This is a genomic window from Mycoplasma zalophidermidis (assembly GCF_024742155.1).
Classification (GTDB): domain Bacteria; phylum Bacillota_I; class Bacilli_A; order Mycoplasmatales; family Metamycoplasmataceae; genus Mycoplasmopsis; species Mycoplasmopsis zalophidermidis.
The window spans coordinates 1-115,343 of the sequence record NZ_JANSFS010000002.1; the positions used below are offsets into that span (position 1 = coordinate 1).

The window sequence follows — 115,343 nt, forward strand, 5'->3', positions numbered from 1 at the left end:
TAAATTTTTCTGTCTTACCAATAAGTTGTTTTAATCCACCTTTACCAAGCACAATAGCTTCGACAATTAAACCTTTATCTAAACTATTATTATCGTGAGGTGCAAAAAGTGTTTTAGTGTTAAATGGCAGCTTAGTTAATTTATAATATTCTCTATCTTTTTCATCATTGTAATATATATCAAAATTATTTAAAGCTTCATTTTTTAACTGACTTTTACTATCAAAGAGACCAAAATCAAACCAAACCAGTTGTTTTTTTTCGTCCCTGTTTCTGGATCTATACTCGGATCATATTTAGGGTTTTTAATGCTATTTCCCTTATCATCTCTTAATAAATTTCCCTCACTATCTTTTATAAATTCCTCTATTAATTCTTTTTGTTGTGGATTATTTTCAGGTTCTCAGGCATATCACTTAAAATCAACTTGTGCTAATTTTGAATCTATAAATAATACTTTTGTATAATGCATTTCTAAATCAGCATCTAAATTACCTGGACGAGAATATTTATAAATATCAATTTTATACTCATTTTTTAGATGTGAATTTTCTTGTTTTTTTGTGTATCATCATTTACGATAACACCATAATCAAACACTCTTTCATCATCACCAGTATTACTCCGATTATCTTGTAAAAATTCTTCAAATGTTCTATCTAATACTTCTATTCTTTTACCATTAATTTTTAAAACTTCATTCTCACTTAACGTCGTATTAAATATTACTTTTAAAGGTGTATGAGCTTTCCATCTACCAGCTCAATATTTCTTTTCTCTCTGTTTAACGCCTATACTCTTAGTATCTTTTGGATCTCTAATTAAAACATCATCAACTAAACGAGTTGTTTTTGCATCAAAATCTACTCACTTACCTAATTCTATTTTTAATCTTTCAAAAATTTTTGTTTTTTTAGAAAAACGAAAAGTTGGGAACAACATTTTTGTGGTAAAATATGTTTAGTTTTCGGGGGAGTTGTTCCCTACTTTTCATTTTCTAATTTTTTTTAAAATCAAAAAAGCTGCAAGTAGGTTGCAGCTTTTTACACACTAATTTTTTACGCATTCTTGATTGTTTATCTTTGGCATTAGAAATTGTTGACTTCAAAGAACAAAAAATGAGCTAGTTTTATGATTAAATTCCCAGATTTTGTCACTTCTTTTCTCCTTTTCTAGATTTTTTCTTAGCTATTTCATCGTATCTTTTCTATTTCAATTAGTCCATTTCTATCAAAAATATCTCAATCTAATTCTGGGCTTTTCTTAGTCTTCCCGAACCGACCTTTCTTTCCATACTTTTTTAGTTAATAATTTTCTTTCAGTCCTAAATTATAATGTTAAATTATTTTTCCGCATTCTTCATACATGTTTTTTTCTCTAAACTAACTTTGTTTTTAGAGAAATGTATAAAAATGCTTTATAGCTCTGACTTTACGTATTTTTTTGTATACCTCAAATATAAATCTAACTCTTCTAATTTTAAATGTCTTGTCATATTTCAATAATCCTTTCTTAGTTTTTGTTTTTAGATTGTTATTTTGGCGGGGATATCCTCACCAAAAATGGTTGTGCACAAAAAATTAACACCTTGCAATGTTAATTTTTACTGTTCACTTTTACTTTTCGGTTTTTATTTTGAAATTTTAAATGTTTATTCAGTTTGGTAGTTCATTGAATTCATTAGATTCATACAAATCAGGATATAAATAACACAATAAACGCATTCTTTCATAAAAAGAACCTGGGTTTTGAGTTGTTTTACCATCTCCTAAAAATGCCCCTGCTTGAGTATCAATAACCATAGCACCGCCATATGTTTGTGATGTTTCTGTGTATAATGAAGTTGCATTACCCTCTGAATCAAATATCATTGTTCCAGATGATCCACCATTTAAATCAAACAATCTCGTATCAATTCTTAAAGAAGGCAATGAGGTTGAAACGCCACCATAACCAAGTCTTCCGATTGGTTTGTTTAGATTACCAATAAGATATTCTCTATATCTCTTCCCACTGTTTGTGTCGCCGCTAGCGTTTTGGGCTTCAACAGGGAAAGAAGCTATAGTTCAACCTAAATTAGTAAACTCAGAAAGATGTAAATTATGGATACTTGGTTTTAATGTTTTAATATTTTTGATAGACATAAAGAAATCATAAACACGCTTTATGCTTTTTTCCTTATCATTTGCTGGCTGGTTAATTGGTTTGTTTTTATAAAAAATGATTCCATTTTTTTCCTCAAAAACATTAAAAATGTCTTTAAAATCCGCAATACCCACAACCATATCTGCTCTAGAAAGTGAATTGGATGTATGTTCGGAATATGTTTCTCACTTGTCATCAGTATTAATGTCACCATAATTGTTTTTGAAATCAATTGCGGAATTAGGAAATACATTATCATTATCGAATGAGTTAATTAAATCCACTTTCACCCTTACATCATTTCATTCAATCCCTGGATAGAATCTTTCACGTGGGTCGTGTTTATCAATACTTCATCCGCCAACAGGCGATTTTATTGGTTTTGGAGTATCAAAACGAGGATTATCAAATACTTTTGATTTTGGTATAAAACCTAATCTTCCCCAAACGTGCTGGTTGGTCGAAACATAATATCTAAAGTCTGTTGGGTCGTTTGGATTAACCTTACCAATAATTGCTCATGTTCCTTCAGCTGCTTTTTCCTTATCAAAATTAAATGTTCTCTGTCTTGCGTTTATCACGTTTGGTTCCTGATCTTCGCTGTAAAGTCTTATTGAGGAACCATCTAATTTCGTATCTAGATTTACATAATTATCTTTAAAATTTAACTGTTCCAAACCTATGGTCTTTATATTTTTGTTGCCTACTGGCTTATAATCAATTGTTTTATCACTAAATACATCAGAATAGTAAATAAATAGTGATGAATTTCCTAAAAATGCTGAATTATTCAATGAAAGATAGTGATCACCTAATCTTTCAAATATTTTTGTGTCATCGAAAAGAGACTTAATTGTAAAAGTGATTTCGTTTTCATTTTTGAGTTCAGCCTCAAAAATATAACGTGAAGCTATTAGGTTTTTGAGGTCATGTTCTTGTTTTTTTGAATGTCTAACCGCTAAATATTCAAAATTTAGATTGTTTAACTTTTTGTGTTCAACAATTTGTTTGTAAGGAATTGAAATATAAACAAATGATTTTGAAACATTTCTAACAGACCACAAATTAAAGCTGCCAGTAGATGTGTATTGAACAAAAGGCTCCATTTCAACTAAATCAGTTAGTTCTCTTTGTTTAGGGTCAAATTCGAAACCAAGGGTAATTATGGCATCATCTAAATGGTAATTTAGATTTTTAAATGGTAATAGATTTTTTGTAATAGAAGCTTTGGTAAAGTATTTATTAAAATCTCATTTTAAATCATAAATTTGCTCACGGGGAGATATCATGTGAGTTCTAACATTTTTACCGTTTAATACAAGATTTATTTTGTCATTTCTTAATTTATTGCTTATAACAGTATCTGTGTTTGAAATTATTTTAGATTTATATCAATTTTCACGTTCATAGTTTATTTTTGCATAATGGTTTTGAAGAGAATATTGAAAATCTTTTGGTAAATCGTTTTTATCTTTAAGAAGTAATGAGTTTTTTGTTTCACCATCTTTATACCCAAATAGATAATCATCGTTTGCATCTTTATAATCGAATTTATACGAAAATTCTTTATTTTTTAGTTGACTCACAGAATTTTTAAAATTATTAGCAGGTACCACTTCAACTAAAGTTAAATTCTCAACTATACGAACCGAATTAAGGGTATACAATTCATTTTCATAAAATCCATTAAGATTGAATTTACTTCATTTTTTAAATGGAATAATAATTTTTTGCTCTTTCAAAAATAGGTTTCAATACCCATTTATTCGACTGTTTTCAAAATCTTGCTGTTTTCTTTTAAAAACCAATTCAATCGATTTATTGTTGAATCTATCATAATCATATGTGTCAAAATTAAATGCGATAGATCCAAATAGTTTATTATTATCGCTATCTTTATAAAGATTAAACTTAGTTATCTGGTATTCTTTATTAATTTCAGTATATTTTTTAAAAGTGTATTTGCTTTCGAAAGGTAAAGTTATCAATCCTTTATCTAAATTAAATCTGGTTATAACAAATTCTTCAATATTTTTAGGAAGTGAGCTTATATCAATTGATACTTGATTATCATTAGTATTTCCTGAAAATATATTACTATATTTCACAAAAGGATTAGTTGATTTGATTTCGAATTTAACATTTTTATATTTACTTATATCGCCATTAAAATTAATTTTTAAAAAGTTGTTGCTTTTTTCTACAAAATTTATTTCGGGCAACATTTCGGAATCTAATAATTCATTTTGTCCCTCAATGACAATTTTATTTGAAACGCCACCCAAAAACCTTCACTCATTTGGATTAGACCTTTCGCATACCTCTAAACCTAAAATTTCTTTTACATTTGTGACATTAAAATATAAATTTAGAATCTCTTCATACAAACCATCGCGATTTCTTTTTTTATTATCTATTTGCATATCATGGTATTCAAGTTCATTATTTTTGGTTAGCAAAATTATTCTTGCCTTCATAGGTAATTCAAATTGTGGGCTCTTTTGAATTACCTTAACAGCTAATGAGTGATTGTTCCCGTTTGATGGTCATGTTCTTCACTTATTTTCGTTTTTAACTGTAAAGTTGTTAGATTTGTTCCATATCTCTTTTGCTATTAAATATTTATTTTTTGAATCAAAATCAACTTCTTGATCTAGATTATTTACAACTCTTAATAATTTTATTTTATAGTTTGTGTTAACATTCGATAAATTAGCAATTAAAAGATTATTCGTATTTTCAACTCTAGTAAGTTTGATTTTATTCTCTTTACCATTATCACTGTATAAGAGTGATAATGGTTTATTTTTATCTATAGCAAAGTTTGATTTTATTAATACTATCAACTGACCTGAATCATAGCGTGCTTTAAAAAAATTGAATTTTTGATAATCACTATTGTTAAATGTTATATCAGTGGTAAGTTCTTTATTATTTAAAAAAGTCTTATACAAATCAAAAATTGAGTCATTTTCGTCAAATTCATTTTTATCCAAGACGTTAGTTTCACTAACAAAATTTCAGTTAGGTGATATATCATGTATTGGTTTATAATCAAAAGTTAGTTTTGCATTGTCAGTTGGGGAAAGACTATTATTTTGCTTTGGTTTTTGATCAATTTTTTTCTCTTTGATTTGTGTATTTTCAGTATTTATGTCTGATACGGTAACATCTTTTCTTGGTTTTTTATCTTGTGATTTTTCATCATTTAAATTAATATCAGTATTTTCTAAATCACTAATTTTTGAATTATTTTTTTCACACGAAACAACAATTCCCGAAATAAGCGCAGGAAAAGTAGTTATAGCCAAAACGGGTCTTAATAGTTTTTTAATTTTCATTTTATTCCTTTAACTTTAATGATAGAAATTATAACAAGTTTAATGTTAAAACAGACTTATTAAACTGTGTTTAATTTTGAATTTTGAAGATGCTATATTTATCATTAAATTAACGAAATAATTTTAATTTTATAAACTCAATTAAGATTGTAAATATTTATTAAAAAATTCAAACCGAGCTTTCAATATTGCTTGATTTGAATTTTTAAATCACAAACTGAATTTTATTAGAACATGAGTTAGTTCGTGTATTAAACACTTAAAATTATTTTGATTTAACTATTGAACCAAAATTAATTGGATTTAAGTCAGTTATAGGTGCTATAGCAACATTATCAGTTATTTTAAGTTTATATTCGCCAGTTTTTTTGTTTAATTCATAGATGTCTTTGTCATCATATTTTATTTCTCTACCAGCCTGCGCTCAAGAAATACCATCCAAGTTAAACGATGAAGGACTTTCACCTTGTAACTCAATGAATGGATATCCTTTAAATTTTTCAAATTGTGCGATATAAATATAAAACTCTTTATCATTTATCTTTTGGACAAATGGTTTAACAGCAGTTGAATTTAATAAACCATTATTTTCATTATAAAATTTAATTTTTAATAAATTTGTTTTTTCTGGACTTTTGCTGTTTGGATTAATGTCTGTAATTAAACTATTGAATGTTGAATTGGAATCAATAATTTTAGCCTTAAGTGGAAGAGCCCCTCCGAAACGGAATTTTTCAATTTGAGTAATTAATATTTTGTCTGAGTATTTTTTGAAATCAAGTTTACGAGCTATTAGTAACTTGCTTTCAAATTTTTCACCTTCATAAATGAATGAATATTTAGCGAATATTTGATTATTAATTATTTCCTTGTCGATAAACACTAAATCGGTAATGCTATTTTTAGTATTATCGTCCACCACAAAATTTATATTGTCTTTTGAAATTTGATCAATTTTGCTTCATCTATCGACTTTCTTGAAGTCTAATTTGATATCGATTTTGGAATCAAATTTTAAGATTTCACTTTTGATTTCCTCATTTGATTTCTTCATAAATTCAGTGCTGTCTATAGTTTTAGTAACTAAATCAGACTCACCTAAAAGTTGGTTTTTTAATTTAAAACTAACTTTTATTTTATCGTTTGTTTTAGATATATTTTCGTTAGAGATTTGATAATTTTCTTCTAAACCAGTGAATACTATATTATTTTTAATTGAATCAGGATTTTTAGTTGCATTCCAGAAAGTAATATTAGAAGAGTTTTGATATTTTATTTCTATTTTCTTTGCTAAATTATTCAGAAACTCTTTTTCAGGCATAAAGTTAGATTTTTCGATAGAAATAACCATCTTCTTCGATTCTATTAAATCTGTTTTTGATTTAATAGAATATTCAACTTCTATTTTATCGGCCAGTTTTTTGGCAGAATGAAAAATAAATTCAAAACCATTCTTAATATCGGGAACAAAATTCTCGGGTTTTAATAATTCTTGATCATTAATTAAATTGAACACCTTTTTTTCTTGATTGACATAACTAATCTTACGTACAATATTTGAGAAATCCATTTTTTTCTCTGTATCATTACTATCTAAAATTTTAAACTGAGATTTTTCGATACTTTTTACAAATATTTTCGATTTTTTATCGTTAAATTTAAGTTCATATTTAACTTCTATTTTATCGGCCAGTTTTTTGGCAGAATGAAAAATAAATTCAAAACCTTCGACAATGTTATTAATTAAATAATTATTGGAATTAGATATTTCCGCATTAGTTACAGAATCAAAAGTTTTAGTGTTAGAATTCTTGAAAGCAATACTCATATTTGCATTTGCCGCTTCAAAGTTTACTTTTTGTTGCTCTTTATTTTTACAAGAAGCTGATATAGACAAAGGTATAGCGACTGAAGTACCAGCTGTTATAAAATTAATTATTAATTTTCTGTTCATTTTTAGTTTTCCTCTTTAGATAAATATAATTTTATTTACCTGAAAACAATTTTATATAAAAAATCTACCTTATGAAAAAATTATTTTATTCTTAAGGCAGATATAACTAATATGACATTTTTTTATGGAAAAACCAATTTTATTAAAGTTTATTATTGATAATTGAATTAATAGTGTCTTTAACTGGCGATTTAATTAGAAATGTTCCAGCCACGCACGCATCGGCACCCGCTTTGAATGATTGAGGTCCGGTTGAATCATTTATTCCGCCATCCACTTGAATTAAAAATTGATATTGATTTTTTGATCTGATATTTTTTAAAAGAGAGATTTTTTCTAATGCTGTTGGAATAAATTTTTGTCCACCGGCGCCAGGTTCAACCGACATAACTAAAACTAGTGACAGATACGGTAATAATTCCTGTATTTCAGAAACACTGGTGGCCGGTTTAATAGCCAAACCGATACGACATTCGTGATAGTTGTCTTTTAAAAAAGACAATAGTTCATCATTACTAGTCGCCTCATAATGAATAGTCACAATATCAACTACATCCTTAAACTTATCAATATAATCCAATGGATTTTCAACCATTAAATGAGCATCCATAAAATGTTGTGGTGCTATTTTTTTTATTTCAATAATTTCTTCTAATTGTATCGCAGTATTTGGGACAAATTTTCCATCCATTACATCATAATGAATTCATTCAATACCTTCTGAAATCAAAGTTTTAGCCATTTCAATCCTTTGGTCTTTTTGAACATTTAATAATGATGGTGTTACATATTTTTTAATCATTTTTAGCCTCCTTCGCCATTTTTATGTAATTTTTATATCTAAACTGAGGAATGATACCATTTTTAACTTGAATTTTTATATTGCAATATTCTTCAGGCTCGTTAATGTGCAGACATGATTTAAATTTGCACATTTGACCAAATTCCCTAAATTGTTTAAAAGACTGAGCAAGTTGGATTTTTGTTAAATTAATATCAAAACTAGAAAAACCGGGTGTATCAATCAACTGTCCTCCTAGAATGTCAATAATTTGCACAATTCTAGTAGTATGCTTACCCCTATTTGCAAATTTTGATATTTCCTGAGTTTCAAAATTAGTTCCAGCAATTCAATTAATAAATGTTGTTTTTCCAACTCCTGATTGTCCCATTAAAGAGATTACACGACCCTTGAATATTAGCTCTACATTTTTCAATGTTTCACTATTGTTGTAATCTATTTCAAAAATTCTATAACCCATAGTCTGATATTCTTGTTTTCAATCACTAATGGATAAATCAACCTTAGTTACAAAAATTATGGGCTCAATATCATTCGATTCTATGAATGCTAAATATTTATCAACTAAATAAGATTGGAATGTAGGTTCAACAACAGACATAACAACAATTATGGCATCAATATTTGCAACTTTAGGTCTGATAAATGAATTCTTTCGTTTTCGTACGCTGTTTATATAACCGTTGTGTTCAAATTCAACTATATCACCTACAATCGGTTCAATATTTTTATATCTAAAAACACCGGCTGCCGGCAAAAAATGCATATTTCCTTTCTCATCCTTAATATGATATTTACCACCAGTTAAAGAATATATTTTTCCTAACAATGAAACTTCCTCCATTTCTAAACCAAAATAACCAATAATATTATTCCAATAACAACTAATATCGATATAAGTACTATCGATGAAATTAAAAACGTCTTCGAATTAATAAAATCTTGCAATGTTCGTTTAGGCAGAATTTTTTTTACATCAAGTGGTTTTTCATAAAATCTATCTGGATGAATACATGTTTTAAGGTCTTCACGCATACTTCACATACTTGCGTATCTACTATTCGGGTCCTTTGCAGTAGCTTTAATAATAATATTAGCAAGAGACTGTGGAACATCAACAATTTTTGTAATATCCGGTATTTGCGAATGCTTTTGTTTGCGCAATGTTTCACTTGCATCTGCCCCACGAAAAGGATAAAAGCCAGTCAGCATTTCAAAAAGTAAAATCCCTAATGCATAAATATCGGATTGAATCGTTGGTTTGTTATCTGACATACACAACTCTGGAGCCATATAGTATACTGAACCAATAACTTTCGAATCTTGCGTAAATCTTTGACTGTCTTCACCAAGAGCTAAGCCAAAATCAATAATCTTTATATTTCTATCGCGTGTTACCATAACGTTATTGCTTTTAATATCTCTATGAATTATTTTAAAACTATGAATTTCACCTATACCCTCAGCAATTTGCATAGCATAATTCACAGCAGTTTTAGATATTAATTTACCACCTCTAGATATATTGGTTTTTAAACTATCTCCATCTATAAATTCCATAACTAAATACTGCTCAGTGTCACTAACGTATGAATCAATATATTTCGCAATTCTTGATGAATTAATTGATTTATATAGGGCAATTTCTTGTTTGAATCTTCTTGTAGTTGTTTCTATATCCCCATCTTTTTTAATAACAAAATATTTTAGAGCATATACTTCGCCCGGTTTTTCTAGTGATTCGACCTTAAAAACGTTACTAAAACCACCACTACCAATTGCGGCTAAAATTTTATATTTAGTATAAACATGACTATTTTTGCTTGGTGTCATTTTATCTCCATTCCGAATTTTCTGCTATGACAGCGTAAACTGCAGAAGCATTATCTGTTGAACGATTTTCTAATGCAGTCTCTACCAATGATTTAACTGCTTTTAATGAGTCCAATTCAGATTTTAATGTCAACTCAATTGCGGGTTTTTCGATGAAATTATGTACCCCATCACTAGTACATAAAATTCCATAAACACGTTCAATTTCTTGGCTCAAATCAAAAATTTCAATTTTAGTTTTCTTTTGAGGTCCTAATGCCGATGTTAAAGCGGTATTAAATCTGGTCTTTTTAGCTTGTAATTCTGACATGCCTTCTTCTCGAATTAATCGATTATAGAGATTTTGATCAATAGTTATCTGTTTCAAATCGCCTGATTTAGTTAAAACCCATGTTCTAGAATCACCGATATTAAAAATGTATAAAAAATTTAGTTTCGTACTAAAAATTGCGGCTGTTAGCGTAGTCCCCATATCCATCTTAGCTTCATCATTTTCACCTAATTTTTTCATTTCACTTCGGGCCTGTTCAACACAGTCTTTAAATCATTTTGCATATGATGAGATGTCATTTCTTTCCAATGGGATAGATTTTTGAAAATTATCATTGAAAACATTAACAGTGATATTTGAGGCAAACGCTCCCCCAAAATGACCTCCCATACCATCACATAAAATCAGCATACCGCAATCTTTTTTTAGAAAAATACCTGTTTTATCTTGATTTTCAGTTCTAATATTACCTACAACACTCAACTCACCAAAATTATTCATACAACTCTCTCATTAAAAGTTTTTCTATTTCTTCAGCCGCTCTGATTGGATCATCGTTAACAACGTTGTATTTAAAAATATCCTTGTCAGCCAATTCTTCCTGCGCTTTTTTAAGTCTTTTGTTAATATCGGCTTGAGTTTCAGTGTTTCTGCCAATGATTCTGTATTTTAAATCATCAAAAGAAGGCGGTAATATAAATACTGTAATTATGTTATATTTTTCCGTACTTTCTTGATTTTGAAGAATTTGTTTTGCTCCATATGTCTCAATTTCTAGAAAAGGGATTTTATTCTCATTATGTATACGGTCTATTTCACTACACAAAGTACCATAATAGTTATCAAAATGAAAACTATATTCTAATAATTCGTTTTTTTCAATCTTAGATTTAAAATCATCCTTTGAAATAAAAAAATAATGTAAACCGTCAATTTCGCCAACACGAGGACTTCTAGTTGTTGCGGATACAGATAATTTAAGTTTTAACTCCTCTTTAGTAAATAAAATTTGTTCGATTGTACCTTTACCTACTCCACTAGGACCGACAAAGATAATAATAGGTTTCTTTTTAGATTTATCATACATAGTTATAATATTATAGTTAAAATATAAATTAAATGGATAATAAAGATAAAAAATGGTTCAATTTAAAATTGTTTGAGCTTAAAAAGAAGGGACAAAACAATGAAAAAGAGTTTGAAATTTACAAAAATTATAAATACATTTAATTTAGCTTCTATTTCTTCTGTTTTTGTAATTTCTTCATCATGTTCTAATAAAATCAATGATATTTCATCATCGGTGTATAAAAATGAACAGAATTTTAACAGTATTGACGAAAAAAACCAAGTATTACACATAACTAAAAAAGCAGATTTTTTTAATTTTGATTTAAATGACCCGAGCAAAACATACAGCAATATTAATTATTACACTGAAGGTAATGCATCACCCTATATCAAAATAAAAAAATCTCTGCAAGCGTTTAAAAAATACTGGAAAATAGACAAAAACGAAACACCGGGTACAATAAATATCTTAAATAAATATGATGGACCAGACATTACAATCAACGCAGTTAATGATGAAATAATTATAAAAAAATATAGTAAAAATAAACCTCAAGAGGTTGATAATTATGTTGATGTATTTGGTGATCGCATCTTAATTAATAAAAAAGTGTGTGATTTTGGAGTTGATAAGAAAATAAAAACAAGCGAATATGGATTCAAAATACTTGCTTATGAAAATGACATTTTAATACCTTATTACATATTTAATACCTTGTTTTTGTCGCCTAACTATATTAATTTATATTACGATGGAAGGAAATATCAACTTTTCCAAAAAATTGTAAATTTCGATAATAAAGAATTCGTAAATTTTTTTAATTTCGCTTTTCCTGGAATCCCGCCTTTCAAGGGAATTAGAGAAGACTCTTATAATTCGTTAAAATTTCTTATGAACAATTATTACGGCTTAAATAAGTATTATGAATACACATCATGGGATGCAATGCTTGATAAATATAAGGAGGCGATGTTAAATATTAATCCCGATAATTACACAAGGTCATATTTTAATTTCTTCAATAATTTAAATGATTTACATTCTAATATTATTACTCCATCATTATTCAACTATCATATTAAATATCATGAACAAAGCAATAAAAGAAAATTGTATACAAAATTAGATATCGAATTAAAAAATAAACGATCTATGCTCTTAGAGAATAGTACTCAAAACACTAATTTCTTTGGTTATTTGAGAAATAATTTATTTATTTCTTTTGATGAATTTGCTGAAAACATTAATGTAAAAGGACAAAATATTCAATTAAAAAAATTATTTTTATCTTCGATTTTAAACTTAGAAAAGAACAAAGATATCAATAATGTAATTATTGATTTATCAACTAATGGTGGTGGTGACTTATCCATAATGTTGTGAATTGCTAAACTACTATCAAAAGATAAGGAAATATCATTCTATAATTATAATGATTTAAATGAATCTCTAATGAAATCTACAATATCAAATACCAAATTCAATAGTGAATACTTAGGGGAAAACTTTACAAAAGCAAAAAATATACTGAAAAGTAAGCAAATAGTTTTATTAGTAAGCAATAACACATTCAGTGCTGCAAATTTGCTCACTTCAATAGTTAAAGATTTTAATTTAGGTTTAATAATTGGCACAAAAACTGGTGGGGGCATGGCCTCAATTATGCCTACTGTTTTGGCTGATGGGACCTCTGTCGCGATATCTTCAAATAACTTATTTTTGAATAAGAATCGTACTCAAATTGAAGATGGAATCGAACCTGACATCAAATTATCATATGAAGATTTTTATAATTTTAGAAAAATCGAAAAAATAATAAACAACTTTCATAATAACGAAATAATCTAATTTCGTTTTTTGGTATTACATATTTCAAGATAATCTCACTCAAAGACATATAAATTAATAAGTAATAGTATATAATTCTAAGTATAATTTAATATTAAATACAATCCATCAAGGAGGCACTATGCCAAGTTTAATAATCTCAATAATCCTTATTGTTGTTTCAGTAATAGTAATTATTGTGTCTTTAATGATGTCTCCAGACTCAAATGGCTTTTCAGGAGCATTGGTTGGTTCTGGTGACTTGGAACTATTTAAAGCATCAAAAGAAAGGGGCGTGAAGAAATTCATGAAGTGAACTATGTTCACCATGGGTGTTTTAATAATCATACTGGCAGTATGTGTTAAAATCTTCACTAAATAATTTATGATAAATACCGAAAAAATATACGAATATATCAAAAACAATCCAAAAACTTCATTTATTCAAATAGCAAAAGGTTTAAAAATACCTGTTTCAAAAAACAAAGAATTAACAACGACATTACGCAAAATGTCGGATGATTTTTTAATTTCTTTGTTCAGAAATCAAACTTTTATTGCATTAGAAAACATTACTAAAGTTACTGGTAAATTAAAATATGCTTCAGAAGGGAAATTTGCATTCGTTGATGTAGTGAGTGATTTAAATCCTGAAGAATATGAATCATTTTTTGTGCCTTCACAATATTTTAATAAAGCCTTGTCTGGAGACACCGTTATACTAAATGTCTACAAATATTTAGATCATAAAGATGAAAAAACTTTTGGTGTAGTTTCATCAATAGTTGAACGTAATAATGACAAAATTAGTGGTGTATTGGAATTATCTGACGGTCAAATAACTTTTAAACCTCTGAAAAAAGAGTTTAAAAATATTAATTTTATAATTAATGAATTCAAGGTCGATGCGCGACTTGACGATTTAGTCATGGCCAAAATTCATTCATATAAGGACCGCAATATTGAAGTGAATATAGTTGAAAAAGTTTCTAATTTATCTGACCCATTATGCTATGTAAAATCGCTTTTATCTGAGCGTGAATTACCAAAATGTTTTGAAGAAAATGTAATAATTGAATCTAACAATATTCCTGACAGCATAGATGAAAAAGGAATGAAAAAACGTGTAGATTTTAGAAACGAATTAGTAGTAACAATTGATGGTGATTCCACCAAGGATTTTGATGATGCCATTTGTGTTAAGAAAATTGATAATAGATATTATGAATTGCAAGTTCACATTGCTGATGTAAGTTATTATGTAACTGAAAACAGTGAAATTGACAAAGAAGCCTTGAAAAGAGGAACTTCCACTTATCTGGCTAACCAAGTTATTCCTATGCTTCCGGAAAAATTGTCTAATGGAATTTGTTCTTTGAATCCTAACGAAGATAGATTCACAATGAGTATCATCATACAAATTGATAATTATGGACACACTATTTCTTCTAAATTAGTCCCTGGTATCATAAACTCAAAATACAGATTAACTTATAATCGTGTAAATGAATTTATTGATGATAAAAAACGTTTTGATGATAATAATTTAAATAAAATGCTAGGTTTAGCTTATGAATTAACACAAAAAATAAGAAATGTTAAAAATGATGAAGGCTACATAGATTTTGAAATTGAAGAACCCAAAATAATTTTTGATCAGGATAACCACGTTGTTGATGTTGTGGTCGATAAATGTGGAGCAAGCGAGAGAATGATTGAAGACTTTATGGTCAGGGCTAATGAAGAAACTGCAAAAATTCTTGAGGAACATAAAATACCATTACTTTTTCGTGTGCATGAAGCACCTAGTGAAGAGAAAATAAATTACTTCAAACAAGTTATGAACGCTCTGAATATAAAAGTAAAATTAGGTAGCCAAAATATAACTCCTAAATCTTTCCAACAAACAATAGAAAAAATTAAACAACAGAGATTTGATAGTTTTCTACAAATAATGTTTTTAAGAACTATGTCAAAAGCTGTTTATAGTCCCGATAATATAGGGCACTTTGGGTTGGCTTCAAAACATTACTGTCACTTTACAAGTCCAATTCGTAGATATCCTGATTTGATCGTGCATAGAGTGATTCGCGAAATTCTTTTAAATAATGATAGAACTAAAATAGAACACATGAATAAGATTCTAGACCAGATAGCTTTACAGACGAGTGAATCTGAACAGAAAGCAATGCAAATTGAAAGAGATACCAATGATCTTTTATATGCTGAATATTTTAGAAATAAAATAGGTCAAAGCTTCAACTGCCAAATCGTAAGCGTTTTAAAATTTGGTATGTTTGTTGAATTCGAAAACAAAACAAACGCTCTAATTCATATTTCAACTATGACTGATGATGAATACTCAATAAATGATGAGGCAACCGAAATTATTGGTGCTAATTCTAAAAATAGATATCGTTTAGGTGACAAAGTTGCAGTAGTTGTTACTAAAACGGACCCGATAAATGGAAAAATTGACGCTTGTTTAGTCAAAAACTATGGCGATTATTTTAAAAACTTAAAAAATAACATAAATAAACCTAAGAAAAATTTAATTAAAAATGGAAAATAGAAAGCTAGTTAAAAATTCGCTAGGTTTTGATTCAAATTTGTATATTTATCAAGATAAGGATATGTTTAATTACTCTGTAGATACAATACTTTTAGGAAATTTTGTATTTATAAACAAGCGTATCACCAATATGCTTGAAATTGGTACCAATAATGGTGCATTAGCTATTTTTATCAGTGAGCGGCACAAAGATTTGAATATTGATGCAATTGAAATTCAATCAAAAGCAGTTGAGTTAGCCAAAAAAAATGTTGAGCTTAATAATAAATCTAATCAAATTAATGTTATACATGCTGATTTCAATGATTTTTATCAAAATCACACTCGTAATAACCTAACAAAATATCAATCAATAGTAGTTAATCCACCATTTTATCCACCTGAAAATATGAAGGTTAGCAAACACGTTAATGAAGAAACATTAATTGCAACTCACGAAATAAAATTAAATTTAAAACAAATTATTCAAGGGAGTGCAAAAATTGTTGAGCAAAAGGGCTATTTAACTATGGTTATTCCTGTAGAGCGAATTGTTGATTGTTTTCAATACATGCGAGAATTCAAGTTCGAGCCCAAAAGAATACAAATGATAATCCCAAGAGTTAATGATAAACCAAAATTAGTATTAATAGAGGCAAGATATCAAGCGGGTTGGGGCATTCATTTTTTGCCAAATCTTTATCTTCATGATGCTCAAAATAAAATCGATCATGAATATTTACCCGAAATTAAAGAGCTATACAAACCAAAAAAAGTTTAAGGAGAATTATGAATAAGAAAACGTGCTATATTACAACCCCGATTTATTATGTCTCAGGCCCATTACATATCGGACATTTATACTCAACAATAATGGCTCGCACTATTGCAAACTACAAACAAATTATGGGTTACGATGTCAAATTTTTAACAGGTAGTGACGAACATGGACAAAAAATCCAAAACAAAGCCGAAAAATTAAACAAGAACCCCCAACAATTTGTTGACGAATTAGTTTTTACTTATAAAGAAATGTGAGAAAAATGAGATATTCATTTTGATTATTTCTCAAGAACAACAAACACACATCACGAATTAGTTGTAAAGAAAATATTTTCTTGATTTTTAGAAAAAGGATTTATTTATAAAGATAAATACGAAGGTCTATATTCAGTTGAAGATGAAGAATTTTTAACAGAAGCACAAGCACTGGAAATCGAAGGAAAATATTATCACCCAACTTCAAAACATGAGCTTATTCGTATGTCTGAAGAAAGCTACTTTTTTAAAATATCTCAAATGCAACCATGATGAGAGAGTTATGTTCAGGAAAATAAAGACTTTTTAATCCCGAGCAAAACTTACAATGAAATAATGTCAAATTTTGTTAATGAAGGATTAGAAGATTTGTCGGTTACTAGAACCAATGTAAAATGAGCAATACCTATTAATGAGGAACCAAATCATACATTATATGTTTGACTTGATGCTTTATTCAACTATGTTACTGCTTTAAAATTTGATTTAACAAACCCCGGAGAAGATTATCGTAAATACTGAGAAAATGGTAACGAAATTATTCATATTTTAGGTAAAGAAATCTCTAGATTCCACTTCATTTATTGACCTATGTTTTTAAAAGCTATGAATATGAAATTGCCAACCAATATAATGAGTCATGGTTTATTAAGAGACAAAGATGGACGCAAAATGTCTAAATCTCTAGGAAATGCTATCGAACCAGAATATCTTTTGAAAAATTATCACCCAGAAATGGTCAAGTATTACTTTGCTAGTCAAATAATTTTTGGTGAAGACGGAAATTTCAGTGAAGATAAACTTAAGGAAATGGTCAACGCTGACTTAGTGAATAATTTTGGAAATTTAATATCCAGAACACTTAAAATGATCTCAAACTCATTTGAAAATGGCACCGTATATAAAAGTTCAGATAACGAAATCCATTTAAATATTGAGCAATCAATCTTATCGTTTGATACCGAATTTTCAGTACTTATGGATGAATTTAAAATTGATAAAGCATTTAAGAAAATGGTCGAATTAAGTTCAAAATTAAACAAATATATTGATGAAACCACACCATGAAAACTAACAGATAATTTAGAAGAATTAAATTTAATTTTAAATAGATTATTAAATGGTATATACTCAATTAGTTGGGCTTTACAAATTGTTATGCCACGAAAAATTGAGGAAGTTGCAAGCGCATTAAATGTTAATAGATTTAACAAAGACAAATTACATGATTTCAAAAAATTTGATAATATCAAACCTATTGAGAAATTTATGTTCTTTTCAAGATTAAAATAAAATGGAGGAAATATGATTTACATAGTTTCAAAAGAAATAAAAATTAAAAAAGAATCCAAGGATGAATTCAATAAATTTATCAAGGAATGAATATACAAATCTAAACAACAAGAATTGAATTTATCAATAGATGGTTTTTGAGTTGCTGATAAATTCTTGATTTTTGAGCGTTGAAGTTCAGAAGAAAGTTTTTTGAAATTCACTAAATTGCCTGAATATAAAGAATTTTTGACAACAATTGAATCTTTTGGTACAGAACCATTAAAAGTAAAGAAATTCAAGACTATAATTTAACTAAAAATAAAAAAACGTGTATATTCGCTATACACGTTTTTTTTAATTATTGAGTTTAATTATCAATTGATTTTAAATCTTTAATTTTTGCCAATGCATTTACTTTTGAGGCATTTTTTATTTTTTCTTTTTGTTTTTTTCAAACCATTAAAGAAATTGTTGCACTGATAGGGAATAAAAACTGAAATGCACCAATGTTCCAATCATTTGCATAAAATATCCTATGTTTATAATAGATTACTCCTAACGGGATTGCAATTACATGCAGTAACACAGATACAATTAAAAAACACAATATCAGTTTTAAAAATGTATAAGCAAGTTCTTTTTGTGGAGCACCATCATTTTTAGCATTAACTACTGCAACAATAAATAATACTAGTAACAATATTGCTGAAATAATAAATGCAAAAATAGATAGTGTAGTCACTGTTCAAAAGGATATTTTTTTGATTTTCATAAACTTATAAACTTGTTAACTCTTTCTCTTTCTCGGTGGTCATTTTATTAATAATTTCCACTTTTGCATCGACATGTTTTTGGATAACATCTTGATATCTTTTTTGTTCATCTTCACTTAATTCTTCATCAGTTTTAATTGCCTTCATGGCATCTTGACGAGCGTTTCTTACGCCTATTTTTGCTTGTTCAGTATATTTCGCAAGACTTTTAACTAATTCTTTTCTTCTTTCAGAAGTCAAGGCAGGAAATGTTAAACGAACTTGATTACCTTCATCAACTGGCTGTACACCCAAATTAGCTGCTAAAATAGCTTTACAGATATCTTTAACTGATGATATATCAAATGGTTTTACAAGTAATTGAGCGGGTTCTGGTACTGATATGCTGGCTAATTCTTCAAGCGCAGTTAGTGTACCATAGTAGTCAATTTTAACACCCTTAATTAGTTGAGGGTTAGCGCGTCCTGTCGAAATTTTCGATAATTCAAAACCGTAATGATGAATAGCTTTTGTAGCAGTTTCTTCAAAATTCAATAAATATAAATCTAATTCCATTATTTAGTTACCTCCGTTAATTCAATTGTTCCTTCGATTGCTCTTAAAATTGCATCGGCTTCTTGGATATCAAAAACTATTAATCCAATATTATTATCTCTAGCCATTGATGTTGCCGTTAAATCCATAACTTGTAATTTTCTTTCAAGAATTTCATCATATGTTATGACATCAAATTTCTTCGCATTTGGATTATATTTTGGATCTGAATCATAGATGCCTTTAACTCCGTTTTTACCCATAAGTATTACGTCAGCCCCTATTTCAGATGCGCAAAGCGTTGCAGCAGTATCTGTCGTGAAGTAAGGTCTACCTGTTCCACCGGCAAAAATTACTACCTCACCATTTTCTAAATATTTTATAGCTTTTTCATTAATGTAATATTCAGCCACTCTTTGGTCTATATTAAGAGAAGATTGGACTCTAGTTTTTAATCCTATTTCTTCAAAACCACTCTGCAATGCTAAACCGTTCATGATTGTAGCAATCATTCCAATATAGTCAGCTCTATTGCGAGGAATGCCGTTTTTCTCGGCACTAGCACCTCTTCAAAAGTTGCCTCCACCAATTACAACGCTAACTTGAATTCCTTTTTCGACAATTTTTTTCAACTGACGAGCAATGTTTTCAACTAAAGCGTAATCAATTGCTAAACTTTTTGACTTATTTGCTAAACCTTCACCCGAAAGCTTAACGAGTATTCTTTTGTATTTCATAATTAGTATTACTCCCTATTAATTAATTATCAATATTATAAAGTAATTTGTACTTAAACTTAAATCTTACTATAAAATATTGTTGTTTTTTCCAAAATACAGATATTTGAATAGTTTAAGGAAAATAAAAATAGGGATTGTTTCATAAAATGTGTTTTAGCATTTTAAATTAATATGTATATTAATGTATAATTATTTAATAAAGAGGAAAACATGAAAAAAAGCAATATAGAAATGACAGGTGACCATGTAAACCCAGTCATTAAAAATTTGGTTGACCAACTAAAAAAACATGAAAACAAAGTCACAAATCACCCACCAATTGAGACAAGAGAATATAGAGATTATAAAAAAATCATTGAAATAAAAAATTTAACAAAGTCATTCAAAATAAAAGGGGGCAAACTGCTTGCCGTCAATGGCATGAGTTTAAATTTTTACAAAGGTTTAAATACCGCCTTATTAGGATCAAACGGTGCAGGTAAAACCACCACGGTTGAAATGGTGGTTGGAATTTCAAAACCAACATCGGGAGTCATAAATTATCTTTTTGATGGTATAGTTAACAACAAAATGGATGCATCGAAAATAGGTATTCAATTTCAGGATTCGTCATATCCACAAGGTTTAACGGTACTGGATGTTATAAATTCAGTTAATAAAATATATGGTGCAAAAACATCAGGAAGGGAATTACTATATCTGACTAAGGTGTTTGGAGTTGATGAGTTCTTATCAAATAAGGCTGCTTCACTTTCTGGTGGCCAACACCAACGTCTTAATGCCTTGCTGGCAATTATAAATAAACCTGAACTAGTTATTTTGGACGAGTTGAGTACTGGATTGGATTTAAAAATTAAAACTAGATTGATAAATTTCATTAAGGAATATGTGAAGGAAATTAATTCAACATTATTAATTATTTCTCATGATATTAGAGAAATTGAGCAACTAGCAGACAGGATTGTAATAATGAACAAAGGAAAAGTAGTTTACGACCAGACAAAAGAAGAGACTATTCAAATTTATGGGTCTCTCGGTGCTTGTTTAGACGAATTTATTTAGGAGTATCATGAAGATTTGAGCGATAAACAATAAGGAAAAAAATCCTTTTAAAAAATCAATAAACCACAAATCAGATAATACGTTTTGAGGTATCATTCAGATAATTAATAAACACTTCTGAAAAGCCTTTGTTGGTCCTTTTTTTGCTTTTTGTTACCCAATAGTTTTCACAATAATTCTTGGTACTATTTTTAGTTATGAAATAATCATTGCCGCCACTTTTTCAATCGGACCTCTTGCAATCGCTTGTGTTGCGTTGCCAACTGCTTTATTTGAATTTAAAAAGTCAACTTTATTGAAAAGGATTGGAGCAACGAACATAAAACCAATAAACTTTTTATTAGTAATTGCATGTTATTACTTCTTAATAATGATTTTTTCAGGTCTTTGAACAGGGTTAGTCAGCTTAGCATTTTTTGGAAGTCGATATTTTAACGAAGGTAAAGAACTGTATTCTGTAGCCTTAGGAAGCGAAAACATTATTGTTCGTTTGTCCTCAATTAAAGATTTGTTTACAAGAATCCACTGAGGTGGTTATGTATATAGTTTCATAGTTTTAACAATGGTTTCTCTAGCTGTTGGATTATTCTTGGTATCGATTTCTAAATCCATTTTGATGATTCAAGCAATTGGGTCGACCTTATTAATACTGACAATGTTTTTATCTGGACAAGTTCTTCCGCTTGCGCAGATTGCGGGTGTAAAAACCATGTGATACTTATCATATTTAACGCCATTTAAGTCTCCAATAGTTCAAAACACAATGGCATTTCAAGGCGCAGCACATACATCTCAGTTATTTTATGTAAACAATACAAGTCATGCTTTAAACAATAATTTATATTCTTATAGTGAATATGAAACACTATTAAAAAGTATGAGCAATTTTACAAAATCGCTTAGTTATAATATTAATGAGCAAAATCAAGCCATTAACCCAAATCTAACATTGGATAAATTTGTTATTACCATGAATGGATTTGACCAAAATACAGTAACTTCAATCGAGTATGGAAAATATAACATTTTTAATGCTAATGAGGTGTACGGCACAGTAAATGCATTAAACGGGTCATACTCAGCTAACACAACTTTTGAGTCTTTATTGAAATACAGTATTGATAAACAACTAAATATATTATTAGATACAAATTCAACACCAAAACAAATTGAAGAAGCCAAAGGATTTTTAACAATGCTTGTAATGAAAGCTCCCACTTCACAAGCAAACCTTTTGGAAAATCTTAAATGAGTAAATGAAATCAATAATATTGCTCCAGGTTCTAATTTAGCAGAATTATCAACCACATGAGTTAATAATGCTCTTAATAACGAAGTATTAAAACAATACTCAGATAAGTTTGTTCAAATTAGCGGTTCGTACTTAAACGATGATTCAATAATAAGAATTGGAACCAAAACAGAAAACATATTAAACTTTGTTTTACCATATGCTTGGTCAATCGTGTTATTGGCCTCAGCACAGAAATCATTTACATGAAACACAAGATAGGAGAATAATGAAGAAAAACACCCTTTTTGAACGTATAATTCCTGGAATTATCATTGCGGTGGTATTTTTAGGTACATTGATACCTTTATCAATATTCTCTTATGATTACCAAATTTCCAGAATATTATCCTTTGTATTAATTTATGTAATATTTTTAACTTGTAGTTGGGAATACTTTCACGCTCAAAGATTAAAATGATATTGAGCTGTTACATTGTCATTACTTGTTTCAATTGTTGTATTTATTCCAATTAAAGATATAACAATCCCATGAATGACTAATTCAAGAATAGATAATCTTTACCCACCATACCCTGATAAAGTAGTTCAATTAATGTACTATATGAAACTAATTGCTATCGAACCCATAATCGTAATAATGGTTATACTGATCGCTTTAGCATTCATGATTATTGAATTATTCACTCGTAAATTCATCAAACCAATTGACCGTTTCGCGAGATTTATATTCGCATTGGCAACCATTTATATTTTGGCGATATTCACAAAAGTTATGCAAGGTTTTTTGGTGTATGATTGAAAATATTGAGTGGCTATAGGATTGATTTCAGCCGGCTCAGACACATTTGGATTTTTGTTTGGAAAACTCCTAGGCAAAAAATATTTTTCTAAGGCATTTTCTCCAACAATTTCACCAAATAAAACATGAGAAGGTTTTATTGGTTCAGAAGTTTGCGGTGCAATAATTGCAGCTATTTCTGTATTTAGTTTGGACTTATTTGATTCAATATCTATAAAAATTGTCTTTTCTTTAATTGCACCTCTATTTGCAGTTGCCGGTGATTTATATTTTTCTTACATTAAAAGAATCAATGGTATAAAAGATTATTCAAAACTATTACGAGGTCATGGAGGATTATTAGATAGAATAGACAGTATAAGTTTTATAACTATTTTGATGTTTTTATTTATTTTAATAAATCGTTTCACATTAACTGCCTAAACTTTTATGGTTACATTAAAAAATATCAGTGCTGAGCTGATATTTTTTATTATTTTGCTTTATTGTTAGAACCAAATTCGAAAATTTTCTCTTTAGTTACTAACTTCATCGCTTCAATACTGTTAGCTAATAATTTTCTAGGGTCATAATTTTTACCCTCTAAATCTTTGTTAGAAACAATAAAATTTCTTAATGCTTCATGGAAAGCTAATTGCAGTTCAGTATTAACATTTATTTTAGCAATACCCAGTTTTATTGCCCGAGCCACTTGATCTTTTGGAATACCTGAACCACCATGTAAAACTAATCCAATTTTACAAATTGTAGATAAGTTTTCTAAATGGTTAAAATCTAACGATTTTCATGTTGAAGGATATTTACCATGAATATTGCCAACACCCGCTGCCAACATATCGATTCCTAATTGTGTCATTTTTAAAGCTTCCACAGTGTCGGCTAATTCACCAGACCCAATAATGCCGTCTTCTTCTCCGCCAATAGTCCCAACTTCAGATTCAACACTGACATCAAACTCTTTAGCGTATTCTACAACTTGTTTTGTTGATTCGTAATTCGTTTCAAAAGGCATGCTTGAACCATCAAACATGACAGAACTAAATCCGGCATCAATAGCTTTAAAACAGCCTTCTTTCGTCCCGTGGTCCAAATGTAAGACAATAGGTACAGTAATATTAAGGTCTCCTAAAAGACCTTTGACCATATTACAAACTGTTTTATAACCACCCATGTATTTAACAGCACCTTCACTTACACCAATGATTAATGGCGATTTAAATTCTTGTGCTGTTAATAATACAGCCTTTGCTCATTCCAAATTATTAATATTAATGTGCGGTATAGCATACTGGTTTTTGTATGCATCCGCAATCATTTTTTTAGCATTTGCAAATTTCATATTAAACTTCGAAACCAGGTCTAATTGTTCATTGACCTTTTGCATTTCTTAAAAAGTTAGAATCAACTGTTAGAAGGCGGTATAGTTCACCTAATTTGTTGACACGGATTGCGTCATATTCTTTGTCTTTTTCGTCAGCTTCGACTTCTCATTTCTCTTTCAATTCTTTTTCAACTTTATCAAATAAAAAGTTAAACTCGACATATTTACCATCCTTACAATGGTCATATGCAATTTGCGATACAACATCTAGCATTGTTTTCATAAATTCCTCCAATTTATTGTATATAGTTTCATATTATATATGGAAACATTATTTTATTAATTTATATTTCATATTTATGTTTTATATAGTTGTCTTAGTGTTTTATCATAGACCAATATTCACTAGCCCCGTTCTATAAAGAATCGACAACATTACAATAATTACAGTCGAAACAGATAAAAACAAGGTTGCTCAAATAAATTTATTCATTGACTCTATCTAAAATATAAAATTGCAGACTAGCTGCAATTAATTATTATTTAGATCAAGGAATACTGATTAGTCCATAAGCGTGTAAAACCAACACGATAATGCATAAAATCGCGATTACAAACACAACTGATAATAGTCAATATGTAATTTTAGATCATTGAGTTCTTTCAACAAAATGTCTGTATATTGTACGCATTTGAGCAGGTTTAGCTTTAAAACCTCTAATAACACTTGTTACTTCACTAGATTCAGAATCTCCCTCACGTAATAAATAAGTTACTACAACTGAATCATCTGTTCATTTAACTGATGTTGGAACAAATTCGTATTTTGTTTCCGCTTTAACATCATCAAGTGAAACCTCAGATGGTAATTTAGTTTCTTTTTCTTCGATGTAAACTGTTAACTCATTAACTTCTTTATTTAGGTCTACTGTTGGTTTTTGAACCTTAGGTTCGGGTTTTGGTTCAACAACCGGTTCGGGTTTTGGTTCGGGTTTTGGTTCAACTTTTTTAGTTTTAACAGGTGTAACATCAATAAGTTTTTCTCTATTAATGAATTCAATTGCATCTTCATCTTTAACATTTTCTTGAGTTACCCTCTCAATCATAATAGCTGTTTTTTCAGGAGTTGCAGAACCTCTAAATGCACCATCCTTGTGGAATCATACTCTTGAATTTCCTTCCAATGTAAACGCAATTCTGTTGAATTCATTAACCCCTTCTTTAAAGGTCTTGAAGTTTATCAGTTCATCTACTTTTGCTCTTTTTAAATTGAATGAAATATTTCTATTTTCATCGTATTTTTCTGATAGATAAAATCTATTCAATTTTGGTTTTTTTGTTTCTTGTGTTGACATAATATTTCCCTTCATGTTAAATATATATATAAATAATACCAAATATAATAAATTTATTATATATTTATTGATTTTTTTCCGTTTTTAATTGAATTTTTATTGAAATACGCACGTTTTTGCGGGAAATTTGTATTTTCGTTAACCCTCAGTACGAAATATTGATAATTTTACGGTTTCAATTCTGTAACGTGTATTTTAAGAAAATAAATGATTGTTCGGGCCCGAACAATCATTTAATAATAGTTAGTTACTTTATTTAGCGGTATTTGTAAAATCAAAAATACCAGTAATTGTTAAAGCTGCCAAAACAATAGCAACAATTAGCAATATAATTGCAAAACTTAATAAAGTATAAATTCTTTTTTGTCTAGGATCAACAAAAACTAATTCGTGGTCTTTATTTAAAAGATCTTTTTCAATAATATATGTTAATGAATCTTTTACAGGCACGTTAACCTTGTCTAAATCATCTAAAACTAGTTTAAATTCTTCTTTTGATAGACTACCAATAGTTTTTTTGTTTTTAAATATTCAAGTTCTTGCATCTTGATCTTGAGATTGCGCAACTAGTGTTTCGTATAGATCTGATAGCGATTCAAAACTAATACACTCGCCAGTTAAAGCGTTTTCAAGAGTAAAAATTTGAGTATCTTTTGATTTATCCTCATAAACAAAAAATTTCTTTAAATTTACTGAGCTCATATTATTCCTTTCTTTATAGGATGTCTTAATTATAGCACTTAATATTAATTATAATAGATTTATGGTTATCTAAACTTGGTTAAAACTACACGAAAATGTGTATTTTTGTAAATATTAATCTAAAAGTACGGTTTAAAATGAATAATTTCGACATTTTTATCTTTTATTACTTTTTTTTATTTTTTTTATTATAATGTTATTGCAAATGGCGAATGTGGTGAAGTGGTTAACACAGCGGGTTGTGGTCCCGTCATGCGAGGGTTCGAATCCCTTCATTCGCCCCATTTTTTTTATACTTTTTTTTAAAAAATAATAACCAATTCAATTATATAAATATAATTTATGTATGGAATTAATCAATTACGAAGTTAAAAAATCGCGGTTCTATAGCATTTGTATACCGATCAACTCAAAAGACGAAATTAAAAATCATTTAAAAGAGTTAAAGGATGAACATAAAAAATCTACTCATATTTGTTATGGGTATCTTTTTATTGATAATGGGGTTATAAATGCAGGCTTCGATGATGACAGAGAACCAAACGGGACTGCCGGTAGACCCATTCGTGATTTATTGATTAAAACTAAAATGGAAAATCTTGTTATTTTTGTAATTAGATATTTTGGTGGAGTTAAACTTGGTGCCGGAGGTTTGGTTCGTGCATATATTAAAAGTGCTAATCTTGCTCTGCAAAAATATAGAGAAGGTGTTTAATGATTGCAGTCATAGGAAAAATTGGTGTGGGAAAAACTACTTTTCTCAAAAATTTAGATATAGATCAAGAAAGAATTTTCTATTGTGATGAATTTATTGCAAAAAATTACCTAAAAAATGGGATTTTTTACCATGAAATTAAAGAAAAAATAGGTGATTTCTTGCTTGATGAAAAAGGTGTTTCTAAATCAAAAATTCTTTGATGATTAGACCAAGATAAAAGAAATATAGATAAATTGGAAAAAATCATATTTCCAAAAATTTTTGAAGCATTAAAAAATGGGAAATTTCTAATTGTTGAAATACCAGTTCTTGTTAATAAAAATTGTAATTTTTTGACTTTGTTTTCTTTGATTTTATGCTTATCAACAAATGAACAAAAACGTCAAAAAAATTTACAAAAAAGAAATGTGGATAACTTAACTCTAAAACAATTAGATGGAAAAAATAACCCAAAAAAGGCTATAAAATCACTTTTTGGTAAGAAACCAATTGTGGATATCTATATGTGAAACTTCGATTCCACACAACAAAATAAAAAAATTTTTGAAATACTTTCTCTAATAAAATAAAATGTTGTTACCAACCCAAAAATCGGGTTAATTTTTATGAGAGGTGCAACGTGTTAAAAAATATAATTTATCCATATTTTACAGTCGAAAATTCTTCGATAATCGCAGGTGAAGATTTAAAAAACTTGCGTAAATTTTATGCACCTATTTTGGGACCAAATGCGATTCTGTTATATGAATATTTTAGAGATTTAGCTATCAACGAAACTAACGAGGTCGGATTTCACGATTACGATAGCATTACGTATATGTTAAAAATCGATTTAAAAGCTTTAAATGACGCGAGAATAATGCTTGAATCAGTTTCTTTACTTTCCACTTTCATTGATGAATTTAATAGAAAAACTCTTTTTGTAATTGAAAAACCACTTGATAGAAAAGGGTTTAAACTAAACTTAATCTTAGCTAATAAATTATTAAATATTATTGGTAAACAAAACTTCGAACGTTTGATAGGGAAAGATAGAAACCATTATCTATCAAAAGCTAAATATTTGCTTGAAGTTTCCGCTGGTTATCAAGATGTTTTCAATGAAAGTGAAGATTATTCATTAATTAATGATAATTCAATTGATGTTAATACACAAGACTTAGACACAAAAGAAATAAACATAGGTGTACAAGAAAAAATAGATTTAAATACATTTGAATTTCCAAATATTTATGAGGCTATCCTTAAAACTGATTCAAGAGTATTTTTCGGCCAAATTCAAGGTCAAATAGCTACCACTAAGATAATTGATTTAATAAAAGATTCACGTAGTTGTGGTTTTTCAGACCCTTGCATTAATTTAATATTTTTCTACGCGAACGAAGTTAATGGAAAAATTAACTATCAATACGTTAATAAAATAATTAAAGATTTAATTCGTAAAGAAATATTTTCATTCGAGCCTCTAGAAAACTATTTAGATGCATTAATTAAAATGAAAAATAATGTTGTAGTGACTAAGAAGGACTTATATAAAGCTACATATTTAAGTAATGTAACTAAAGAGGAAAATATTATGGATGGAGGATTATAACAATGAATTATTCCATCAATAATAAAGTTTTTATAGAAAATAATGACGAGTATAAAGCTAAAATTCTTAAATCAATCGAAAAATGTGTCAAATTAAAATCAATGTTAGCAGAAAATAAAGTTACATGAGAAGAATTATTTGAATTTTTGCCTGAAATTTTAGCGATAAAAGACTCGATTGAAAATCCTAACTTCACACCATTTATTTATTCATTGAAACGAAATAATAAAGGTATATTAGTCTTTTCAAAACAACCTGCTGATAATGAATTTAGAAAGTTAATTAATATAAATAATAATTTATGATTAACGGATATTTTTCCCGTTAATACAAAATTAACTACTCAAAGAATGATAATAAATTCAAGATCTAAAATTGAATTAGAATTGCGTTGTAACATGATCAAGGAATATTTGTTAAATAAATCAAATATTTCTTTTAAAGGATTTTATGTGCATGGGAAATATAGCACTAGCAAAACACAATTTGCACAAGCGATTGCAACTGAATGAGCTAAATCGGGCATAACTACTGTTTATATGACCACACAGGCATTGTTCAACTATTTAAAATCTAGCTTTGATAATAATAGACATGAAGGTACGGAAATAATCCAAAAATTAAAAGATGTAGATGCTCTTATTATAGACGATTTGGGTGGCGAATCACCGAATGCTTGATTTGTTTTTGAGATATTGAATGACATTATTACACATCGAATCAATTTAAATAAAAATACCAATTTTCTTTCAGCGATGAGTTATGAAAAACTTAATTATTATTACATTAATCATAGATCATTAAAATCAGAAGCTCATAAGGCAAACGCGTTAATTCACAAAATAGAATCAATAACACTGCCATTTGAAATTGATTAATTTAAAATATTATTGAAAAACGTGTAAATAAAAAAAGTGGACTGGCCACTTTTTATTATTTTTTTAGTCGTCTAAGCGTCGGGAATAACAAGACATCCCGAATTGAACTTGTTTCTGTTAGTAACATTACTAATCTATCAATACCAATACCACATCCACCAGTAGGAGGCATACCATATTCTAGGGCATCGATGAAATCTCAGTCAATATCACTTGCTTCATCATTTCCAGCCGCTTTTTCAGCAAGTTGTTTTTTAAATCTATCTAATTGGTCAATAGGATCAGATAATTCAGTGTACATGTTGGCATATTCTTTAGTATTAATAAATAGTTCGGCACGTTCTGTAAATCTAGGGTCCTCACCTTTAGCAGAAAGAGGAGAAACTTCAATTGGGTGTCCATAAACAAATGTTGGTTGTATCAATTCGCACTCAACTAGTTCCTCATACAAAGCATTAATGATGTGACCAACTGTAAAGAATTTTTCTAATTTAACATTAAATTTTTTTGCTGTTAGGACCGCTTCATCAAGAGTAATGTTTCTGAAGTCCTTACCGGTTTTTTCATTAACGGCGTCAACCATATTAATGCGGTTGAACGGTTTTAATAAATCTATTTCAACGCCATTATTAATGTATACATTTTTACCTAATTTTGCACATAATTCTTTAAACAACGCTTCTGTACGATTCATCATTCCCTCAACGTTTGAATAAGCTTCATAAAATTCAATGGTAGTAAACTCGGGGTTATGCGTTGTATCATATCCTTCATTTCTAAAAATACGTCCTAATTCATAAACTCGATCAAAACCACCAATAACAAGTTTTTTCAATGGTATTTCAGTTGCTATTCTCAAAACAAATTCTTGATTTAATGAATTGTGGTGAGTTGTAAATGGTTTTGCCGCAGCTCCTGAAATATAATCATGTAGGAATGGTGTTTCCACGTCTAAATATCCTAAATTATTGAAAAAGTCTTTAATTCATTGAGTAATTTTTATTCTTTTAATGAACTTATCTTTCGAATCATCGTTCATTATTAAATCTACATAACGACGTCTATATCTCTCTTCAGCATCAACTAATCCATGATATTTTTCAGGTAGTGGTTTAAGCGATTTCGACAATAATTCGATATCAGATGCTTTGATGACCACGGCATCTGTGTTAGTTTTCATCACTTCACCTTTAACTCAAATGATATCTCCTAAATCTAGTTTAGAAACTAAATCTGCTAGTTCCACTAATTCTTTCTTATTAAAATAAACTTGAATAGTGTCGTGAAAATCTTTTATTACTAAGAATGGCCCTCTTTTTGTCATTAATCTACCAGCAACAATTTTTTCAACGTGTTTTTCATGCAATTCGTCTTTACTATATTTTTCAAATTCATCCGCAATATCGTCACTATAATTTATTTCACCCAAACCATAGGCTTTTTTGAAAGCGACTACATTATTTTTTTCATATTCAATTAATTTATTACGACGCACCAATTCTTGTTCTGTATATTTTTCCATAATTACTCCTTAAAATCTATGCATAATTTAATATTAATTTTACATTAAAAACTTGATTTTATATTAAGTATTAATAACAGTTCATGGATTTTTATAAAATTTTTATTGTAAAATTTGATTTATATGTATAATAACCTTGATGCGTTCCCAATGTGAACGATTACGAAGTCCATAGGATTCGTTGCTTAAGAGTATATAAACTCCCTTCCAATATAATAATAGAATAAGCCTTATGCGTGATGCTTATTTACTTTACTTATCTTATATGTTAATCTATAAAAATTGGCGTAATGCCATTTTTTATATTAAAATTATCATATGAAATTAAAACCAGGCGAAATTTTAGAAAATGTAAAGGCAATAATGCTTTCTTATGAAGGGATGGGAGTAGTTAAGGTAAATGACTATTCTATATTTGTTGAAAATTTACTAGTTGATGAAACTGCTAACATCATCGTCAAAAAAGCTAACACCAGGTTTGCATTTGCTAAAGTTTTAAAACATATTAATGTTTCACCTAAACGTATTAAACTAGATAACGAAAAATTAATGGAATCAGGTTCAACACCAATCGCAATGCTATCTTATAAGGAACAACTTTTATTTAAAGAAAACTTTGTTAAATATTTATTTGGTAGAAACATCCACTTTGAGAATGTGACAGAAATTTTACCTAATCCAAAGCCATGAGGATACCGAAATAAAATAACAGTGTTTTGCGATGAAATAAATAGCAAAATTGTTATAGGTCTTTTTGAAAAAAACACACATTACATTATTGAACAGACATCATATGACTTGGCTCATCCAAAATTAAACGAGGCAATTCTATGATTGAACAACAACATAAATAATTATTTATCACTTAAGAATTCAACCAATAATATTAACAGTTTTACATTTAGATATTCTGAATCAAGTGATGAAGGTTTAATTATTATCAATGCAAACAAAATGCTCAAAATTGATAATCAGTTATTAACTGATATAACTAATAAATTTAATTGAATAGTAAATATAATTATTAATATTGAAAGCAAAAATAACCATAAATATTTTGCTTTATTCAATAGAAAAACGAGTATTTTGGACAAAATTGATAATCTCTCATTCAACTTGGAATGAAACAGCTTCTTCCAAATTAATTCAGCACAAACAAATAATCTTTATAACCTACTAATAAATAACCTTGGACTAAACAATAATGATATTGTTGTTGATGCTTATTCAGGTGTTGGTACAATAGCTTTAAAAATTGCTTCTTTTGTGAAAACAGTCTACGGATTAGAAATAATTAATGAAGCGGTGATGAATGCACGTGATAATGCTAAACTAAACAACATTAAAAACGCAGTATTTTACTACGGAGATGTTAATAAAACAATTTTTAAAATTAAAAAGAATCCTAATGTTATTATTGTTGACCCTCCTCGTTCAGGCATTAGCACTCAATTTTTAGAAACAATTATAAAAATTAATCCAGAAAAAATAGGATATATATCGTGCAATGTCCATACAATGTGTAGAGATATTGATTATTTACAAAATAATGGTTACAAATTAATTTATCTTAGACCATGTGATATGTTTAGTCAAACTCACCACATTGAATGTGTTGGAGTGCTTATTAGAAAATAAAAATTCAGTTTTCTGAATTTTTATTTTGCATTTATTATGAAATGTTTAAGGGTTTTTGCTAGGCCACCTCTTTTATATGAAAAAGGTGAAACTTGAGATGCAATCTTTTTGAAATCTTTTGTTGCATTTTTCATAGCAATAACATTTTTAAAATATTCGGCTGCTGAGGCGTCATTCATTGTGTCACCAATATGAACACACAAATCAATATCAACACCATATTTTTGTGCAAATAATAATTCAGCCTTACCTTTTGAAGCACCGATGTCTGTGACTTCAATGAATTTGTTGTAATTTCTAGCTTCTACGATATTAAGTTTAGTTTTAAATTTGTTTTGAATATCATTATAAAAATTATTCATATTTTTCTTTTTCGGCGATCAAATAATCAACTTAAATATAGTCATATCAATATTAAATTCGTTAAGTTTGTTAGAAACACCTTTTTTTAATTTTACAATCAACTTAAGTAAATAATTGTTTGTATAAGTTAACTTTCTGAAATTCGAGTTAACAACAACGCTCATGTTATATTTTATTATCAACTTCTTAAGTTCAAAAAGTATCTCTCTATTTATTGATGCTGAAAATATTTCTTCACCGTCGAAAATTACTTTCGCACCATTTCATGCTATAAAATTATCTGTTGAATCAAGCTGTTCTAGTATAGTTATTGTTTTTTTATTTATACCCCTACCTGTAGAAACAACAGTTTTAATGCCTTTCTTTGAAAGTGAATTTATAGTATCAATATTTTCGGTGCTTAATAATTTTCGTTTGTAATCTAAACTTGTACCGTCTAAATCTATAAAAATAAGTTTTGGTTTTTTGTTTAACATATAGAAATTATATATAAACAAGCAGTATTTTTAAGAATTTACATATCTGCTTTTAATGTATAACATTTAGTATAAATTTCATTGCCTGAATATACCTTAAAATTTAATTTTATTAAAGAATCCGTGATTATCTCATAACCAAACTTTGTTCGATCAGGATTAACTTGAATATTACTCATAACATTTTTGAATACAACCGGTATAACCGACAAATCAAATTTTACATTTTCTTTTTCATAACGTATAAATTGGTAAACAACGCTTTTATCTAAATCAGGAAACACTTCTGTTTTATTTAATAATGGCGATTTTGCTTTTTCTTCTGTTACAGAACGACTTTTCTTTGCTGATAAAACAAAAATAGGAGTTATAACACTAACTGCTGCAGCAACACATAAAATAGGAATTCAAATCTTCTTTTTAATCATTTAAGTCCTTGTATTGTTCGAAAATGCTTATATTTATGTCATTTTGTTTTATTATTTCTTCAATGTCTTTGCTGTCAAATTCATATTGAGGTTCTCCTGACAATGTTTTAGAATTTGATATTTTAAGTTTTATCAATCCATCATTCACATCCAATAAGCGATTAACCACTTCCTGTCTTTGGCTAATGTTAACTGTAATTAAATCAGATTTTTTATCTAAACCTCCATTATCAAAAATATATTTGTAAATCGTATTTAACTGTCCTTTGAAATTATATGGGATAAATAACCCTACATCTGAAAACGATTTAGAATCGACGATTAATCCCGATTTATAATCAAAAGTTGTTGGATTGCCAAAAGTGTATTCGGATCTTTGAGTGCCTGTTGAATAAATACTCTCATAAATTTTTGATGAAATTTGTTTTTTTGTAATATGGTTACATATGTCTGAATCTATCTCACTAATTCCATGAGTAGACAAAGATTGATTCATATTCATTATTAATCGATAATCATCAAAATTTTTGAACGTATAACCAGATTTATTTTTTTGTTTTCATCCTGTATTTTCATCGCTTTGAATTTTTTCCTTTGCAAAATTAACTATTCTTTTAATTCCGAAATTAGAAAATTCTAAATCAGTGTGTAAATATTGCGTTTTTGTTCCTAAAATATCTCCATCTAATTCTCCAAAATCAAACTGATATTTTTCTGCAAGGTCGAATCCAGCAAAATTGTTTTTAGCATCCATAAAATATTCAGAGACATTGTTTTTTTGTTTTTTAATATCCCATATTTCTTTTTTGAAACCAGTGTTTTGTACAGTAATTGAATTTAATTCGGAAAATTTTAATCCCAATAAATCTGATGATATTATTACATTACATATTTTTATATTGTCTTTGGGTTTCGCCTTAAACGATGATTTATCATAGTTAAATAGTGAATCTAATTTTTTAGCATCTTCATCTTTTAAATTATAGATTGTCTCTCTAAATGACAATTTTTTATTATCCAACGGCTTATTATTTATAGAGATTAATAAGTTTTTAAAACTGTATTCAAACAAATTAGAATATTTGGAATAATCAGGTGTTGCAAATATGAATGATATATAAAATCTATCATCTTTAAAAAATCTTTTAATTTCAACCCGTCCTCTTATCAACAGAACATTTCCTTTAGCTCTAATAGCTGTTGAATACGAATATAAATTTAAATCATATTTATTTAGTCCTTCTGATTTATCATTACTTGATATTTTTTTACAAATAAAGCGATAAGGATCGATTTTCAACCTATTAATTTGTGCCGGTTGATTTTGAACTGGTATATTATTCGTTAAGGTAAAAATATAAAAACTCCTCTATTGCTTTTCTTCTTTTTTTATAATATGTTGTTCTTGAAAAATGCATATCGTATCATTCCTTATCTTGATTTTTAATAACAAATTCATTTTCAATAATTAATTTGCTGTTTTTGTTTAACATCTCAATAGTTTGATCAAATTTAGAATAATTATTTATTTCCGTATTTTTCACTCGGTTATTTAGTGTCATTTTTAACTGTGCTTTCTTATTAGCTTTATCTAATAATGCTAAAGATTTCACCGCGTTGTAACGTTGCTGATTAGTCAAAAAACTATTAAAATATTGGTTTCTTAAATCTATCATTTTTTTCTCCTTTCATGATTTATTAACCACATTTATTTTCGTTACAAAAAAAACGGAAAAAACTATTAAAATTACTTTAAAAATGTTTAAAAAAAAGCAACAACTGTGCTTTTCGTTTAAAATTCTTTTATTTGTTTTCAAGATAAAGGTCAATTTTTTGGAGTATTTTTTACCTTGGTTATAACAACTATATATGAATCATCTTTTAATTTATTTTTATATTTTTTAACAGTAATATTTTGAGATTCTTCAGGAAAATTAGCCAAAAATTCATCAATTTCACTTTGATAATTTCTTCCTTTTAATAGATATAACAATCCACCAATTTTCAACAAATGATTTGTTAACATATACATATTCTTAATACTTGATACTGCCCTTGCAGTTACTAAATCAAACAAACCAGATAGTGCTTTTGTGTCTTCGCATCTTTTATTTATAATTTCTAGATCGGTAATATCAAGTTTTTCCTTAACATCTTTTAAAAAGTTACAACGACTTTGCATTCCTTCAATAATTGTTAACTTATAATTACAATTTAAAAGTAGATGGGGTAATGAAGGGAAGCCAGCACCTGCACCAATATCAACAATTTTTGCCGAATTATATTGAAATCCGAGTTCTTTGGCTACATCCATTGCCTGAATTGAATCAGCAATACCATTTACCTTGATATCATTAATGGTTTTAAAACCTGTAATATTTTTTGTTTTGTTATATTCAAATATTAATTCTGCGAATTTTTCTAATTTTTCATTCATTATTTTTTAATAACATTAGCAAATTCATCATACAAATCAGATACTGATTTACCAGTTATTGAAGCTTCAATTACACCGGCGATAAATTCGTCTAATGATATAACTTGTAATTTGCTAAATTTTCCTTCTATGTCTGAATTATCAATTGAATCGGTAATAATTACTCTTGATAAATTGGGGTTGTTTTCAAATATTTCAAAACCTTTAGTAAATATACCATGTGTGGCTGCAACAATAATTTTTTTTGCTCCGTGTGCTTTTAAAGTATCTACCGCTTTTAATATAGTGCCACCTGTGTCAATAATATCGTCAATAATAACAACATTCTCACCTTCAACTCCACCAATTAAGCCCATAACTTCAGTTTGATTGGTTCCAGTTCTACGTTTATCAATAATACTAATCTTTACAGTATCTGCTATTAGTTCTGCAAGTTTTCTAGCACGAATTGTTCCACCGTGATCTGGAGAAACAACCGTAAAAGGTTCTTTTAGTTGTTTAACTGCTTTGGCAATTGGATACGCTCCTCTTAAATCATCGATTGGGATATCAAAAAAACCTTGGATAGCAGGGTTGTGTAAATCAACTGCAATGATTTTTGTTGCACCGGCGGTTTGAATTAAATCGGCAACGAGTTTCGCACCTATGGGTTGACGACCGCTGGCTTTACGGTCTTGACGCGCGTAGCCATAATAGCTAAGCGCAATTGTAATTGAGTTGGCACTAGCCCTTTTTAACGAATCTATAAATAAAAGTAAATCCATTAAGTTATCATTAACTGGTCTAGATGTTGATGCTACTACATAGACATCTTTACTACGTACAGTTTCTTCGCTGACTATCATTCTTTCACCATCAGCAAATAATGTTTTTGTTATAGGTGAAACATGCAAACCTAAAATTTTGGCTATTTTTTCAGTCAAAGGGATACAATTTGGCATACCAAATAACATAATATTTTCTTTCTTCATAATACTCCTACCTTGTTACTTATATTATAAAGGTATACTCATTTATATTTGCTTTTTTGTTTTAATTTATTTATTAATGGTCATTTTAGGGATTTTTTTACCAATAATTAGTTAGTTATAAAGGTTTTAAATTGTAGAGCATATATTTTTAAGCAACATAAATAATTTTTATTTTTTAAAAAACATATCAGTTTTAAAACGTGTATTTTGGTCAAAAATTATTTAATTTATTGAATGCGATTATAAAATATATTGAGTTAGTCATTAAGCAAAAATTGTAAGAAAATCTAAACTAATATAAAAAAATAAAAAAATTATATTTATCAAAATTTTTATATTATAATAGTAATGCTAATTTTAGCAAATATATGGAGAGGTAGCGAAGCGGCCAAACGCGGGTGGCTGTAACCCACTTCCTAACGGTTCGGGGGTTCGAATCCCTCCCTCTCCACCATTTTGCCCCATAGCCAAGCGGTAAGGCATCGGTTTTTGGTACCGACATGCGTTAGTTCGAATCTAACTGGGGCAACCATATCACCTATTGGTGATTTTTTATTTTGCTTTTAGTGATATGATTAAATTATGAACACACAAACTAATGACTTAAAAAACCATATTATTAGAAACAATAAAATTATTGGGGGATCAATATTATCACTAGCTTTTTTTATTATAGTAGCACTAGCTGGTGGCATACTTTATAATTACATATTCGATATTAGCTTACAATTGTGAGTTATTTTGGCTGGAACTCTTCTTGATTTTGCACTCATTATTATAATTTTAGTTTTTGGCCATAAAATGAAAGCTTATATTTTGGGCCCATTAGCCTCAATATCAATGTTCCTCTTGGGATTTTATGGATTAGGATACGGAATAAATCAATTTGTAAGCAACCATGAATTAATTAAACTGACAGCAATTTTCTTCATTCCTGCAGCTTCAATGGTATTAATCGGGGCATTAGCGTATTTTAATGTATTAAAAATAAATAAAATAACTCCGATTATGATTACCTTATTCATAACAATAATTGTTTTAATGTTGGTTTCATGATTTTCATCTCATCAATTAATATTTACCATAATAAGTGGTGTTGGTTTCCTTCTAACACTTTGCTACATGGCTATTGATTGATTAATCATTATTAAATTCAATAACAATTTTAAAAAGCTAACACCTGAACAACAATCAGTTGGAGAATTAATAAAATGGTCTATTTACTTTGGTTATCGTTTAGCCTTTGATTATATATATGCATTTATATATCTTTCAAACTTTTTTGGAAAATAAAAATATAGCTCACTAAAAGCTATTTTTTTTATTAAATTTAACGAATGATACTGAAAAATGAATAAAAAAATGGCGATCACGAGAGGATTCGAACCTCTGACAACAAGCTTAGAAGGCTTGTGCTCTATCCTGCTGAGCTACGCGACCACGTGAAATAATTTTATAACATTTTAAGATAAAAGCAAAAGAAATAATTATTTTTTTACTGTTAAAAAACTCTTTTTTCACTTAGTTTGTGTGCTGAAAATATTACAAAACAAAAACTTGCTTAACACAAGTTTTTGGATAAAAATAAATGTTTTGAACTGCTTTTTAAAATAAATTAGAAAACCATAATAATATTTCGTGTTTTTTTAAAAGCAGACTAAATTTTTGTAGAAATTTAATCTATACTAATGTGAGTATTATCAGGTTTATAGTTTTCGATTCTGTTAATAATATTAGGTGAATAATAATCGTCGTAGGTTAAATAAATATCTGGTTCAACACCGTTTTCGGTTATTGGTAAATTAGTCAAAGTGATATTGTTTCAATTACCATCATATCCACTAAAACCACTTGTGCTGGAAATATCCACATTAGAGCCATCAGGCAATACTGTTGGTAGAACCGAAAACATTCCACCACCAGTCTTATTTCCAATTACTGTAGCTATATGTTGAGTCTTAACAATATGTGCGAATAAATTGGCAGCACTAAAAGTATTAATTCCAGTCAAAACATATCATTTATATTCAGAGTATGAATCATTTTTATTAACTATTGAATCCTGATTCGTGTCTATATTGAATTGATTGAGCGATACAGTTTTGCTTAGTTTGTCTTGTACTAATAAATTTATCGGATTGTTTGTTAAGAAGCCTAATACTTTTTCCATCGCAGCTGCTGAACCACCACCATTTAGGGATATGTCCAAAATTATATTTTTAATATTTTTACCTCTTTGATCTGTCCTAATTTTTTTAATTGCAGCATCCATTAATCAATAAGAATCATATCTTCATTTTTCCTCAGAATTAAGTTGACTTGATGTGCCAACGTCAAAAGAATCTAATATTATTCTTGCAGTATTAGGACTTTCAAAGTGCACTACTCTTGAATTTTTTGATTTTTTTTCTCTCAAAGCATTTAATTGTTTTAGTCGTTCATGATAACTGATATTTTTTTGAGAATAGTTCTTACCGTCAGTATTCTTATACTTTTTATCCTGAAAACTATAAGAAATAATTCTAGAATGTAACTCATTTAAATCACTATATCAAAGTTTAAAATAAGCTTCGTTATAATCTTTATTATCAGTACTTAATAAATCATTTTTGATACCAATTTTAGTGGCATACTCATCAAAATTCTTAACTTGTTGTACCTTAAACAATTCATTGGCCAACCCATAGTAATTATCAAATAAAAATGACATGAAATTATAATTGTTTATTCTTGTGTTTTGGGTGTTGATAACAGAATTTTTCGCATAAAAACTATTCATATAGTTATTTGGCACTCTTGTTTGTTCATAATCAGCACCGATTAATTCATTACCGTTATAGTAGAGATTATAATAATTTGAAGAACAAAACATTAAATTGAATAAGCTAAAAGGTATAAAAACATTACTATCTTCAATGTAAAGTTTGTAATTATAATTGTTTAATTCAAAACTAGGAACTGAGTTACTATCGTTAAAATTTTTGACCTTGTAATCAACATTATGAATATATCTACCATAATCTGTCATTTGCGTTCTAAACAAAAACGAGAAAGCATCGCTAGATGTATAGAAAATCTTGTTTTTATCTGCATCAAATAATATTTGCTCGCCATTTCAAAAATTAAACTTGACGCTTTGGTTGTTATAATCTATATTTTTTATCATCTTTAGATTAAAAAAACCATTCATTGCAGAAAACATTTGATTGACATTGACATACAAGTCTTCATTACCGTTTTCGCGGTAAATATCAACGTAGTTATTTTTGGCTATACCATATTCATGACTTATATTTTTAAATTTGAGATAATCAATTCTAAGTAAATTATCAGGAATTTGCTTTGTAATATAAAGATTTTTATTAATCCCTAATAAAATTCCTAAATTAGTACATGAAGCACTAATTACAGATGTTCCAGCGATTGCAGCAGTAGATATTAATAGTTGTTTTAAGTAGTTATTTTTTTTCATAATTACCTTTCCAGATTACCAAATGCTATTGAAAAATAGGCTTCAATGCCTACTTAATAAGTGATGTCGTGATTTTTATAAATAAGTGGCGAAACTATTTTATAAGTGAAAAATATTATAAACATATTACCCCAAATTTTGACGGGACTAAGAATAATATGTTGGAACATATAAACAAATATCGATCCGGCTGAACCAGATTGTTCAATACTCTTTTTTTCTGCGAGAGATAATATTGGAACATTAGCAAGTTCTATCAGAGCAGAAAACACTACAATTGGAACTATGATTAAATAAAGTGAAGATTTTAATTTAAACCGAGCAATAACGATAAATACCAACATAGCAACATAACCAGACAACATTATTCCAAGCAAAACTCAACGATTGGTTATAATACCGCCTTGTATCGTGTGTTCATCAATTTTAAATCCAATTAATCATGTGACTAGTAACATAATAATTGCCAAAACCGTTGTACCAACAACCATATTGATGTTTAACAAGTCTCTTTTTTTATTGTTTTTTTGAACCAATTCTTTTCGTTTGTAATATAAATTGATAATTCTATTTTCTATTTTCTTGATTTTTTGTGCATTAACTATTGGATCTAAATAAAGCTTATCTAATCTTTTGAATAATGTTTCCATCATGTCGGCATAATAGCTATCTTGAAATCTACCTCCAAAAAGAAATTTAAGCAATTTCAGGAAGACAAAACCTATAATACCCGGAATTATTCCGTCTAATGCTGCAGCAAGAATAAATAAAGGGTTAAACAAACTTGGTACGAATAAAAAGGAAATTAAGTCTGAAACAACACCTACAAAAGCACCGATAATAGGCCCAAAAATTAACCCAGTTATTTTAATTGGTAACCCAATTACGCTTATTTTATATGCCGGCAATGATATAAAAGGCATAAATTGAAAAACGATTAAGAAAAATGCAACCGATATCGCGATTAGAATACCGATAAAAGTTATTTTTCTTATTGACCATTTTGTGAATAATTTGAAATCTTGGTCATTTCCGTACTCATTTATCATAGATTTATTATAGTCAATAATTTTAAATTTAATATTTAATAGAGTAAATACTTGAAAGTTAGCTAAAAAATCTGAACATTATCCCAAATAATATAGTATTTCTTAATTGCAAATCACAACAAATTGACGTTAATTTAATTACATATTATAATTAATACAACTACCACCGGAGGTTTTATGAAAAAAGCATTAATAATTCTCGCTGCGGGGTTTGGTTCACGCTTAACACCTTTAACACTCCTTACTCCTAAAGCATTATTAAAAATTGATAAACAAGATAGAAACTTTTTAGACAAAATGTTGGAGTATATTCCGAATGATGATTCAATAGATATTTATATAGTTACCGGTTACAAAAAAAATTTATTTAAACCTATGATATCCAAATATAATATGACGGAAATTCTAAACCCGAAGTATTCCCAAACAAACTCAATTATCAGTGTATATGAAGCAACTAAAAACATAGATTTAAATAAATATGACGCTTTCTATATTGCTCCTAGTGACTGCTACCTTAATGAAAATGTTTTTAATAAAAACACGAATTATTCTTGAGTAAATACGATTAATTCATATTCACCAAATAAAGAATGAAACATAGTCAAAAGAAAAGATAATAAGACAATAAAATTATTTAAAATTGGGAAAAAAGATGAAAATTATTCCGAATTTATTACTGGAATAAGTTATTTTAAAACAAGCGATTTTATAATTTTATCAAGAACAATAAAACAAATGCTTGTTGAAAATTACAAAAAGAATTCTAATTTATACTGAGAAGACGCTCTAGCCAAAGCACTAAATCACATTGATTTACACACCTATAATTTATCTGGGAAATTACTAGAAATAGATACTATAGACGAGCTTATTGAATTTAATCCCGAAGTTAAATCTATAAAAAATAATCCGCATTTTAATTTGATTAAAAAAGTTTTTGGAATTAACTTAACCGAAATAAAAAATATGAAACCCGTCAAGGCTGGCATGACTAATGATTCATTCACTTTTGAAATCAACGATAAAGTATACATCTACAGAATTCCTGGTTTGGGTTCCGATAAATTAATAAACCGCGAAAATGAATTTAATACTTATAAAACTACTACTAACCTTCCTAATAGAGAAATACTAATTCATTACGAACACAATAAAGATAAAGGGTTAGAAACATACGGTGCTAAAATTGCATTATTTCACGATAATCATCGCACAGTTAATCCTAAAAATTGAAGCGAAGTAACAAAAGCACTGGAAGCCATTAAAATATTTCATGAAAATAAATACAATGCAAACTACGAGTTTGATGTTATTGAAAGAATGACTTACTATAAATCACTAATTTTGAATAAGCAAGTTTTAACTAAAACGATAGAATTAGAGAACAAATTAATTAAAATTTATGACAAAATAAAAGACAGAGATAGACATTTAATACATGTAGATTTTATTTGTGATAATGTGTTAATCAATAATGATAATGACATAAGAATCATAGATTGGGAATATTCAGGTACTGGTGATAAATATTTTGATTTGTCGGCATGATGCCTATATTCATATTATTCAAGAAAGCAATGCGATAAATTATTAAAAATATACTTGGGCGGTAAAATTAAAAAAGAAGACAAAAAAGTGTATTATTCTTATATTGCTATCCAGGGATATCTATGATACTTGTGATCGATTTTTAAAGAAGAACAGAATTTATTTTTCTCGGATTATAAAGAAACAATGTTAGGCTACGCAAAAGAATATACGGAGATTTTGGAAAATGAATTTGATTAAAAAACATAATTGAATGTCTAACATTATAGGATTATTATCAGGCCTGTTTTGGGCAATTGATGGAATTTTCCTATTATTCTTTACAAAACTAGTGCCAACAGACAGTTGAGAATTAGGCATCTTAGTTACATTAATTCATGACTTATTTGCAATATTGTGGGCATTTATAATTGTTTTAATTATGAAAAAAAGTAAAGAAATAAAATCTGCTTTTAAAAACAAAAATCTTTGGATTTTGCTTTTAAGTTCCACTATAGGCGCTCCTTTCGGAATGACAATGTATATACTTGCAATTAAGGAAATTGGAGTTGGCCAAACAAGTTCAATTTCAATATGTTACGTAATTTTAGCTAGTGTATTAGCTTTCATTTTTTTAAAACAAAAAACAAGCAAAAATGGTTTAGTAGGTATTGTAATTGCGTTTCTTTGTGTATTAACTTTCGGAATTTTACAGATTGAAACAAAAACTCACTCATTTAAAGGATACATTTTTGCGATATTGTGTGTTGCTGGGTGAGGAATGGAAGCGTTTTTATCTTCAATTTCGATGGATCGTGATATAGATCCACAAGTTTCTATTATGATAAGACATATTGTTTCAGCAATTGTATTAGGTTGTATCATTGCACCTGCAACAAATTCGTATTCAGAAAATGTAACACAGCTTTTAAATTATAAAAATATTTGAGTAATAATAGCCGCGTCTTTTTTTGGAGCGATAAGTTTTATTTGTTATTACTTTTCGATTAATAAATTAGGTATTTCGCTAGCTGTCGGGTTAAATATTTCTTATTCAGCGTTTGCTGTTATTCTTGAAGTAATATTTTTCAAAGGTTGACAAACTTATCATTGATATAACTATTTATTATCCGCATTAATTTTAGTTTCTCTATTGTGAACACTCGTACCTGACAAAATATGAATTAAGACTAAATAATAGAGTTTTTCCTATTTTTATTTTACTTAAAATTAATAATCACTATTTAAGTAAAAGTAATGGTTATAATGCTAAAATATAATTATTATTATGAGAAGGAGAAAAATATGTTCAAAAAAATAAACCAAAAAAGATCAAATGAAGTTTTATTGAAAGCAACTTATAAAGGTGCGGATAAAATCGAACATTTAATCGAAAAAAACCTAGTAATCACAGAATACTTAAACAATAATGAAGCATTCGTTTATCTTGGTGAAAAGGAGAAAGTAGAATTTAATACACTTGTTAAATTTTTCCAAGGATTAGCTACTTCAGCAACACGTAGTTATCAATTTGATGTTGATACATTTGTTACCGAAAAACTTTCAGCATCTAAAGTTATGGAAGCATTTATTCGTGGTATATATTTTGCAAAAGCAAAACTTTACAATGAAAAATCAGATAAAAAAGAATCTGAATTCACTCTTGAACCTTTCAAATCAGAAGTGAGCCCTGAGTTAGAATCAGATATTGAAAAAGCATTGATTCTTGCAGAAGCAACAAATTATGCGCGTAATCTACAAGTAACTCCACCAAACATTTTAAATTCTGAACTTTTAGCAGAAACAATCGCCAAAGATTTTAAACAATATAAAAATCTAAAAGTTACTGTTTTAGATAAAAAACAAATCGAAGAGTTGAAAATGGGATTGCTATTATCAGTAAACCGTGGTTCAATGTATGAAGCTCGTGTTGTCGTAATTGAATACAATGGAGATTCAGAATCGAAAGACAAGACAGTTCTTGTTGGTAAAGGAATTACATTTGACTCTGGTGGTTATTCATTAAAACCATCTCGTTCAATGTTAGGAATGAAATATGATATGTCAGGTTCTGTAATTGTTGCCTCTACATTAAAAGCTATTGCTCAATTACAACCTAAGAAAAACTTTTCTGCTGTTATGTGTATTACAGATAACCGCGTAAATGGTGATGCATCATTACCAGATTCAGTTTGAAAATCAATGAACGGCAAGTCAGTTGAAATCAACAACACAGATGCTGAAGGTCGTCTAGTTCTTGCTGATGGAATTACCTATGCTGTTAGAAACCTAAAAGCTACACGTATTATTGATGTTGCAACATTAACTGGCGCAATCGTTGTTGCTTTAGGACACACATACACTGGTATTTGAGCAACATCTGAAAGAGCATGAAATGAAGTTAGTCAAGCAGCAAACAACGCTCACGAACTTGTTTGAAGAATGCCTTTTGATGAAGCATTTGCTGAAGGAATCAAAAAATCTGTAGTTGCTGATCTTAAAAATACTGATTTATCAGGTTTAGCTGGGTCTTGTTCAGCTGCAATGTTCTTGAAAGAATTCACTGAGGGTGTTGAATACATCCATATGGATATTGCTGGTACAGCAGACATTAACGAAGTTCCTCAAGGTCCTATGGTTAAAACACTTACAGAATTAGCTTTAATTTAAATTATTTCCGGAAATTTAACCTAAAAACAATCAAAAAAAAGGAAAAACCTCCTTTTTTTTTTTTTTTTTACTAGACCTATAAAATACTGATACGTATATTAATTCATTATTATTATATGTAAAAGAAATAAAACATTATAAGGAGAAAGTTATGGCTAAATTTATTAATAAAACATTAAGAACTTCAATTGGTAGAGAAGATTATTTTAATGAAATTGCAGGTCATTTTGGATTCGAATTAAAAGGTTCACAAGATATTTCACAAGGAAATGTAAAATTGGACTTTACTATTGATACAGATAGCAATAAAAACGCTATTAGACTTGGAAGTCTATTCCAACAATTTCTTGATTTAGAGGAACGCAAAAAAACATTAAAAGAACAATTATCAAACACAAAAATTAATAAAATGGCAGTATTGATACTATTACTATTTTTAATAATTCCAGGTGTTCTTTACATTATGGTCTTTAAAAAGAAACTACGCAACATTCAAGACCAATTAAATAAAACTATTGAAGAACAAAAAAGTATTTACCAAATGGCAGTTGAGCTTCAAGGTGGAATTTCCGAAAATATAGAAACATTAATTGAAAATTAAAACACGAATATTAACTTTGCAAAATCATCATAAATTAAAACAACTAACGTTTAAACGAATAGTTGTTTTTTATTTTCAAATTTAAAGAATTGACAGAACACAGAACGAACCGACATTCATAGAGAAATGCAAATTAACAACACAATGTCCCAACATGATCGGACAACATATTTCTTATGATTTAACATTGGTAAGTAACACACCGTCGCTGAAGGACTCAAAAAATCTGTAGTTGCTGATCTAAAAAATACTGATTTATCAGGTTTAGCTGGGTCTTGTTCAGCTGCAATGTTCTTGAAAGAATTCACTGAAGGTGTTGAATACATCCATATGGATATCACCGGTACAGCAGACATTAACGAAGTTCCTCAAAGTCCTATGGTTAAAACACTTACAGAATTAGCTTTAATTTAAATTATTTCCGGAAATTTAACCTAAAAACAATCAAAAAAAAGGAAAAACCTCCTTTTTTTTTTTTTTTTTACAGAACCATTAAAATGGTGGTAAGTAATTAAGTATCAAAATTAATTACTTATAAACAAAACACATTTTGAAAGGATATACTATGAATGAAATTAATCAAACATCATTTAGAAGTCGTACTGCATTAGTTATATTATCGACTTTTTTTGGATTTTTAGGAATGGATAGAATTTACGCTGGTCGTGTTTGACTAGGCATCTTTAAATTACTAACGGGTGGTTGATTCGGAATTGGAGCAATAATTGATTGATTCCTAGCAATTTTTGGTGGAATGAAAGATAGTGAGCGTAAATTTATCAGAAAATGATAATTTTATAGGCAATTAGTATTTTAAAATATTCAAACAAATAATAAAAACAGCTAACATTTATATACATAGCTGTTTTTGCATTCAAATTTATAGAATTGACAGAACACAGAACGAACTAACAACTCACAAAGGAATAGTAAGTAGACAACATAACGTAGCGAGTGATGAAACCTGAGCAGTGAAATCTATTTCTTTATGATTCGCCGCTAGTGAGTAGGTAACGCATGCAGTTGCCGGAGGACAGGCCATCAACAAGACAAACAAGACACCAGTCGAAACGTTAATAAATTTAGTATAAACCATAGGGATTGAAATTACCAAAAGCATAACTAAAGGAGTTATAATTAATTTTCTAATAACACACATTCAAACAGATAAAGATTTAATACCAGATTTAACGTTTGAACAATGTAACGACACACCTGTGTTAATTCAAGCAATCGGCGATACAATCCCAACTCCCAGTGCAATAGTCATTCCAAACATTGGAAATTGTTTAGGAAATGCTGCTCAAAAATGATGTAAAAATTCTTGCGGTATTGATTTATGAATCACGGGATTATAAACACATTGATAATAACCATAATTTGAAATATTCAAACTTTTATCAAGTGTTGCGTTAGGTTCAATGAATTGAGTTCGGAACACAAATTGTAATAAGTAACAAATTAAAGAGATATATAGCGTAATCAACATAGGGTGCAATAAAGTTTTGCCTAAGGATTTAAGTTCTTTTCTGTTGATTTTAATACCGGCGTAAGACATCGCATGTGAGTAGATACGGCGATTAAAAAGGGAATATTTCAAATTTGCAATAATGCAATAGCAAATTCTTCAAAAATAAGACTTTGCCCACCGCTTGTGTCAGATAAACTCTTAATTAATGGGAACGCAAAGTATTGTAATGATCCATAAGCAATTATCATTTCAATCGCTAATAATCTTTCTTGATAACTTCTTATATAAGCCTGTTTATATGCGCTATATTCGCCAGGTTTATCAGCTTTTTTTCAAGCTAAAATTGCTTTATTTTGGATTCTGTTACTAATCAATTTAGGTCAATAATTTATGACTAATTTTGCGTATGTGGCAAATAGAATATAGAATCCAAAAGCAGTAATTAGAACTTTTAGAATCGTAGATATGTTTGAAAACTCAGCATTTTTCATAAACGCACCAAAACACAACACAGGTAAAAAATAATTAATAGTAGTTAATGAAAGTTTCATATTCATTTCAGAACTGATTAAGCCACTTTTAGAACAGGCGAAACCAATGCCAACAAATACTAAGGTTGCAAAAACCGCTCCATATATACTCTGTGAAGTAATAATATTCAAAAATTGTTGCACTTGACCTCCTAAAATGTCTATTTATTTAATTTTAGTAGATAGAAATTAATAAATAAGAAAAACGTAAATGTTTTCATATAATAATTTAAAAATACACGCTGCTCAAATATAAAAAATATTTTGTTAAATCTAGTCAATCATTTCATATAATAGATAAACTATGAATAGAGGAAATATAAAGGGTTGATTAGAGGTCATAACTGGGCCAATGTTTTCAGGAAAAACGGAAGAATTGCTTAAAAGAGTTAATACACTGAAATGAGCTGAAGTTAACACTTTGGTAATAAAACCAACATTTGATTCAAGATTCAGTGATAGCGAACTTGTAAGTCGAACTGGAGCAAAATTAAAGTCACAAAATGTTAAGAATTCTAAGGAAATTTTAGAAATTTGAAGTCCTGAATATAGGGCGGTTGCAATTGACGAAATGAATTTTTTTGATGAAAATTTACCAGAAGTTATTGAATATCTTTTAGCCAAAGATGTTAATGTTCTGGTTTCAGGTTTGGATCTAGATTTTTTGAGAAAACCATTTGGAATAACGCCTCATATCATTGCCATTGCTGATGAAGTAAGTAAATTAAAAGCGGTTTGTGTAGTTTGCAAAAGACCTGCTGGGTTTTCATTCAGAAAGATTTCGAACCAAGATTTAAATGTTTTGGGAGATTCGGAATATGAGGCTCGATGTCGTCAATGCCACATAAAAGGTGAGAAGGAAAAGGCCAAAAATAATAAATAATTAAAGAATCTGTAATTTTATTAAACATACAGAAAATTACACAAAATAGGATAATAAAAAGCCGAATTAAGATTCGACTTTTTATTGTTTTACTTATAAGGAATAACATGCACATGTGTGTGAAAAATTGATTGTTCAGCTGAAGCGCCGGTATTAATAACAATTTTGAACCCACTAATACCTTTATCAAGAACTTCTTGTTTTCCTAATTTACGAGCAACATTAATTAAGTGTGCTGCTGTTGAATCATCTGTCTCAGTAATGTTTTTAGATTTAACTCTAGGAACAACTAAGAAGTGACCCTCATTAACTGGGAACTTATCATAGAACGCTACACACTTTTCATCTTTATATAAGAATTTGGCGTCAAGTTTTCCTTCGATTATGTTTAAGAAAATATTATCCATTATATCAACTCCACAAATGGCATATCTTTAGCTATTTCTCTTAAAGCTTCGCTGGTTTTATTAATTTTAATTTTGTAGCCTATTTTTGCAAAGCTATTAATTGCCTTGTCAAATAATTCAGAATCATTTAAGAAGAAAATATATGCTAAAACATCTAACTTATCCTTGTACATTGTTTGTTCAAAAGAAAGTAACTTAACCTTTGTCATTTTATTCTTATCTTTTGAATCTACATCCGCTTCGGTATTAGGAAGTTCGGTTTCGTTTGTTGCACCAATCGGAGCGATTTGATTTACATAAACCAAAACAGGTTTTTTATTATCGGTAGATTCCTTTTTATATGGACTGTATGCAAAATTAGATTCAATTTCAGTATTAACTAAACGATCATTAACAACATCATAAAAACCATATAAATCTTTTTGTTGTTTTGTTTTCAAACTATCAAAACTTCACTTTAATGAATACTGGTTAGTTTGTTGTTTGAACCCTGAGTACCCATATAGTTTTTTGTCTATTTCATGACCAGTCACAAATTCAATTTCACTATTAAGTTGTTTTTTTGTGTCGGTCTCTTTTCAAAATGTATTAAATGAATCAACACCATCAATAGCAGTAGCTATTTTTTTGTTGGTGAAGAAATCGTCGTCATCATTTGTTACACTAATGTCTTTAGTTCAGATTTGAGCATATTGTTTATCGACTGCATATTTAGAAAGTAAATAATTATTTAATTCAAATTTTAAGTCTTTATCATATTTAAAGTTAGAGTCAATTTTCTTTAAATTGTCTTTATCGCTAATATGGAAGTACTTATTAACAATTAACATTTTTTCTAAATCAGCTCTAATTCCAGTTTTTTCGTTTAGTCACAAAATCTTAAATTTATTTAACGGTACTAAATCCCCTGGTTTGAATTCAGAAAGGACTTGAATTTCATCATTTTTTAGTGTTTTATCACCAACTCATTCATTTAATTTTTCAGCAAAATAATAAGGATTTGCATCTAATTTATTTTTTGAATATAACTGAAATGCTTTTCATGAGTCTTTAAATAGGATAGTACCCTCATCGTTAAAAGTGTTTTTGTAAATTTCCTCAATTTTAGACGAATCATCAACTTTAACATCATAAAGTGAAAGTAATGTCGAATGAGTGAATATTTTTTTTAAAATTTCAGGAGCTGATTTTTTGATTTCTTCTATTTGTTTTAATTTTGCGGCTGTATCAATATTTTGTCCACAAGAAACTACAGCAATCGGAAGAGCTAAAGCTGGTGAAGCCAATAATAAATTAATTTTTTTCATTTTAATCACCTTATTTAACCTTTCTTAATTTCAATAATTCATCGTAAACCATTGAATTTGCATCTTTTCCGTAATTTGAATTATTCTTTTTGAAGTAAACTTTATCATTTTTCAATTCAAATAAATCATCGTAATTTGCCGTGGCTCTTTCCTTCATTCATTTATCTACAGCTTTTGTTAATTCTAATGATTCTCTGGCCTTGAATGAAATAGCGATATTTTCATTTAGTTCTTTAATCTCATTAATATCTTTGTCTGAATATTTAACATTTTCTAATAAATTACCATTTTCATCGATTGCATATATATTATTTTGTTGTTTTAGATAATTTATAAAATCAGGATTCTTTAACATTTGGCCTAAAACAATGTCTGGTGAAGTCATTGAATTATTAATCAAACTTAAAGCATTGTATTTTTTCCCATTAATACTGTTTTTGTATTTATTTGAAAGATAGAAATCTTTCTTAATCATGTCTTTAATTACTAATTCTTGCGAATTTAAATCTTGTGTTTTAAATTCATCAATATTTTTCATTTTAAGCAAGGTGATACCTTTAGATGAAAGAATAACACGAGTATTATTGTCACCTTTTAGTTTGTAAACTGTGCTAATTTTTCCGTCTTTTTCAAACAATTCTGTTATAGGTTTGACCACTAAATCATTAAATTTATCAGTAGTTAAGCCAATTTTTTTAACATCGCTTGCTTCATCAAAGACTTTCTTAATTTCTTCGTTAAATTGGCCAATTAAATTTTGTGCTGCTTGTCTGTCAGATGCTGATTTAATATCGCTAATTGGATTAGTAATATTGAATTCCTTAATAATATTATTTCTAATAGTTGTGAAGGTGCCAAATAAGTCTACTTCTGGAATTTGCTCATTGTTATATAGTAAATTGTCAAGCGTTGAAAATGCTTTAAGAGTATCATCTCCACCTTTTTTAAATAATTCTGTTATAGAAGTAAGCCCTGATGAACCTCAATTCTTTTTAATTTCTTCATCATCAGATGAAAGGTGGCTTAATACGGTACTAAATTCAACAATTTTCTTATTTAGTTCGTTTGTTTTATCTGATTCGGTCATTTTTACATATTCATCATAACTTTTAAATCCTAAATTAATTTTTTCAAAAGAAATTGCTCCGTCAAAAGGTTTTTGTTCAGCTGCCGGTCAGTAAAACATCATCTTTTTGAATGTTTTCTTATCGATTGTTCATTTTGTTTCTTTGTCTGATTCTTTTTTATCAGGGGCAACACCAGGGAATGTAAATTGAGAAACTAAGAATGGATTATTGTTTCTTAAAAAATGAGTGATAAATTTATCAGCATTCTTGTATTCATTATTGTAGTTATTCGGGTCATTATTAACTGCCACAACATAACTATCGGTCATAAATGTCATTTTTTCTTTAATATCTTTTATTTCAAAATAGTTAACATCTTTTTTGAAAAATGGAAATACTCTTTCACCTTTTTTGAATAGAATCTCGTTTGTTAGTTTTCCCGAATCATCAATTTTATAAATATCATTTGATGCAACTCTATCAATATCTTTAATGTTGAACTGCGAGTTAAGTCTGAAACGACGTAGGGCGTCGTGTTGAATTTCTGAATAAACTTTAAGATCCACAGCCTCTTGAATTGTTTTGGCTCCATTGTAATTTTTAATTAGAAAATCATTAAAGGCAGCCTCTCATTTTGAGTATCCAAAAGACTTTACAAATTGCGCTTTGTAATCCAATAATAAGTTTTCGTGTTTTTGTTTTAATGAATCGATATCCTTCAACGCAATATCATTTCTTTCTTTGTCGTCTTCGCTACGTGATGAATTTCATAATCTTTGATATTCTTTAGATGCTTTAACTTCCTCATTATATAAATAAAAAATAGCTTGCTTAAAGGCTTGTTCAAGAACTGTTTTAGGGTTTTGAGCATTTTCTAAACTGTTTTCACCCTTAAGTGAAGACATATTGAATTTAATTGATTTATCTTTTTGGCCTTCAACATCAAAAGAAAGAATTTCAGTATCATCAGAAATTGCATCATTATAATTTTTAATCAAACTATTAGCCGCAAGTGGAATAGTAATACCCGCAACAACAGATGCAACAAGAACTGACGAAATTACTCAAAATTTTCAATTTCTTGTTTTTCTTGTTTTTGGATTAGCATTTTCCTCTTGTTGAGCGTTTTTTCTAGTCAAACGTTCAAAAAAGGTTTCTTTTTTCTTTCCCATATATTATTTCCTTTCATATCCATATTAAGATTTTAATATTATATACTAAACTTAATATTAATAGACATAATATGCTTTTACCAGTTATGATTTATAATATTCGTATGAAAATCGAAAGAAAAAATGCAATATACCAATTAATTACCATATTAAATGAAGAGCATATTAAATGATCACTTAGTCCTGCTGCCTATCAAGCATCTAAACAAGGCACTAATCCCGAAAATTTCTTTTCGATATGTGTTTATTGAAATGATTTTCTAGAACTTTCCTCAAGAAAACCTGAATTATTTAAATTTGCAAACTATAAAAGTAAAAATAAATCTTTACTACCTTATTTTGAATTTGAAAATATTAAAATTTCTATTCACATAATTATTGGCACCTCTAGTGAGAAAATCATAAAAAAAATAGACAAAAGAACATATCAAAGATTATTGTATTGAGGCGATAATACCAAATCGCTGTTGTTACGGTTAAAAGCGAGAAAATCACTATGAATAAGCCAACTCGACTTGGTAAATATTTTTTACCATGATCGTCCAACCGAATGATTAATAACAAGTTCAAACATTTATAAATTTTGTTTATTTAAAGACCTTAATTGAAACGAAATGAGTTATATTTCAGTGTTTGATGAAAAAATACCATATTTTACATCATTCAACGAAAAACAAATTATGAGCATTTGATAGTTTATTTAAAAATGAATAATTATTTCTAAATTTAAGGTTTATTTATATAATGCAATTATGAAAAAAAACAATAATAAAACAAACTCACACAATTGCTTATACAAAAATAAATTAAATAAACTGTTTTTAATATTTGGATTAATAGTATTAATTACATCATTAACTTTTGCAATTGCAGATGCGTTCACTTATACAAGCAGTCAAGACAGTTATAATGGAACACCAGTTATTTCAATAGTTTTTAAAAACGTATATGCCTTTTTCTATTTTACTTATCTAACAAATTTCTTTTTAGGAATAACGTTGATAATGTTTCCTCATTTTAAAGGTAGTCAAAAATTCAAAAAAGCCTTTTTTATGTCCGTAGTTTTAATTACAGTAACCTTTATAATTTATTGAGCATTAATATCTTGAAACCCTAAAACTTGATCTGAGCCTTATGGTGCAATTCGCTCATTAATCACACATGCTATTAATCCAATATTAGGATTTATTACCTTGTATTTAGTCAGAAAGGAAATTGCAGTAAATAACAAAACCATTGGTATATTGATAGGTATAGTTCTTGCATATTTCCTATTCGCCTTCATAGTTTATTTCGCAAATTTCAATGTTTATCAAAATAATAAAGGTGTGGTTATTTATAGTTTTCTTGATTTTGTGAACCCTCTATTCTACAAAGGCGGAAATGTTCTATTAATCATAATATTAGACATTTTAATGTTTGTGCTAGGCGCAATTATACCAGTCCTATTTAGTTTATTTTGGATAGCAGTATACCGAATCAAATATACTAATAATATTTGTTTTAAAATACAGAAAAAAAGACACATTAGTAAAAAATAGCCATTCGAAAATGGTTATTTTTTATATAAAAAAACAACCAAATGGTTGTAATTATTGTTATTATTTGTTACGTTTAATTTCTTTAAGTCTTGCTGATTTACCGCTTCTTTGACGAATGTAGTTTAATTTAGCACGACGAACTTTGTTTGAACGTACAACTTCGATTTGTGCAACAAATGGTGAGTGCAATGGGAATGTTCTGTCAACCCCAATACCAAATGATATTTTTCTAACAGTAAAGTTTTCACGAGTTCCTGATTCAGTTTTACTAATTACTAAACCTTCAAAAATTTGAATACGTTCTTTTTCTCCTTCACGGATACGAACATATACTTTAACATTATCGCCAACACGAAAATCTGGGTGATCTTTACGTAATTGACTTTGTTCTACTAATTCAATTAATTTACTTCTCATTATTAATCCTTTCGATAATATCGGGTCTATTTTTTAATGTTTTGTTGTATTGAGCTTCTTTTTTTCACTTTTGAATTTCAGCATGGTTGCCATTGAATAATACTTCAGGTACTTTCATTCCCTTATATTCTCGTGGACGTGTATATTGAGGATAATCTAACAACCCATCATTTTGAAATGAATCAAATTGATGGGATTCATCTTTGATTACCCCAGGTACAAGTCTAATTATTGAATCTGCCATAACCATCGAAGGTAATTCTCCTCCAGTTAAAACATAATCCCCAATTGAAATTTCTTCATCTACCAATTCAACAATTCTTTCGTCAAATCCTTCATAACGTCCGGAAATAAAGGTAATTTCTTTCTCGTTTGCGAGTCTATTAGCAATAGATTGGTCAAATTTTTTTCCTTGAGGGGTAACCAAAATTTTATAACCACCTCTTTGTTTGAGTGAATCTAGAGCTAAATCAATTGGCTCAACTTGTAATAATAAGCCATGGCCTCCACCATAAATTTCATCATCAACCTTATGATGTTTATCCTTGCTGAATAATCTAAAGTCAATTACTTCAATATCAATTAATCCTCTAGCTATTGCTTTGGAGATTATTGATTCCCCTACAAAGGGTTTGAAATAATTTGGGAAAAGAGTCAAAAAATTAATTTTCATTATTTAGATTGGTGTTTTGAATTTTTAGCAAGTTTTTCATTTAAGCCGTGTTTTCTGAATAAGTCGTGAACAACTTGTGTTAATTGAGCACCATTATCTACTCATTTTTGCACTAATTCTTCTTTAATAAAGAATTCTTTTGTGTGAGGGTTGTATTGACCTAATGCTTCAATAAATCTACCGTCACGTGGTGAACGCGCATCTGCGGCAACAATTTTGTATTGTGCGTTAAATTTAGATCCGGTTCTTTTTAATCTAATTTTTACCATAAGATTTCTCCTTATTTTTATACAAATCTATTTATTTGTTGGACAATTACTGTCAAGCGCAAGTGCTTGACATCAAGCAAATTGCATTTATATTTTAATATAATATTTATAAATAAAAAGAAAAAATGTAAAGTATTTTTGCTTTACATTATAAAATATAATATCAATAAGTTGTTGGTAATTAATTTCACTAATATTCGGTAAATTAATTACCATTTTATATTATTTCTTATATGTTCATTTATGAATTATTTGACCATTTCCGTCTCTCATTCACCCAAATAGAGCCATGAAAATATCAATAATTCATCAAATTCCAAATAATCCGAATGTGAATAATTTTATAAAGGCATATTTTGGCCGCACTGCGTAAAATCTATCGATTCCTAATCAGCCCAAGAATAGAGCTAAAAAAATAATACCAATCTACTTTTTTGCATTTTTTTTCTCCTTTTTTATTTTTTTACACCTACATGATACATTTTTTTTTTTTTTTTTTAGGAAGCAAAAAACTATAAAAAAATCATTTTTTATATAAAATGATTTAAATCTGGGAAATTTTCATAAAAATATAAAACATTCAAGATTATGCAACGCATAACGAACAAAAAAACAAGACTTAATTAAGTCTTGTTTTTAATTATCTAGATCCTCTAGTTCAATTAAAACTTTGGATAATCCCGCATCTATATAATCACAAGCAACATAATCAGCTTGCTTCTTAACAAAATCAAGAGAACCATTCATTGCTATAAATTTACCTAAATATTTTTTTGCAGGTACATCGTTAGCGGAATCGCCGATATGATAGGCTTCTTGCGGATTGATGTTTAAATAATTGCAAACTTCTCTATTAGCAATTCCTTTATTTGCATCTAGAGGACCAACTTCAATAGTTCAACCATTAGAAACCAAATAAAATGCTAATTGTGGAAATTTATTTGATAACTGTTCTCACAAAATTTTTGTATTTTCACGATTTAAACCAAAAACTAATAATTTTGAAAATTCAATATCATTTGGAATCATTGAATAGTCTTTTTTTTCACATTTCATAGCTCATTCTTTCATAAATTCGCTGTCTAAATTGCCAGAATGATACATAGTCATAATGCCATTAACAAAAATAAACATATTGTTTTTCTTAAAAATATCTAAAACTTCTAACGTAATATTTTTATCCATAGTTTTTCGATATAAAACATTGTTGTCTTTGTCTACTATTAACGCCCCATTTAAACAAACGGCATAGGGAGAACCAACTTTATGAACAATATCCATTGTCAATTTAGTATTTCCACGCCCAGTTGAAAAAATTACTGGTTTAGTTTTGTTAACTTTATGGGCAACTTGTATATTAATATCACTTACCGTACCATGCCCAAAAGGTTTATCTAAAAAGGTTCCATCTAAATCAATGAAGTAAGCTTTCGCTTTGTTTTTTATTTTTTCCATAGTGCCGAAATTATACCTATAAACAAAAAGATAATAATAATATTTTTTTACACATGAATACAAAAAAAGATAGTATTAGGCTACCTTTTTTGTAACAAATTACATTGAAAGAGGGTCTCAAGGTTCAATTTCAATTGGTTCTTTTAATTGAGCATTTAACGTGTCTTGTGAAACATATTTTGGATTAACTATGATACTGTAAACATATTCGTTAAATCATGAATCAGACATTGAAAAGTATCCTTTAGCTCCCTTGTCATCTCCTCATGAGTTTTCTACTTCTCATTTAATTGGGTTATTATTTTCGTCTAAGTCAACTCCAACAAAAGTCATTGCGTGATTTGGGACAGATAATTTCATGTTTAATTTATCAGCTTTGGTTAATTTATTATTCAAACCGAACGCTTCATCAATTTGATAAAGTTTTGTATCCATAATGCCAACTTTAGAATCGATTTGTGGCCCCATATCGCATGCAAATCAAACTGGTTCGCCAGCTTTAATACTTTTTATTAGAGCAGATTTGATTTCGCTCATATCTACATTAATAAATGACAAAGTTTTTGATTCAATCGGACCCCTAAAGTATTTAGCGGCTAACATTGTATTTTTAGGGTAAATATCACGCGGGTCGGCATATAAATTTACCAATTTTCTGTAATCTTCCGAAGTATATTTTTTTAGTCATTTTAATGGTGTAATTTTTGATATTTTTTTGAATTTTTTATCTTTATCACGGTACTCAAAGTCAAATTCAACCGGAGGTAAACCAAGTGCTTTAGCACATATTTCAAAAACTTTGTTTAGTGCTTGTTCTTTGACTGAGTTTGCTTCGTTTTCGGTAGCTCCGTTTTTCACTAAAGATCTCAATTCAAGTGTGGCGTTATATAAACAAATTTGTAAAACGTCGTTTAATTGTGAAGTGTTAGACGAGCTGAATGTTTCGGGCATTACACTTTTTGGCACAACGCCATATTTAGTAATTAGCGCTTCTGCTCATTCTCAATATCCCCCATCTTGATGTCCAAATCCTAAAAACAATTCAAACAATCTATCTTGAAAATCTAATTCAGGGTGTTGAATTATTAATGAAAGATAAGTATTGGCTTTTTCCATTTTTTCTCAGAACATTGTGTAAGCTTGAGAATATTCAAAACTTTCTACATTTAATTTTTTCATTGTTATTGGTTTTAAAACATTTAAGGCAGCAAAAATTCAACATCTACCCGAAGATTTTTGGTTAGTAATGCCACCTTTTTTAGTTTGATCACTAAATTCATTGTTGTGGAAAGCTCTCACTTCATTATTGTATGTAGCGTTTAAGACACCGTTTTTGGTTACGGCATTTTCAATTAATTTATTAGTATTATTTTTTTTATAGTTTTTGTAAAATTTCTTTACATTTTTCATTTCTAATTCCATATTTTCTCCTATTTATATTCTTTTTCAAATTTTTTTATAGTTTTAGCAAGACCACCATTTTTAAAGTCAAAACCAATAAAGTTGGCAACATTTTTTAGTTCTCCTTCAGCATTATCCATTGCGACTAAAATTCCTGTCTGTGGTAAGGCCAATAAATCGTTTCTTGAATCACCTATGTGGACACATTTTTTGATATTTAAGCCGAGTAGGTTAGCGACATACTCATTTCCCGTTCCTTTTGTGGCAGTATTATGAGTTATCTCAAGTGAATAACCGCCAGAAACTGTATGAGTGCTTAATTGTGGTCAATTACCTTCGATAAAGTCAGCTAGTTTTGTAATTTCTTCAATTTCTGGTCCAAACACTAGTATTTGACGAACTTGTTGATTAATATCTAGTAAATTATATTTCACTTTATTAAATCGGACTACTCAATTCCTTTTATCTCAATTAAAGTTTTCTTTGTAATATATATTATCAACTCCGTTTAAAATGAAATTGAATCCTCTATACATAAAGTATTGAAGTAATGACGTTTTGGTCGAATTATCAAAAAAAACACTGTGAATTTCTCTGCCTTTTTTATCGACAATAACAGATCCTGTGGAACAAACAGCATATGAAGCACCAAGCAATTTCATTATATCTTCAACTGCACCTTTAGGAGATCTTCCAGTCGAAATTACAACCGGTTTAGTCTTTTGTAATTCTTTTAGGAATTGCAAATTTTCAGCAGAAATGTAACCTTGCTCAGGTGTTGAGTCTAGCATAGTTCCGTCTAAATCGATAAAATATCCTTCAATTGCATTTATATTCATATTAAAAATATAGCTTATTTATATATCAATAGAAATAAATTTAACAAAAAGCACACCTTTTGGTGTGCTAGGCGTTATTTTGCTATAGATGTTTTAAACGCTTCTATCATTTCTTCAGCTGATTTACTGTCTTCTTTATCCTTATTTGTTTGTTTCAATAATTCTTTGTCGATAATACTCATAATACTGCTTGTTTTATCGTTTAAGGCATTATCCACAGCGACAATATCGTTTTCTTTTTCAAATAGTAACATTGATTCTAGAGAAACTTTTGCTGATTTTAAGTAGTTAATAGCTAATGAATCAGATACTCATTTAGCTTTTTGCTTTTCATCGAGAGTACTCAATTTAGTTTCATTTTCTTTAACACTTTTTGTCAAGTTAGTAATTTCTTGGTTGATTCAATCAAAACCATCTTCATTAATTACCGATTTTAAAGGAATTATATAGCCTGAAGTTTTAGCGAATGTTTTTCAGTTATCTTCCATTTTCCCTTTTTGTAATAAGTCATTTTTACCATTATATAATCATTTCACAAATTTTGCGGTTGCATCATTTAATTCGTTATCGCTTGACTTAATTGGAATTAAGCTTGAACCGCCTTCACTAAATACTTTTTTACCTGTAGACAATACTTGTCCTTTTAGAAGAACATCATCATCAGTCGAAAATGTTTTGTATTGTTCTTCTGTAGCTGCTTTAGCCAATTCAACAAAGTATTTGTGAGCTCAGACAGTTTGTTTTGACATATTAGCGCCAACGCTTGCAGCAAAACTAATTGCTGTTTTATATTGTAAAATGTCTCAGTTTCCTCATTCTGCTAGTTGATTTTTCATATATTTTATACTGTAAAATGAATGTTTTGATTCACCTTCGGTAAATTCTTGTCTTGCAACAGTGTCTTTATAAGAGTTTCATAAATTGGTAAAGTTAGATTTAATTCCTTCATCAGTAACAATATTGTATTTGACCTTAGTAGGTTCATTTTTATCGTTTGTTTTTTCTAATGAAAAAATACTTTTATTTTTGTTGTTTTCGGTCAATTCTTTAATAAATACCTGATCTTGATAATCAATTGATAAAACTTCACCATCGATTGTTTTTTTATTAATTTTTGATGAATCTAATTCAACGCCATCATGAAATTTTTTACTAAATTTTCTGATTGATTCAATTGATTTAAATGTCTCATCATTAACTTTTCAATCTTTAAATGCATTTTCTTTAACCTTCAATGCTTTAAAGATACTGTTTGTGGGAACATCATTTCCTTTTTTGGAAGCTTCTAATGCTTTTAAATAAATATCCGAAGCTTCATCTACTTGGCCTCCGCCTTGTTTAATTAACTCAAAGATTAAATTCATTAAGTCTAAATTAAATAGCAATGCATCAGTGTCAGCATTGTCAAAAGGTATGTTATAAATCTTGTCCGTATTATCTTGACCTGCTAGTTTTGCATGTAGGTTTGCAATTTTTGTCGAGAATAATGCTTTATTAACACCGTATGAATTTAAGTCAAGTAAATCTTTACCTTGGTTAAGAATGTATGCACTTGCTTGAGCTCCTAAAATAAGGTTTGGTAATTTACTGATTTCACCAGTTTCAATATTTTGTTTAACATCTTTTATCAAATCAAATTCTTTATATATTTTGGTTGTTTCAGCGTATAGTGGTTCAACTTTTATGAATCCTTTTTCGTTTTTATGAAAGTCATTGTAATAATCAATCAATGGATTTAAAGCCAATGGAAGTGGCCATGTTTTTGAATGTGCCATTGAAAAAATTACTTTTTTGTCGGTTTTTTGTTCATTACCAGAACAAGATGCCGCTAATACCGGCACACTTGAAATCACTGGTAATACAGAAAATAAAATCTTATTTCTTGTTTTCATTTTTTTCTCCTAAACGTAATAATTACTTTTTTATTATAACCCCATTAATTAAATTAAAACACACGTTTTATACGTTGATTAGTAAAAACTGGAATTAGTTCCCTAAAAAAGGTACATTAATTAATATTAATATATATAATATGAAACTAAAGTTATGGAAAAATTCCAGTTAAAACACGACTTATAGCCGTGTTTAGTTAAGTGAATTAATTTTTTTTGCAAAAATACCGTAAATTGCAATGGGAATTATAATTGACAGGAACGCTCCAGCTGCTTGCAGATTTGGAAAATTAAATGTTCCTTGGTGTCCTACATTCAAATATCATATGGTTATATTTGTTACACTTGTTCCCCTTAAGAGAAACAACGGTCATAAATAATCATTTCAAACACTAATAAAAGTAAACACAATTAATAATACATATGCAAGTCTAAGTTTAGGAAAATATACATACCAGATTTTTTGATGTCATTTTAAATTATCGTTAACCATCAGCTTATGTTTATTATTTTTAACATCTTTTGCAATATTAAATATATATGTAAAGACAAAGAATGAAAATATTGCATTTGTTATTGCCGCAAAGAATGTATGTTTTAAATCTCACTTAATTAATAACTTAGTCAAACTTAAATAGATTGTAAACTCGGGAATTAAACTTATCATTATAAAAAAGTATAAAAAAGTTTTTTGAAATACTTTATTCATTTTTAACAAACCCGCAATTGCTAATGAATAAATAGTTATTCTTACTATTATTAATATAAAACTAAACAATAAAGTGTATAAAAATGCTCAAAGAAAATTGTTTTTTAAAACCAAACCAAAATTTGATCAAGTAAATTCAGAAATCAACAAACTATTATTGTTAGCTATAACTCCTGAATTAGATTTTAATGATAACAATAGTAAATAGTAAAGAGGAAATAAAATCAAAACACATAAAAAACCTATAACAATGTATTTAATTATCTCTTTTGTTATTTTTTTAAACATGACTACCTCTTTTTGAGCGAATTGTTTTCAATTTAAAGATAATTCTTTTTATGTTTGCTGGGCGAAAAACCAACATTAATAATAGTAAAAATAGTAAATATATAAACCCAAAGAAAGCGGCAGCATAAGCTTTTTGCGGATTATAAATTTTCCTGTCAGCTCCCATAAAATCTAAAACAAAGGAAGTGATTGTGTGGGCTTTATTTGTTGAAAAATCAAACGTTGTTTGGTCTAAAATTGCTTGTGGATATAACAAACTGGCAAAAATAAAATTAGTAAAAATAATAGTGAAAAATATTTTTGAAACTTCTTTGATGTAGATGTGTCTAATTATTTCAAATAAGCGGATATTATCGTTTTTCATTAATTTAAAATATTTGGCGTTTGCCTTGTTTATTGCAGAAGCAAACAAAATTAAATTGAATGGTAATGACCTTCAGATCTGAAACAATGAATAATAAACTCAAATTGGAAATTTATAGGAACCAGTAGTAAAACTAACACCATCAAATCCAAATAAACGAAAGAACACGTTTTTGGGTCCAAAAAGGAAAATAAATGATACGCCCACAGCGAAACTTGAAATAAAAAATTGTGAATATATTAAAGACAAAAAAACATTTCGTGCTGTTTTAAGAATCAATGTTTCAATAATGATTGCAAAACCAAACGCCAATAAAATTGAAATACTCGTTCCTAAAATCAGGACCATTGTTGAGTTTAATATTGCAGAAGGAAAATCAGGATCAATAAACACTTTTTCATAATTTTTAAAATTAATAGTAGTAATTGTCTGATTTGATTCATATGGATGATATTGCAACGATTTGCTAAATGTATCAGCGATAGGCAAAATAGTAAACATCAAGATACAAATTAGTAAAGGAAGCATAAAAAGAATAATTTGAATAACTTTGAAAATAGTTTCTTTCTTAAATTTAGTTTTTGCCATAGATTCTATCTCCGTTTTTGTTGAAAACTAACACATCAGAATTCATATATTTGATATTTACCCTTTGATTGATTCTAATATCTTCATTTTTCAAAACAATTTGTCATACCAAATTTGGGTCGATTTCGACATAATAAAGAACAGAATCTCCGAAATGTTTTTTGCCTGTTATTTTATATTTACCATTTCTAACAGCGTTTAATTCGATTTTGTTTTGTCTAATATAGTATGAGTAATCACCTTTAGTTTCAATAAAATTAATTTCTGGAGAACCGATAAATTTCGCAACAAAAAGATTTTGCGGGTTTTCGTACATTTTATCTCCGGTGCTATATTGTTGAACAACTCCTTTATCAAGTAGAATAATCTTATCGCTTATTTTTAAAGCATCGTGTTGATCATGAGTGACAATAACAATACTTAAATTGAACTCTTTCTTTATTTTCAATAATCAATCAATGGTTGATTCTTTTATTTTGGCATCTAAGGCGCTAAATGGCTCATCCATTAGTACCAATTTTGTTTTTTTAATTATTCCTTTTGCAAAAGCAACCCGTTGCTTTTGACCACCCGAAAGCTCATTAACATTTTTATTAAGTAGTTCATCAATTCCTAACTTTTTAGCAACAATATTCAATTCTTTTTTGAAAAGATTTTTTATTTTTATATCATGCAAAATTTTAAATTTATTTTTAACTTTTTTATCTCAAAATAGTTTTCAAACAAATTTGAATCATCTTCATTTTTTTACATATTCTCTTTGTATTGGGGCAACTGTTGAATTAACATAGTTCAAATAGAAGGCAAATAACTTGTCATTTTGATTCTCACTAAAGTATTCATCAAAATACTCAATACGAACACTATCAACTCATTTTTGATAGTTTTTTGCGCTTAAAAATATGTTGTCAAAAACAGATACGTTTTCATAAATAGAATTTTCTTGCATGATATATGCTATTTCGTGTGTTTTAGGATTATCTTTAATTATTATTTCACCTTCTGTTGGTTTTAAATAACCTAACAACAAATTTAAAAGAGTCGTTTTCCCTGAACCGGACGGACCTAACAATGAAACAATTTGGTTTCCTTTAATTCGTAATTCATTAATATCCAAATCATAAAAATCTTGATTTTTTTTGTACTTAAATTTAAGATTTTTTATATTAATTAAATGATATTTATCGCTTATAGATTTATTCATAATACATGAATTATAATTGTTATATTAATAGATTATTATTTTTTATAAATTTTTTATATTAAAAAATAATAAAAATTTTTAAATATTTCACACGTTTTTCAATAATATTAGCAAAAAAATGTAATTAAAACTAATTCGTTTAAGAAAAATTTCGATTATTTTGTTTTGCAATAAAATTAAAACTATGAATAATAAGATTAATAAATATGAAGCAATTGTTGTTGGTGGCGGGCACGCAGGACTTGAGGCTGCGTTTGCTTTAGCGCACAAAAAACATAAAACCCTTTTAATTTCATTCAACAAAAATAGACTTGGCATGATGCCTTGTAACCCTTCAATCGGTGGCCCAGCAAAAGGAATAATTACTCGCGAAATTGATGCCTTGGGAGGTATGCAAGGATTTTGAGCCGACCAAGCCACAATTCAGTTAAAAATGCTTAATCAGTCAAAAGGACCAGCTGTTTGAGCACTTAGGGCTCAAATTGACAAAGAAAAATATTCTCAAATCATTGAAAAAGAAGTTGAAAAAGAACCATACCTAGATTTGTTGGAATCTGGTGTTGAAGAAATATTGACAGATAAAAACCGTTTTGTAGGTGTTAAATTAGATAATGGACAAAGCATATATTCTGATGTTTGTGTTATAACAACCGGTACTTATATGGATTCTAGAATTTTGCGCGGTGACGAAACAACACAAAGCGGACCCGATAACGAAAGAACAACTAAAACATTATCAAAATCTTTAAAAGACCATGGCTTTACTATTCAAAGATTAAAGACTGGAACACCACCTAGAATTTGATCGGACTCAATAGATTACAGTGAAGTCGAGCAAGAAATATTAGATGACATAAATCTTAGTTTCTCTTCTCGTTCACATGTCAATGTGCCTACACAAATTGCTTGCCATTTAACATATACTAACGCAGAAACACACAGAATTATCAATGAAAATCTACACAGAAGTGCAATGTATTCAGGATTAATTGAAGGAATAGGACCTAGATATTGTCCTTCAATTGAAGATAAAATTGTTAAGTTCGCATCGAAAGAAAGACACCAAATATTTTTTGAACCAGAAACAGCAGATGGAACTATAACATATGTTAATGGACTTTCAACATCGTTGCCAATTGATGTGCAGGATAAAATTATTCGGACAATTCCAGGTTTAAAAAATGCAAGAGTACAAAAATGAGCATATGCTATTGAATATGATGCAATCGACCCATTACAACTTAAACCTTCATTAGAAACAAAGGTTGTTGAAAACTTATTTACTGCTGGTCAAATTAACGGTACTAGCGGATATGAAGAAGCAGCTGGTCAAGGGTTAGTAGCAGGAATTAACGCCGGTTTAAAACTAGAACATAAAGACCCTATAATTATTTTAAGAAATCACGCTTATTTAGGTGTATTAATTGATGACTTAGTAACCAAAGGTACAAAAGAACCATATAGAATGTTGACATCTCGTGCAGAATATAGACTTTTATTAAGAAATGATAACGCCGACATTCGTTTAGTTGAATACGGTTTATATGCTCAGACTATTTCTGAACAACAATACCAAAAAGTTATTAACAAATACAAAATGATTGACGATGAAATACAAAGACTTCATACAACTTATTTATCAGGAAAATCAGAAGTTGCTCAAAAATACCAAATTTTTGATGGGGTTACATTACTAAAAGTATTGTCTAGACCAGATGTTGACCCAAATGATATAATTCCAGATTTTGAATTTCAAAAAGAATTAACTATTATGGTTAGATTACACGGGTACATAGAAAAACAAAAAACTGATGCTTCAAAAATGGTGCGACTGGAAAACTTAAAAATTCCAGTAGATATCGATTACGAACATGTTAAAAACATCGCAACTGAAGCTAAACAAAAATTTATTAAAATACGCCCTCAAACAATTGGGCAGGCTTCTCGCATTAGTGGAATAAATCCAGCCGATATACAAATGTTGATGTTTCATATTGAAAGTAAAAATAATGAAAAAAATTAAAATCATATCTGTCGGTTCACTGAGTCCCGATTTTAAAAAATTATTTTTACATTACCAAAAACAAATTTCTCACTATTATCAAATAAATACTGTTGAGGTTAAAGAATTTAGCGAAGAAAAAAATATTGAGGTTAAAAAAACAAAAGAAACTAAATTAATTTTAGATTTAATCCCAAAAGATTCGTTTGTTATGATGTGTTCATTACAAGGTAAACAGTTTGATTCAGTTGATTTTAGCGACATTATCAACTCTCACGATGACATAACATTCATAATCGGTGGATCAGATGGAATGGATGAAACTTTAATTAATTCAAACATAAAATTTTCATTTTCTAAGCTAACTTTTCCACACCAATTGTTCAGAATTATGTTAGGTGAACAAATTTATAGAGCAGCATCAATTTTAAATAACAAAAAATATCATAAATAACGCAACATTTTGCGTTTTTATTTTTAGTCTTTTTATAGAATTTTCAGAAAAAATCAATAAATTGTGAGAAAAATATGAAATAGAGTTAATGAACTCTAGTATTATTTCGGGTTTTTTAGCAGTTTTTCTATGTGAAATTGATTCCAAGTGAATTGTAATAAAGTATAATTTCTATGTGAAATTAATCATAGGAGATATAACAAAATGAATAAAAAAATGAAATTTTTACTTGTTGGAGCTACAACACTAACAACAGTACCAACATTGGCTGCTGCCTGCAACAATAAAGACAATAAAGAAGTTGAAAAATTAAACAATCAAATTAAAGATTTACAAAAACAACTTAATGAATCAAAACAAAAAGATATTAGTTTAAAACAAGAAATTGAAAAATTAAACAAGGAAGAACAATTAGAACTAATCTCTAAGTTAGATTTAACTAAAGACGAAAAAGCTACTCTAATTAACAAATTGAATAGTGGAGCTGGAATTGCAGGAGCAATTGTCTGATACATGAGATCCGCAGAAGCGAGAGTACAAGCAGTTCAAGCATACAAATTAGCAACTATTGCTTTTGATAATCTTAAAAAATATGCTGATACAGATAAAATGGACTACAAAGCGGTTGATAAAAAAACTGGATTAGTAAAAAATCCTGAAACTGGAAAATCAGTACCAGTAGTATTTATGGATGTTGATGAAACTGTATTTGTTAATGAATATGTTGAATCATGAATGGTTGTAGACGAACACATGGATTGAGGCGTTGTTGATAAAGAAAAAAATATTACTGCCGAAGATTTTAAAGACTCTGTTGACGCCAAAGGCAAAAGACGTGCCGTTCCTGGTGCAATCGAATTTATTAACCATGTATTTGAAAATGGTGGAATCGTTATGTTTAACTCAGGAATTAGACAATTACAACCCGCCATTGACGGAATCAGCAAAAACTTAATTGATGCCGGAGTTAAAAAAGAATACGTGCATGACTGAATGTTCTGATGCTCAGGGGTTAAGCCATTTTTAGATGATAAAAAAACCAAATATGACCCAACTCCGTGAAAGACCGCCGTTGAATTATTTAAGAATGAAAAAACAACTCAATGAGCAACAAGCAAAAACGAAAGAATGAATGCTGTTAATGACAATACAGCTGGTTGAGATTTCTCAAAATCACAAAATGAGGCCGGCGATAAAGTTGTAACAAAAGTAATTATGAGAATTGGTGATGACTTTAATGACTTCTATGACGATGCTTATAAACACCTTAAAAACATGGATAAAACCAGAGAATATTACGAAGCAAATCTAAAAGAATTATTCGAAAACATTAATGGGGCTCTAGGGGTTAAAGTAACTAAAACAAAGACCGGTGAAGGTAAGACCGCAAAAGTGGATGTTAAAACAGATAAAGTTGACTGACACCAATTTAACGTTCAAGTTCCTGGAAACGCAATGTATGGTGGCTGAACCAGGGGACTTAACTATGGTACTTATGACAAGATTTGAAAACTACTTAATGAAATTAAAAACAACTCAAAAGATAATGTTTCAGAAACAAAATAAATTAAATGGGGAAACCCATTTTTTGTATAAAAACATTTTTCAATTGAATTCGTAATTTTTCTAAGAACAATACTCATTATTTTATTTTTCATGAGATTACTATATCTAATTATTCATCAATAATAAAGGTATAATTTAACCATCCATAATTTGGATATGTTAAGGACACTTAAGGAGATAAAATGAATAAAAAATTAAAATTGTTACTTGTGGGTACTTCGGCTGTATCTGCTTTCCCAATTGTTGCTGCCGCATGCAATAATAATGACAATAAGGATGACAGTAAAACAACTAAAAAAATAAATTTAAGTGAAGAAATAAATAAATTACCTGTTGAAAAACAAATCGAATTGGTTTCGCAACTTAAATTGGATAAAAATGCTAAAGCGCAAATCATTGGTAAATTAAATTCAGGTGTTGGCATTACCGGCGCTATTGTTTGATATATGAGATCTGCTGAGGCAAAATTACAATCATTACAAGCCTACACTCTTGCTACTCTAGCATTTGACAATCTAAAGAAACGTGCAGAAGAAGATAAAATGGACTATTCAGCGCTAAATGTTGAAACAGGTGTAGTTTCTAACCCTAAAAGCGGATATGGTGTACCAGTAGTATTTATGGATGTTGATGAAACTGTATTTATAAATGAAAAAACTGAGTCTTGAATGGTTGCTGAAAATAATGGTAGATTTAGCGAAGATAAAAAAGACTCAGTTGATGCTAAAGGTAACAGAAGAGCAGTTGCTGGTGCAATCAACTTTATTAAACACGTATATGCTAATGGCGGTATCGTTATGTTTAACTCGGGAATTAGACAGTTAAAAGACTCAGTTGAAGGTATTAAAAAGAATTTAATTAAAGAAGGAGTTGATGCTAAATATCTACACGATTGAATGTTTTGATGTTCGGGAGTAAATCCTTACAATGAAGATGGTACATTCGCAACAGCCCCATGAGCTAAAGCTATCAGTGATTTTGAAAATAAAACAGACAATTCAAAAGTTTCAACAAAAAACCAAAGAATGAATGCTGTTAGCGACAATACAGCTGGTTGAGATTTTTCTAAATCACAAACAGGAGCTGGAGATAAAGTAGTAACAAAAGTTATTATGAAAATTGGTGATGATGCAAGCGATTTCTACGATGATGCATACAAAAAACAAGCTAAATTCGATATAACAAATAAATTCTTCTTTGACGAATCAAACAAAGATATTAAAGCAATTTTTACCGATGTAAATGGAGCTGAAGGTATTAAAATAACTGTTGATAAAAAGACTAAAATGGTTAAAAAAGAAAAACTAGCTTGACACCAATTTAACCTGCAAGTTCCTGGAAATGCTATGTATGGAAGTTGAACAAAAGGTCTTGGATATGGGTCATTCAGTAGTCTTTGAGAAGAATTAAATGACATTTATTCAAAAAGTACAGACGATTCAGCGAAATAATTAATTTATAACGGGTTTATCCCGTTTTTATATTATGAAAACAAAAAATACACCTTATTTAAGAAATTGCGCATAAATTATTATTTTTATATTAAAATTAAGATATTAATTTATAAGTTATATTAAGGAGATTAAATATGGCAAAAAAAGACATCGTTATTGATGAAAACAAAGTTGAAATCAAAAAAACACTCGTTCTTAAAGGTCAAGAATGAACAGATTTACAACAAAAATCAAAAGCTGAATTACTAAAAAACCTAAAAGTTGACGGTTTTAGAAAAGGTAAAGTTCCAGCAAACATTGCAGAAAAATACGTTTCAAAAGCACAAATTTTACAAAATGCTATGAGCACATATTTGTCACAAAAACTAGATTCAATTTTTGAAGAAGTAAAAAAAGAATCAGATAGAGTTATTGCTGTTAGACCTCGTGTAGATCTAGAAAAACTAGATGAAAATGAAGCAGTTATTGAATTAACTTACCCATTAGATACTGATTTAAGTAATTTAAAATTAGACTCAGTTAAAGTTAAATTTGACTTACCTAAAGTTACAGATGCCGACATCAATGAATACATTGAAGCAAAATTAAAAGAAACTGCACTTCAATTGCCACTTACTGAAAAACAAAAAACCGAAAATGGTGACACTGTTACATTGAACTACAAAGGTTTTGTTGATGGTGAAGAATTTGACGGTGGTCAAGCCGAAAACTTTGATTTAAAATTGGGTTCTAAGACATTTATTGATACATTCGAAGAACAATTATTAGACAAGAAAATTGGCTATAAAGGTGATGTTATTGTTACATTCCCTAAAGAATATCCAGTAACTAAGCTAGCTGGAAAAGAAGCAACATTCAAAGTTGAAATTGTGGCAGCTAAAAGACCGGAAGAAACAAAATTAACTGATGAAAATATTTATGTTTTAAGAGCTGGAGCGGCTAAAACTCTTGACGAAGCTAAAAATGTACTTAAATGAGTATTGCTAAACAATAAAATCGAACTTTCTTTGAACACATTTATTGAAAAATATGTTCAAGATGTTGTTGATAAAAACGAAATTAAAATTAACGATATGTTCGTTTGATACCAAGTTGAACAAAAACGTAACCAAATTATTTCTCAATTAAAACAACAAAATATTAAATTTGAAGAATACTTGAAAGTTTTAGACAAAACAGAACAAGAATTTAATGAATTGGTATTTAAAGAAGAAAAAGCAGGAATTGCTTTCTCACTTGTTTCACAAAAATTATTAAAAGAAACAGGTATCAGTAACGAAGTTACGGAAGAAGACTTAACTATCTGAGGAAACAGAACCTCAATGCCTACTGGTTTACCAACAAGCTTTCTAACAGGATTCTTTATGAGCGACAATCAAAATAAAGAACAAATTAACCAACGTATCTTAGAAAGAAAACACGTATCGGCGTTGCTAGCCGCAAAAGATCCAAAAGCCGGTGAAAAATTAGCTAAACTTGAAAAAGAATTAGACGAAAATGCAGCTAAAATTGCTGAAGAATGAAATAAAAGAGCTGAGGAATTAAAAGCAGCTAAAATGAGTGAAACTGTAGCAAATGCAGAACAAAAACAAGAAGACCTTGAAAAAAGAATCAGCAAAAAAACTAAAAAATCTAGTAAATAATAAAACTGCTGCCTAATCAAGGCAGCATTTTTATCGAAAGAAGGAAAGGAATTTATCATGTTAAATATTGTTCTATACCAACCTGAAATTTGTCCTAATACCGGTAACATAATAAGAACTTGTTTTGCTTTAGGCGCAAAACTACACATTATCAAACCATTAGGTTTTGACTTATTACCATCAAAACTTTCCCGCCCTGCAGCAGGAAGACTTTTAAGCGATATTCAACACGAAGTTCATAATTCATACGACGATTTTTTCAAAAAATATGGCAACAAAAAGATTTTTTACATTACTAGATACGGTACTCATTCTTATACTGAACCTGATTACAAAAATGTGGCGAACAATGATGGAGAAATATGAGTAATGTTTGGTAAGGAATCTACAGGAATTGATAAAAAAATTCTTCACGATAATTTAGATAGATGCTTAAGAATTCCAATGGTTACTGCTATGAGAAGTTTAAATTTAGCGAACTGCGTTTGTATAATTGGCTACGAAATTATGAGACATCTGAATTTTAACGGATTGAACTTTTTTGAAACTCAAAAAGGCAAAGATTTTTTGGAGAATATAAATGAAACTAATCAGTAGCGTTGCTAATCAACTAATCAAAGATATTAAAAAAATATTAAAAGGGGACAATAGTTTATTTATCATTGAAGGAAAAAATTTCATTCAAGAAGCCTTAAAAAATGATGAAACCGTTATCCAAGTGTTAGAGTTGGAAAATCAAAACAATTTTGAAAACTCAACAAAAATAACGAAAAACGTTCTTAACTCAATAACACAAACCAAAAATCCCGAAGGGTGCGTAGCTATTTGCAAAAAACCAAATCTTAATAACATTGGAAGTAATATAGTTTTTTGCGATAACGTGCAAGACCCCGGAAATGTTGGAACAATAATCAGAACGGCAATAGCGTTTGGTTATGACACAATTTTTACTAATATCAATCCTTATAATCCTAAGATTTTAAGATCTACTCAAGGTGCTATTTTTAGGATTAATATAGTAAACTACAACGATGCCGAAAACGAATTAAGAAATTTATCTAAAACTCATAAAATCTTTATGTCTTCATTAAACGAGGATTCTGTTGATTTTAATTCAGTTAAATATCCTTCACAGAACAAAGTAATTGTTTTAGGCAATGAAGGACATGGAATATCGAGTAATTTATACAAATACGCAGACAAAAAAATATATATTCCAATTAAATTTGAAAGTTTAAATGTTGCCGTTGCAGCAGGTATAATATTAAATAGGACAAATGGAGGTTTAAATGAATAAAGATAAAATATTAGATAAATTGTCTAAAGCGAAGCGGGAATTAAACGGATATTCTGTTGACCAAATCAATTCAATAATCAGTGATTTTGTTTATTTAATTGAGCAATTAGAAACCGAAATTAAAATTTTAAATGATGCAATATCTAAACAAACTAATAGAATTCAAGAATTGGAAACACAAATAGAAAAAACCGAATTTGAAACAAAATTAATGAAGTTGGAAAAATAATGAGAATTTCAGACGAACACAAAAATTTAATAAATTGATATCCTGGTCACATGGCTAAAGCTATGAAAGAAATAAAAATAAATTCAACTTTAGCAGATGTATTTATCATTGTTTTAGACGCGCGCTGTCCTATCAGTAGCTATAATGAAGATTTTGACAAAATAGCCTCACATAAACCTAGATTGTTTATCATCACCAAAAGCGACTTAATGGATCAAAATAAAAAACAAAAAATAGAAGCTAGATTTAAGGGTTCTCAAATTCTTTGATTAGATTTAAGAAAACAAAAAAGTCGTGGAATAATCCTTAAAAATATTCAAAAAATTATGTCGAAAAAAATTAAAAGAGACAAGGAAAAAGGTTTGCTTGTTTCTAAAATAAAGGCTTTTGTTTTGGGTGTTCCCAATGCCGGCAAAAGTACATTAATAAATCTAATTAGTCAAAAAAAATCTCTTAAAGTTGCTAACTATCCGGGAGTTACAAGGGATAAACAATGGGTGGCAGTTGATAATTTCTATTTTATGGATACGCCTGGTATACTACTGCCAAAGCAAGATAATCAAAAATCAGCTACAAAATTAGCAATGATTGGTTCCATAGAAACAAAAATATTCCCAATTATGTTTTTGGCTTACTCGTTTTTATCAATAATTGCAGAGTATTACCCTGATAAATTTTTGACTGAATTCAATATAAATCTAACTGAATTCGAAAATCTAGGTGAAGTAGAAAAACACAACATATTTTCGCAAATTTCAAATAATCGTGGTTACAAAATTAATGGAAAGATTGACCTTAATAGAGCCTATAAATATTTCATTAATTGAGTTCGCGAATTAAAAAGCGTGACATACGATTAATAAGGAGTACACATGAGTAAATATAAACACAAAGACAAAGTAGAAGCATGAACAAAAGTTCTAATGGCAAATGCCGAACACATGAAATCAAGAGTTAAGCTATCAATACAGTCTGGGGCATTAATGACAATTATTATTGGGTTTGTACTAGGGTTATTTATATACGCATCAGTTGCCAAACCAGCTGCGCCAGCTTCAAATAATAATACGGCACATCAGATTTTTGCTCTTGTTTTATTAGTAATTGCATTTTTAGGTTCAATTTGATGGCTGGTCGCAAATATTATGCAATTGGTGACACTTAATATGATTATTAAGGGCTACAGCGCTGAGGAAGTTAGACCAACCATTTCTAAATGAATAATAGTTGGTCTTGTGAGATATCCTAATCGTTATCTGCTTGAATCAGTTGACACTGAAGAAGAAATGTCAATATTGCGTGACAAAATAGAAAATAATAATACACAAGAAGAAGCTCAAATAACAGAGGTAAATAATGATGTTGCTCAAAGTAATGACAATAATAATGATGATAAAAATTCATTCAAATTTATAAACGAAGAAAACAAAGAATAAATTTAGATTGTTAAACAAATAAAAAGCTCCATATTAAAATGGAACTTTTTTATTATTCGTTATATAAACCAATTTCATCAGGATGAACTGGATTTTTATTTATTTCCACTTCTTTTACTACACCCTTAACAATATGTATAACTTTATGTGCCATAGCCGACATTGTAGGATTGTGGCTAACCATAACTACTGTGGTACCATTATCTTTATTCATTTTATATAATGAATTCAAAACAATTCTTGTGGTTTGTTCATCCAAGGCTCCGGTTGGTTCGTCAGCAAAAATTATTTCAGCATTCTTTGCTAAAGCTCTCATAATAGAAACTCTTTGTTGTTGCCCACCAGACATTTGAGGAGGAAATTTAGTCATTTCTTCCTCCATTCCATAAGTTTTAAATAATTCGCTTAAATCTAGTTTGCGCGATTCATCATTTTGTAAATAAGCACCTGTCATGACATTGTCGAATGCATTCAAATTCTCCAACAAATTATAGTTTTGGAAAATAAAACTAACATGTTTGCGTCTAAATTTTGTAATTAATCTATCTGATATATATGGTAGATTTTGGTCGCAAATTATCACATCGCCTCTTGTAGGTCTATCTAAACCAGAAATTAGATTTAATAGCGTGGATTTTCCACCACCACTAACACCTAATATTAAAACGATTTCACCTTTTTTAATTTCTATATTTACATGTTTTAAAACTTTAGTAATTACATTTCCGTTAACATAATATTTTGAAACATCTCTTACTTCAATAATGTTCTCGCCTGAATTAATTGCGCTTTCGGCGCCATCTTTTCGTCTTTTTCTTTTGCTGATACGAGAAATGAATCTTGCCATTTTTTTAGGGACGATTATATTTCTTTTATCTCCGACTGACTCTAGAGCTTCAAAAATATTATCTTTCGTAATTTTGGAGTCAAGTATAAACTCATTAGTTTGTGACTGAATATCTAATAATTTTTCTTCTTCGTGAATCCTATTTATACTACGATTTTTTTTATTTTTTTCTTTAGCCATTATTTTCCTTTCAATAAATCGACGGGTTTCATTTTATTAACGGTAATTCATGTAATTAGAGATGTTACAATGAATATCATAAATATTAGTGCCGTTGTAGTTAAAACATGTATTGGGTTCAGTGTTAGTGTTAATGCTATAGATGAGACCGATAACAAGAACAGGTTGAATGTATACATAACAAACATTACTATCGGTATTGATAACAATATAGCAAAAAGAATAAACGGAACATATACTGAAAAATACATCTTAATTTTTTCTTTTTGGTCATAACCCAGTATTGATCAAATAGCGATATTTTTTTGGTTTTCACTAATCATTATCGTTGACATTATTATTAGGATTACTAACGAAATAATGAAACTCAATGAAATAATAGCAACAGTTAGAGTTTGTATTGTGTTTCCGATTTGGCTGGTAAAACCAGCTTCAATATCTTTAGAATCGATAGCGCTAGACAACGCAACATATATTTTATTATTATAAGTTTGAGCAAAATTATTAATAGCTTCTTTGGGTTGTTCACGAATATTATTATAGATACTTTGGTCAAATTTATCTTTTGTGGGATCTAGGAATTTCATGATTTGATCAGGTGTTAGAGTTTTCGATAAAACTCCATTTGATGGATGAAATATTTGATCAAACATTGCTTTCATTGTTTCAGGTGCCATTGTAGATACATCAAAACTATCAATACCTGATCAGTAACCACTAACCGAATAAAGACCAGTTGAATTAGTTACTTGAAGTGGGGTATCATTATTCGTTAACACTCCATTGAATTTAACAAAATTATCTGGTAGTTTTAAATCATCGAAGCCTATTAATTTATTTGCTACATCATATCTAGTTATGAATTCAGAATTAATATACGTTGGGTTAATTGCTACAACTTTAAATGTTGCACTTTGATTTACAATAGTTTTATTTTCTATTTTAGAAAGAATTTTTTCTTTAAATCTTGAAACGCTATTTTGGATATCAAGTTTTATTTGACTGCCTACACGTAAATTATTTTGTCTTGCTACTACCTCATTAATTATTAAAGGATAAACACTTTTATCATTGAATTTATAAAGAATTTCGTAAAGATTATCACCATTATCATTTAGCAATTTTACGTATTTAGAATTATTTTGGTAGCCATAAATTTTTATGTCTCTACCATCGTAATTTGACTTAATATAAGTATAAACTTCATCATGATCTGGATTGAAATACACACCACCGAAACTAATAAAATAATCGTTTACTGTTGGTCCATAAATAGGGCCAGCATCATTTAATCAATAATTATATTTGCTGTAATTTTCTTCAAAATTTTTAGGAGGGCGAATTATCAAATCAGGATTTTGAGATTCAAGTTTAATACGTTGTTCAATAGTTTTATATCCATTTACTAAAAAGTTTCTATAAGAACTTCTCAATATAGGTTCAGTTGTTATAGTTTTCATTTGATATTCTTTGCCATCTCACTCAGCATATGTGAAATTACCTTGCTTATCATATGGCGAGCGATAATATTTGAAGAAGTTTACTTTTTCATCATTTTTATTTACTAATGAAACATTTTGAGTTTTTTTATCAATCACTCATTTTAAGTCGCTTTGGGCTTGAGTTTTTTCAAGAGTAATACCAACCTTATCTCTCAATTTATCAATTTTAGCCTTTTGTGAGTCAGGCATAGAATTGTATGCAACCAATCAAGGATCTGCTGAAACACCTGCATCAACTTTTATTGCTGCTGAAAACTGAGTTAATATATGTGAATCATATTGAGAATCATTTATAGACGGTATACCGTTTTTACCGTTTTTATTGATTACCGAAGAATAACCTGGTCTAAAGTAGTCGTGTATTTCTCTTTGGGATTCAATACTTTCACCTATAGGTGTATAAATATTTTTATATAAATCATTTGCATTATAAAGCTTATATGGTCCGCCCTCTATTGTAGGGGTTTCCATATCAATTTTAAATTTATAGTTTCTGTTTTGATAAGTATTATCAATAGTTTTGGTAAAAACATTATTCGATGCGATTCCAAATAGTGTTGCTGAGCTTGTCAACATTACGCTAACTGAAAAGGCAATTAATTTTCAAAAATTACTGAAAGCTAACACAAATGAGAATCTACCTTTTACATTAGCTTTTTTGGTTGCTTTATAGTATTGTTGAATAACTTTTGTTTTTGGTAAATTAATAACGCCTGTGATTAATTCATTTGGTTTAAAACGCAACGAGATTAATGAAACAATATAAATTAATAAACTCATTCCAATAAATGGAACAAAGACTGTAATTATCATTGTTATTCAGTCAAATTTTACTGTTTCTTTAGGTAAGGTCCAGTAACTTGAAAAAACATTAAGCAATAATAACTGAAGCCTATTACCAACAACATATCCTAGCACTCCTCCAATAATTGAAGTTACCAATGCAAAGACAGTTAGAGATAGACCAATTTGTGTGGCGGTGTAACCTTGAGCAACCAAAATACCCAACACTTTATTTTTGTTTGAAATATATCTTTTGATAATAAAGATAATTGATACACCAACCACGACCATTAATGCCGACATGATTGCTAATGTTGAAATTGAAATTAATTTAATTACTGACTCAACAGTATTTAATCTTAATGCACGTTCAGGGTTAATTGGATCAATTTCATTTGTGTAGAATACTCTTTGCAATTTATTTGAGTCACTAATTGACTTGTTAACAACTTCGGTGATATCGGATTTAAGTTCTTCGTTCGACACCTGCCCATTGTTTTTAACTAATAATGCCTGCTTAATAACATTTCCAGCATAAGCTAATTTAATTCTTGAAAATCCTCATTTATTAACATAAACTAACGCTTGGTTTTTAGTATTAACTTGCAAGTTATTTTCGTCAACGATTGGGTACATATAGTCCACAGTTGTTTCTTGACCTACAATGACGAATTTAATACCATTCACATCTAAAATGTATTTTTTGTCTAAATTGTTTATAAATTTATTTATTTCTAACGGATCTGAAGGTATATCACCATCAAAAATCTCTTTATTATTTTTAGATAGATAAGCAAAGTTCGCTTTAGCAACAAAACTCGATGAAGAGTTGAATACTATTTCTTTAATAGCTTTAGGTTCTACAATATCAGAGATGATTTCTGGAATCATTTGGACAATGTTTAAACCAAATAATGAAGGGATAGATTGCGACTTAACTTTTAAATCATTAATTCTCGGTCCATCCATTACTAGATTTTTATTTTTATCTAAATTGATCGGTACAAGCGATGTGTCATTATCAACAAATGTTGCATCCAATAGATTTGATAAATCATTATACGCATCACTATTGTTTTTTACCAATAACTCTAAATTATTAATTTTATTAAGAACTAAATATTGCAAGTTTCCATTAATTAAGCCCGGCTGAGTTTTTTGTGCTGCTAGATAAGTAATAGAGATTTCAGGGAAAACTGCCCTTAAAACAGGATTAATTAGAGCTTTAGATATACCAAACACTTGAACTGGTACATTTGGACCTAAAGCCGCAGCCAATGCCGTTATCGTATCTTTGTAGTCAAAGAATTCATGTTTTGATAAATAATTTTCAACAAATTTAGAAATCGTGTGGTGATAAATACCATTTTTTTGATCATTATCATTGGAGCTGAATTTTTTGCTTGCACCAATGAATCCCAACTCTCTTATTAATAATTGTTTATTATTCGCAATCCATTTTTTATATTGGGGATTTTGATTAACCAAGTCACGAACATTCTCGTTGATAAATTCGCCACTTGAATTTTGATTGAATAAATCTATAGATTCTGGGTTTTGCAAATATTCGGTTATATATCAATTAAGATTTTCTTCAAAAGGAATATTGTCGCCAGTTGATTTAGCTTGTGATAATTTCAACACTTCAGGATTAATACTGAAATTTAAGAAGTCTTTAACAAATATGTTCGCTTGTTCAAAATTAGCATCGTTATTTTTAAACATTTGTAAATAAGGTGTAAAAACATCAAAAGTTTGTGCTCCTAATGCATATTCGTTGTCAATTTGTGTGGTTGCGCTAGAATCAATAGCAGATTTAACTAATTGTCAGGTTGTATTCCCATCTTGGAATTTTAAAAGGTCAAACAATAAATCAGCTCCTGTCTTGGAATTTGCTGGAGTAAAAATATTTGTGCCACCTTTAGTTTGATTGATAAATAAAATTAGTTTATTTACTTTTTCTAAAGCATCTTTATTTGTATAGTTTTTGTCGAAAACATTAAATTTATTTACAAATTGAATTTCTTTGATGTTGAAATCACTTAAATTAACTTTTTCATCAGGATGTGCTTTGTTTAAAACTTCTTTAAGTGAATAAAGTTGAACTTCAAAAGTATAATTTCTGAATATTACATTTTCTTTTCCTTGCAATAATGAAGTAAAAATACCTAAGAAATCAAAGAAACTAATTTTGTCTTCATCAGCATCTGGCAAGAATATTGTTTTATCTAAAATTTTGATTGTTTTGGTTTTCGCAGATAGATTGAACATTTTTATTAAGTTGTCTTTAAATGTTCTATTTGAGCCCTGCAATGAAAACATAGATTTAAGGAAAGACATTATTCCGTCTTTTGGGGAAATTGCGTCAAGAACAACATTATATTGTTTGGTTTCGTTTTTACCTGTTTCTAAGTTGAAAACATCTTCGGTATATTTAACGAATTTTGTTTTGCTTGATTTTAATAACTCTTGATTCAAAATGTTAAAATCAACACCTTTAATAATATTAATTAAACCTTCCTTAACATTATCGAACGCCTCATTGCCTTGACGAGAGTCCATCTTATTGATTATAGGTTTTAGAGGAACTACCAAATCAGGCGCTAAGTTTGATAATAAAATAAATAACAAGGATTTTGGATTATCAAGATTAAGGGCTTTAGTTAAATCTAAATTGTCAATTAAGTCTGTTAAGCCTTCTTTTAAATATTTTTGATTAATTGATGAAAAGACTCATTTTATTATTGTTCCAGACGATAACTTAGTTGTGTAATAGATATTATCAGAGTCTTTAATAACTTGATTATTTTTTGTTTTGAATCATTCGCGAGATAACTCACTCATTTTTTTCAAATCAATAGAATTTACAATTTTAATAAATGATTCAACAACTTTAATTGGGTCTTTAGAAGAATTAACTAAAGCTTCGGCAGTTATATACTGACTCAAATCGAAATTGGTTAATGTCATAATATTTGCAAATAAATTATTTACTTGGCTAATTAAATATTTTCTTTGTTCAAAAATATTTCCACGACTTTTAATATCTTTAACCACTTGCTGTAATACACCAAATAATATAGATTTTAATAAATCGCCGTTTTCATGATGACTTAATTCATAAATAAAGTCGAACCCTAATTCGGCCATAATTCCTTGATTCATTTTGCCGTTGGCAAAAATCGCTGCAAAATTATGCTGATTTAATACTTTTTTAAGAATTTTAGCTATTTCAATTATTTGTTCACTCGTTAAAAATTGTTTTTTGACCAAGTCGGAATTTAATAGATATTTTTCAATGGTTTGAGCAAGAATATCAATTTTTCCATTTGATAAAACATCATACATTAATTGTGATCTAGGTGCTAAATAATAAATAGGAATATAATAAACGTTTTCAAATTCCTTGTCGTTTTTAACTCATCCATCACCTTCGGTGCGTATGAAATTAGTAGCTATTGTTAGTTTATGTTTATCAAGGAATTTGCTTAATAAACCAACATCCATGCCATCGGTTGGCATATTGTTTGTATATTTAACCTCAAAATATCCAGTATTGTTAGTTCTTTCAACTAATTTATATTTGTTAGCAATTGACAAGATACCGTAATTGGTACTTTGTTTAGAATAATCTTTATTATCGTTTTTATAATCAGCTAACATAACAATTTTTGCATTATCGTAGATTCTATCAACACCGGTATTGATATTGTAATCTTTAACCAACGCAAATTGATAAATAGGTTCAATATAATTTGGATCCGGATATAAATTTTTAAATATTGATTGAATCAACATTGAAGAAACATATGGGTTTAGCTGCGTTGAGTTGTATATGGTTGATGAATTAGTGCCTAAATTACTTAAAGCTGTTTTGTTTGCTGATTCATCAAACAAACCACCAACATTTAATTTAATTCCCGTAATTTCATAATTTTGATCACCTGTGTTAATAAAGTGAAAAACGTTTTGTTTGCCTGTTTCATCATTGATACCATTAACAGTAATAGTTTGTCTCAAACCAATGTTTTCAGCACCTACTTTTTCTTTGATACTGTCAACAATTAATTTTTTAGTTGCTTCATAAGCTTTTGAATTAATGATTGTATATTTTTCGTTTATTTGATTTTCGTTATTCAAAATATCTAATTTATGTTTATCATCAAGTTCGTTAAACTCTCTTTGTGCTTCACCGAATAAATTTCTTTTTTCAATATCGTTAATCGTTTTGGAATTAGCGATCGGTATTGCATATGGTTGATTCAGAGGAGAAATTCTTGAATCATTTGTTCAAAGTTTTACAGTATTTAAATCAGTATAATTAAAACTAGAACTAAGCGGCAACTCAATGTTTCTAATTAAAGTTTTATCTTCGTCCAATACTCATTTATGTGTATTTTCATCTAATTTATAGCCAGTAATTTTACTTTGTTTTTGTTTCTTTCAATATGAGAATGTTTCTAATGAATCTCATTCACTATTTCTTTTGTCTTTTCTCGGATTTCCTAGTGAATCAATATAGGTTTTGAAAGCTCCTTGTCACTTAGATTTTCCATTTTCGTGTTCCGCATACGAGGTGTAATAGTGATTTCTTAAAAACACTGTACTAGTTTCATTTTTGTTTATTCAGCCACCAGAAATTTTTAATTCAATATTTGCAGGTCAGGGTTGCAATTGTAGCTGATTTGTTGTCAATTCATTATCGATGAAAGCATTTAATTGAATTTGTGTTTTTAATGATAACGATTCATCAAGTTTATTGGTTGCAGCATTTATTAAAATTTGCGAGTAGTCAAAATTGGATAATTTCTGCTCAAAAATTATGGAACTAACTTCGCCATCGACTATTGAAGGGGCAAAGTTAAGAGCTTTTGCAATTTGATTTGGTTTAATTCTGAAACCAACATTATCATCAATTCAGTCAATTCCCTTACCATAATCTATGGTCGCCTCTTTTGTAACGCTGTTAACATAAATATTAGAAATTTGTGTTGCATATAATTTATTATCTATATTCTTTAGCGATAATAATTCTCCGAGTTTTATCTCTTTATCAAATTTTATAGTATCTGAAGGTTTAACTATGTGACTAATTGTTAATTGAGAGTATTTATCGCCATCTTTTTTATAAATTCGTATATTTCTAGATGGGTCTTTAATTGTAAATTTTGCATTATTGGGATCATCTAAATTGAATTCAACGGTGTGGGGTATATTTGAGTTTTTTTCAGCTTTATAAATAGAATAAAGTTTAGATAAATCCTCTTTTGCAAAAAAGTAATCGTAAAGAGCATTTGTATTATCTATACCTAAAACAGAAAAAGGCAAATAATCTTTTTCGGAATTTAAATTTAATTCGTTGCTGATATTATTTAAATATTCATCAGCAATTTTTTCATATTGTAAATAAGGACCATGATCCACATAGTATACAATCGGTTGATATTGTTTTAACCCTTTTGCAGCCAGTGTTTCGCCACTTTCACCGTTAACAAAATATCCTTGATTAAATGCACTCCCTTGGGTAGGAAGGTTTAAATCCACAGATACATCATGCAATTTTGAAACATTTTTATAGTTGTCAAAACCACCAACTATAACATTCCGCACGCTTGAAAGCAATGTAAATATAGCAGAAGTTAAAAACACCAAAATACTTAAACCGATAACAACAACTTTGTTCTTGCTTAGCGATTTAAACACTTCTTTAAACAGTCTTCACATAATTCTCCTTTATGTATATGTATATTTTATATCAATATTAAATAAATATATGCGTGAAAAAAAACACTCACTATTTTGCCATAGAGGCTTAATTTGAATATTATTGGACAAAAAAAACATTGCTCGCGCAATGTTTAAATTTTTATTTTTATTTTTCTTCGATAACAAAAATTTCGTCACCAACAGTGATTTCGCTTCCTGGTTCGATTAGAACTTTAGCGATTACACCTGTAACTGGAGCAGGGATTTCTGAAGTCATTTTATCGGTTTCAACTGAAAATAAGTTGTCTCCTTCTTTAACTGAATCTCCTACTTTAACGAAAACTTCGGCTACTTTTCCTTCGTGTAGACCTTCTCCGATGTCTGTAAATTTCATTGAAAACATAATTATAATTCTCCTAATAATTCTGGTGTTTGTAATAATTGCATGATTCTGTTGTTTAGACGACCCATGTCTCCGCCATCTACTCAACGGTGATCAGCTGCGATAGTTAAGTATAGTTCTTTAATCAGTGAAAATGCACCGCTTTTATCTGCCTTAACTCCGTCAACAATTGAACCAACGGCTAATATAGCAGTTTGTCCTAGGTTGGGAATTGGTGAACCAAATAGAACACCCATAGAACCTACGTTAGTAACTGTAAAGTTCCCTCCCGACATGTCTTTCATTGTTAGTTTTTTGTCTTGTGCTAATTGCGCTAGACGAACAATTTCCTTTTGGATTTCAACAATGCTTAATTTTTCAACATTTCTAATTACAGGTACAACTAAACCATATGGTGTGTCGACTGCAATATTAATGTTGATTGTTTCTGGATAAGAAACTTCGCCTTTTTCTCCATCTCATTTTGCTGCAAATGCAGGGAATTCGGTCAATGCGATTGCGGTAGCTTTAATAATTCATGAAAGGAATGTTAATTTAACTCCTTCTTTTTCTTGAACACTTGCTACTACTTGTTTACGAAAATTTCATAATGCGCTAGCATCCGTTTTTTGTGTTAGAGCACAATAGGCAATATTGTCAACAACTTGTTTTAAGTTCTTAGCAATTGCTTTACGGATTGGGGTGATAGCTTCTGTTTTAGCTACCAATTCTTTTGCTTGAATCATATCTGACATAATGATTATTTAGCTTGTGCTTTTCTTTCTAGAATCGCTTTTTCACGAGGTGTTAATTCACCTTCTTTTTTGCTTTCGCATTTAGGGCCTTCGCATGATTTCTTAGTTTTTTTGAAAGATGAGAAATCTAGCAATTCGTCTGAAACTTTGATAATTCCAACTACTGCTGGGGCGCTTTCTTGTTCTTTGTCTTTATCTGACATTTTAAGCCTCCTTAAGGTTGTAAATTTATAAATTCGAATTTATTCATTTAGCAAAATTAATAATTCACTAACCTATGCATCAAGATTTAAATTATTAAATTGCTGTTTTAATTATAATATAAAAAAAATTATAGAAAAAAATAATATGATATTAACAAATTTTACTAATATGACTATATTTGAATTGTTTTCGTAAAATTTAATGCTGCTAATTACACAATAAAAAGAACAATAAAATTAGAATTATTTGCTCTGTTTTCATAAAAAAATATCTTGTTTTGTGAAAACAATATCATTTTAAATCACTTCCATAATATTTTTCATATTTCCGAGACGAACTTTTTTCTTTTTTAATTTACGAATTATGCTTTAAATAAAGCTTTTTCGGAACACCTTAAAATTTAAAAAAAATTTTTATTAAAAAAGTTGCAAAAAAACAGGCTTAAAAATTTATCTTTTTTAACCATAAAGACTAAAATATAGTAGAGATTAATAAATTTCAATGAAGGAGAAACCACAAATGGCAAATTTTAGTGAACACATTCAAACACTTTTAACAAGAAAAGCACAAGAAAAAGTGTTATCTGTATTATTTATTGATGGAGATGATAAAAGATCAAGAGAAGCAGCACTTTTCTTACAAAATAACGGATTAGCAAAACCCATTATGCTTTTAGAAGACGAAACACAAATCGTAAATGATGGTTTAAAAAATATAGTTTTATCAAACGAAAAAGAATCAATAGAAAAATACGCTCAAAAAATGGCAGAAATTAGAAAAGGCAAGGAAGATCTAGATACTTGTCGTAAACTAGTTGCATATCGTCCATACTATGGAGCAATGATGATTAGAAATAAAGACATCGATAGCGCTGTAGGAGGTTTAATTTACTCAACACAAGATATCTTAAGAGCAGCATTTAAATGTGTGGGACCAAAACCAGGCATCAAAACAATGTCATCAGTAATCGTAATGCATAAAGGAGAAGAAAAAATTATATTCACAGACCCTTCCACAGTGCAAAAACCTGATGTTAATCAATTGGTAGATTTAGCCGCAAATGCTATTGATTTTGCAAAATCAATGGATATGAATCCACTAGCAGGATTCTTAACATACTCAACAAACGGCTCTGGTAAAGGTGAAAATCCAGACTTGGTAAGAGAAGCGGTTGCAATGGCTGTTAAAAAAGGCTTAAATGTAATTCCCGGGGAAATGCAATTTGACTCAGCATATGACTTAAATGTTAGAGGTAAGAAATTTCCTACTGCCCTTCAAGAGCCTGCTGGAGTATTCGTATTCCCGAACCTAGAAAGTTGCAATATTGGATGCAAAATTGCTCAACGTATGGGTGGATACGGTGCTGTTGGTGCAATCATGGTTGGAGTTAATGGGGCAATAAATGACTTTAGCCGTGGAGCCACTGTTCAAGATGTTATCGATGTAACATCAATAACAATTTTGAAAGGATATGAATTTTTATAATATGAAAAAAATATTAACAGTTAACGCGGGTAGCTCAAGTCTAAAATGAGCACTATACTCATATACAAAAATGGAATTACTTGCAAAAGGTATTTGCGAAAGAATTAATTTAGATGGAAACATCATCATTAAAATGGGCGGAAAAACCTGAGAACATAATGCGGATATGCCTAATCACACAGTCGCAGTAAAAGAATTATTAAAATTGTGAGAAATTCATAGCGTTGTACGCGATTTTGATGAAATTGAAGCTGTGGGATTTAGAACTCCTTACGCCGGACATGATTATTTATCACCAGTTATTTACGATGATAAAGTTAAAGAAGGAATAGAAGAAGCAGCAAAATTTATTCCGCTGCATGCTCCTGCTACACTAGCGGCTGTTGAAGCATTCAATATTGCATTACCAAATGTTAAAAAAGTAATTTGTCAAGATACTGCTTTCCACGCATCTATACCTGTAGTAAATAGAACATTCGCAATAAACGCACAATGAGCAAAAAAATTCCACATTTACAAATTTGGATATCACGGTTTAAGTCATGACTACATAACAAACAAAATGCAAAAAGTCCTAAATAAAAAGAAAGTTAATATCGTAATCGCTCACCTTGGTTCAGGGAGCTCAGTATGTGCAGTTAGAGATTCTCTATCTTATGATATTTCAGTTGGTTTCAGTTCATATGATGGTTTAATGATGGGTACTCGTGCCGGAGGAATCGACCCTGGTATTACCGACTACTTAGTAAGAGTTGAAGGTCAAGACGTTCAAGAAGTTCAGGATATGATGGTTAAAAAATCTGGTTTATTAGGAATCTCGGGTATTTCAAATGATATTCGCGATTTACACAAAGTTTACGACAAAGAACCTTCTGCTAAATTGGCAATTGACATGTTTGTTACGAGAGTTGTAGACTATATAGCTAACTACTTAAACAAAGTTGGTAAAAGAATTGATGCCTTGGTCTTTACTGCTGGTATTGGTGAAAATGACGCAATAATTAGAGATATGGTCGTTAAAGGAATTAATGCTTACAACGTTAAACTTTCTGCACCTAAAAACATTCAAAAATACGAAGATTTCCTTGAAATTTCAACCCCTGGTTCAGAATTTCCTATTTATAAAGTTAGAACAGATGAAGAAGTAGTTATAGCAAGATACGTAAAAAACTTAATGAAAAAAAATAAATAATAAAAATGTGTTTAATGCACGTTTTTTTATTACTAAAATGTGTTTTTTATAATTTGGGAGTTTGTTTTCTTTATATATAATACAATTATGACCGAAACAAACAAAACCAATAAAACATGATTTAACATTATAAAAGTAATTGCTACTTCCTCAAAAGATTTATCGAACATAGATAACAAATTTCACTGAATTACCAAATTACTGAGAAACGTTTATATGTCCATAATTTTTGTTGTCTATCTAGCTTCAATATTAACACTGACAATTAGATACAGCTCAATTAACGAAAACAATTGAATTAAAGCTTTATTAGGAATAAATCATATATTAGTTATTGTCATAGCTTTCATAGATTTTATTATGTGGGGAATAATCTCATTTGAAGACAAAAGACCATGATTGAATTTATTAAAATATCCTTTTACCTTTATGGGAATTTTACTTATATTAATTTTAATACCATCTGTTAATGAACTGATTATTACCTTTTCCGGAAAAGGTACAAAATTGTATTTTTTACGTTATTTTGTCTTTGTAAGAATTATAAGAGTCTTCATGTTACTCTCATTATTTAGTCCTTTTGCAGCACTTTTTAGAGTTTTTAAAAAAGAAAAATATGTATTAATTTATACATTCATATTTATGTTATTTGTAATTATTATATTTTCATTGATTTTTTATAGTGAAGAATATAACACAACTACTAAAATTTTTATGCAAAAAGAAGGGCAAACAGTCCCTGACGGTAATCAATTTATAAAAGCAATATATTTTACAACAGTTACAATGACCACTATTGGATATGGCGACTTAACACCAGCAACAGAAATTGGGCGCGTTATGGTAATTGTTCTTTCAATTATTGGTATCGCAATTTTTGCGATACCAAGTGGTGTGATTGCTGGTGGTTTCATATCAGAATTAAAATCACAAATTTCCGAAAGAAAGAAAGAAAACAGCAATGAATAACAAAAAACCAACAACTGCGTTGGTTTTTTCATATGGTGCCGATTACGAGAATCGAACTCGTGGCTACTGATTACGAGTCAGCTGCTTTACCACTAAGCGAAATCGGCATAAAACAATTCTATATTGTTTTTAAAAGAATTGTTTGTTTTTTACCTTTTTTAAAAATAGCATATTTTGAATCATAAAATTTTGGACTAAATAAACTGTTTTCTTCAACTTTTTCACCATCCAATTTCAGTGCAGTTGCTTGAATAAATTCCCTTGCTTCTCTCTTAGATGAAATGAATCCCTTGTTAATTAAACAGTCAATAACATTCTCTCCAACAGATATTTCGCAAATTGGCAAAGAGGGTTCCATATTTTTTAAATCCTCGGGAGATAATTGGAATAAATCAAAGTTTTTATCAAACAAAAATTTTGTAATATTAACAGCATTTACAGCTTCCTTGCGACCAAATATATCTTCAACTACTGAAAATGCTAATTTTTCCTGCGCAACACGTTTAGCAGTGTTTTGGTTATGTTCGTTCATTATTTTTTTAATTTCGTCAAGAGAAATGAATGTTAATCAGTTTAATAATTTTTCAACTATTGCGTCACTTTGGTTGTATAGGTATTGATACATGTTGAAAGGTGAAGACATTTCTTTATCTAATCAAAGTGATCCTCCACCTGTACTCTTACCAATTTTTTTACCATTTTCATCAGTTAATAAATCAATTGTAATTGCAACAGCTTCGCTTTTTTCACCTAAATCTTTAGTTATCATATCTAAACCGGTAGTTATGTTGCCTCATTGATCGCTACCCCCTATTTGAACTCGAACATTTTTCGATTTATATAAATGTAAAAAGTCATAACCTTGCAACATTTGATAAGCAAATTCAGTAAACGATAAACCTCTTTCAATACGTGATGACACAGAATCTTTGGCCAACATATATGCCACATTGATTAACTTTCCAGCATCCCTTAGAAATGTAAGAATATTCATATCCTTGTATATTGAATAGTTATCAAAAACTTCTAAACCAACTGACTCTAGTTGCGATTTAATTTTTGTTTTATTAATAACAACTTGTTCATTGTCTAGTAAAACTCTTTCAGAATCTTTGAACGAAGGATCGCCAATCATTCCGGTTGCCCCTCCGATTAAAGCGATAACATTAAAACCGGCATTCTTAAATCTTTTTAATGTTGACATAATTATGTAATTGCCAAGGTGTAAACTTTTTGCTGAAGGGTCAAAACCTCCATACACACTAACTTTTTTCGGGTCTAAATTATTAAATTTATCTTCATTGCTAATTTGTTTTAATATCCCCCGTGCTTTTAATTCTTCTATAATAGTCATATTTTCTCCATTAATTATTTAAAGATTAATTCAGGATATATATCCTGTATTTTTTTACCCAGATACTCATTTTTGTGTGATTTAGCAAAACTTAAAACGTCATTCTCAAATGAATCTTTATATTTATCTAGGCCAAGTGAAGAAGCACTACATAACATTCCTTCGCTGGTAAATCCCATTACTTCCCCAATTTTAATTTCTTGTCCTTGTGGCGTTATTGAACCGGTCATATATCACGCCAAATATTTGCCTTCGGTAGTATAAAGAGTATTGGTAATAATAGTTTTCTTAAAACCTCCAAAATTGACAGTAAGAACAAATAATTTTTCACTTTTTGGGTGTTGTTCACGTTTGATTATTTGCCCTACTAAAACATTGGAATTATCGTTAAAATTAAGTTTTTCGTCAGTAAGTTGACTAATTTCATTGATTAATGAGCTACAATAACTTTCACTAGCAAATCCAAAAATTATGTTTAAATTACTTCTTGAATTTTCTTTGCAAAATACAGATCTAACTTTCAAAGACTGGTTATTCTCTACTAAAACCGAATAAAACAATCCTTCTTTTTCAAATGTCTTTGTAACTGAAGCAAGAACCGTAGAGTCAAAAACTACCTCGGTTGTATTTTTAAATTCTTTGTTGTAATTAAATATTATTGCCATAGTAATTTTTATTATACTTTTAAATTTTTAATTTAATAATAAATATTAATTTCACAAATAGAACAAACATTTTAGTATTAATATTTTTTTTATTGCTTTTGCATTATAATAAACTTATGAAATATGCAATTGTAGTAGATTCTTCTTCTGCTTTAACTAAAAACCAAACCGATAAATTAGGATGATATTATTTACCATTACACATATCAATTAACGGTAAAGAATACAGAGATGGTATTGACATCAATGGTTCAAACTTATTCGAGTTTTATAGTACAAAAGAAGAAGCAAAAACGTCAGCAATAAATTTAGGGGTCGCTGAGGAATTATTGACTAAATTGTCAAAAGAGTTTGACAAAGTTTTAGTGTACCCAATTTCAAAAAACTTATCAGGAACCTGCAATTCTTTAACGGCTTTGAGTCGCGATTTTGAAAATGTTAGAGTTGTACAATCAATTCAGGTTTTGCAAATGATAACAATGGATTTGGCTTGATTTGAATATCAAATGTGTAAGGATTCATCAAAATTCGATGAGTATGTAGATATGATGGAAAACGGTTGATACACAAAATCAATCACATTAATACCAAAATACAACCAATATCTTGTTAAAGGTGGTCGTTTACACCCCACTGCCGCTTCGGTTGCGAGATTATTCAAAATTGTACCAATGATTTGTTGAGAAGAAGGTTTTCTAAAAAAAGAAGCTGTAGGAAGAAGTTTTTTCAAAACTTGCTTAAAAGCAGTGGAAAGAAAACAAGTGTTATTGCCTATTGAAACAGATAAAGAATTATTCACTATGGCCTTACATTCTATGGCTAAAGAACCAGAATTAACTGACTTTGTCGACAATATCACAAAAACCCTAGGTGTTAAACCTGTGGTTGATTTGATTGGTCCGGTTGTATCAATCCATACAGGTCCCGAAGCATTAGCTGTTCTAGCTTTTGTTTTAGAACCAGAAATTATTAAAATAATTAAAGAAAAATTTGAAATTATTAAAAAGGTGGCATAGCTGTCATTTTTTTAATTCAAAAAAAGTATAAAAAAATGGCAGGAGTGACAGGACTCGAACCCATAACACACGGGGTTGAAGCCCGTTGTTCTACCATTGAACTACACTCCTAGCTCAAATTGCTAAATTATTATACCAAACATTTTTAGAGTTTAACTCATTTTTTGTTTTCAGTTATAATTTTTGCATGCTTAAGACATCTAAATCAAATTTAGAACCAACTAAATCAAATGCCAAAATACACACAAGATCAGGTCTAATTTACCATATTGTTTGTTTAGCAGTTTACCTAGCATTTTTTCTTATTGCTGGCGTATCTGTATTTTTAGGTTATATTCCTTTCGGGCCAACTCAATTAACCTATTTACCTTTGATTGTTGTGATTGCTACAGTCCACTTAGGTTTCAATGGTTCATTAATCTCTGGATTAGGTTTTGGTTTCTCTTCTTTTATTGCAGCATTTATTTTAGGTGTAATTAAATACCAAAATTTTGATTTATCAGTTGTTCCTAGAGTGATGATGAGTTTAATTGTGTATTTAATTTACATACTTATAAATATGAAAAATAAACCAAAAATGTGAAAATTCTTAGTACTAATTTTAGCTGCGACATTTTTAAATACTGCTTTTGTTCTTGGGTCACAATATTTTCATAATAAATTCATTGGCGAAATTAAAGGGATTTTGCCACCGCTAGAATGAATGGTTGCTCACACGGTGAATTTAATTAGTGAACCGCTATTTAATTTATTAATTGGATTGGCAGCATATTTGCCTTTGCTTGAGATAAGAAAAAAATACTTGGAAAGATTGAATTTATCGTGATAATTCAATCTTTTTATTACATTTTTACTGAAAAATGTTGATTTTATTTAAATTGAACAAATGCAAATAATTCTTTATAATAATAAAAAAGGAGAATAATGCAACAAAAAAAGATTATTATTGATTTACACATGCATTCTCCTGACTCGAATATTTCAGGCAGTAATGTATCAATTTTTGATGAACAAATAATGATTGAAAAATTAATTAGTAATTACGTATCGGCCGCTTGCTTTTCAGATCACGACAAATTATTTTTAGAAAGTTATAAAAGAAGACTTGGATTAATAAAAGAAATGAAGGCAAATATATTGTTATTGCCTGGGTGTGAAATTAACCTAATTTCATACAAGGGCAATAAAATTGCTCAAGCTGTAATTGTTTTTGACCCTAATGAAAATTTAGAAAAAATCGAAAAAATTATAAACTCTAACTTTTCACACATGAACAGAAAAAACCACAGTTACAAAAGTTTGTGTAATCTTCTTAAAGGATTTAAATTTATGATATTTCCGCACATCGGAAAGGGAAAAGATTTTTTAGTATTAGAAGATTTGATAAATTGTCAAGTTGATGGTTTAGATTCAACAACTTTTAACTCCTCGAATCTAAAAAAAGTTTCAAAATTTCTCACTGATGTTCCAGTTGTAATGTTTAGCGATGTTCATGATTGAAAAAAATATCCATATGATAATACCAAATATCAAACATATGTAACTGTTAATGGCAATGTTTCTTTTGACACTATCAAAGAAGCTTTAAATAAAAAATTAGTAGAAATAAAGGAGTATTAATGATTAAGAAAATAGTTTTTAAAAATACAGTAACCGGAGAAACAAAAGAAGTAAATTTTGGAAAAATAAATGTTATCTTAGGAGAAAAAGGCTCAGGAAAGAGCACGTTTTTACGTCTTATTGCTGAATCAATAGCAAAAACAAACATATTTAAAAGAGGAAACAAAAAAGAAGATTTTGTCGAAAATAAATATTGTCTGGCGATTGAAAAGGTTATTGATGAAACCGGTGAATACTATTCAAACAATTTTCTAAATCTCAATAAGCCTCAAAATAAATATACCGATGGTTTAAATGAATTACAAGAAAAATTTAGCTGTTATATAACACAAAATGATTCGCGAAAATCTTCTATTGATTATTCTTCAAAATTTAAAAAACTTGTGAAAGAGAATCTACCTATATATGTATCAGAAATACTTAAAGATCCGATAAATACAGAATTTCTTCAACCTTATGATGATTTGGCTAAAACTTTTTGTGAATACAATGATTTAAGCAAAAAAACCATAAATTATCACATACCATTTATATTAGAAAAAACCAAAAACACCAATTCTTCACTATCAACCTTGCAGACAAATACGTTTGATTGAAATGCAGAAAAAATGCATTTAGAGAGTCTTAGCAATAATTTAACGACTAATGAAAATGAAATAAAAAGACAAATTAATTTAATTGGTTCATTAAATTTAGACATAATAAAAAATATTGATAGTTTGGATCATTATAAAGATTATTACAAAAAAGAGCATGACGAATTCAATTCAAAATTAGTTATTTTAACCAAATCACTGAATGATTTTCAAGTAGCAACCAAAAAATTAAATGTTAAAAATAAAATATTAAAAAATACTCTAGAAAGTTTTGTGTCAAGTTATGAATATGCTTTGAAGGCAGCGAAAGAAAGATTAAATAAAAACGAAAATAATTTGAGTCAATATAATGAACTGTGCGACTATTTTGCTAAATCTGCAGAAAAGTTGTTTAATTGCAATAAAGCTTATAAAAACGTTATTGATAATGAAAATAAAAATACGTATTCAGTTAATTGAAATTTTAAATGGAAAATTCCAAATGAGGATGCAATTTTTTTGAAAGTTGAACCGTTCGATTTAGATGAAGGTAACATCCAAGATATTATTAAAGAAACTATTGGGTTAAATGCTAATAGAAGAAAAAATATTATTGATTTAATAACATCTTCAAATGAATATACATTAATGTCGCAACGCAAGAAAGAAGAAGTCGTAAATACGTTGTTAAAAGAACATATTAAACTGAGTGTCGGTGATAAAAACTATGAACAGATGTCAAATGGCGAAAAATCGCTTTTTGGTATTATGCACACCATTGAAAATATTGATTCAGGAGACAATGGCGAATATTTATTACTTGACCAAATTGAAGACGACCTTGATAATTACACAGTGGTCACAAAAGTAATACAATTGCTAAAAGAATTTAAAAACACAAATAAGCAATTATTTATAGTTACACATAACGCTAATATTGGTACATTGTTGGAAAGTGACTCGATTACAATAGATTTGGAAAAAGAGTTAGACCAAAAAATAGTTGAAAACAAGATAATCAATAAAAAAGAAACAGCTGAATCATATTATTTAGAAGGTGGATTTGAGGCTCTAAATAAACGAAGCAAAATATTAAATTACAAACTTAAAAAGGGAGAAAAGAATGATTAATATTGATTTTAAAACAGACGAAGTCAAGGGGTCTATATTAATAATAAAAGACACAAAGAGTAAGAATAAATGAGAAATTTATTTAAATAATCCTAAAGACACATGAAACAAAGAAGCAATTGATAAATTTCTTGTTGAATTTGTAGCAAACCATTCATCAGATAATAAAAATGTTGAATTGGTAATTACTGACGAAACGCTTGAAGCATCGAAAGACAATACATCTGTTTCATTAATTGTTGAATTATTTAAAAAATTTGTCGAAAGATTTAAAACTCTATAAAAAATAATAAAAATTCCGTCCCGCGGAATTTTTAAATGATTTTATTTTATATAAATTTATATTATAATACTTTTGCGCCGTCTTAGCTCAGCCGGTAGAGCACATCCATGGTAAGGATGGGGTCGCAGGTTCAAGTCCTGTAGTCGGCACCATATACCCGTAATGGGTTTTTTATTTTAAAATTACACGTTTTTTTCCTTCAAAACTATAATCTGATAGATAAAGTTTTCCATCGGATAAATCAAATGTTGGTGCATTTTTGAGTTGTTCTTTTTGGGCAAAATGCACCTTTACTCTCTTGTTATCCATAAAGCAATAAGCTGATGGATTGGGATTAAAAGCTTTAATAATTCGCAACGCTTGATTACAAGTCATGTCTTTTTTTATTTCCCCAGCTTCTTTTTCCAATTTTGGACTAAAAGTAACGTAGTTTTCATCTTGAGCAGTTCTATTATATTTACCACTATCAATATCATTAATTCAAGACACAATATTTTCAGCAGCTATTTTTTTTAATTTTTCAAAAACATCTTTTGACGTATCATTTTCGTCTATTTTTATCAATTTTTGAACAAAAACATCTCCCGCATCCATTTGTTTAACCATCTCTATTACACTAATCCCAGTTTCTGAATCTCCATTTAAAACTGCATATTGTATAGGAGCAGCTCCCCTATATTTTGGCAGTAATGAACCGTGAATATTCAGATTAAGTTTATTAGCCAAATCTAATATTTTAGATGGTATAAACTGTCCAAAAGCAGCAGTAATCAAATAATCATAATTTAATGATTTTAACTCATCGTAAATATCGACAATCTTTTCAGGTTGAAAGCATCTAATATTATATTTTAAAGCTAATTCTTTAGTGGGTGTTGGTATTATTTTTCTTCCTCTCACAGAAGGTCTGTCTGGCTGAGAGACAATGGCAACAACATCAAAATTTTTAATCAACTCTTCAAAAATCGGTACTGCGAACTCAGGAGTACCAGCTAATAATATTTTTTTCATATAAACATTATAATATTGGAATCTATTTCCGCGACGATTTTATGGACGAAAGGATTATTTTTTTATATATAATTAATTTAAGTGGAGGAATATGAATCCTGTTTTTGAAAAATGACGAGCAAAAGAATCGAAAGATAAATTGTTTGCAAAAAAAATACTGTCTTTTGGTTTAATAAACAAAGAGGCGGAAATTAATTATGCTTTTAGCAGAAGCATGTTTTTTACTGGTAATAAAGTTATTGCTGAAATCGGTGTAGGAACCAATCTTATTAACGAATATACCGTTACCGCTATTGCTGAATCGTTAGGGAACATGCTCGATGATCAAAAATTAGATTCTAAACAAATATTTTTCGGTAATGACCAATCATTTCACGGCAAACTTTATACAAGTATTATGAGTAGAGTACTAGATAAAAAAGGATACTTAATCAATACGATAAAAGATGCTGAAAAAGTACCTAGCATCACGCACAAAACGATTACAGAAAAATATAAAATACCAGTTCGTGTATACATTGGTAAATACAAAAATGTAAAAAACAGTATTCAAATTGCGTTTTATTGAGGAGATGGAGAAAATTTCAACGCAACTGATATAACTAAAATCTCAATGAAATTAAACGAAGTTAACTATTTAATGATTTCAATACCTGAAAATGAGATTAATGTTAATTATATTGAAGCAATGGATGAATGCATTAATAATTCACTGGAATTCATAAAAAGAAAAAAAGGCTTTTCAAAGATCAATAATAATTTATTTGCTTTTGATATTTCATCTCACGAACAATATTCATACATTAAAAATTTACATAATAAACTGGATATTAAGGTTAAATACAGAGATAATAAAACAAATAAAAACTGATATAAATCAAATCTTAATCAGTTGAATAGTCTTAATATGAAGTATTGGTTCAGAAAAAACGATGCGAATTTTGCGATCAATAGGTCTGGAAGCGGTGTTTGTGTATCAATAAAACACAAACATCTTTATAAATACCTAAAACCTGACCAAATTTCTGCTATTTACCTTCATTTTTTAGTGAATGATGATCCCGATTTTGATAAATCTAATTTAATTAATGCGTTCGTTGCACGAAGTTTTAACTCTTCATCATTATTAGATGTTGTTGCTAAAAAATATAACATAAAAACATTAGTTTTTCTCAATCATTCATCACTATATAAGCAATTAAAAGACAATAATAACTTACTAATTGCTCACACAAATAATTTTGAATATATGCTTAATTCTTCTAATTACATATTTGATGCTTATTTATTTTCAGCAGAATTAATGAGAATGATATCTGTTTACAAAGAAAAAGGTTTAACGCTTTTTGACATTTTGAATAAAATTTACAGTGAATACGGTTATTCGCACACGCAAACCAAATCATATGAAATGCCTAAAAAAAGTATTGGCAGTTTCATAAACAGACTGAAAAATACAACACACGTTGGCGAACAAAAATTAGTTAATTATAAATTAATTAAAGATCATGCTATTGAATCAAATATTTATTTAAAACTTTGTTTTGAACAAGGAGATAATTCAGTTATAACCTACAATTCATTAGATGAAAAAATGACTATTTTTACAGATGTTAAAATTCGTAAAACTGACGAAGATGGCAAGTTGGGTGTGATAATTCGCGAAAATAATATGTTAGATAGTATTTTAGAGCTTAAAGAAACATCTTCTACTACTAAATTAAATGCTTTTTCGGTATTAAAATATGTGTTTTTTGTTTTGATTTTATTCGGGATATTCGCGTTCTTATTTCACTCAGTTTATAACTTTAAGAGTTCAAATTCGGTAGGTTCAGCCAATATTAAAGAAATATTTAATGGTATGTGAACGCAAATAAATACGTCTGTATACTCCAGAGCTTCATTTATTGCGATAATAGGTGGTTTTTTGATTTATTCTTTCACAAACGCGATGATTTTCAAAAAACTTTTGAAGTGGCAGAACATAAATGTTAAATTCACAGATCTATTGACTGGTTCACTTATCTCTTTAGTTTCCCAAAATGTAACTCCAAAATCTATCGGTGGTGATATTGCCACATATTGATTTTTAAGAAGAAGAAACGTTCCGCGCCCACAACTTATTTCTTCAATTGTTATAAATACGTTTATTTGGCAAATGAGTAATATATTTTTAATCGTTGTGTTTTTACCAATTGGAATTTATTTTTATGGTAATTTCTTTTCTAATGTAAAAACAGATAAAACATCCTTAATTATGCTTATTTCCTTAATATTGGGAATAACAATAGACTCAGTTCTAGCAATTGGTTTTTTACTACTGGCTTTAAATAAAAAAATACAAAATTGAATTTTAAATAAATTAATTAATTTCCTTGAATGGTTACCCTTTGTTTCGATTTACGATGCAGATAATAAACGCGCTAAACTTCAATACGAATTTTATAAAGTACGGCACGGATTAAAAACTGTTATTAAAAAATGGTATAAATTTATTGAATTATTAATCTGAAAAATATTGCCTTGAGCCTATGTTCCATTAGCTTGATTTGCTTTGTCAACCGATATGTTACAATCACCAATTATAGGTGGTTCATATTTTAATATGATGGTTGGAAGTGTATTAATTAGAAACATTAACTCAATTTCTCCAACACCTGGTGGTACTGGCACAAATGATATAATTAGCAAAACTATTTATGAATTTATAATAAAACCTTCAAGTCACTTAGATATAGCTGCTCGTTCATCACTGCTTACATCTATTAAGGGTATTGGGGAAGTAATTATTCCAACACTTCTATCTGCAATCATTTTATTGCTAGTTTTTATTGGTGAAAGAAGAGTTGATATCCATAATGCAAGGAACAAAAACTTAAAATTAATTAATAACGAAAATTTAAACCAAATCAGCGAAACAAAAACAAAATTTTATAAAATAAGTTTTTCTTTATTAACTATAGTTTTAACATTAATAATATTAAGTTTTGTTTTTGTGAATTGATAAAAGCGCTTAATGAGTTGCTTTTTTTATCAAAAATATTACAAAACTTTTAATATGGTTGCTTATAAAATTTTCAAGAATAATGATTAAAGTGAAATGGTAGTTAAAAATAATATCAAATGTTCCGTTTTACTAAAAATATAGAAAAATAAGTCTTTTTGTTTCTAATTCCATACCTATTTAGTTCTTTTTTCCTTTATAATAAAAATGCATTTAAAATTAATTAGATGTAATAAATTGAAAGGAGAATTGAATGAATAATTCACAAAATAACACAACTACTCCAACCAGTTCTCCGAGGAAAAATAAAACACTTTACGGTATTTTTCTTTGAGCTGTAATTTCGTTTGCATATCTACTATTCGTTATCAATTGAGGTTTTTCAATTGGTTTAAACGGCAGCGGAATTAAAGATGGTGTAACACATGCCGGTGTCCTGGGGCATTTCAAGATTGTCAGCGATACTTCGTTTGCATTAAACAATAGCGCTACTAACTGAGCAATAACATTTGGTCGTGGAATTGGTTCTGTGATGGTTGCTCTATTATTGGTGCGTTTCGCGCATAAAAAGACAACAATCATTGCCTTAATACTTACACTATTTGGTATACTGGCTCAATTCATGCCGGCTGCACCATATGGTTATGTTTTATATTTATTATTAAGAACACTAATGGCTATTGGTGGAACTATGATGATAATTCTTACTCAACCTATAGTTGCAAATTTCTTTACAAAGAAACAAAAATCAATAGCTTCTCAATTTGGTATTTGGTTTTACCCGTTAGGTACAATAATATCTATTGTTCCATTTGTTTTTATTTCAAAATTGGACACAATCCAAAATAATTGACAGGTTATATTTACAGTACTAGCCGCACTTAATATAATTCCTTTACTAATATTTATTTTCATGGGTTCAAAATTTGATGTCACAAATAAAACACAACAATCTAAAACCAAAGAAGAAAATGCCGGAAAAATTCTTTTAGGTTATTTGAAACAAAAACAAACTTATGTATGAGTAATGCTTTTTGGCGGATGATTGGCTGCGGTAGTTTTCCCAACCAGTTTATCAATTAATTTCTTTGCTGATTTAGCAGGAGTTAAAAGATCATTATTCACTAAAGAAATTCGGATCTGATACATTTTGTTTTTAGCGGCGGTATTTATAGGACCAATATCTGTTGGTTTATGATCTAGATATAACTTAAAACGTAGATGATTTGTCGCAACTATCATCGGCGGTGGAATACTATTCTATGTACTATCAACAATAATATTTATTTTTGGTATCGCTAAGCAGCCTAACGGTAGTGCTGTTCGTATTACAAGTTTCATTTTCTTTTATGTGTTTGGATTCTTGGCCGGTCTTTGCTTATGAGGCATCCAAGGTGTAATCCTGAATCTACCTCATGAATATAAAGATACAAATCCAAAAACAGTTGGCTGAATGTTTAGTTTAATATGAGGATTTGGATATATGTTCTTTACATTATGTTTAATCATAATATCATGTGTACCTCTTGTGGGTGGCGCAACAAATTCAGGCAATAACTTTACATACGCATTAATTGGAACTTGTCTAATAGTCCTAATGTCATTAATAGCAGTAATCGGTGCTCTATTGATAAAAGAACCTTCACCCGATGCTAAGACATTCCCAAGTTGATCTAAAAAATAATAAAAATTCAAGGTTAAACCCTTGAATTTTTATTATTTTTAATCATTAGTCAATTTTCTAAAATACTCAAAACGAGTATTTTAGAAAATTATATTTCCATTTTAAATGTTGTTTTACAGATATCAGTAATAACTATATCGCTACGTTTCTCAAATAGTTCTTTCGCAAATTCTTTAACTTTTTGTGAAGCCCCAAAAGGAAATTGGATACCATATTTTTGATTCATTTCTTCCATTTTATACAAAAAGGTCTCTCTTGCCAATATTGAAGCACAGGCAACTTCTAGTGAAATATCTTCAGCTTTATTTGCTAATATAATATCCTTTTTGATTGTCGTAAATTTGACAAAAAAGTTACTATTCATAAATTTGTCATAGTATTTTTGGATACAATTAGTTGTTGAATATTTGTCAATAAAAATAAAATCATATTCGTTATTTTTAACTAGAACCTTATCAATGGAGCTTAAATGAGTAAACATTTTTAATTCATTTCCGTTATGCATTTTGCTCATATTGTTAAAACCTTTAGGCGACAAAACATAAACGCCATAAACACATAATTTTCTTATTTGGGGAGCTAACACCTTTATTTTGGTGTCGCTAATCTTTTTGGAATCAATAACACCCAATTTAATGAGTTTTTCTTTATTTTCTTGCGGTATTAAAACCGCCGCTGACACTAGTGGACCAAAATAATCTCCAACTCCTACTTCGTCAACTCCGATAACTCTTTTATCGACAACATTCAACGATGAGTTAAATTCTATAAAATTCATTAATCATCTGCTTCTGTATTAACATATGAATTCTTCTTCATTTTAGAACGAACTCTTAAACTTTTTGCTTTTTCTTCTTCTGGGTTATCAAGGAATTTATTGATGTAGAAACCTACGGCCCCTTCAGTATTTTTCTTATTAATTCTAACAGTTGCGTGCTTTTTAACTGGTTCTGGAGCGTTTTTCATAACCACAGCAGTTTTAGCTACCTTAAACATTGAAATGTCGTTGTGACCGTCACCAAATGCTACGATATTTTCTAGTGGAATATCGTAATAACGACTTAATAATGAAATAGCACGTCCTTTGTTTACTGACACATTAGTGATATCGAAAACAGGTGTTAAACCTTCTCCTTTCGACCAATATGAAAATTCACCTAAATCTCCATATTTTGCTCTTAGATAATCTCTTAAATCATCTGGATCTGTAGTTTCTTTAACATCAAATATAATTCCTGTAGGTCTCAATGGAATTTTATTAAAATCTAATCCCACCTTAAATTTAGGGTTTTCTTTAAAACCAAAGACTCTCTCAAGTGCTTCATCTCTTCTTTGTAACTGAACTCATCCAGGTCCTTCAATAGCAACATTGCTAATTTCTTGTTTAACTTTTGGATCACCTAAAATGTAAAGCATTTCGTTCAAGTTTAAATATTTAATTAAAGGAATGAAGTTTTCGTCACTGGGGTTATGAATTTGAGCACCATTGTAGTTTGTAACTACAGTATCCAGTCCTAACATGTTGTAAATAGGACGAGTCGATCTTCATGGTCTACCGGTTACCAAACAAACTATATGTCCCTCGTTTTTTGCTCTTTCGATTGCTTTCATTGCAACTTCATGAATAGTTCCTTCTGAACTAGATGAAAGAAGTGTACCATCTAAATCAATTGCAAACAAATATTTTTCTTTTTCTTGCATAATTCTCCTTAAGAATTTAATATATTAACAATTATAAACCAATTACCAGTATTTCAAAATGTCCAAATATAAGTTGATTTTACCGTTGCTATTGAAAAACAGTCTGATATGTGTTTTACTTATAATATAAACAATAGTGGAACTGTATTTCCATAATGTGGTAATGTAACCATATGGAAACATTACGATACAATTTGACAAAAATGGCTTAGAAATGTGTTTTTTGGTAAAAATATTAGCGAAAAATTTATTAAATTGTTTTATATCATAATTTACATATAAGTACCATATGTAGAGTATTAAGTAATATAAAGTATATAATTTAATCGGTACACAATAACAACTATATTCAAAATGTTATCGTTGCCAATTAATATTTATATTAATATAAAATATTACGAAAGGATAATATGGAAAATTTAGTTAAATTACTAAAATCACAGAACTTATATGGTGCTGTTATAGCAACAATGTTTTTTGTTCTTGTTGGTTTCTTCGTAACTAAAAAAGGTATTTTTACTAAAGAAATTAACGGTAAAATATCAACATTTTTACTACAATGAGCACTACCTTTCTTGTGTATAGTTGCGTTTATGGCTCCAGCCAAAGCAGACGTCGCTAAAGAAGTTGGTATTGTAATTGGACTATCTGCCGCATTCTACATTTTAATTGCGGTATACAGTACCTTAATCATTAAGTTAGTACCTAGATCAAGACTGGTTTCAGCAAAAATTAGAGCTCGAGCTGAAAAGATGTATGAACAATCAGATAAATCACAATCACCTGCTCAATTCAGAGAAGCACAAATCAATAGCTACGCACAAAAACTATTAACTTCACAAATGATGTTATCATATGCATCATTGCAATTCTTTGCTGTTCCTTTAGTATCAGTATTAGACAAGGTTGTCTTCAATGAAAGCGCAACAGCACTTTTGCAAGTATGGAACTTACCATTTATGATTGGTGCTTTCACATATTGTAAAATGGCTTACTCGGGACAAAAATTCTCTAGAAATCAAATTAAACCTATTTTAAATGCAATTTTCAACCCAATGATGATTTGTCTATATGTCTCAGCAATTTTATGAGCATTACAATTCATTCCAGCAATTCCTAAATTCAACGCTGACGGAAAATGATATTCAGATACCACAAACGGTACACTACAATTCTGACACGCATTCGGTTCACAAATCCCAATGATTTTCACACCAATTAAATCAATGGTAGGTGTTATTTCGCCATTAGCATGAATCGTAATCGGTGGTTCATTGGCAACATCAAACTTAAAAGAAGCTGCTAAAGATAAAGAAGTTTGAATTACAACAATTAGAAAAGCATTAACAATTCCTGTTGTTATGTTACTAGTTTGTCTACCATTCGTTAAATTTGAATTACTTTCAGTATCTACTGGTACATTATTAGTTATCTTAGGTGCTTGTCCTCCTGCTGCAGTTACAATTATTTTCTCTGTAGCGTTCAAACACGAACATACACCATATACTGCACAAGTTTCATCTCTATCAACATTGGTGAGTTTAATTGCTCTACCAGTTTGAACTGTTGCTAGCTATGGAATCTTCAACGCATTAGTTGCTTAATATTTGGAAACTAAAATAGTCGCATGTGCGACTATTTTAGTTTTTTATTATTAATCTGAATTATTATCTGATATGTTTGTTTCATTTAATAAATCGTCAAATGAAAGATTTGTAATAGTTTCGTTGTGAGTGATTTCTGATTTTGGAGGAAGTTGCATATGTTCTGCTATATATTCAATTTCCTCTGCAACTATTGTTTCTTTATCTAGTAGCGCTGTTTTAATTAACTCTAAAAGTTCTCTATTATTGTTGATAACTTCATGAGCTCTTTTTTGAGCTTCTAATACTATTTTTCTAACTTCTAAATCTATCTCACGTCCAACTTCAGGTGAAAAAGTAGCTGATTTTAAATAATCTCTTCCTAAGAAAGGAGAACCTTCGTCCGCTTCGTACTGAATTGGTCCAAGACCAGACATTCCTCATTCCGTAACCATTTTTCTAGCTATTTTTGTTGCTTTTTGAATATCGTCACTGGCACCTGTAGAAATATTTTCTGCTCCATATATTATTTCTTCGGCAGCTCTACCACCCATAAATGAAGTAATCATTGAAATTAGTTCTTGTTTGGACATGTTGTATTTTTCTTCTTCAGGAGTCATTAAATTGTAACCACCGGCTTGCCCTCTAGGGATAATTGTAATTTTTTGAACTTTATTACCACCGGGCACTTTTATACCTACAACCGCGTGACCAGCTTCGTGGTAAGCAACCATTGTTAATTCCTTCTCAGATATAACTCTGTTCTTTTTAGCAGGACCCGACATAACTCTGTCGATTGCCTCATCAATATCTTCTAATGTAATAACATCATGGTTGAAACGCACAGCTAATAAACTTGCTTCATTAATAACGTTTTCTAATTGAGCCCCCGAATATCCTGGAGTTCTTTTAGCAACTTTTGCTAAATTAACATTTGGTGCAATTCTTTTTCCTTTTGCGTGTAATTCTAGAATTTCAGCTCTTTCTTTAACATCGGGTAAACCGACAGTAATTTGACGGTCAAAACGTCCTGGTCTAATTAAAGCTGGGTCTAAGACATCAGTACGGTTTGTTGCAGCGAAGAATAACAAACCAGTATTTTCTGTCATACCATCCATTTCAACAAGTAATTGGTTTAATGTTTGTTCACGTTCATCGTGTCCACCGCCTAGACCAGCACCTCTTGTACGCCCAATTGCATCAAGTTCATCTATGAATATGATTGCTGGTGCGTTTTTACGCGCTTCCGCAACAACATTTCTAACACGTTTAGCACCTAGTCCAACATACATTTCAACAAAATTTGATGCAGATATAAAGTAGAATGGAACATTTGCCTCACCGGCAGTCGCTTTAGCAAGCAATGTTTTACCTGTTCCTGGAGGACCACCTAATAAAATTCCATGTGGCATTCTTGCGCCAGCTTTAACGTATTTTTTAGGATCTTTTAAATAATCTACAATCTCAGAAATTTCTTCAATTGCTTCTTTGTTTCCTGCAATATCTTTGAATTTCTTATCACTTTTAACTTTTTGGGCTACACTTTTATCTTCGCCGGCCATTCCGACCATACCACCTTTAAATAAGGATCTAGTAAATAGTCAACCAATAAGTATGAAAATAATTAATGGTAACGCTGAACGAATAACAACTTCTAAAATAGATGTTTTATTTGATGGCAGTCCAGAATAAATAAGCGCTTTGCCGCTTGCTGTAAAATCCGAACCTTGTGTAGCGGCATTTAACAATGAAGCAAAGGTTTTTGTTTCTGGACCAAACCCGGCATGATTTTGGGCCAATGCACCTATCGTTTCATTTTGACTAAATCACTGAGAAATGTTTTCGCGGCCTATCTTAGCAGTGTATAATGCACTTTTTCCATTGTCAACAAATTCATAGTTTACAAGTCCATTATAAGTATCTCAATTTGCATATCTTATGTATGTGTTATCGCCTGTATTAGCTATAGCTTTAGATATATGAGCATGTCAAGCATTAATATCAACCTCTGCAGGTGTTGGTTTGAATTTTTCTCACAGCATCCATATCAGTACTGCTGCAACAATAACTCCTAATATAGTTAATAACACTGCTGTTAATTTCGATCTTTTTGGTTGATTTGTTTTATTGTCTCTCATAAAACTCCTTTCAGTTTGAATAATTCAATTATATATTAATTACTAATATGAAATATTCGTTAATTTACCTCTTTTTTTGATTAATTTAATATTGTCTTTCAAAATGTATTCGGAAGTGCGGTTTTTTGACAAATATCACTGAATAATTGAATCAATCTTATTTTTCGAAAGTTTAATTGCACAAAAGTTTTCATGAATGAATTTATAGATTATTTGTGCTTTATACTTGTAAAATTCAAAACAATCTTGGCTATATTCACAATCCTTCCAGCTTTCAAATTCATTAAGTATTTTTTCTTCTGTTTTCTTTAAAAAAGAATTTTTTTTGTAAAAATTACTAATTAATTCGCTTTTTTCCACCAGTGAGTATTTTTGTAACTCGAGACGAATTTTATTTCTTTCACAAACCGGCAATAAATTAGTTGAATCAACGCTATATGTAATATCTAAATTCTTAATTTCGTGAAGTATTTCATCCTTAAAGTATCGGTTGATAAAAGGTCTATAGATATTCATACCAAAATTGACATTTTTGTCTTTTATACCAAAAAACAGCACATCTCTATTAGAGTTTTTTTGCATTAAGGCTGTCTCTAAAAAATCATCCTTATGATGACCCATAATTAGTAAATCGCAATTTTCGCTGTCATAAACAGATTTAAAAAATTCATACCTTTTTGTTCTTGCTCAATTTTCGAAATTGCCTTTGCATTGTGTATAATCGCAAATTTTAAAGAAAAACGAAACTTTATTTAACTCACAAAATTTTTTAATTAACTCTGTTTCATAATCGCTTTCAGGACGAGTTTTGTAGTTTATGTGAGCCACAACTAAATTTTCGGCGCCATAATTATCTATGCTTTTTTTTAAAAGAAACATGGAATCTGGGCCGCCACTCACGGCAATTAATTTTTTATTTTTTGTTTTCACTATTAAACTTCTCAATAACAATCTTTATGTCGTTATATACAAACGATAATGCCGCTTCCGCTGCTACATCAGCAACTTGTTCAACAATGACAATTTCATCAGGTTTAAAATTACTTAAAACTCAGTCTTTTAATTCATAATTTTTGTCGCGACCGATACCAATTCTTAATCTTTTAAAGTCGTTAGAAATTAAATTATCGATTACATTTTGCACCCCGTTATGTCCCGCACTTGAACCACCAATTTTTATTGAGGCTTGGCCTAAGTTAAAATCTTTTTCATCGTAAATTATCATTACATCTGATGGTGAAATTTTATAAAAGTGACAAATTGCTTGAATAAATTCCCCAGAACGATTCATATAGGTTGAAGGTTTAGCAATAATAAAATCATCTCCAATTCCAAATTTACCATTGAATTTGTCTTTATTAAGCTTAATCCCAGTTTTTTCAGATATTTTGTCAATAACTAAAAAGCCTGCATTATGGCGTGTAAATTTATATTCTTGCCCAATATTTCCTAACCCAACTATAAGTTTCATTATTCTCCTTTTTCAATAAAAGCACCGAACGAAGTATAAGCTTTTATATCTCGATTATTATTTTTTATTTTTCAAATATAAAAATTTAAATTTCCAATGATTATTAATTCTTCTTTTGCTCTTGATGTTCCGGTATACATTAGTTTAGTCGTCATCATTCAATCATAAGCGTCAAAAACAGGCATAATTACACACATAGATTCCGAACCCTGAAATTTATGTATTGATAACGCATACCCTAATGAAACATATGAACCAAATTCTTCTCTAGAGTATGTAATTGATTTATAACCAAAATCAACTGTAACTTCGCTATTTCCATTAATTTTGGTTATAGTTCCAATTTCCCCATTATAGGCGTCTAACTCATAATCATTTTCTAATTGTACAACTCGATCGCCAACATAAAATAACCTGCTAGTTTCTCCGTGGCCGTACGAAATTGAATCAATGTTTTTCATTTTCAATTGGTTTCTCAATAGATTTCATTGTTGAAGTATATCATTTACTGCCTTTATACCCACTTCGCTTTTATGAATTGGTATCAATACTGCTACATTTTCGATTCCATACTTTTCAACAGAAAGCTGGTATTGTTCAACAATTTTTTCAGTAAATTCTGCCTCACTTATTTCATGTCATTTAATTGATTCGGTTTTTAAAGAAGGTGTTTTTTTATTTTTTATTGATAAAAAATGATCACAAATTTCTTTTTTGTCGGTTCTAAATATATCTGTAAGAATAGTTGTTGCTATTTTGCCAGATTTAACTATGTCTTCAAGCATGTTCCCTGGACCAATACAAGGCAATTGATCGGCATCGCCAACAAAGATGATTTTTTCAAGTCTAGGTAAATTGTTGAGAATTATAAATAATAAATCAACTGTAACCATTGAAAATTCATCAACAATTAAAACCTTATGATCTAAATCGGTGTAGCTTGCTAATTGTATGTTTTTAAATGGCTCTTGCGCAATTCTGAATAAAGAGTGAATTGTTTTCGCATCGACATCTAGCTTATTTTTTAGATTTGTTGAAGCTCGACCTGTCGGTGCAACAACAGCAATTTCAGATTTTTTATATATTTTATTATCAACAAAATAATCAATTAAATATTTAATTACATAAGATTTACCTGTTCCCGGAAATCCTGAAATCACAGATACTTTTTTATTAACTCCATTATTAAATGCTTCTTGTTGTAACGGTGATAAAACACACGAAGTTTGAGTAACAGAATTATTGTTTTTATATCTATTTAATCTCAATAATTCGTCAGCAATATATTTTTCTTTAATTAACATTTTAGCAGTTGAAATTCTATTTTGGACTGTATCAAAAAACAAAATTGATTCGTTCACTAATTTTTGTATAGCTTCAATAACCATTATTTCTGAATAGCTTTTACGGTCTTTTTTAATAGCGTCGTATAGCTCAATAAAATCTACTAATGTTGAATTATTATTCATCAATTTCGTTATGTTGTAATATATCAAAGCATAAAGTCTTTTATCGGACTCGTCTAAGTCCATACAAATTCCTAATTTATCAATAATTTCAAACTTGTAATCAAAATCATACACCAAAGAGTAGGGATTTATCTCCTTGAGTTTTTTTAGTAACTCTTCTTCTCCAAATTCAATTTTAAGAACATCATAAAGGCGTTCAAGTCCGTTATTTACAAAAAAACTATATGTCTCATCATCATAACTAACAAAAAACTCTTTAAGAGATTTGAAAAGTTTTGGTGAAACCAAACCTTCAAACACCATAGGTTCTTGTTTGAATTTTTTGGCTCAATCGTCACCAAACTTTTCTTTAAGAATTTCTATTGTTCTTTTACCAACCCCTTTTACCGTGTTAATTAATACTCTTTCGAACTCTTCATCATTTTTTGGTTTACTGATTGCTAGAGATATTAATTTTTTGGAATTATACTTACTGTTTGTGTTATTTGTATACTCTATATCGTAAAAAGATAGTAATTTGATTTTTTTATCGGTAATAAAAATTGAAAAATTTTCACGATTATCAGTTTCAAAAATCGCTAATGTATATTTTCAATCTACTTTCTCGCCGCCACTTAAAACTTTCAAAAATCTTCCACGAGCTCTGAATAATTTATGTTGTGTGTATGTCTTTTTACTGTAAATGTCATTCATATATTACATTATATTGAATTATCTATTTATTTTAAGGTTTTTATTTTTGGTGAAATTGGGCTAAGATAACCAGTTTCACAAACAAGTTATACACATTTTTAAAATACTGTGTAAATAAGTTGTTAATTTTAACTTTTAAGACTTTAAATAAGAGTAATAAGTTGTTGATAACATTGTTAATAACTTATGGATAACTTGTTTATTTAACAATTTAACTGTCTTATAATATAAGTTAAATTATGATTTAATTATTAATTAGGAGATTTATGAGGAAACAAGAAATTGAAAAAAACAAATTGTTAGCTTTAACTGAGACTTTTTTACACTGCTTAATGTTGGAAGTTACGGATAAAATGTTGTATAAAAATTTTTTTCTGCCTTTAAAAATAACTAAAATTAACTCTGATTATCATGTTACTATAGAATCAAACTTAAGTAAAGATAGTATGAACATCATAAGAGCAAGCATGAACGATAAAGTTAGCAAAGCACTTGAGGAGACTCTTGGACATCCTTGTACTTACACTTTTATCAGTACTGCTGAAAGCACTAAACAAATTGATTTAAATCAGGATACTAAAGTAAAACAAATTCAAAAAAACATTACAAAAACATTAAAGAAAAATGTTTCCGTGTTTAAAAATGATTTAACATTTGATACTTATGTTGAAGGTGAGTTTAATAAAGAAGCAATCAGAATTGGAAGATATATTGCTGATGGGGGTCAAGAATATAATCCTGTGTTTATTTTTTCTAAATCAGGATTGGGTAAAACCCACTTATTACACGCAATTGGTAATGAATTAGTCAAATTAGGTAGGTCAGTACAGTATATTAACCCCGGTGATTTCGTTACAGATATTTCATTGTTACTTCAAGAAAATAATCAATCTAAAATTAAAGAAAGAGTTGATTCTTTAATAAATGCAGATGTTGTTATGTTTGACGATTTTCAAAATTATGGGCAAGGAAACAAAAAATCTACATTGCATGTTATAAATCAAATATTAGATAGCAGAATAAATAATAATAATTTAACAATTTTTACTTCTGATAAATCAATTACTGCATTAAATTCGATGTTTGATCACAGATTAATAACCAGATTAACAATGGGATTACAATTAGAAATAAAACAACCGAGACAAGATGACCTTATAAAAGTTCTTAACTATTTTATAAAGATAAAGAATATGCATCCTAATAATTGAGAATTAGAAGCAAAACAGTTTATAGCTCGAAATTTCCAAAATTCAATAAGAAATTTATTAGGAGCAATTACAAGACTAAGTTTTTATGACAAAGAAATCGCAAGTAAAGCCAATGCTAAATATTCGCTCGTTGTCGTAAATAGAATACTTTCATCAATGACCCTAAATAAAGAATCTGTTACCCCTGAATCCGTGATTGAATATGTTGCAAAATACTACAAAGTCTCTAAAAAAGAGATTTTAGGAAAAGGTAGACAGCGTGATGTTGTTATGGCGAGACATATAGCAATATTCATTATTAGAGAAGAAATGGGTTTGCCACTAGAAAAAATCGGTCAATTATTCGGAAATAGAGATCACTCAACAATAATAAACGCTATCAAGAAGATTGAACGCGGATGCGAAGAAGCGGATCAATCGTATAACAGAGCTATTTCGGCTATTTCTGAAGAAATATACAAGTTAACCTAAAGTTATCAACATAACAAAATCAACCAAAAACCATAAAAACAATTGAAAAATAACATTAAATTTTTGTTTTTAATTGTTATCAACAAAACAACAAAATATATTAATTATATTTACTTTTAAGGAGGAATCATGAAATTCCATATAAACAAAAAAATTCTCGATGATTCGATTGAAATTGTTTCAAAATACGTTGACCCAATTAGTACTTTTTATAGTTTCAGAGGAATTATGATAATTGTCGACAACGAATTTATCACTTTAAAAGCAGCTAATGATGCAACAAGTATTGTTAAAAAGCTGCCTGTAGACGATGTACTAATTAAAGTAGAGCAAACTGGTGAATTTTTAATTCAAGCCAACATTTTTAAAACAATTATCAAAAAATTATCTGGGGAAATCACTATACAGCAAACACCAAACGCTTTATTAGAAATAATTGAAGGAAATTCAAGGTATCAACTTTCAACACTACAATCGAATCAATTTCCCGTAATTGATAATTTAATCAACACAAAACAATTTGAATTAGATACAAATGAATTTAAAAAAGCAATTAAAAATGTCATTCATGCATCGAGTGCAGATAATAACTTAATCTATAGATGTATAAATATGCGTTATAAAAATAATTGTATTAACTTTACAGCGACTGACTCTTATAGATTGGCTCTTTATCAAATGAAAACAAATACACCTCTAGAAGAAAATATTGACATTTCAGTAAATGCTAAAGATTTAAAAGATTTAATTCCTTCAGATGCACCTAAAAAAATAACTTTTTTCTACAACGATATAAAAGTTGGTATTAAGTATGATAATACAATTATTATTTCGCGTATTGTATCAGTTCCATTTAGAGATACTGAACCAATTTTAGCTGATATGAATATTAAATACAATTTACAAATTTCAAAAGCAGAATTAAATGAATTATTGAATAAGGTGTGACTAAGTAACGGAGATAAACAAAATAGAATTGAAGTATCATTGACAAACAATAATTTAACATTAATAAATAATATTGCTGAAATTGGAAGCTCAGTTGCAAAAACACAAAATTTTAAATTTGAAGGCAAAACTGTTGAATTTGATTTAAATTTTAATTTCCTAAAGGACGCTATTTCAGTTTTTGAAGATGATATCTCTATTTTAATTGACGATCAAGTTAAAAAAATTCTAATTCTTTCCCCTTCAAATGTAAGTTCAAAACAATTGATTACTCCATTAAGAAGATAAAATGAATAATATAGTTTTTATAAATGAAGGTTTTATAACAATTGGCCAATTGTTAAAGAAAGTTGGTTTGGTTGATACTGGAGGTCAAGCTAAATATTATTTAACAAACAATCGAGTAAAAATCAATGATAAAACTCCGATAGGGCGGAACACAAAAGTTTTTATTGGTGATGTAGTTTGAGTCAATAATTTAGTTTATTACATTAAAGAAAAATAAATTTAATTAAACTTCGTACAAAATCGAAGTTTTTTTATGCATATAAATAAATTAAACTCAAATATCGCTATTTGAGTTTAAAAGATAATTCTTTGGTACAATAGTTCATATGAAAATAAAAAAAATAGTACCTTTATTATTAACCTTCTCTTCGTTTCCTATCCTAGTTTCATCTCTTCGACAAAAAAAGATAATCACGAAACAAAATTAAATATAAAAATTTCAAAGAACTCAAAACAAGAAAAAGAAAGCGGTTTAGTTCAAACGGAAGCAGAAAAAAGAAACATCAAAAATTCTAAAAGCGAAGCAGTCAATGAGAACAGTTCTATAATAAATAAAAATACCAGCATTATTGAAAATAACTTAAAATCGGAGAATGGTATCAAAACTACTAATAAAAATAATACCGACAATGACAAAGATATAAAAAATAATAATTTGATTAAAAACGATAATGAACCAAAATTTCAGGCAGATACAAGCAAAATTATTCCTTCTTTAAGAAATAAGGTTACTGAAACACTATGGGTTAATGGTGTTAATATAAATGTTGAAAATTTCAGAAAACAAAATGATCCGTCATTAGAAATTTATGAATATTCACTAAAAAACTCTAAAAATGAAGGCTGATACGATATAAATAAACGTTTAGAGAATGGAGATTGGTCATTATGTTCGGCTGTTGTTGCAACAAATTGATTGCACTGATGATTAGATAGAAACCAAGAATATGTAAATAGATATATCAAGGAATTTCCTGATAAAGCAGTGATTAAAGTGGGAGATATCACAAAAAAACTAAAAGATATTAAAGTGAACTTCCCAGATGAAAATAATTACTATGACAGAAGTAGAATTTTTGACTATTTCGTTGAGTTATTTCCAAATAAAACGTTATTTCCAAATAAATTAATAGATATGTTTATAAATGGCTATAAATATATTTCTGATAACTATTATTTTAATAATGAAAATAATTATAATCCTGCTGACTCAAGAGGATTTTTTAAAGATGTGTTCAAATATCATACCCTAACTTCGTTTGTTAGATCTGGCTCGAAAGAAGCACTATCAATGAACATAAGAAGTTGAATTAAGCAAGGCCGGGCATTAGCTATTTCATTTGGTTCGGGTAATAAGGGACACATAGTTACAATTTGAGGTGCTGATTTCGATAACGATGGCAATGTTCTGGCTGTTTACATTAGCGATTCTGATAATAAAGACGATAAGATGAGAGTATCAAAAGAC

General features: G+C 29.0%; 100 protein-coding genes, 7 tRNA genes and 3 pseudogenes (1 of these 110 running past the window's edge). 53 read left to right on the forward strand and 57 right to left on the reverse strand.

Annotated elements, in window-relative coordinates; translation table 4 throughout:
- The 8 genes and pseudogenes from NW238_RS03620 to gmk all read right to left on the reverse strand — a co-directional run.
- Positions 1–905 (reverse strand): annotated as a pseudogene (locus NW238_RS03620) (Mbov_0399 family ICE element protein); the annotation flags it as partial.
- Positions 906–1,642: 737 nt separating this feature from the next.
- On the reverse strand, positions 1,643–5,485 hold the full coding sequence (locus tag NW238_RS01185) for a hypothetical protein (protein ID WP_258451669.1): 3,843 nt from the start codon (positions 5,483–5,485) through the stop codon (positions 1,643–1,645).
- 265 nt (positions 5,486–5,750) lie between these two features.
- Positions 5,751–7,439 carry a hypothetical protein gene (locus NW238_RS01190; protein WP_258451670.1) on the reverse strand — a complete coding sequence of 563 codons (1,689 nt, stop codon included), beginning with the start codon at positions 7,437–7,439 and terminating at the stop codon, positions 5,751–5,753.
- Positions 7,440–7,581: 142 nt separating this feature from the next.
- Positions 7,582–8,241 carry a ribulose-phosphate 3-epimerase gene (locus tag NW238_RS01195; protein WP_216505376.1) on the reverse strand — a complete coding sequence of 220 codons (660 nt, stop codon included), beginning with the start codon at positions 8,239–8,241 and terminating at the stop codon, positions 7,582–7,584.
- Positions 8,234–9,070, reverse strand: coding sequence for a ribosome small subunit-dependent GTPase A (gene rsgA / locus NW238_RS01200; RefSeq protein ID WP_216505375.1), 837 nt, complete (start codon positions 9,068–9,070; stop codon positions 8,234–8,236). Before rsgA ends, NW238_RS01195 begins: the two co-directional genes overlap by 8 nt.
- A gap of 17 nt (positions 9,071–9,087) precedes the next feature.
- The gene (locus tag NW238_RS01205; protein ID WP_216505374.1) at positions 9,088–10,074 is read right to left on the reverse strand and encodes a serine/threonine-protein kinase; all 987 of its coding nucleotides are present in this window, start codon (positions 10,072–10,074) and stop codon (positions 9,088–9,090) included.
- A gap of 1 nt (position 10,075) precedes the next feature.
- On the reverse strand, positions 10,076–10,846 hold the full coding sequence (locus NW238_RS01210) for a PP2C family protein-serine/threonine phosphatase (RefSeq protein WP_216505373.1): 771 nt from the start codon (positions 10,844–10,846) through the stop codon (positions 10,076–10,078).
- Positions 10,839–11,432, reverse strand: a complete 594-nt coding sequence (gene gmk / locus NW238_RS01215) for a guanylate kinase (RefSeq protein ID WP_216505372.1) — start codon at positions 11,430–11,432, stop codon at positions 10,839–10,841. Before gmk ends, NW238_RS01210 begins: the two co-directional genes overlap by 8 nt.
- A gap of 99 nt (positions 11,433–11,531) precedes the next feature.
- On the opposite strand from gmk, the gene NW238_RS01220 reads away from it, so the two are divergent.
- The 6 genes from NW238_RS01220 to NW238_RS01245 all read left to right on the forward strand — a co-directional run bounded on the left by NW238_RS01220 (position 11,532) and on the right by NW238_RS01245 (position 18,420).
- Positions 11,532–13,265 (forward strand): S41 family peptidase, encoded by a 1,734-nt coding sequence (locus NW238_RS01220; RefSeq protein WP_258451671.1) that lies wholly within the window; start codon positions 11,532–11,534, stop codon positions 13,263–13,265.
- 121 nt (positions 13,266–13,386) lie between these two features.
- The gene (secG, locus tag NW238_RS01225) at positions 13,387–13,626 is read left to right on the forward strand and encodes a preprotein translocase subunit SecG (protein WP_216505370.1); all 240 of its coding nucleotides are present in this window, start codon (positions 13,387–13,389) and stop codon (positions 13,624–13,626) included.
- 3 nt (positions 13,627–13,629) lie between these two features.
- Entirely contained in the window at positions 13,630–15,816 is a 2,187-nt protein-coding gene (rnr, locus tag NW238_RS01230) for a ribonuclease R (RefSeq protein ID WP_258451672.1), read from the forward strand.
- The gene (locus tag NW238_RS01235) at positions 15,806–16,576 is read left to right on the forward strand and encodes a tRNA1(Val) (adenine(37)-N6)-methyltransferase (RefSeq protein WP_216505368.1); all 771 of its coding nucleotides are present in this window, start codon (positions 15,806–15,808) and stop codon (positions 16,574–16,576) included. Before rnr ends, NW238_RS01235 begins: the two co-directional genes overlap by 11 nt.
- Before the next feature lie 8 nt (positions 16,577–16,584).
- Entirely contained in the window at positions 16,585–18,126 is a 1,542-nt protein-coding gene (gene metG / locus NW238_RS01240) for a methionine--tRNA ligase (protein WP_216505367.1), read from the forward strand.
- A 12-nt stretch (positions 18,127–18,138) separates the two neighbouring features.
- Positions 18,139–18,420: a putative quinol monooxygenase gene (locus NW238_RS01245; RefSeq protein ID WP_216505366.1), complete on the forward strand. Its 282-nt coding sequence runs from the start codon at positions 18,139–18,141 to the stop codon at positions 18,418–18,420.
- Positions 18,421–18,475: 55 nt separating this feature from the next.
- Here the strand turns inward: NW238_RS01245 and NW238_RS01250 are convergent, their stop codons facing one another.
- From NW238_RS01250 to pyrH, 3 genes are read right to left on the reverse strand one after another with little or no spacing between them, the layout of a single operon-like run.
- The gene (locus NW238_RS01250; protein WP_216505365.1) at positions 18,476–18,850 is read right to left on the reverse strand and encodes a hypothetical protein; all 375 of its coding nucleotides are present in this window, start codon (positions 18,848–18,850) and stop codon (positions 18,476–18,478) included.
- Positions 18,851–18,884: 34 nt separating this feature from the next.
- The gene (frr, locus tag NW238_RS01255; protein WP_216567798.1) at positions 18,885–19,436 is read right to left on the reverse strand and encodes a ribosome recycling factor; all 552 of its coding nucleotides are present in this window, start codon (positions 19,434–19,436) and stop codon (positions 18,885–18,887) included.
- Positions 19,436–20,152: a UMP kinase gene (gene pyrH / locus NW238_RS01260; protein ID WP_216505363.1), complete on the reverse strand. Its 717-nt coding sequence runs from the start codon at positions 20,150–20,152 to the stop codon at positions 19,436–19,438. The genes frr and pyrH overlap by 1 nt, the downstream gene beginning before the upstream one ends.
- Positions 20,153–20,365: 213 nt before the next feature.
- Here pyrH and NW238_RS01265 point away from each other — a divergent pair, with 213 nt between their 5' ends.
- The 3 genes from NW238_RS01265 to NW238_RS01275 are packed head-to-tail and all read left to right on the forward strand — an operon-like array spanning position 20,366 to position 23,694.
- The gene (locus NW238_RS01265) at positions 20,366–21,217 is read left to right on the forward strand and encodes an ABC transporter ATP-binding protein (protein ID WP_246526026.1); all 852 of its coding nucleotides are present in this window, start codon (positions 20,366–20,368) and stop codon (positions 21,215–21,217) included.
- Between the two features lie 7 nt (positions 21,218–21,224).
- The gene (locus NW238_RS01270; protein WP_216505362.1) at positions 21,225–22,730 is read left to right on the forward strand and encodes an ABC transporter permease; all 1,506 of its coding nucleotides are present in this window, start codon (positions 21,225–21,227) and stop codon (positions 22,728–22,730) included.
- A gap of 7 nt (positions 22,731–22,737) precedes the next feature.
- Positions 22,738–23,694 (forward strand): phosphatidate cytidylyltransferase, encoded by a 957-nt coding sequence (locus NW238_RS01275; RefSeq protein ID WP_216505361.1) that lies wholly within the window; start codon positions 22,738–22,740, stop codon positions 23,692–23,694.
- 49 nt (positions 23,695–23,743) lie between these two features.
- Here NW238_RS01275 and fba read toward each other — a convergent pair whose 3' ends face one another.
- From fba to NW238_RS01295, 4 genes are all read right to left on the reverse strand, one after another.
- Positions 23,744–24,610 carry a class II fructose-1,6-bisphosphate aldolase gene (fba, locus tag NW238_RS01280; RefSeq protein WP_216505360.1) on the reverse strand — a complete coding sequence of 289 codons (867 nt, stop codon included), beginning with the start codon at positions 24,608–24,610 and terminating at the stop codon, positions 23,744–23,746.
- A gap of 1 nt (position 24,611) precedes the next feature.
- Positions 24,612–24,875, reverse strand: a complete 264-nt coding sequence (gene rpoE, locus NW238_RS01285; RefSeq protein ID WP_216505359.1) for a DNA-directed RNA polymerase subunit delta — start codon at positions 24,873–24,875, stop codon at positions 24,612–24,614.
- 256 nt (positions 24,876–25,131) lie between these two features.
- Positions 25,132–25,947: a hypothetical protein gene (locus tag NW238_RS01290; RefSeq protein WP_216505358.1), complete on the reverse strand. Its 816-nt coding sequence runs from the start codon at positions 25,945–25,947 to the stop codon at positions 25,132–25,134.
- Positions 25,948–26,199: 252 nt separating this feature from the next.
- Positions 26,200–26,649, reverse strand: a complete 450-nt coding sequence (locus tag NW238_RS01295) for a hypothetical protein (protein WP_216505357.1) — start codon at positions 26,647–26,649, stop codon at positions 26,200–26,202.
- Positions 26,650–26,857: 208 nt separating this feature from the next.
- On the opposite strand from NW238_RS01295, the gene NW238_RS01300 reads away from it, so the two are divergent.
- The 5 genes from NW238_RS01300 to NW238_RS01320 all read left to right on the forward strand — a co-directional run bounded on the left by NW238_RS01300 (position 26,858) and on the right by NW238_RS01320 (position 29,839).
- A tRNA-His gene (locus NW238_RS01300) sits at positions 26,858–26,933 on the forward strand.
- A 62-nt stretch (positions 26,934–26,995) separates the two neighbouring features.
- Positions 26,996–27,364: an IMPACT family protein gene (locus tag NW238_RS01305; protein ID WP_216505356.1), complete on the forward strand. Its 369-nt coding sequence runs from the start codon at positions 26,996–26,998 to the stop codon at positions 27,362–27,364.
- Entirely contained in the window at positions 27,364–27,936 is a 573-nt protein-coding gene (locus tag NW238_RS01310) for a dephospho-CoA kinase (protein WP_216505355.1), read from the forward strand. Before NW238_RS01305 ends, NW238_RS01310 begins: the two co-directional genes overlap by 1 nt.
- Before the next feature lie 50 nt (positions 27,937–27,986).
- Positions 27,987–28,961 (forward strand): DnaD domain protein, encoded by a 975-nt coding sequence (locus tag NW238_RS01315; protein WP_216505354.1) that lies wholly within the window; start codon positions 27,987–27,989, stop codon positions 28,959–28,961.
- A 2-nt stretch (positions 28,962–28,963) separates the two neighbouring features.
- Positions 28,964–29,839, forward strand: coding sequence for an ATP-binding protein (locus NW238_RS01320; RefSeq protein WP_216505353.1), 876 nt, complete (start codon positions 28,964–28,966; stop codon positions 29,837–29,839).
- 55 nt (positions 29,840–29,894) lie between these two features.
- Here NW238_RS01320 and lysS read toward each other — a convergent pair whose 3' ends face one another.
- Positions 29,895–31,361, reverse strand: coding sequence for a lysine--tRNA ligase (lysS, locus tag NW238_RS01325; RefSeq protein WP_216505352.1), 1,467 nt, complete (start codon positions 31,359–31,361; stop codon positions 29,895–29,897).
- 318 nt (positions 31,362–31,679) lie between these two features.
- On the opposite strand from lysS, the gene rlmD reads away from it, so the two are divergent.
- Entirely contained in the window at positions 31,680–32,999 is a 1,320-nt protein-coding gene (gene rlmD / locus NW238_RS01330; RefSeq protein WP_258451673.1) for a 23S rRNA (uracil(1939)-C(5))-methyltransferase RlmD, read from the forward strand.
- Between the two features lie 20 nt (positions 33,000–33,019).
- On the opposite strand, the gene NW238_RS01335 is transcribed toward rlmD, so the two are convergent.
- From NW238_RS01335 to NW238_RS01360, 6 genes are all read right to left on the reverse strand, one after another.
- Positions 33,020–33,838 (reverse strand): HAD-IIB family hydrolase, encoded by an 819-nt coding sequence (locus NW238_RS01335; protein WP_216567796.1) that lies wholly within the window; start codon positions 33,836–33,838, stop codon positions 33,020–33,022.
- A gap of 38 nt (positions 33,839–33,876) precedes the next feature.
- Positions 33,877–34,266, reverse strand: a complete 390-nt coding sequence (locus NW238_RS01340) for an MHO_1590 family protein (protein WP_216505349.1) — start codon at positions 34,264–34,266, stop codon at positions 33,877–33,879.
- The gene (locus NW238_RS01345; protein ID WP_216567795.1) at positions 34,259–35,566 is read right to left on the reverse strand and encodes an MHO_1580 family protein; all 1,308 of its coding nucleotides are present in this window, start codon (positions 35,564–35,566) and stop codon (positions 34,259–34,261) included. Before NW238_RS01345 ends, NW238_RS01340 begins: the two co-directional genes overlap by 8 nt.
- 37 nt (positions 35,567–35,603) lie before the next feature.
- Complete coding sequence (locus NW238_RS01350; RefSeq protein WP_258451674.1) at positions 35,604–35,942, reverse strand: MG284/MPN403 family protein; 339 nt, start codon at positions 35,940–35,942, stop codon at positions 35,604–35,606.
- Between the two features lie 116 nt (positions 35,943–36,058).
- The gene (gene rsmG / locus NW238_RS01355) at positions 36,059–36,703 is read right to left on the reverse strand and encodes a 16S rRNA (guanine(527)-N(7))-methyltransferase RsmG (protein ID WP_258451675.1); all 645 of its coding nucleotides are present in this window, start codon (positions 36,701–36,703) and stop codon (positions 36,059–36,061) included.
- The gene (locus NW238_RS01360) at positions 36,703–37,674 is read right to left on the reverse strand and encodes a ribose-phosphate pyrophosphokinase (RefSeq protein WP_216505346.1); all 972 of its coding nucleotides are present in this window, start codon (positions 37,672–37,674) and stop codon (positions 36,703–36,705) included. Before NW238_RS01360 ends, rsmG begins: the two co-directional genes overlap by 1 nt.
- A 370-nt stretch (positions 37,675–38,044) precedes the next feature.
- Here NW238_RS01360 and NW238_RS01365 point away from each other — a divergent pair.
- The 3 genes from NW238_RS01365 to NW238_RS01375 all read left to right on the forward strand — a co-directional run bounded on the left by NW238_RS01365 (position 38,045) and on the right by NW238_RS01375 (position 38,967).
- Positions 38,045–38,128: transfer RNA gene (locus tag NW238_RS01365), tRNA-Tyr, on the forward strand.
- 3 nt (positions 38,129–38,131) lie between these two features.
- Positions 38,132–38,206 (forward strand) — tRNA-Gln (locus NW238_RS01370).
- Positions 38,207–38,256: 50 nt separating this feature from the next.
- Positions 38,257–38,967 (forward strand): MAG0110 family membrane protein, encoded by a 711-nt coding sequence (locus NW238_RS01375; protein ID WP_216505345.1) that lies wholly within the window; start codon positions 38,257–38,259, stop codon positions 38,965–38,967.
- Positions 38,968–39,037: 70 nt separating this feature from the next.
- Here NW238_RS01375 and NW238_RS01380 read toward each other — a convergent pair.
- From NW238_RS01380 to NW238_RS01390, 3 genes are all read right to left on the reverse strand, one after another.
- Positions 39,038–39,114: transfer RNA gene (locus NW238_RS01380), tRNA-Arg, on the reverse strand.
- 235 nt (positions 39,115–39,349) lie between these two features.
- A complete protein-coding gene (locus tag NW238_RS01385; protein ID WP_216505344.1) occupies positions 39,350–41,146 on the reverse strand; it encodes a S41 family peptidase in 1,797 nt (598 codons plus the stop codon).
- Positions 41,147–41,199: 53 nt separating this feature from the next.
- Positions 41,200–42,195 carry an ECF transporter S component gene (locus NW238_RS01390; protein ID WP_216505343.1) on the reverse strand — a complete coding sequence of 332 codons (996 nt, stop codon included), beginning with the start codon at positions 42,193–42,195 and terminating at the stop codon, positions 41,200–41,202.
- A 177-nt stretch (positions 42,196–42,372) separates the two neighbouring features.
- On the opposite strand from NW238_RS01390, the gene NW238_RS01395 reads away from it, so the two are divergent.
- The 6 genes and pseudogenes from NW238_RS01395 (at position 42,373) to NW238_RS01420 (ending at position 47,789) form a co-directional block, all read left to right on the forward strand.
- Complete coding sequence (locus tag NW238_RS01395; RefSeq protein WP_216505342.1) at positions 42,373–43,986, forward strand: phosphotransferase; 1,614 nt, start codon at positions 42,373–42,375, stop codon at positions 43,984–43,986.
- Entirely contained in the window at positions 43,973–44,923 is a 951-nt protein-coding gene (locus tag NW238_RS01400) for a DMT family transporter (RefSeq protein WP_216505341.1), read from the forward strand. The genes NW238_RS01395 and NW238_RS01400 overlap by 14 nt, the downstream gene beginning before the upstream one ends.
- A 107-nt stretch (positions 44,924–45,030) precedes the next feature.
- Complete coding sequence (locus tag NW238_RS01405; protein ID WP_216505340.1) at positions 45,031–46,395, forward strand: M17 family metallopeptidase; 1,365 nt, start codon at positions 45,031–45,033, stop codon at positions 46,393–46,395.
- A gap of 151 nt (positions 46,396–46,546) precedes the next feature.
- Entirely contained in the window at positions 46,547–46,996 is a 450-nt protein-coding gene (locus NW238_RS01410; protein WP_216567793.1) for a hypothetical protein, read from the forward strand.
- A 225-nt stretch (positions 46,997–47,221) separates the two neighbouring features.
- A pseudogene (locus tag NW238_RS01415) lies at positions 47,222–47,410 on the forward strand (leucyl aminopeptidase family protein); the annotation flags it as partial.
- A gap of 151 nt (positions 47,411–47,561) precedes the next feature.
- Positions 47,562–47,789: a TM2 domain-containing protein gene (locus tag NW238_RS01420; protein WP_246526025.1), complete on the forward strand. Its 228-nt coding sequence runs from the start codon at positions 47,562–47,564 to the stop codon at positions 47,787–47,789.
- Positions 47,790–47,876: 87 nt separating this feature from the next.
- Here the strand turns inward: NW238_RS01420 and NW238_RS01425 are convergent, their stop codons facing one another.
- Positions 47,877–48,554: an AEC family transporter gene (locus NW238_RS01425; protein ID WP_258451676.1), complete on the reverse strand. Its 678-nt coding sequence runs from the start codon at positions 48,552–48,554 to the stop codon at positions 47,877–47,879.
- On the reverse strand, positions 48,506–49,141 hold the full coding sequence (locus NW238_RS01430) for an AEC family transporter (protein ID WP_258451677.1): 636 nt from the start codon (positions 49,139–49,141) through the stop codon (positions 48,506–48,508). The genes NW238_RS01425 and NW238_RS01430 overlap by 49 nt, the downstream gene beginning before the upstream one ends.
- Positions 49,142–49,301: 160 nt before the next feature.
- Here NW238_RS01430 and NW238_RS01435 point away from each other — a divergent pair, with 160 nt between their 5' ends.
- Positions 49,302–49,880, forward strand: coding sequence for a thymidine kinase (locus NW238_RS01435; RefSeq protein WP_216505337.1), 579 nt, complete (start codon positions 49,302–49,304; stop codon positions 49,878–49,880).
- An 89-nt stretch (positions 49,881–49,969) separates the two neighbouring features.
- Here NW238_RS01435 and hinT read toward each other — a convergent pair whose 3' ends face one another.
- Genes hinT through NW238_RS01450 form a run of 3 tightly spaced genes read right to left on the reverse strand, consistent with a single transcriptional unit; the run spans position 49,970 to position 53,833 of the window.
- Positions 49,970–50,287 (reverse strand): histidine triad protein HinT, encoded by a 318-nt coding sequence (gene hinT / locus NW238_RS01440; RefSeq protein WP_216505336.1) that lies wholly within the window; start codon positions 50,285–50,287, stop codon positions 49,970–49,972.
- Entirely contained in the window at positions 50,287–51,594 is a 1,308-nt protein-coding gene (locus tag NW238_RS01445) for a HinT-interacting membrane complex lipoprotein P60 (RefSeq protein ID WP_216505335.1), read from the reverse strand. The genes hinT and NW238_RS01445 overlap by 1 nt, the downstream gene beginning before the upstream one ends.
- A 10-nt stretch (positions 51,595–51,604) precedes the next feature.
- Positions 51,605–53,833, reverse strand: a complete 2,229-nt coding sequence (locus NW238_RS01450; RefSeq protein ID WP_216567790.1) for a HinT-interacting membrane complex protein P80 — start codon at positions 53,831–53,833, stop codon at positions 51,605–51,607.
- Positions 53,834–53,937: 104 nt separating this feature from the next.
- Here NW238_RS01450 and NW238_RS01455 point away from each other — a divergent pair, with 104 nt between their 5' ends.
- Positions 53,938–54,528 carry a hypothetical protein gene (locus NW238_RS01455; protein WP_258451678.1) on the forward strand — a complete coding sequence of 197 codons (591 nt, stop codon included), beginning with the start codon at positions 53,938–53,940 and terminating at the stop codon, positions 54,526–54,528.
- Between the two features lie 57 nt (positions 54,529–54,585).
- Positions 54,586–55,374, forward strand: coding sequence for an MAGa3780 family membrane protein (locus NW238_RS01460; protein WP_216505332.1), 789 nt, complete (start codon positions 54,586–54,588; stop codon positions 55,372–55,374).
- 60 nt (positions 55,375–55,434) lie between these two features.
- Here the strand turns inward: NW238_RS01460 and rplS are convergent, their stop codons facing one another.
- From rplS to NW238_RS01510, 11 genes are all read right to left on the reverse strand, one after another.
- The gene (rplS, locus tag NW238_RS01465) at positions 55,435–55,791 is read right to left on the reverse strand and encodes a 50S ribosomal protein L19 (protein WP_171111485.1); all 357 of its coding nucleotides are present in this window, start codon (positions 55,789–55,791) and stop codon (positions 55,435–55,437) included.
- A complete protein-coding gene (gene trmD, locus NW238_RS01470) occupies positions 55,781–56,464 on the reverse strand; it encodes a tRNA (guanosine(37)-N1)-methyltransferase TrmD (protein WP_216505331.1) in 684 nt (227 codons plus the stop codon). The genes rplS and trmD overlap by 11 nt, the downstream gene beginning before the upstream one ends.
- A complete protein-coding gene (gene rpsP / locus NW238_RS01475; protein ID WP_216505330.1) occupies positions 56,464–56,733 on the reverse strand; it encodes a 30S ribosomal protein S16 in 270 nt (89 codons plus the stop codon). The genes trmD and rpsP overlap by 1 nt, the downstream gene beginning before the upstream one ends.
- A 222-nt stretch (positions 56,734–56,955) precedes the next feature.
- Positions 56,956–57,132, reverse strand: coding sequence for a TM2 domain-containing protein (locus NW238_RS03625; RefSeq protein ID WP_373422548.1), 177 nt, complete (start codon positions 57,130–57,132; stop codon positions 56,956–56,958).
- A 237-nt stretch (positions 57,133–57,369) separates the two neighbouring features.
- Positions 57,370–58,188, reverse strand: a complete 819-nt coding sequence (locus NW238_RS01480; RefSeq protein WP_216505329.1) for an HAD-IIB family hydrolase — start codon at positions 58,186–58,188, stop codon at positions 57,370–57,372.
- A gap of 99 nt (positions 58,189–58,287) precedes the next feature.
- On the reverse strand, positions 58,288–59,610 hold the full coding sequence (locus NW238_RS01485; RefSeq protein ID WP_216567789.1) for a C1 family peptidase: 1,323 nt from the start codon (positions 59,608–59,610) through the stop codon (positions 58,288–58,290).
- 8 nt (positions 59,611–59,618) lie between these two features.
- Positions 59,619–60,428 carry a Cof-type HAD-IIB family hydrolase gene (locus NW238_RS01490; RefSeq protein ID WP_216505327.1) on the reverse strand — a complete coding sequence of 270 codons (810 nt, stop codon included), beginning with the start codon at positions 60,426–60,428 and terminating at the stop codon, positions 59,619–59,621.
- 74 nt (positions 60,429–60,502) lie between these two features.
- A complete protein-coding gene (locus NW238_RS01495; RefSeq protein ID WP_216505326.1) occupies positions 60,503–62,320 on the reverse strand; it encodes a P68 family surface lipoprotein in 1,818 nt (605 codons plus the stop codon).
- Between the two features lie 193 nt (positions 62,321–62,513).
- Complete coding sequence (locus NW238_RS01500) at positions 62,514–63,317, reverse strand: ABC transporter permease subunit (protein ID WP_216505325.1); 804 nt, start codon at positions 63,315–63,317, stop codon at positions 62,514–62,516.
- Entirely contained in the window at positions 63,310–64,269 is a 960-nt protein-coding gene (locus tag NW238_RS01505; RefSeq protein WP_216505324.1) for a carbohydrate ABC transporter permease, read from the reverse strand. Before NW238_RS01505 ends, NW238_RS01500 begins: the two co-directional genes overlap by 8 nt.
- A complete protein-coding gene (locus NW238_RS01510) occupies positions 64,256–65,473 on the reverse strand; it encodes an ATP-binding cassette domain-containing protein (protein ID WP_216505323.1) in 1,218 nt (405 codons plus the stop codon). The genes NW238_RS01505 and NW238_RS01510 overlap by 14 nt, the downstream gene beginning before the upstream one ends.
- 184 nt (positions 65,474–65,657) lie before the next feature.
- Between NW238_RS01510 and mnmG the strand changes: the two genes are divergently transcribed.
- The 10 genes from mnmG to NW238_RS01560 all read left to right on the forward strand — a co-directional run bounded on the left by mnmG (position 65,658) and on the right by NW238_RS01560 (position 75,554).
- On the forward strand, positions 65,658–67,496 hold the full coding sequence (mnmG, locus tag NW238_RS01515) for a tRNA uridine-5-carboxymethylaminomethyl(34) synthesis enzyme MnmG (RefSeq protein ID WP_216567787.1): 1,839 nt from the start codon (positions 65,658–65,660) through the stop codon (positions 67,494–67,496).
- Positions 67,483–67,929 carry a 23S rRNA (pseudouridine(1915)-N(3))-methyltransferase RlmH gene (locus NW238_RS01520; RefSeq protein WP_216505321.1) on the forward strand — a complete coding sequence of 149 codons (447 nt, stop codon included), beginning with the start codon at positions 67,483–67,485 and terminating at the stop codon, positions 67,927–67,929. Before mnmG ends, NW238_RS01520 begins: the two co-directional genes overlap by 14 nt.
- 204 nt (positions 67,930–68,133) lie before the next feature.
- Entirely contained in the window at positions 68,134–69,495 is a 1,362-nt protein-coding gene (locus tag NW238_RS01525; protein ID WP_216567786.1) for an HAD family acid phosphatase, read from the forward strand.
- 182 nt (positions 69,496–69,677) lie between these two features.
- Positions 69,678–70,946 (forward strand): HAD family acid phosphatase, encoded by a 1,269-nt coding sequence (locus NW238_RS01530; RefSeq protein ID WP_216505319.1) that lies wholly within the window; start codon positions 69,678–69,680, stop codon positions 70,944–70,946.
- A 137-nt stretch (positions 70,947–71,083) separates the two neighbouring features.
- Positions 71,084–72,592, forward strand: a complete 1,509-nt coding sequence (tig, locus tag NW238_RS01535; protein WP_216505318.1) for a trigger factor — start codon at positions 71,084–71,086, stop codon at positions 72,590–72,592.
- Between the two features lie 57 nt (positions 72,593–72,649).
- Positions 72,650–73,189 carry a tRNA (cytidine(34)-2'-O)-methyltransferase gene (locus NW238_RS01540; protein ID WP_216505317.1) on the forward strand — a complete coding sequence of 180 codons (540 nt, stop codon included), beginning with the start codon at positions 72,650–72,652 and terminating at the stop codon, positions 73,187–73,189.
- Complete coding sequence (locus NW238_RS01545) at positions 73,173–73,889, forward strand: TrmH family RNA methyltransferase (protein WP_216567784.1); 717 nt, start codon at positions 73,173–73,175, stop codon at positions 73,887–73,889. Before NW238_RS01540 ends, NW238_RS01545 begins: the two co-directional genes overlap by 17 nt.
- On the forward strand, positions 73,882–74,118 hold the full coding sequence (locus tag NW238_RS01550) for an MAG0865 family DivIVA-related protein (protein ID WP_216505315.1): 237 nt from the start codon (positions 73,882–73,884) through the stop codon (positions 74,116–74,118). Before NW238_RS01545 ends, NW238_RS01550 begins: the two co-directional genes overlap by 8 nt.
- Complete coding sequence (ylqF, locus tag NW238_RS01555) at positions 74,118–74,978, forward strand: ribosome biogenesis GTPase YlqF (protein ID WP_258451679.1); 861 nt, start codon at positions 74,118–74,120, stop codon at positions 74,976–74,978. Before NW238_RS01550 ends, ylqF begins: the two co-directional genes overlap by 1 nt.
- A 12-nt stretch (positions 74,979–74,990) precedes the next feature.
- Complete coding sequence (locus NW238_RS01560; RefSeq protein WP_216505313.1) at positions 74,991–75,554, forward strand: cytochrome b family protein; 564 nt, start codon at positions 74,991–74,993, stop codon at positions 75,552–75,554.
- Positions 75,555–75,606: 52 nt separating this feature from the next.
- Here the strand turns inward: NW238_RS01560 and NW238_RS01565 are convergent, their stop codons facing one another.
- The 5 genes and pseudogenes from NW238_RS01565 to NW238_RS01585 all read right to left on the reverse strand — a co-directional run bounded on the left by NW238_RS01565 (position 75,607) and on the right by NW238_RS01585 (position 85,912).
- Positions 75,607–76,581: an ABC transporter ATP-binding protein gene (locus NW238_RS01565; protein ID WP_258451680.1), complete on the reverse strand. Its 975-nt coding sequence runs from the start codon at positions 76,579–76,581 to the stop codon at positions 75,607–75,609.
- Positions 76,581–84,590 carry an ABC transporter permease gene (locus NW238_RS01570; protein WP_258451681.1) on the reverse strand — a complete coding sequence of 2,670 codons (8,010 nt, stop codon included), beginning with the start codon at positions 84,588–84,590 and terminating at the stop codon, positions 76,581–76,583. The genes NW238_RS01565 and NW238_RS01570 overlap by 1 nt, the downstream gene beginning before the upstream one ends.
- Positions 84,591–84,744: 154 nt before the next feature.
- Positions 84,745–84,975 (reverse strand): annotated as a pseudogene (locus tag NW238_RS01575) (biotin/lipoyl-containing protein); the annotation flags it as partial.
- 2 nt (positions 84,976–84,977) lie between these two features.
- Positions 84,978–85,709, reverse strand: coding sequence for a 2-oxo acid dehydrogenase subunit E2 (locus tag NW238_RS01580; protein WP_216505309.1), 732 nt, complete (start codon positions 85,707–85,709; stop codon positions 84,978–84,980).
- Between the two features lie 5 nt (positions 85,710–85,714).
- Positions 85,715–85,912 carry a hypothetical protein gene (locus NW238_RS01585; RefSeq protein WP_171111435.1) on the reverse strand — a complete coding sequence of 66 codons (198 nt, stop codon included), beginning with the start codon at positions 85,910–85,912 and terminating at the stop codon, positions 85,715–85,717.
- Positions 85,913–86,432: 520 nt separating this feature from the next.
- Between NW238_RS01585 and NW238_RS01590 the strand changes: the two genes are divergently transcribed.
- The 3 genes from NW238_RS01590 (at position 86,433) to NW238_RS01600 (ending at position 89,559) form a co-directional block, all read left to right on the forward strand.
- Positions 86,433–87,398, forward strand: a complete 966-nt coding sequence (locus NW238_RS01590) for a phosphate acyltransferase (RefSeq protein ID WP_258451682.1) — start codon at positions 86,433–86,435, stop codon at positions 87,396–87,398.
- Position 87,399: 1 nt separating this feature from the next.
- On the forward strand, positions 87,400–88,590 hold the full coding sequence (locus NW238_RS01595; RefSeq protein WP_258451684.1) for an acetate/propionate family kinase: 1,191 nt from the start codon (positions 87,400–87,402) through the stop codon (positions 88,588–88,590).
- 87 nt (positions 88,591–88,677) lie between these two features.
- Positions 88,678–89,559: an ion transporter gene (locus NW238_RS01600; RefSeq protein WP_258451686.1), complete on the forward strand. Its 882-nt coding sequence runs from the start codon at positions 88,678–88,680 to the stop codon at positions 89,557–89,559.
- Positions 89,560–89,592: 33 nt separating this feature from the next.
- Here NW238_RS01600 and NW238_RS01605 read toward each other — a convergent pair.
- The 3 genes from NW238_RS01605 to tapR all read right to left on the reverse strand — a co-directional run bounded on the left by NW238_RS01605 (position 89,593) and on the right by tapR (position 91,578).
- Positions 89,593–89,666, reverse strand: a tRNA-Thr gene (locus NW238_RS01605).
- A gap of 11 nt (positions 89,667–89,677) precedes the next feature.
- Entirely contained in the window at positions 89,678–90,913 is a 1,236-nt protein-coding gene (gene tyrS, locus NW238_RS01610) for a tyrosine--tRNA ligase (RefSeq protein WP_216567779.1), read from the reverse strand.
- A gap of 14 nt (positions 90,914–90,927) precedes the next feature.
- Entirely contained in the window at positions 90,928–91,578 is a 651-nt protein-coding gene (gene tapR, locus NW238_RS01615) for a TyrS-associated PheT N-terminal domain-related protein TapR (RefSeq protein ID WP_258451687.1), read from the reverse strand.
- Positions 91,579–91,694: 116 nt separating this feature from the next.
- Between tapR and NW238_RS01620 the strand changes: the two genes are divergently transcribed.
- Positions 91,695–92,594, forward strand: coding sequence for a DegV family protein (locus tag NW238_RS01620; RefSeq protein WP_216505303.1), 900 nt, complete (start codon positions 91,695–91,697; stop codon positions 92,592–92,594).
- Between the two features lie 36 nt (positions 92,595–92,630).
- Here the strand turns inward: NW238_RS01620 and NW238_RS01625 are convergent.
- Positions 92,631–92,705, reverse strand: a tRNA-Trp gene (locus tag NW238_RS01625).
- Between the two features lie 76 nt (positions 92,706–92,781).
- Between NW238_RS01625 and NW238_RS01630 the strand changes: the two genes are divergently transcribed.
- The 5 genes from NW238_RS01630 (at position 92,782) to NW238_RS01650 (ending at position 96,355) form a co-directional block, all read left to right on the forward strand.
- Complete coding sequence (locus NW238_RS01630; RefSeq protein ID WP_216505302.1) at positions 92,782–93,423, forward strand: hypothetical protein; 642 nt, start codon at positions 92,782–92,784, stop codon at positions 93,421–93,423.
- A 95-nt stretch (positions 93,424–93,518) separates the two neighbouring features.
- The gene (locus NW238_RS01635) at positions 93,519–94,214 is read left to right on the forward strand and encodes a PHP domain-containing protein (protein ID WP_216505301.1); all 696 of its coding nucleotides are present in this window, start codon (positions 93,519–93,521) and stop codon (positions 94,212–94,214) included.
- Positions 94,214–95,920 (forward strand): ATP-binding protein, encoded by a 1,707-nt coding sequence (locus tag NW238_RS01640; protein ID WP_216505300.1) that lies wholly within the window; start codon positions 94,214–94,216, stop codon positions 95,918–95,920. The genes NW238_RS01635 and NW238_RS01640 overlap by 1 nt, the downstream gene beginning before the upstream one ends.
- Entirely contained in the window at positions 95,913–96,203 is a 291-nt protein-coding gene (locus NW238_RS01645; protein ID WP_258451688.1) for a hypothetical protein, read from the forward strand. Before NW238_RS01640 ends, NW238_RS01645 begins: the two co-directional genes overlap by 8 nt.
- A gap of 76 nt (positions 96,204–96,279) precedes the next feature.
- Positions 96,280–96,355: transfer RNA gene (locus NW238_RS01650), tRNA-Thr, on the forward strand.
- Positions 96,356–96,374: 19 nt separating this feature from the next.
- Here the strand turns inward: NW238_RS01650 and fmt are convergent.
- Entirely contained in the window at positions 96,375–97,214 is an 840-nt protein-coding gene (gene fmt / locus NW238_RS01655; protein WP_216567777.1) for a methionyl-tRNA formyltransferase, read from the reverse strand.
- A gap of 91 nt (positions 97,215–97,305) precedes the next feature.
- Between fmt and NW238_RS01660 the strand changes: the two genes are divergently transcribed.
- Both NW238_RS01660 and NW238_RS01665 read left to right on the forward strand, forming a co-directional pair.
- Positions 97,306–100,221 (forward strand): lysylphosphatidylglycerol synthase transmembrane domain-containing protein, encoded by a 2,916-nt coding sequence (locus NW238_RS01660; RefSeq protein ID WP_258451689.1) that lies wholly within the window; start codon positions 97,306–97,308, stop codon positions 100,219–100,221.
- A gap of 250 nt (positions 100,222–100,471) precedes the next feature.
- Positions 100,472–101,902 carry a hexose phosphate transporter gene (locus tag NW238_RS01665; protein WP_216505296.1) on the forward strand — a complete coding sequence of 477 codons (1,431 nt, stop codon included), beginning with the start codon at positions 100,472–100,474 and terminating at the stop codon, positions 101,900–101,902.
- A gap of 88 nt (positions 101,903–101,990) precedes the next feature.
- Here the strand turns inward: NW238_RS01665 and rnhC are convergent, their stop codons facing one another.
- The gene (gene rnhC, locus NW238_RS01670; protein ID WP_216505295.1) at positions 101,991–102,680 is read right to left on the reverse strand and encodes a ribonuclease HIII; all 690 of its coding nucleotides are present in this window, start codon (positions 102,678–102,680) and stop codon (positions 101,991–101,993) included.
- Complete coding sequence (locus NW238_RS01675) at positions 102,680–103,603, reverse strand: Cof-type HAD-IIB family hydrolase (protein ID WP_216505294.1); 924 nt, start codon at positions 103,601–103,603, stop codon at positions 102,680–102,682. The genes rnhC and NW238_RS01675 overlap by 1 nt, the downstream gene beginning before the upstream one ends.
- A 410-nt stretch (positions 103,604–104,013) precedes the next feature.
- Here NW238_RS01675 and NW238_RS01680 point away from each other — a divergent pair, with 410 nt between their 5' ends.
- Entirely contained in the window at positions 104,014–105,207 is a 1,194-nt protein-coding gene (locus NW238_RS01680) for an AEC family transporter (RefSeq protein WP_258451690.1), read from the forward strand.
- Between the two features lie 50 nt (positions 105,208–105,257).
- On the opposite strand, the gene ftsH is transcribed toward NW238_RS01680, so the two are convergent.
- From ftsH to NW238_RS01700, 4 genes are read right to left on the reverse strand one after another with little or no spacing between them, the layout of a single operon-like run.
- On the reverse strand, positions 105,258–107,324 hold the full coding sequence (gene ftsH / locus NW238_RS01685; protein WP_216505292.1) for an ATP-dependent zinc metalloprotease FtsH: 2,067 nt from the start codon (positions 107,322–107,324) through the stop codon (positions 105,258–105,260).
- Positions 107,325–107,366: 42 nt separating this feature from the next.
- Positions 107,367–108,254, reverse strand: a complete 888-nt coding sequence (tilS, locus tag NW238_RS01690) for a tRNA lysidine(34) synthetase TilS (RefSeq protein ID WP_216505291.1) — start codon at positions 108,252–108,254, stop codon at positions 107,367–107,369.
- Positions 108,238–108,795 carry an aminoacyl-tRNA hydrolase gene (pth, locus tag NW238_RS01695; protein ID WP_258451691.1) on the reverse strand — a complete coding sequence of 186 codons (558 nt, stop codon included), beginning with the start codon at positions 108,793–108,795 and terminating at the stop codon, positions 108,238–108,240. Before pth ends, tilS begins: the two co-directional genes overlap by 17 nt.
- Entirely contained in the window at positions 108,795–110,957 is a 2,163-nt protein-coding gene (locus NW238_RS01700; RefSeq protein ID WP_216505289.1) for an ATP-dependent DNA helicase, read from the reverse strand. Before NW238_RS01700 ends, pth begins: the two co-directional genes overlap by 1 nt.
- A 266-nt stretch (positions 110,958–111,223) precedes the next feature.
- On the opposite strand from NW238_RS01700, the gene dnaA reads away from it, so the two are divergent.
- From dnaA to NW238_RS01720, 4 genes are all read left to right on the forward strand, one after another.
- A complete protein-coding gene (gene dnaA, locus NW238_RS01705; protein WP_216505288.1) occupies positions 111,224–112,639 on the forward strand; it encodes a chromosomal replication initiator protein DnaA in 1,416 nt (471 codons plus the stop codon).
- 129 nt (positions 112,640–112,768) lie between these two features.
- A complete protein-coding gene (locus tag NW238_RS01710) occupies positions 112,769–113,875 on the forward strand; it encodes a DNA polymerase III subunit beta (RefSeq protein WP_216505287.1) in 1,107 nt (368 codons plus the stop codon).
- 1 nt (position 113,876) lies between these two features.
- Positions 113,877–114,092 (forward strand): RNA-binding S4 domain-containing protein, encoded by a 216-nt coding sequence (locus tag NW238_RS01715; RefSeq protein WP_216505286.1) that lies wholly within the window; start codon positions 113,877–113,879, stop codon positions 114,090–114,092.
- 285 nt (positions 114,093–114,377) lie between these two features.
- On the forward strand, positions 114,378–115,343 hold the 5' portion of the coding sequence (locus NW238_RS01720) for an IdeS/Mac family cysteine endopeptidase (RefSeq protein ID WP_373889498.1). It continues 162 nt past the right edge of the window; 966 of the gene's 1,128 nt are visible here — the first part of the coding sequence; the start codon lies at positions 114,378–114,380; its stop codon lies off the right edge, out of view.